This is a genomic window from Pseudomonas sp. D4002 (assembly GCF_013385665.1).
In the GTDB taxonomy this organism is placed as follows: Bacteria; Pseudomonadota; Gammaproteobacteria; order Pseudomonadales; family Pseudomonadaceae; genus Aquipseudomonas.
This window is the reverse complement of the sequence record NZ_JACAPN010000014.1, coordinates 56,761-163,889: the sequence shown is the minus strand read 5'-3', so window position 1 is coordinate 163,889 and position 107,129 is coordinate 56,761. Positions and strand designations below refer to the sequence as shown.

94 protein-coding genes, 1 tRNA gene and 1 pseudogene (1 of these 96 running past the window's edge) are annotated in these 107,129 nt (G+C 61.4%); 45 read left to right on the top strand and 51 right to left on the bottom strand.

Features of this window, described 5'->3' with window-relative positions:
* Positions 1 to 94: 94 nt before the first annotated feature.
* The 5 genes from HX824_RS07890 to betI form a co-directional block, all read right to left on the bottom strand.
* On the bottom strand, positions 95 to 1,411 hold the full coding sequence (locus HX824_RS07890) for a TldD/PmbA family protein (protein ID WP_177020219.1): 1,317 nt from the start codon (positions 1,409 to 1,411) through the stop codon (positions 95 to 97).
* Entirely contained in the window at positions 1,411 to 2,853 is a 1,443-nt protein-coding gene (locus HX824_RS07885) for a TldD/PmbA family protein (protein ID WP_102370072.1), read from the bottom strand. The genes HX824_RS07890 and HX824_RS07885 overlap by 1 nt, the downstream gene beginning before the upstream one ends.
* Before the next feature lie 211 nt (positions 2,854 to 3,064).
* Positions 3,065 to 4,768: a choline dehydrogenase gene (gene betA / locus HX824_RS07880; RefSeq protein ID WP_087693216.1), complete on the bottom strand. Its 1,704-nt coding sequence runs from the start codon at positions 4,766 to 4,768 to the stop codon at positions 3,065 to 3,067.
* 196 nt (positions 4,769 to 4,964) lie between these two features.
* A complete protein-coding gene (gene betB / locus HX824_RS07875; RefSeq protein WP_003216900.1) occupies positions 4,965 to 6,437 on the bottom strand; it encodes a betaine-aldehyde dehydrogenase in 1,473 nt (490 codons plus the stop codon).
* 61 nt (positions 6,438 to 6,498) lie between these two features.
* On the bottom strand, positions 6,499 to 7,092 hold the full coding sequence (betI, locus tag HX824_RS07870; protein WP_003216902.1) for a transcriptional regulator BetI: 594 nt from the start codon (positions 7,090 to 7,092) through the stop codon (positions 6,499 to 6,501).
* Positions 7,093 to 7,468: 376 nt separating this feature from the next.
* Here betI and HX824_RS07865 point away from each other — a divergent pair, with 376 nt between their 5' ends.
* Positions 7,469 to 9,403, top strand: coding sequence for a BCCT family transporter (locus tag HX824_RS07865; RefSeq protein WP_371135988.1), 1,935 nt, complete (start codon positions 7,469 to 7,471; stop codon positions 9,401 to 9,403).
* 154 nt (positions 9,404 to 9,557) lie between these two features.
* On the opposite strand, the gene choV is transcribed toward HX824_RS07865, so the two are convergent.
* The 3 genes from choV to HX824_RS07850 form a co-directional block, all read right to left on the bottom strand.
* Positions 9,558 to 10,736: a choline ABC transporter ATP-binding protein gene (choV, locus tag HX824_RS07860; protein ID WP_003216907.1), complete on the bottom strand. Its 1,179-nt coding sequence runs from the start codon at positions 10,734 to 10,736 to the stop codon at positions 9,558 to 9,560.
* Entirely contained in the window at positions 10,733 to 11,578 is an 846-nt protein-coding gene (choW, locus tag HX824_RS07855; RefSeq protein WP_003216909.1) for a choline ABC transporter permease subunit, read from the bottom strand. The genes choV and choW overlap by 4 nt, the downstream gene beginning before the upstream one ends.
* A gap of 67 nt (positions 11,579 to 11,645) precedes the next feature.
* Positions 11,646 to 12,593, bottom strand: a complete 948-nt coding sequence (locus tag HX824_RS07850; protein WP_003216912.1) for a choline ABC transporter substrate-binding protein — start codon at positions 12,591 to 12,593, stop codon at positions 11,646 to 11,648.
* A 436-nt stretch (positions 12,594 to 13,029) separates the two neighbouring features.
* Between HX824_RS07850 and HX824_RS07845 the strand changes: the two genes are divergently transcribed.
* Together HX824_RS07845 and HX824_RS07840 are read left to right on the top strand one after the other, a co-directional pair.
* A complete protein-coding gene (locus tag HX824_RS07845; protein ID WP_008434038.1) occupies positions 13,030 to 14,406 on the top strand; it encodes an L-serine ammonia-lyase in 1,377 nt (458 codons plus the stop codon).
* A 540-nt stretch (positions 14,407 to 14,946) separates the two neighbouring features.
* Entirely contained in the window at positions 14,947 to 16,050 is a 1,104-nt protein-coding gene (locus HX824_RS07840) for a GlxA family transcriptional regulator (RefSeq protein WP_003216915.1), read from the top strand.
* Between the two features lie 107 nt (positions 16,051 to 16,157).
* Here the strand turns inward: HX824_RS07840 and HX824_RS07835 are convergent, their stop codons facing one another.
* The 6 genes from HX824_RS07835 to HX824_RS07810 form a co-directional block, all read right to left on the bottom strand.
* Positions 16,158 to 16,421: a hypothetical protein gene (locus HX824_RS07835; RefSeq protein ID WP_003216918.1), complete on the bottom strand. Its 264-nt coding sequence runs from the start codon at positions 16,419 to 16,421 to the stop codon at positions 16,158 to 16,160.
* Between the two features lie 379 nt (positions 16,422 to 16,800).
* The gene (locus HX824_RS07830) at positions 16,801 to 17,961 is read right to left on the bottom strand and encodes a gamma-butyrobetaine dioxygenase (protein WP_177054416.1); all 1,161 of its coding nucleotides are present in this window, start codon (positions 17,959 to 17,961) and stop codon (positions 16,801 to 16,803) included.
* Positions 17,962 to 17,970: 9 nt separating this feature from the next.
* The gene (locus HX824_RS07825; RefSeq protein ID WP_008430629.1) at positions 17,971 to 18,447 is read right to left on the bottom strand and encodes a thioesterase family protein; all 477 of its coding nucleotides are present in this window, start codon (positions 18,445 to 18,447) and stop codon (positions 17,971 to 17,973) included.
* A gap of 140 nt (positions 18,448 to 18,587) precedes the next feature.
* Positions 18,588 to 19,553 (bottom strand): L-carnitine dehydrogenase, encoded by a 966-nt coding sequence (locus tag HX824_RS07820; RefSeq protein WP_177050232.1) that lies wholly within the window; start codon positions 19,551 to 19,553, stop codon positions 18,588 to 18,590.
* 177 nt (positions 19,554 to 19,730) lie between these two features.
* Entirely contained in the window at positions 19,731 to 20,618 is an 888-nt protein-coding gene (locus HX824_RS07815) for a 3-keto-5-aminohexanoate cleavage protein (RefSeq protein WP_003216924.1), read from the bottom strand.
* Between the two features lie 87 nt (positions 20,619 to 20,705).
* Complete coding sequence (locus tag HX824_RS07810) at positions 20,706 to 21,650, bottom strand: choline ABC transporter substrate-binding protein (RefSeq protein ID WP_003216926.1); 945 nt, start codon at positions 21,648 to 21,650, stop codon at positions 20,706 to 20,708.
* Between the two features lie 193 nt (positions 21,651 to 21,843).
* On the opposite strand from HX824_RS07810, the gene HX824_RS07805 reads away from it, so the two are divergent.
* On the top strand, positions 21,844 to 22,788 hold the full coding sequence (locus HX824_RS07805) for a GlxA family transcriptional regulator (RefSeq protein WP_003216927.1): 945 nt from the start codon (positions 21,844 to 21,846) through the stop codon (positions 22,786 to 22,788).
* A 138-nt stretch (positions 22,789 to 22,926) separates the two neighbouring features.
* Here HX824_RS07805 and HX824_RS07800 read toward each other — a convergent pair whose 3' ends face one another.
* Together HX824_RS07800 and HX824_RS07795 are read right to left on the bottom strand one after the other, a co-directional pair.
* On the bottom strand, positions 22,927 to 23,343 hold the full coding sequence (locus HX824_RS07800; RefSeq protein WP_177054415.1) for a DUF3010 family protein: 417 nt from the start codon (positions 23,341 to 23,343) through the stop codon (positions 22,927 to 22,929).
* 42 nt (positions 23,344 to 23,385) lie between these two features.
* Entirely contained in the window at positions 23,386 to 23,787 is a 402-nt protein-coding gene (locus HX824_RS07795; RefSeq protein ID WP_177054414.1) for a lysozyme inhibitor LprI family protein, read from the bottom strand.
* A 219-nt stretch (positions 23,788 to 24,006) separates the two neighbouring features.
* Between HX824_RS07795 and HX824_RS07790 the strand changes: the two genes are divergently transcribed.
* The 6 genes from HX824_RS07790 (at position 24,007) to HX824_RS07765 (ending at position 31,767) form a co-directional block, all read left to right on the top strand.
* Entirely contained in the window at positions 24,007 to 24,984 is a 978-nt protein-coding gene (locus HX824_RS07790; RefSeq protein ID WP_003216932.1) for a dipeptidase, read from the top strand.
* A 76-nt stretch (positions 24,985 to 25,060) separates the two neighbouring features.
* The gene (locus HX824_RS07785) at positions 25,061 to 25,591 is read left to right on the top strand and encodes a DUF5943 domain-containing protein (RefSeq protein ID WP_087694765.1); all 531 of its coding nucleotides are present in this window, start codon (positions 25,061 to 25,063) and stop codon (positions 25,589 to 25,591) included.
* A gap of 15 nt (positions 25,592 to 25,606) precedes the next feature.
* The gene (gene dgcA / locus HX824_RS07780; RefSeq protein WP_087694764.1) at positions 25,607 to 27,667 is read left to right on the top strand and encodes a dimethylglycine demethylation protein DgcA; all 2,061 of its coding nucleotides are present in this window, start codon (positions 25,607 to 25,609) and stop codon (positions 27,665 to 27,667) included.
* A gap of 158 nt (positions 27,668 to 27,825) precedes the next feature.
* On the top strand, positions 27,826 to 29,766 hold the full coding sequence (gene dgcB, locus HX824_RS07775) for a dimethylglycine demethylation protein DgcB (protein ID WP_177054413.1): 1,941 nt from the start codon (positions 27,826 to 27,828) through the stop codon (positions 29,764 to 29,766).
* The gene (locus tag HX824_RS07770; RefSeq protein WP_087694762.1) at positions 29,766 to 30,986 is read left to right on the top strand and encodes an electron transfer flavoprotein subunit alpha/FixB family protein; all 1,221 of its coding nucleotides are present in this window, start codon (positions 29,766 to 29,768) and stop codon (positions 30,984 to 30,986) included. Before dgcB ends, HX824_RS07770 begins: the two co-directional genes overlap by 1 nt.
* A 10-nt stretch (positions 30,987 to 30,996) precedes the next feature.
* The gene (locus tag HX824_RS07765; RefSeq protein ID WP_102370063.1) at positions 30,997 to 31,767 is read left to right on the top strand and encodes an electron transfer flavoprotein subunit beta; all 771 of its coding nucleotides are present in this window, start codon (positions 30,997 to 30,999) and stop codon (positions 31,765 to 31,767) included.
* Between the two features lie 759 nt (positions 31,768 to 32,526).
* On the opposite strand, the gene gbcA is transcribed toward HX824_RS07765, so the two are convergent.
* Entirely contained in the window at positions 32,527 to 33,822 is a 1,296-nt protein-coding gene (gbcA, locus tag HX824_RS07760) for a glycine-betaine demethylase subunit GbcA (protein WP_003216945.1), read from the bottom strand.
* A gap of 280 nt (positions 33,823 to 34,102) precedes the next feature.
* Between gbcA and gbcB the strand changes: the two genes are divergently transcribed.
* Positions 34,103 to 35,203, top strand: coding sequence for a glycine-betaine demethylase subunit GbcB (gene gbcB, locus HX824_RS07755; RefSeq protein ID WP_003216947.1), 1,101 nt, complete (start codon positions 34,103 to 34,105; stop codon positions 35,201 to 35,203).
* A 122-nt stretch (positions 35,204 to 35,325) separates the two neighbouring features.
* On the opposite strand, the gene HX824_RS07750 is transcribed toward gbcB, so the two are convergent.
* A complete protein-coding gene (locus tag HX824_RS07750; protein ID WP_003209176.1) occupies positions 35,326 to 35,526 on the bottom strand; it encodes a hypothetical protein in 201 nt (66 codons plus the stop codon).
* 182 nt (positions 35,527 to 35,708) lie between these two features.
* The gene (locus HX824_RS07745; RefSeq protein ID WP_010167499.1) at positions 35,709 to 36,749 is read right to left on the bottom strand and encodes a low specificity L-threonine aldolase; all 1,041 of its coding nucleotides are present in this window, start codon (positions 36,747 to 36,749) and stop codon (positions 35,709 to 35,711) included.
* Positions 36,750 to 36,839: 90 nt separating this feature from the next.
* On the opposite strand from HX824_RS07745, the gene HX824_RS07740 reads away from it, so the two are divergent.
* The 9 genes and pseudogenes from HX824_RS07740 (at position 36,840) to fdhA (ending at position 46,823) form a co-directional block, all read left to right on the top strand.
* Entirely contained in the window at positions 36,840 to 37,568 is a 729-nt protein-coding gene (locus tag HX824_RS07740) for a TraX family protein (protein WP_177054412.1), read from the top strand.
* A gap of 18 nt (positions 37,569 to 37,586) precedes the next feature.
* Positions 37,587 to 37,673: pseudogene (locus HX824_RS32505) on the top strand (outer membrane lipoprotein carrier protein LolA); the annotation flags it as partial.
* A gap of 154 nt (positions 37,674 to 37,827) precedes the next feature.
* Positions 37,828 to 39,081 carry a serine hydroxymethyltransferase gene (glyA, locus tag HX824_RS07735; protein WP_008434333.1) on the top strand — a complete coding sequence of 418 codons (1,254 nt, stop codon included), beginning with the start codon at positions 37,828 to 37,830 and terminating at the stop codon, positions 39,079 to 39,081.
* A 22-nt stretch (positions 39,082 to 39,103) separates the two neighbouring features.
* On the top strand, positions 39,104 to 40,354 hold the full coding sequence (locus HX824_RS07730; protein WP_003209185.1) for a sarcosine oxidase subunit beta: 1,251 nt from the start codon (positions 39,104 to 39,106) through the stop codon (positions 40,352 to 40,354).
* A gap of 15 nt (positions 40,355 to 40,369) precedes the next feature.
* A complete protein-coding gene (locus HX824_RS07725; RefSeq protein WP_003209187.1) occupies positions 40,370 to 40,672 on the top strand; it encodes a sarcosine oxidase subunit delta in 303 nt (100 codons plus the stop codon).
* Complete coding sequence (locus HX824_RS07720) at positions 40,669 to 43,686, top strand: sarcosine oxidase subunit alpha (RefSeq protein ID WP_102604380.1); 3,018 nt, start codon at positions 40,669 to 40,671, stop codon at positions 43,684 to 43,686. The genes HX824_RS07725 and HX824_RS07720 overlap by 4 nt, the downstream gene beginning before the upstream one ends.
* A 132-nt stretch (positions 43,687 to 43,818) precedes the next feature.
* Positions 43,819 to 44,451 (top strand): sarcosine oxidase subunit gamma, encoded by a 633-nt coding sequence (locus HX824_RS07715; protein ID WP_102604381.1) that lies wholly within the window; start codon positions 43,819 to 43,821, stop codon positions 44,449 to 44,451.
* A 120-nt stretch (positions 44,452 to 44,571) separates the two neighbouring features.
* Complete coding sequence (gene purU / locus HX824_RS07710; protein ID WP_003209192.1) at positions 44,572 to 45,429, top strand: formyltetrahydrofolate deformylase; 858 nt, start codon at positions 44,572 to 44,574, stop codon at positions 45,427 to 45,429.
* 194 nt (positions 45,430 to 45,623) lie between these two features.
* On the top strand, positions 45,624 to 46,823 hold the full coding sequence (gene fdhA, locus HX824_RS07705) for a formaldehyde dehydrogenase, glutathione-independent (protein WP_003209194.1): 1,200 nt from the start codon (positions 45,624 to 45,626) through the stop codon (positions 46,821 to 46,823).
* 65 nt (positions 46,824 to 46,888) lie between these two features.
* Here the strand turns inward: fdhA and HX824_RS07700 are convergent, their stop codons facing one another.
* From HX824_RS07700 to HX824_RS07690, 3 genes are all read right to left on the bottom strand, one after another.
* Positions 46,889 to 47,347 carry an anti-sigma factor domain-containing protein gene (locus HX824_RS07700; protein WP_177054411.1) on the bottom strand — a complete coding sequence of 153 codons (459 nt, stop codon included), beginning with the start codon at positions 47,345 to 47,347 and terminating at the stop codon, positions 46,889 to 46,891.
* Between the two features lie 84 nt (positions 47,348 to 47,431).
* A complete protein-coding gene (locus tag HX824_RS07695; protein ID WP_177054410.1) occupies positions 47,432 to 48,109 on the bottom strand; it encodes an anti-sigma factor domain-containing protein in 678 nt (225 codons plus the stop codon).
* Positions 48,106 to 48,741 (bottom strand): sigma-70 family RNA polymerase sigma factor, encoded by a 636-nt coding sequence (locus HX824_RS07690; protein ID WP_032899276.1) that lies wholly within the window; start codon positions 48,739 to 48,741, stop codon positions 48,106 to 48,108. Before HX824_RS07690 ends, HX824_RS07695 begins: the two co-directional genes overlap by 4 nt.
* A gap of 153 nt (positions 48,742 to 48,894) precedes the next feature.
* On the opposite strand from HX824_RS07690, the gene HX824_RS07685 reads away from it, so the two are divergent.
* Positions 48,895 to 49,464 (top strand): DUF2780 domain-containing protein, encoded by a 570-nt coding sequence (locus HX824_RS07685; protein WP_003209203.1) that lies wholly within the window; start codon positions 48,895 to 48,897, stop codon positions 49,462 to 49,464.
* Here the strand turns inward: HX824_RS07685 and HX824_RS07680 are convergent.
* The gene (locus HX824_RS07680; protein WP_003209204.1) at positions 49,461 to 50,348 is read right to left on the bottom strand and encodes an acyltransferase; all 888 of its coding nucleotides are present in this window, start codon (positions 50,346 to 50,348) and stop codon (positions 49,461 to 49,463) included. The two genes, HX824_RS07685 and HX824_RS07680, sit on opposite strands and share 4 nt — an antisense overlap.
* A 173-nt stretch (positions 50,349 to 50,521) precedes the next feature.
* Between HX824_RS07680 and HX824_RS07675 the strand changes: the two genes are divergently transcribed.
* The 4 genes from HX824_RS07675 to creD are packed head-to-tail and all read left to right on the top strand — an operon-like array spanning position 50,522 to position 54,541.
* On the top strand, positions 50,522 to 51,022 hold the full coding sequence (locus HX824_RS07675) for an ATP-dependent zinc protease (protein ID WP_003209205.1): 501 nt from the start codon (positions 50,522 to 50,524) through the stop codon (positions 51,020 to 51,022).
* A 9-nt stretch (positions 51,023 to 51,031) separates the two neighbouring features.
* The gene (creB, locus tag HX824_RS07670) at positions 51,032 to 51,700 is read left to right on the top strand and encodes a two-component system response regulator CreB (RefSeq protein WP_003209207.1); all 669 of its coding nucleotides are present in this window, start codon (positions 51,032 to 51,034) and stop codon (positions 51,698 to 51,700) included.
* Entirely contained in the window at positions 51,700 to 53,139 is a 1,440-nt protein-coding gene (creC, locus tag HX824_RS07665; protein ID WP_177054409.1) for a two-component system sensor histidine kinase CreC, read from the top strand. The genes creB and creC overlap by 1 nt, the downstream gene beginning before the upstream one ends.
* Before the next feature lie 52 nt (positions 53,140 to 53,191).
* Complete coding sequence (gene creD, locus HX824_RS07660) at positions 53,192 to 54,541, top strand: cell envelope integrity protein CreD (RefSeq protein ID WP_177054408.1); 1,350 nt, start codon at positions 53,192 to 53,194, stop codon at positions 54,539 to 54,541.
* Positions 54,542 to 54,742: 201 nt separating this feature from the next.
* Here creD and HX824_RS07655 read toward each other — a convergent pair whose 3' ends face one another.
* The 8 genes from HX824_RS07655 to HX824_RS07620 all read right to left on the bottom strand — a co-directional run bounded on the left by HX824_RS07655 (position 54,743) and on the right by HX824_RS07620 (position 63,757).
* Positions 54,743 to 55,372 carry a glutathione S-transferase gene (locus tag HX824_RS07655; protein WP_003209214.1) on the bottom strand — a complete coding sequence of 210 codons (630 nt, stop codon included), beginning with the start codon at positions 55,370 to 55,372 and terminating at the stop codon, positions 54,743 to 54,745.
* Positions 55,373 to 55,407: 35 nt separating this feature from the next.
* Positions 55,408 to 55,584 (bottom strand): hypothetical protein, encoded by a 177-nt coding sequence (locus HX824_RS07650; RefSeq protein WP_003209216.1) that lies wholly within the window; start codon positions 55,582 to 55,584, stop codon positions 55,408 to 55,410.
* Positions 55,581 to 56,684: a PepSY domain-containing protein gene (locus tag HX824_RS07645; protein ID WP_003209218.1), complete on the bottom strand. Its 1,104-nt coding sequence runs from the start codon at positions 56,682 to 56,684 to the stop codon at positions 55,581 to 55,583. The genes HX824_RS07650 and HX824_RS07645 overlap by 4 nt, the downstream gene beginning before the upstream one ends.
* 62 nt (positions 56,685 to 56,746) lie before the next feature.
* On the bottom strand, positions 56,747 to 59,176 hold the full coding sequence (locus HX824_RS07640; protein ID WP_177008823.1) for a TonB-dependent siderophore receptor: 2,430 nt from the start codon (positions 59,174 to 59,176) through the stop codon (positions 56,747 to 56,749).
* 210 nt (positions 59,177 to 59,386) lie between these two features.
* The gene (locus HX824_RS07635) at positions 59,387 to 60,355 is read right to left on the bottom strand and encodes a FecR family protein (protein ID WP_177054407.1); all 969 of its coding nucleotides are present in this window, start codon (positions 60,353 to 60,355) and stop codon (positions 59,387 to 59,389) included.
* Positions 60,352 to 60,870 (bottom strand): RNA polymerase sigma factor, encoded by a 519-nt coding sequence (locus HX824_RS07630; RefSeq protein ID WP_134327431.1) that lies wholly within the window; start codon positions 60,868 to 60,870, stop codon positions 60,352 to 60,354. The genes HX824_RS07635 and HX824_RS07630 overlap by 4 nt, the downstream gene beginning before the upstream one ends.
* Positions 60,871 to 61,130: 260 nt before the next feature.
* The gene (locus HX824_RS07625) at positions 61,131 to 61,838 is read right to left on the bottom strand and encodes a 3'-5' exonuclease (RefSeq protein ID WP_177054406.1); all 708 of its coding nucleotides are present in this window, start codon (positions 61,836 to 61,838) and stop codon (positions 61,131 to 61,133) included.
* Entirely contained in the window at positions 61,835 to 63,757 is a 1,923-nt protein-coding gene (locus HX824_RS07620; RefSeq protein WP_003211088.1) for a putative nucleotidyltransferase substrate binding domain-containing protein, read from the bottom strand. Before HX824_RS07620 ends, HX824_RS07625 begins: the two co-directional genes overlap by 4 nt.
* A gap of 246 nt (positions 63,758 to 64,003) precedes the next feature.
* Here HX824_RS07620 and HX824_RS07615 point away from each other — a divergent pair, with 246 nt between their 5' ends.
* Positions 64,004 to 64,450 carry a response regulator gene (locus HX824_RS07615; protein WP_003211086.1) on the top strand — a complete coding sequence of 149 codons (447 nt, stop codon included), beginning with the start codon at positions 64,004 to 64,006 and terminating at the stop codon, positions 64,448 to 64,450.
* Between the two features lie 134 nt (positions 64,451 to 64,584).
* Positions 64,585 to 65,013, top strand: a complete 429-nt coding sequence (locus tag HX824_RS07610; RefSeq protein ID WP_102604389.1) for a hypothetical protein — start codon at positions 64,585 to 64,587, stop codon at positions 65,011 to 65,013.
* 44 nt (positions 65,014 to 65,057) lie between these two features.
* Here the strand turns inward: HX824_RS07610 and HX824_RS07605 are convergent, their stop codons facing one another.
* Complete coding sequence (locus HX824_RS07605; RefSeq protein WP_177008820.1) at positions 65,058 to 67,235, bottom strand: malate synthase G; 2,178 nt, start codon at positions 67,233 to 67,235, stop codon at positions 65,058 to 65,060.
* Between the two features lie 420 nt (positions 67,236 to 67,655).
* Here HX824_RS07605 and HX824_RS07600 point away from each other — a divergent pair, with 420 nt between their 5' ends.
* Positions 67,656 to 68,174: a glycine cleavage system protein R gene (locus tag HX824_RS07600; protein WP_003211081.1), complete on the top strand. Its 519-nt coding sequence runs from the start codon at positions 67,656 to 67,658 to the stop codon at positions 68,172 to 68,174.
* Positions 68,175 to 68,396: 222 nt separating this feature from the next.
* Here HX824_RS07600 and rarD read toward each other — a convergent pair whose 3' ends face one another.
* From rarD to HX824_RS07575, 5 genes are all read right to left on the bottom strand, one after another.
* Positions 68,397 to 69,281: an EamA family transporter RarD gene (gene rarD, locus HX824_RS07595; protein ID WP_003211079.1), complete on the bottom strand. Its 885-nt coding sequence runs from the start codon at positions 69,279 to 69,281 to the stop codon at positions 68,397 to 68,399.
* Between the two features lie 107 nt (positions 69,282 to 69,388).
* Positions 69,389 to 70,363: a serine/threonine protein kinase gene (locus HX824_RS07590; protein ID WP_003211077.1), complete on the bottom strand. Its 975-nt coding sequence runs from the start codon at positions 70,361 to 70,363 to the stop codon at positions 69,389 to 69,391.
* A gap of 193 nt (positions 70,364 to 70,556) precedes the next feature.
* Positions 70,557 to 72,455, bottom strand: coding sequence for a PhoX family phosphatase (locus HX824_RS07585; protein WP_102604392.1), 1,899 nt, complete (start codon positions 72,453 to 72,455; stop codon positions 70,557 to 70,559).
* A 71-nt stretch (positions 72,456 to 72,526) separates the two neighbouring features.
* The gene (locus tag HX824_RS07580; RefSeq protein ID WP_008434365.1) at positions 72,527 to 73,291 is read right to left on the bottom strand and encodes a TOBE domain-containing protein; all 765 of its coding nucleotides are present in this window, start codon (positions 73,289 to 73,291) and stop codon (positions 72,527 to 72,529) included.
* A 57-nt stretch (positions 73,292 to 73,348) separates the two neighbouring features.
* Positions 73,349 to 74,086 carry a ComF family protein gene (locus HX824_RS07575; protein ID WP_177054405.1) on the bottom strand — a complete coding sequence of 246 codons (738 nt, stop codon included), beginning with the start codon at positions 74,084 to 74,086 and terminating at the stop codon, positions 73,349 to 73,351.
* A gap of 89 nt (positions 74,087 to 74,175) precedes the next feature.
* Between HX824_RS07575 and bioB the strand changes: the two genes are divergently transcribed.
* From bioB to HX824_RS07525, 10 genes are all read left to right on the top strand, one after another.
* Positions 74,176 to 75,231, top strand: a complete 1,056-nt coding sequence (gene bioB / locus HX824_RS07570) for a biotin synthase BioB (RefSeq protein WP_003211072.1) — start codon at positions 74,176 to 74,178, stop codon at positions 75,229 to 75,231.
* 153 nt (positions 75,232 to 75,384) lie between these two features.
* Positions 75,385 to 76,563: an 8-amino-7-oxononanoate synthase gene (gene bioF / locus HX824_RS07565; RefSeq protein WP_177054404.1), complete on the top strand. Its 1,179-nt coding sequence runs from the start codon at positions 75,385 to 75,387 to the stop codon at positions 76,561 to 76,563.
* Positions 76,556 to 77,287, top strand: coding sequence for an alpha/beta fold hydrolase (locus tag HX824_RS07560; protein ID WP_177054403.1), 732 nt, complete (start codon positions 76,556 to 76,558; stop codon positions 77,285 to 77,287). The genes bioF and HX824_RS07560 overlap by 8 nt, the downstream gene beginning before the upstream one ends.
* Positions 77,280 to 78,089: a malonyl-ACP O-methyltransferase BioC gene (bioC, locus tag HX824_RS07555; RefSeq protein WP_177054402.1), complete on the top strand. Its 810-nt coding sequence runs from the start codon at positions 77,280 to 77,282 to the stop codon at positions 78,087 to 78,089. Before HX824_RS07560 ends, bioC begins: the two co-directional genes overlap by 8 nt.
* Positions 78,086 to 78,766, top strand: a complete 681-nt coding sequence (bioD, locus tag HX824_RS07550) for a dethiobiotin synthase (RefSeq protein WP_008434374.1) — start codon at positions 78,086 to 78,088, stop codon at positions 78,764 to 78,766. The genes bioC and bioD overlap by 4 nt, the downstream gene beginning before the upstream one ends.
* 107 nt (positions 78,767 to 78,873) lie before the next feature.
* Positions 78,874 to 79,155 (top strand): hypothetical protein, encoded by a 282-nt coding sequence (locus HX824_RS07545; RefSeq protein WP_008434375.1) that lies wholly within the window; start codon positions 78,874 to 78,876, stop codon positions 79,153 to 79,155.
* A 338-nt stretch (positions 79,156 to 79,493) separates the two neighbouring features.
* Positions 79,494 to 81,299 (top strand): phenylacyl-CoA dehydrogenase, encoded by a 1,806-nt coding sequence (locus HX824_RS07540; RefSeq protein WP_087694738.1) that lies wholly within the window; start codon positions 79,494 to 79,496, stop codon positions 81,297 to 81,299.
* 205 nt (positions 81,300 to 81,504) lie between these two features.
* Positions 81,505 to 82,794, top strand: a complete 1,290-nt coding sequence (locus HX824_RS07535; protein ID WP_023659318.1) for a diguanylate cyclase — start codon at positions 81,505 to 81,507, stop codon at positions 82,792 to 82,794.
* 90 nt (positions 82,795 to 82,884) lie between these two features.
* Positions 82,885 to 84,669 carry an acyl-CoA dehydrogenase C-terminal domain-containing protein gene (locus HX824_RS07530; RefSeq protein WP_177054401.1) on the top strand — a complete coding sequence of 595 codons (1,785 nt, stop codon included), beginning with the start codon at positions 82,885 to 82,887 and terminating at the stop codon, positions 84,667 to 84,669.
* Positions 84,670 to 84,791: 122 nt separating this feature from the next.
* A complete protein-coding gene (locus HX824_RS07525; RefSeq protein WP_177054400.1) occupies positions 84,792 to 86,570 on the top strand; it encodes an acyl-CoA dehydrogenase C-terminal domain-containing protein in 1,779 nt (592 codons plus the stop codon).
* Positions 86,571 to 86,796: 226 nt separating this feature from the next.
* Here the strand turns inward: HX824_RS07525 and HX824_RS07520 are convergent, their stop codons facing one another.
* Complete coding sequence (locus HX824_RS07520) at positions 86,797 to 87,687, bottom strand: LysR family transcriptional regulator (protein WP_003211052.1); 891 nt, start codon at positions 87,685 to 87,687, stop codon at positions 86,797 to 86,799.
* Positions 87,688 to 87,896: 209 nt separating this feature from the next.
* Here HX824_RS07520 and HX824_RS07515 point away from each other — a divergent pair, with 209 nt between their 5' ends.
* Positions 87,897 to 89,177 (top strand): aspartate aminotransferase family protein, encoded by a 1,281-nt coding sequence (locus HX824_RS07515; RefSeq protein WP_102370042.1) that lies wholly within the window; start codon positions 87,897 to 87,899, stop codon positions 89,175 to 89,177.
* Between the two features lie 186 nt (positions 89,178 to 89,363).
* Positions 89,364 to 89,522, top strand: a complete 159-nt coding sequence (locus tag HX824_RS07510; RefSeq protein ID WP_003211049.1) for a YqaE/Pmp3 family membrane protein — start codon at positions 89,364 to 89,366, stop codon at positions 89,520 to 89,522.
* A gap of 6 nt (positions 89,523 to 89,528) precedes the next feature.
* Here HX824_RS07510 and pqqE read toward each other — a convergent pair whose 3' ends face one another.
* From pqqE to HX824_RS07465, 9 genes are all read right to left on the bottom strand, one after another.
* On the bottom strand, positions 89,529 to 90,668 hold the full coding sequence (gene pqqE / locus HX824_RS07505) for a pyrroloquinoline quinone biosynthesis protein PqqE (RefSeq protein WP_177054399.1): 1,140 nt from the start codon (positions 90,666 to 90,668) through the stop codon (positions 89,529 to 89,531).
* Entirely contained in the window at positions 90,661 to 90,936 is a 276-nt protein-coding gene (gene pqqD, locus HX824_RS07500) for a pyrroloquinoline quinone biosynthesis peptide chaperone PqqD (RefSeq protein ID WP_003211043.1), read from the bottom strand. Before pqqD ends, pqqE begins: the two co-directional genes overlap by 8 nt.
* Positions 90,933 to 91,685: a pyrroloquinoline-quinone synthase PqqC gene (gene pqqC, locus HX824_RS07495; protein WP_003211042.1), complete on the bottom strand. Its 753-nt coding sequence runs from the start codon at positions 91,683 to 91,685 to the stop codon at positions 90,933 to 90,935. Before pqqC ends, pqqD begins: the two co-directional genes overlap by 4 nt.
* An 11-nt stretch (positions 91,686 to 91,696) precedes the next feature.
* Positions 91,697 to 92,608 carry a pyrroloquinoline quinone biosynthesis protein PqqB gene (gene pqqB / locus HX824_RS07490; protein ID WP_003211040.1) on the bottom strand — a complete coding sequence of 304 codons (912 nt, stop codon included), beginning with the start codon at positions 92,606 to 92,608 and terminating at the stop codon, positions 91,697 to 91,699.
* Positions 92,609 to 92,685: 77 nt separating this feature from the next.
* Complete coding sequence (pqqA, locus tag HX824_RS07485) at positions 92,686 to 92,760, bottom strand: pyrroloquinoline quinone precursor peptide PqqA (protein WP_003194766.1); 75 nt, start codon at positions 92,758 to 92,760, stop codon at positions 92,686 to 92,688.
* Between the two features lie 159 nt (positions 92,761 to 92,919).
* A complete protein-coding gene (pqqF, locus tag HX824_RS07480) occupies positions 92,920 to 95,292 on the bottom strand; it encodes a pyrroloquinoline quinone biosynthesis protein PqqF (RefSeq protein WP_177054398.1) in 2,373 nt (790 codons plus the stop codon).
* A gap of 50 nt (positions 95,293 to 95,342) precedes the next feature.
* Entirely contained in the window at positions 95,343 to 96,137 is a 795-nt protein-coding gene (locus HX824_RS07475; protein ID WP_003211036.1) for a carbon-nitrogen hydrolase family protein, read from the bottom strand.
* Between the two features lie 10 nt (positions 96,138 to 96,147).
* Positions 96,148 to 97,830 (bottom strand): NAD(P)/FAD-dependent oxidoreductase, encoded by a 1,683-nt coding sequence (locus tag HX824_RS07470; protein ID WP_087694768.1) that lies wholly within the window; start codon positions 97,828 to 97,830, stop codon positions 96,148 to 96,150.
* Between the two features lie 167 nt (positions 97,831 to 97,997).
* Positions 97,998 to 98,480 (bottom strand): Lrp/AsnC family transcriptional regulator, encoded by a 483-nt coding sequence (locus tag HX824_RS07465; RefSeq protein WP_050543199.1) that lies wholly within the window; start codon positions 98,478 to 98,480, stop codon positions 97,998 to 98,000.
* 161 nt (positions 98,481 to 98,641) lie between these two features.
* Here HX824_RS07465 and HX824_RS07460 point away from each other — a divergent pair, with 161 nt between their 5' ends.
* Positions 98,642 to 101,002, top strand: a complete 2,361-nt coding sequence (locus HX824_RS07460; protein ID WP_177054397.1) for a glucose/quinate/shikimate family membrane-bound PQQ-dependent dehydrogenase — start codon at positions 98,642 to 98,644, stop codon at positions 101,000 to 101,002.
* A gap of 42 nt (positions 101,003 to 101,044) precedes the next feature.
* Here HX824_RS07460 and HX824_RS07455 read toward each other — a convergent pair whose 3' ends face one another.
* The gene (locus tag HX824_RS07455) at positions 101,045 to 101,911 is read right to left on the bottom strand and encodes a LysR family transcriptional regulator (protein ID WP_003211026.1); all 867 of its coding nucleotides are present in this window, start codon (positions 101,909 to 101,911) and stop codon (positions 101,045 to 101,047) included.
* A gap of 113 nt (positions 101,912 to 102,024) precedes the next feature.
* Between HX824_RS07455 and HX824_RS07450 the strand changes: the two genes are divergently transcribed.
* The 4 genes from HX824_RS07450 to HX824_RS07435 all read left to right on the top strand — a co-directional run bounded on the left by HX824_RS07450 (position 102,025) and on the right by HX824_RS07435 (position 104,539).
* Positions 102,025 to 102,450 carry a VOC family protein gene (locus HX824_RS07450; RefSeq protein ID WP_003211024.1) on the top strand — a complete coding sequence of 142 codons (426 nt, stop codon included), beginning with the start codon at positions 102,025 to 102,027 and terminating at the stop codon, positions 102,448 to 102,450.
* A 10-nt stretch (positions 102,451 to 102,460) separates the two neighbouring features.
* Positions 102,461 to 103,714, top strand: coding sequence for an amidase (locus HX824_RS07445; protein WP_177054396.1), 1,254 nt, complete (start codon positions 102,461 to 102,463; stop codon positions 103,712 to 103,714).
* 185 nt (positions 103,715 to 103,899) lie between these two features.
* Entirely contained in the window at positions 103,900 to 104,082 is a 183-nt protein-coding gene (locus HX824_RS07440; RefSeq protein ID WP_003211022.1) for a type II toxin-antitoxin system HicA family toxin, read from the top strand.
* A gap of 55 nt (positions 104,083 to 104,137) precedes the next feature.
* Positions 104,138 to 104,539: a type II toxin-antitoxin system HicB family antitoxin gene (locus HX824_RS07435; RefSeq protein ID WP_003211020.1), complete on the top strand. Its 402-nt coding sequence runs from the start codon at positions 104,138 to 104,140 to the stop codon at positions 104,537 to 104,539.
* Positions 104,540 to 104,631: 92 nt separating this feature from the next.
* On the opposite strand, the gene HX824_RS07430 is transcribed toward HX824_RS07435, so the two are convergent.
* From HX824_RS07430 to HX824_RS07420, 3 genes are all read right to left on the bottom strand, one after another.
* Entirely contained in the window at positions 104,632 to 105,141 is a 510-nt protein-coding gene (locus HX824_RS07430) for a cupin domain-containing protein (protein WP_177054395.1), read from the bottom strand.
* Between the two features lie 147 nt (positions 105,142 to 105,288).
* A tRNA-Ile gene (locus tag HX824_RS07425) sits at positions 105,289 to 105,365 on the bottom strand.
* A 15-nt stretch (positions 105,366 to 105,380) separates the two neighbouring features.
* Positions 105,381 to 107,129, bottom strand: the 3' portion of a protein-coding gene (locus HX824_RS07420; RefSeq protein WP_177054394.1) for a bifunctional diguanylate cyclase/phosphodiesterase. The gene runs 1,995 nt beyond the window's last position; only the last 1,749 of its 3,744 coding nucleotides appear in the window; the start codon falls outside the window, past its right edge; the stop codon is at positions 105,381 to 105,383.

Sequence of the window (107,129 nt, the reverse complement as noted above, 5' to 3'; positions counted from 1 at the left end):
GGCTTGCTCGCGAATGCGGTACCTCAGTCACAGATGTAGTGGCTGACACGCCGCATTCGCGAGCAAGCCCGCTCCCACATGGGTTTTGCGTTGCTTATAAGGTCAGGGTCAGGCGTTTTACCAATGCGCCCGGTAATAGATTCGACGAGGTATTGCGCTGGCTGTACGTACTCGCCGACAGCAGCAATTCCCGATCAGCGGTCAGCGCTTCCAGTTGCGAGCCCAGCAGGCTGTAAACGCTGTCATCAAAACGCATGGTGCTGACCGGCGCCTTGATCTCGCCGTCTTCGACCCAGAACGTGGCGAAGCGGGTCATGCCGGTCAGGCGTGCGGCGGGCTGGTCGGAGTAGTTCAGGTACCACAGGTTGCTGATGTACAAGCCGGTACCCAGTTGCTTGAGGATATCGGCCTGAGCCAGGTCGCCGGCGGCCATCTGCAGGGCGCTTGGAGATTCATCGCCGCTGGCGCCATTGGTGCTCAAGCCGTATTCGGCAGCACTGCGAGAGTTCACCAATTGGCCTTCAGCCTTGCCGGCATTGATCAGCTTCACATCACTGCGCGGATAGCCGTCACGGGAAAACGCCGAACTCAGGGAGCCGCTGACCTGTTCGTCCAGGGTCACCAGCGGGCTCAAGGACTGATCACCGCCATACAACCGTTGCAACGGACTGCCTTTGCTGGCGATGGCCTGGGCGGAAAACCCGCCCCAGGTCAGCATGCTGATGATCTCTTCCATGGCCGCCGGTGCCAGGTAGGCGCGGTATTGCCCCGGTGCCAGCGGGTGCAGCGGGCGACCAAGGTATTCCAGTTGCTCACGGGCCTGCTTGAAACGCTGCGCGAAGGCCACGCTGTCCCAATCGTTGCCGGCGTAGCTGGCTTTCACCGCTTCACCGTTGGCGTGGAACAGGCTGAAGTCGAAGTTGAAACTGTTGGCCTGGTGCCAGCCGAAGGCGCCTGATGAACTGGCGAAACCACGGCTGATAGGGCCGGCGGCGTAGAAGCCGACCATGTCCACACCTTCAGCGGCCAGGCTGACTGCTTCCAGCACCTGGGCCAGGTCCGGCAGTGGTCGGTCCTGCTGGTCCTTGTTTTGCCAGGCGTTGTGGTTGAGCAGCAGGTACGGATCCTGGGGCAACAACGGCAAGGTCTCGCGCAGTTGTTGCAGGCCGTCGGCCAGGCGCTGGCGATCCAGTTCAGGCTCGCCCGCCAGGGTGATACCGAGGTCGGCGTGGCGCCCGTCGTTGATCAGCTTCAGGTTCAGGCTGGCCTGTTGCACCTGGCCGGCCTGGCGCACTTTGCCGTGGTTGAAACGCACAAACTCGGAGGACTCGTCGGCGTAGCCGAGATGGAATTGTTCGTTGTCGGTGATGGCCTGCTTGAGCCAATCCACCAGGGCTTTGAAATTATTCATCAGGCGTCTCCCCCGAACACGTCCACGTTGCTGAACACACAGGCCGGCGACGCATGGCCGACGCGGATCACCTGGTTGGGTTCGCCCTTGCCGCAGTTCGGCGTGCCCAGCACCTTGAAGGTGCTGGCGTCGCCGACGGCGCTGAGGTTGCGCCAGAACTGCGCGGAAATCGCCCGGTAGTTGGGGTTCTTTACCACGCCTTTGAGTTCGCCGTTTTCAATCAACTGGCCCCACTCGCAGCCAAACTGGAATTTGTTGCGTGCATCGTCAATCGACCACGAACGGTTGGTGGACATCAGGATGCCGTTCTCGATGCCGCCAATCAGCTGCGCCATGTTCTGGTCGCCGGCCTCGATATTCAGGTTGGCCATGCGGTCGATCGGCGCGCGGTTCCAGCTGCAGGCGCGGCTGTTGGCCACGCCTTGCATGCCGGAGCGGTATTGCGACAACGCACCGCCCAACGGCTTGAGCAGCAAGCCTTCGCGGATCAGGAATTGTTTGCTGGCCTTCGTGCCGTCGTCGTCATGCCCATAGCTGGCGAGCTGCTCGGGAATGTCCGGATCGAAGGTCACGTTCAGCAGGTTGGAGCCGTATTGCAGGTGACCGAAATCGCTGGCCTTGACGAAGCTGGTGCCGGCGTAATTGCGCTCGTCGCCCAGGATGCGGTCGAGTTCCAGCGGGTGGCCGATGGATTCGTGGATCTGCAGGATCATCTGGTCGGGCATCAGCAGCAGGTCGCGCGGGCCCTGGGGTGTGTTCGGTGCCAGCAGCAGTTGCAGCGCCTGGTCGGCAATCTGCGGCGCGGCGCCCACCAGGCCGAAGCGGCTGATCACGTCAAAGCCGCCTTGCTGGCCGAAGTTGGTGCCGCCCAGGGTGCGGGTCTGGCTGTCATTGCCGTCGTAGGCCGTGACGTTGACACCCGGGAACACAAACCGCTGGGCCTGGCGCAGTTCGGCGCCGGCGCTGTTGAGGTAGATCTGTTCGACGTGGGTGGTGCCCAGGCTGACTTCCCAGTTCACCAGGCGCTCGTCCTTGGGCACGGCGGCCGATTCGGCGCCGAGCAGTTGGTAGCAGTCGCTCAGGGACGGGAAGGGCTGGTCGAGGCTCGGCGACAGGTAGTCGGCAATGTCGCTGGACACTGGCTGGTCGCGCAGGTCGAGCAGGGCGTGGGGCTTGATGAGCCGGGCTTGCTGTTCGGCGCGCTCAAGGGCGGCTTGCAGGCCGGGCAGGGAAATGTCGTGGGTGGCGGCGTAGGCTTCGACGCCATTGAGGCGCACGGTGAGCATCGCGCCTTCGTCCTGGCTGAGGTGTGGCGGCTCGGCGACGTTCTTGCGTACCGACAGGTACTGGCCGGACTCGCGGACGTAGCGCAGGGAAAAGAATTCGGCGGTAGTGCGCAGGGCACTGAACTGCTTTTTGAGTGTGGCGTGGTGTTCGAACATGGGGCCTTCCTTGTGGGCGGCTCGGCGCGGGCAGGCAAACAGAGTAGGCCTGGGCTGGGAGCTGATCAAGGAAAGTGTAGGCGGGCGGGAGGTCTTGCGGTGTCAGATCGGGCCTCTTCGGGAGCAAGCCCCCTCCCACATTTGATCGGGTTCACACGGTCAAAAATGTGGGAGCGGGCTTGCTCGCGAAGGGAGCACCTCGGTCCATCAGTTACTGCGCAGTAGGACCTACTTCACGCATCGGCTTGCCACGCACCGGCGCATCGCCTGCCACGTAGTAATCCGCAGTGCTGCGCGGCAGTGGCTTGCGGCCACGGATCTTGTCGGCGATTTTCTCGGCGATCATGATCGTCGGCGCGTTCAGGTTGCCGGTGGTGATGATCGGCATGATCGACGCGTCAACTACCCGCAGACCCTGCATGCCATGCACACGGCCTTCGGCGTCAACCACGGCCATCTCGTCGGTGCCCATCTTGCACGAGCAGGACGGGTGGAACGCGGTCTCGGCGTGCTCGCGGATAAATTTATCCAGTTGCTCGTCGGTCTGCACGTCGATGCCCGGGCTGATTTCGCGGCCACGGTATTGGTCGAGTGCCGGCTGTTGCATGATTTCACGGGTCAGGCGGATGCCGTCACGGAATTCCTGCCAGTCCTGTTCGGTGGCCATGTAGTTGAAGAGGATGCTCGGGTATTCCCGTGGGTTCTTCGACTTCAGCTGCACGCGGCCACGGCTCGGCGAACGCATGGAACCCATGTGCGCCTGGAAACCGTGCTCTTTCACACCGTTGCTGCCGTTGTAGTTAATCGCTACCGGCAGGAAGTGATACTGGATGTTCGGCCAATCGAATTCTTCACGGGTACGGATGAAACCGCCCGCTTCGAACTGGTTGCTGGCGCCGATGCCGGTGCCGTTGAACAGCCACTCGGCACCAATGGCCGGCTGGTTGTACCAGAGCAGCGACGGGTACAGCGAGACCGGTTGGGTGCAGGCGTATTGCAGGTATAGCTCAAGGTGATCCTGCAGGTTTTCGCCGACGCCTGGCAGGTCGTGGACCACCGGGATGTCGAGGCTTTCCAGCAGCTTCGCCGGGCCGACGCCGGAGCGTTGCAGCAGTTGCGGCGAAGCGATTGCGCCGCTGCACACCAGGACTTCCTTGCGGGCACGGGCTTCAACGCGTTCTTCAGCGGCACCGATCAGGTAACGCACGCCGACGGCGCGCTTGCCTTCGAACAGGACTTTGTCGGTCAGGGCGTGGGTGACGATGGTCAGCGTCGAGCGCTTCTTGGCCGTGTCCAGGTAACCGCGAGCGGTGCTGGCGCGACGACCGTTTGGCGTCACGGTACGGTCCATCGGGCCGAAGCCTTCCTGCTGGTAGCCGTTCAAGTCTTCGGTACGTGGGTAACCGGCCTGTACGCCGGCTTCAACCATCGCGTGGAACAGCGGGTTGTTGCCGGCCTTTGGCGTGGTCACGCTGACCGGGCCGTCTCCACCGTGGTAGTCGTTCGGGCCGATGTCGCGGGTTTCGGCTTTACGGAAATACGGCAGGCAGTCCAGGTAGGTCCAGTCTTCCAGGCCCGGCAGTTTCGACCAGTTGTCGTAGTCCATCGCGTTGCCGCGGATGTAGCACATGCCGTTGATCAGCGAGGAGCCGCCGAGGCCCTTGCCGCGACCGCATTCCATCCGGCGGCCGTCCATGTGTGGCTCTGGATCGGTTTCGTAGGCCCAGTTGTAGCGGCGGCCTTGCAGCGGGAATGCCAGGGCGGCTGGCATCTGGGTACGAAAATCGAAACGGTAGTCCGGGCCGCCGGCTTCCAGCAGCAGGACGGTGACGCCTTCGTCTTCGGTCAGACGGGTCGCCAGGGTGTTACCGGCGGAGCCGGCACCCACAATGATGTAGTCGTATTCTTGGGACATTGAATGCACCCTCGTGAAAGTTGGTTCAGGCTGCTTTTGTGGCGAGGGAGCTTGCTCCCGTTCGACTGCACAGCAGTCGCAAAGTCAGCGCTCGAGTTCTGTCTGAAAGAACTGCGGTACCTGGCATGGGGCTGCTTCGCAGCCCGACGGGAGCAAGCTCCCTCGCCACATGGGCCATGCCAGGCTCAATCAGGTTTTAGAACACCGAGGCGTAGTCGCCCAGCTCAACCTGTACCGATTTGATGCGAGTGAAGTTGTTCAGCGAGCTGATCCCGTTTTCACGGCCCACGCCCGACTGCTTGTAGCCGCCCACCGGCATCTTCGCGTCGGACTCGCCCCAGGCGTTGATCCAGCAGATACCGGCTTCCAGCTGATGAATCACGCGGTGGGCGCGGTTCAGGTCCTTGGTCACCAGGCCAGCGGCCAGGCCGAAGTCGGTGTCGTTGGCGCGGCGGATCACTTCTTCTTCGGTGTCGTAGGTGAGGATGCTCATCACCGGGCCGAAGATTTCTTCACGGACGATGGTCATTTCGTCGGTGCAGTCAGTGAACACGGTCGGGGCCACGTAGGCACCCTTGGCGAATTCACCGTCGGTCAGACGGTCGCCGCCGCACAGCACGCGGGCGCCTTCTTCTTTACCTTTGGCGATGTAGCCGAGCACGCTTTCCATGTGGGCGAAGCTGACCAGCGGGCCGAAGTTGGTGTTTTCATCTTCCGGGTTGCCGATGCGGATGCGGGCAACGCGCTCGGCGATCTTGGCTTCGAACGCGCCTTTGAGGGCGGTCGGAACGAACACGCGGGTGCCGTTGGTGCAGACCTGGCCCGAGCTGTAGAAGTTGGCCATCATCGCGATGTCGGCGGCGCGGTCGAGGTCGGCGTCGTCGAAAATGATCAGCGGGGATTTGCCGCCCAGTTCCATGGTGACTTCCTTGAGCGAAGAGCTCGAAGCGCTGGCCATGACTTTCTTGCCGGTGTCGGTGCCGCCGGTGAAGGAGACTTTCTCGATGCGCGGGTGTTCGGTCAGCCAGGTGCCGACTTCACGGCCGCTGCCGGTCAGGACGTTGAACACGCCATCCGGAACGCCGGCGGCGGTGTAGATTTCAGCCAGTTTCAGGGTGGTCAGCGAGGTGACTTCGCTTGGCTTGAAGATCATCGCGTTACCGGCCGCCAGGGCAGGTGCGGATTTCCACAGGGCGATCTGGATCGGGTAGTTCCATGCGCCGATACCGGCCACGACGCCCAGCGGCTCGCGACGGGTGTAGACGAACGAGGTGTCACGCAGCGGGATCTGCTCGCCTTCGATGGCGGGCACCAGGCCTGCGTAGTATTCCAGCACGTCAGCGCCGGTGACGATGTCGACGTATTGGGTTTCGGAATACGGCTTGCCGGTGTCCAGGGTTTCCAGGGCGGCCAGTTCGTCGTTGCGCTCACGCAGGATGTCGACGGCACGACGCAGGATGCGCGAACGCTCCATGGCAGTCATGGCGGCCCAGATTTTCTGGCCCTTTTCGGCGCTGACCACAGCGCGCTCGACGTCTTCTTTGGTAGCGCGTTGCACGTTGGCGAGAACTTCACCGTTAGCCGGGTTGATGGCTTCGAAAGTGGCATCGCTGCCAGCGTCGGAGTAGCCGCCGTCAATGTAGAGTTTTTGCAGTTCGAAACGGGCCATAAAGTCCTCGCAAGTGCATTAGTGGTTGGCGCGGTTCGGGAGTTGAGCGTTTATGTGTGCTCTAACTCACCTGCTTGGCCAATTGGAAATCCATGTATTCGTAAGCGATCCGTTGCGCCTGCTCCGTGTCGAAAGCGTCTCCCGACAGGGCGCCGCGCAACCACAAACCGTCGATCAGGGCCGCCAGGCCTCGGGCTGCGCTGCGTGCCTCGGGCAACGGCAACGCTCGGCGGAACTGGCAACACAGGTTGGAATACAGACGGTGATCGTTGATCCGCTGCAGCCTGTGCAATGACGGGTGGTGCATGCTGGTGGCCCAGAAGGCCAGCCAGGTTTTCATAGCCGGGCCGTTGACTTGGCTGGCGTCGAAGTTGCCTTCGATGATCACCTGAAGATGGGCCCGCGGGCTGTCATCTTTCAGCGCCAACCGGCGCTCGGTGACGTTCTCGATCAGCACGTTCATCAGGTACCGCATCGTGGCGGCGATCAGGCCATTCTTGTCCTGAAAATAGTGACTGATGATGCCATTCGAGACACCGGCCAGACGGGCGATCAGCGCAATGCTGGCATCCCCCATTCCGACCTGATCGACGGCCGTCAATGTGGCTTCGATCAACTGCTGGCGGCGTATGGGTTGCATACCGACCTTGGGCATCGTGCACCTCTCCTTAGGCCTGCCAACGGGCGATAAACGTCCGTCGGCTTGAGGGCCAGTCTATTTTGTTTTGATTGAACGTTCAATCAACAAAGAATAAGATCTGCGACAAATGGTCGCTGCCTACAGGTATTTCCTACGTGCATGTGGCGCCACCTGACATCGGGAAAACCCATGAAACAGCCCGGCACAGCGGTTCGCCGGGGGTTTATGGTTTTTCGGGGTGTCTTTATACACCCGTCCGTCGACTGCCGAAAAATCGATGGCTCGGGTCAAGCGTTGCCTTGTGTTTCTCTGCACTGCCCGGAGCATCTGTGCCATGAGTTCTGCCTCTCTTATAAAGACCCCGCCAGAAAAGGTGCGGGTCAACGGTTGGGTGTTCTACACCTCCACCGCGCTGATTCTGTTGTTGACCGCGATTCTGATCATCGCCCCGCAGGAAGCCGGCAGGATGCTCGGTGTGGCCCAAGCCTGGTTGTCGAAAAGCTTTGGCTGGTACTACATGGTCGTGATCGCCGCCTACCTGGTGTTTGTGGTGGGCCTGGCGTTTTCGTCCTATGGCAAATTGAAACTGGGCAGCAAGGACGACACCCCGGACTTCAGCTACGGCGCCTGGGCCGGCATGCTCTTCTCGTCGGGCATCGGCATCTCGCTGCTGTACTTCGGCGCCTCCGAGCCGCTGGACCACTACTTCAACCCGCCTGAAGGCGCATCGGCCACCGGCGAAGCTGCACGCCAGGCGTTGCAGTTGACGTTCCTGCACTGGGGCCTGCACGGCTGGGCGATCTACGCACTGGTCGGCTTGGCCGTGGCGTACTTTGCCTACCGTCATAACCAGCCGCTGGCCCTGCGCTCGGCGCTGTACCCGCTGGTGGGCGAGCGTTGGGTCAAAGGTGCGGCCGGTCACGCGGTAGACGGCTTCGGCATGTTCGTAACGCTGCTGGGCCTGGTGACGAACCTGGGGATTGGTTCGATGCAAGTGTCCTCCGGGTTGGAAAACCTGTTCGGCATGGAACACAGCAACACCAACCTGCTGATCGTGATCATCGTGATGAGCACCGTGGCGACCATTGCCGCCGTGTCGGGTGTGGAGAACGGCATTCGCCGCCTGTCCAACCTGAACATCGTGCTGTTCAGCGGCCTGCTGATTTTCGTATTGCTGTTTGGCCCGACTTTGCACTTGCTCAACGGCTTCGTGCAGAACATCGGCGACTACATGAACGGCATCGTGCTGAAGACCTTCGACCTGTACGTGTACGAAGGCGACGCCGACAAGACCGAACGCTGGATGGGCCTGTGGACCCTGTTCTACTGGGCCTGGTGGATTTCCTGGGCGCCATTCGTGGGCATGTTCATCGCGCGTATTTCCCGTGGTCGCACGGTGCGTGAACTGGTGGCCGGCGTGCTGCTGATCCCGCTGGGCTTCACCCTGGCGTGGCTGTCGATCTTCGGCAACTCGGCCCTGGACCTGGTGGTGAACCATGGCGCGGTGGAGTTGGGCAAGACGGCGCTGGAACAGCCGTCCATGGCGATCTACCAACTGCTTGAGCATTACCCGGCGTCGAAAATCGTCATCGGTGTGTCGATCTTCGTGGGCTTCGTACTGTTCCTGACCCCGGCGGATTCCGGCGCGGTGATGATGGCGAACCTGTCCTGCAAGGGCGGCAACGTTGACGAAGATGCGCCGCACTGGCTGCGGATTTTCTGGTCGGCGGTGATCACCCTGGTGACCATCGGCCTGCTGTTCGCCGGTAACTTCGAAGCCATGCAAACCATGGTGGTGCTGGCGGGCTTGCCGTTCTCGGTGGTGCTGGTGTTCTTCATGTTCGGCCTGCACAAGGCGATGCGCCAGGACGTGGCGATCGAGTTGGAGCAGGCGCAGTTGGCCGAGCGTGGTCGGCGTGGTTTCAGCGAGCGTTTGACTGCCCTGGACCTGCAACCGAGCCAGGGTACCGTGCAACGCTTTATGGACAAGCACGTCACGCCGGCGCTGGAAGAAGCGGCGACTGCGTTGCGTGACCAGGGGCTGGAAGTGCAGACCCTGCTGGGCAAATCCAAGCGCTGCATTGGTGTGCGCATCGAGATGCAAGAGGGCAATCCGTTTGTCTACGAGGTCAGCCTGGATGCTTATTCGTCGGCACCGAACGACTTGCCCGAGGAAGAACGCACGCGCTACTACCGCGCCGAGGTTTACCTGCACAACGGGCCTCAGGAATACGACCTGATGGGCTTCACCCAGGAGCAGATCACCCGGGACGTGCTCGATCAGTTTGAAAGCCATCGGCAGCTCCTTGGCCGTGTCTATAGCTGAGTGTTGAAAGGACAGGTGGTGTCGTTACTGACACCACCTGAGCAAAATGTGGGAGCGGGCTTGCTCGCGAATGCGCAGTGTCAGTCAGTACATCTGACACTGATACACCGCATTCGCGAGCAAGCCCGCTCCCACATTTTTTTTGCGGTGTCTGTTAGCCCAGGTTCTTGCCCAAGAGGGCGTGATAGAGCTCGCTGTCACCCAGAATCCCCACCACCTTGTTGTTGTCCTGCAGCACCAGCTTGTTCCCTGTCTGATACCGAATCTGCAACGCCTCACGCATCCCGATATTCGAATCCACCAGCGTCGGCATCCGGCCCAGGCCCTCCACCGATTGCCCCGGTGCCCAGTTCTGCAGGTTCAGCACCGAACCGTTCTGCCGCGCGCCCTTGATGGTGTTGCCTTCGGCCAGGTCCAGCCACGAGTCACCGCCCGGGTCCAGGCTGATGGAGCCGTTGACGTGGGTGCAGTTATCCACCGTGCGCATCAGGCTGCGGCCACACAGCACATTCAGCGGGTTGGTGTGGGCCACGAAGGTCCGCACATAGTCATCCGCCGGGTTCAGCACGATCTCTTCCGGCACGCTGTACTGGATGATCCGGCCGTCTTTCATGATCGCGATGCGGCTGCCGAGTTTCAGCGCCTCATCCAGGTCGTGGCTCACGAATACGATGGTCTTGCTCAGCTTGCGTTGCAGCTCCAGCAACTCATCCTGCAAGCCCTGGCGGATCAGCGGGTCGAGTGCCGAGAAGGGTTCGTCCATCAACAGGATATCGGCGTCCATCGCCAATGCGCGGGCCAGGCCGACACGCTGCTGCATGCCACCGGAAAGCTCGTCGGGCTTCTTGTTGCGCCACTGCGACAGGCCCACCAGTTCCAGCTTGTCGTCCACCAGCTTGCGTCGTTCTTTCTCCGGGCGGCCCTGCATCTCCAGGCCGAAGCTGATGTTCTCGCGCACCGTCAGCCAGGGCATCAGGGCGAACTTCTGGAACACCATGGCGATGCGCTGGGTGCGCATCATTTTCAGCTCGGCGGGGGTGCAGGATGCGATGTCGATCTGGCGACCTTCATGCTCCACAAACAGCTTGCCGCGGCTGACGGTGTTCAAGCCATTGATGCAGCGCAACAAGCTCGACTTGCCCGAGCCGGACAGGCCCATCAGCACGCAGATCTCGCCTTTCTCGACATCCAGGCTGGCGTTTTCAACGCCGACAATCTGCCCGGTCTTTTTCAGGATCTCGTTGCGCGTCATGCCCTGGTCCAGCAGCTTGAGCGCCTCGCGTGGGTCTTTGGAGAAGATCACGTCGACATTTTCGAATCGGATAATGCTCATGCATCACCCCCTACTTTGGCGTCGGGTTGTTTGCAGATGCGGTCGAGCATGATGGCCAGCAGTACGATCGCCAGGCCGGCTTCAAAGCCCAGGGCGATGTCGGCGGTGTTCAGCGCGTTGACCACCGGTTTGCCGAGGCCGTCGGCGCCCACCAGGGCCGCGATCACCACCATCGACAACGACAGCATGATGCATTGGGTAATGCCGGCGGCGATGCTCGGCATGGCGTGGGGCAGTTCGATCCGCGAGAGCAACTGACGGCGCGAGCAGCCAAAGGCCTTGCCGGCGTCCATCAACTCTTGCGGCACATCACGGATACCCAGGTAAGTCAGACGGATAGGCGCGGCAATCGCAAACACCACCGTGGAAATCAGCCCGGGCACCACACCCAGCCCGAAGAGGGTCAGGGTAGGGATGAGGTAGACGAAGGTCGGTACGGTCTGCATCAGATCGAGCACCGGCCGCATCAGGGTGTAGAACATCGGTTTGTGCGCGGCAACAATGCCCAGCGGCACCCCGATCACCACGCAGACCAGGGTGGCGAACAGCACTTGCGCCAGGGTCTCCATGGTTTCCTGCCAGTACCCCAGGTTGAGGATCAGCAGGAAGGAGGCGATGACAAAAACGGTCAGGCCCCATTTGCGTTGAATGAAGTGAGCGAGCAGCGCAATCAGACCGATCAATGCCAGTGGATTGAACCAGGTCAGCGCGAACGTCACGCCGTGGATCATCGTTTCCAGGGTCGATGCGATTGCGTCGAAGTAGGCGGCCCCGTGTTGGGTCAACCACTCAACGAAGGCAGCGATGTACTGGCCTAGCGGGATTTTATGTTCAGTCAGCATGGTAGTGAATGTCCACATGCGAAGAGGAAAAACATCCCGGGCCAGCGTACCGGCCCGGGGTCAGCGGTTACTTGGCGAGGTAAGCTTTGACGGCCTCCAATCCTGGTTTGCCATCGACCGTGGTGACACCGGCGAGCCAGGTGTCGAGCACTTGCGGGTTCTTCTTCAGCCACGCCTTGGCGGCGGCGTCAGGCTTCATTTTGTCGTCCAGGACATTACCCATCAGGGTGCTTTCCATGTTCAGGGTGAACGACAGGTTTTTCAGCAACTGGCCCACGTTGCTGCATTCCTGGGTGTAGCCCTTGCGGACGTTGGTGTAGATGGTGGCCTGGCCGTAGTTGGGGCCGAATGAATCATCACCCCCGGTCAGGTACTTCATCTTGAAGCGGGTGTTCATCGGGTGCGGTTCCCAGCCGAGGAACACGATGGCCTGGTCGCGCTTGGTGGCGCGTTCCACCTGCGAAAGCATCCCGGCTTCGCTGGATTCGACCACTTTGAAACCGGCGGTTTTCAGGCCGAAAGCGTCCTTGTCGATGAGGGTCTGGATGGTCCGGTTGCCGTCGTTGCCCGGCTCGATCCCGTAGATCTTGCCGCCCAGCTCATCCTTGAATTTGACGATGTCGGCGAAGTCTTTCAGGCCCTTGTTGTACAGCGCTTCCGGTACGGCCAGGGTGTACTTGGCGTTTTCCAGGTTGGCGCGCACGGTTTCCACGGTGCCGGCATCACGGTACTGCTTGATGTCGTTTTCCATGGTCGGCATCCAGTTGCCGAGGAAGATGTCCATGTTCTTGCCGTCGGCCAGGGACTTGTAGGTCACTGGTACTGAAATCATCGTGGTGCGGGGTTTGTAGCCGAGGCCCTTGAGGACTTCGCTGGTGGTGGCGGTGGTGACGGTGATGTCGGTCCAGCCGACATCGGAGAAGTTGACGGTCTGGCATTGCGCCGGTTCTGCAGCGTGAGCCACGACTGGCAGACTCAGCATGGCGGCCAACAACAACGACGGGGAACCTTTCATGGGGGTGGACTCCTGGTGTTTTTCTGGCGGCAATAACACCGCGCTTATAAGTGTTGCGGTTGGGCGTGCGGCACAGCTCTGCCACGCAACTGTGCAAACGAGTCGAGACTGATCATGTACCAGTGAAAATCTGACGCCTACAGGGGGCGTCGTATCCAGTACAGGGATGGTCGTATCCAGTGTCGGTGACGTCGCTTACAGATTTTTTCCACGGCAAAACTGCACTTTTTACCGATCTGCACCGCAAAAAACGGCCAAAACGTCGCCTTCCACAACAGCGGCGCTGATGAGCATGGGTACGTCGGTGTGAGACGCCGTGAGCGCCAACAAAAGCTTGATGATGGCCGCATCTGGGCGGATTGCGACATGAGCGTAGCAGCTCCGTCACCAGGCGTTATGTGCGCCTGGCCTGTGCTCATCGAGGAGTTTCACGGCAATGGCTATCAGCGTTTTCGACCTGTTCAAGATCGGCATTGGGCCTTCGAGTTCTCACACCGTCGGCCCCATGCGCGCCGCGGCGTTGTTCGTTCAAGGATTACGTGAACGTGATGTGTTGGAACAAGTCAGGCGCGTCGAAGTTCAGCTGTATGGCTCCTTATCGGCCACGGGCATCGGTCACGGCAGCGACAACGCGGTGATCATGGGCCTGATGGGCGAGTGGCCGGACGCGATCGATCCGTCACAGATCGGCATCCGCATCGAAACCCTGCGCGAGACCAACACCCTGCTGCTGGACGCACGTTTGCCGGTGCCTTTCTTATGGGCGCGGGACATGCGCCTGATCGACGAAAACCTGCCGTTCCACCCCAATGCCATGACCCTGGTGGTGTTTGGTGATAACGGCGAGCTGCACCGCGACACCTACTACTCGGTGGGCGGCGGATTCGTGGTGGATGAAGCCCAGGCCAACAGCGGCGTGGCGGACATGGACCGCACCGAGCTGCCCTATGATTTTTCCAGTGCGGTGGAACTGCTGCAGCTGTGCAAGACCCACAACCTGCGCGTCGCTGAGCTGATGTTGGCGAACGAAAAAACCTGGCGCTCGGAAGAAGAAATCCGCAGCGGCCTGATGAAGCTTTGGCGCGCCATGCAGGATTGCGTGGAGCAAGGCCTAAAGCACGAAGGCATCCTTCCCGGCGGTCTCAATGTTCGGCGGCGTGCAGCCAAGTTGCACCGCAGCTTGCAGGAGCTGGGCAAGCCGAACGTGATCGGCTCGACCTTGAGCGCGATGGAATGGGTCAACCTGTTCGCCCTGGCGGTGAATGAAGAAAACGCCGCCGGCGGGCGCATGGTCACGGCACCGACCAACGGCGCGGCGGGGATCATCCCGGCGGTGCTGCACTACTTCATGAAGTTCAGCGAAGAAGTGACCGAGGCCAACGTGGTCGACTATTTCCTCGGCGCGGCGGCGGTGGGCATCCTGTGTAAGAAGAACGCGTCGATCTCGGGTGCCGAAGTCGGCTGCCAGGGTGAAGTCGGCTCGGCGTGCGCCATGGCGGCGGCGGGGTTGGCGGAGATCCTCGGGGCTACGCCGGAGCAATTGTGCAACGCGGCGGAGATCGGACTGGAGCACAACCTCGGCCTGACCTGCGACCCGGTAGGCGGGCTGGTGCAGGTGCCGTGCATCGAGCGTAATGCGATTGCCGCGGTGAAGGCGATCAACGCGGCGCAGATGGCGCTGCGGGGGGATGGCCAGCACTTCATCTCGCTGGACCGGGTGATCCGCACCATGCGCGATACCGGGGCGGATATGCATGACAAGTACAAGGAAACATCGCGGGGTGGGTTGGCGGTGAGTGCGGTGGAGTGTTGATCCGGAAAGACCGCGTCGCCTGCATTCGCGAGCAAGCCCGCTCCCACATTCGACCGAGTTCCTACTGAAAAAACGCGGTCAAGTGTGGGAGCGGGCTTGCTCGCGAATGCGGTAGACCGGGCAACACTGCTCATAAAGTGAACACCAGAACCAAAAGCGCCACCTTTTAGCGCGTCGCAATTAGATAAGTAGCTCCCGAACGATTTCCCCTCATGACCATCGGTCACCCGTGCTTGTGGTGACAGACTTTTCCCACGTCGTTTCTCTCCCTTCCCACAAGTGCTACCGATCTGCTCACACACCTTGAGCCTGCGTTCTCTCACGTCTTTTCTGGGTCATATCCCCCACTCCATGCGCGGGCTTATATAGACACGTCATGAGGTCGTTTTCAGGAGTTATTGAATACGCATTCAACTTTAGGCATGGCATTTGCTCTATCAATACAAAGCCTCTCGCCATAGGAGTTTCCTTAAGGCGATGAGCGCAATAACAAGAGCCTCGCCTGAGGCCATCACCCGCTTTGTGTGAGGAGATACCGCGATGACGTCGTTCAACTCCGGGGCTCAACCCCAGAACCGTGCGCCTCAATCCATCGGCTTTTTGCTGCTGGACAATTTCACGCTGATTTCCCTGGCCTCCGCAGTCGAACCCCTGCGCATGGCCAACCAACTCTCCGGCCGCGAGCTGTATCGCTGGACGACGTTGAGTGTGGACGGAAACCAGGTGTGGGCCAGCGACGGTCTGCAAATCACCCCCGATGCTTCCATGCACAAAGCTCCGGCCCTGGACACCGTGATCGTCTGTGGCGGCGTGGGTATCCAGCGCACCGTGACCCGTGAACATGTGTCGTGGCTGCAAAGCCAGGCGCGCCAATCCCGTCGCCTTGGCGCGGTGTGCACCGGCAGCTGGGCCCTGGCCTGCGCCGGCCTGCTGGACGGTTTTGATTGCAGCGTGCACTGGGAATGCCTGGCGTCGATGCAGGAAGCCTTTCCCCGCGTGGCCATGAGCACCCGCCTGTTCACCCTCGACCGCAACCGCTTCACCAGCTCCGGCGGCACCGCGCCGCTGGACATGATGCTGCACCTGATCAGCCGTGACCACGGCCGTGAGTTGTCGGCGGCGATCTCCGAGATGTTTGTGTACGAGCGCATCCGCAACGAACAGGATCACCAGCGTGTGCCGCTCAAGCACATGCTTGGCACCAACCAGCCGAAGTTGCAGGAAATCGTCGCGCTGATGGAGGCCAACCTGGAAGAGCCGATCGACCTCGATGAACTGGCGGTGTACGTCGCGGTTTCCCGGCGTCAACTGGAGCGCTTGTTCCAGAAATATCTGCACTGTTCGCCGTCGCGCTACTACCTCAAGTTGCGCCTGATCCGTGCGCGGCAGTTGCTCAAGCAAACGCCGATGTCGATCATCGAAGTGGCGTCGGTGTGCGGGTTTGTCTCCACGCCGCACTTCTCCAAGTGCTACCGCGAATACTTCGGCATTCCGCCGCGGGATGAGCGTGTGGGTTCCAACACCACGCAGCAGGTGGCGATGATGCCGATTCCGCAGGCGCTGGTGTTGTCACCGTTGTCCGGGCCGTTGTCGGCGTTGAGCCAGGCCAGGAATGAGTCGACTTTCGCGAGTGTAAGGCTTTAGACCGAGTCGCCTGCATTCGCGAGCAAGCCCGCTCCCACACTTGACCGCGTTTTTTCAGTAGGAACGCGGTCGAATGTGGGAGCGGGCTTGCTCGCGAATGCGGTATATCAGGCGCCAGAGTTCTGCCGAAATTGCACCAAGGCCGGCAGCAACTGCTTGTCGATCGCCTGCCTCACCGCCGGCAAGATCGTCGCGCTGCCGGTGTACATCTGCTCAACCATACCCTTGAGCGCCTTGGCCCGCGCCGCGCTCAAGCCGCGCACCGCACACTCGCAAGCCTGCTCGGCGGTAGCGCCGCTGGATACCTCGAAACCCAACGACCGCAGCTGGCCCAGCAGGTCATCCTGGTCAATCAAATCCGCGTGCATCATGACGTTAATCCTTGTTAGGGGAGCGGGGGATTGAGGTCGATTCTGGTAGGCCATCACCGAGTCGGCAAGGCCTGAATGCATGAATGTCCGGCACACCTATGAACAGGTCGTTTTCGGCTAACTCGCAAGGCAGGGGAGTGTGCACACTGACACCAAGCAAGCAGCTTGAAGGTTTGGTCACCCTCGGGATGCGCAGCTCACACAAAGCGCTCTGCCCCGATCCTGTCACGGCTGAATCGGGGCTTTTTTTGAGCTGAAATTTGAGGTGAAGCTGCTGGCCTCTTCGCGAGCAAGCCCGCTCCCACAGTTGACCGCGTTTTTTCAGGAGGAACTCGGTCAACTGTGGGAGCGGGCTTGCTCGCGAAGGGCGCGCCTCGGTCTACCGCTGCAACACCAATATCCGCGACAACAACTCATCGCGGTCGATATAGCAGCCCTGGAAATGCCGCGCGCCGGACGCCGGATCAAACGCATTGCGCGCATGCAGGGTCCGGCGATTATCAAAGCACCACAGCTCGCCCGGATTCAGACGTTTGACCAGTCGAAAACGCTCCTCCCGGGTCATCGCAATAAACCGGCGATAGGCGCGATAGAGCAACGGCATCTGCTCTGCAGGCGCCTCAAACGGCCCGCGCAGAAAGTTGGCCATGCGAATCTCGACGACTTCACCCAAGGCATCCAGAGCGATGATCGGCGCCAGCCGGCGATAGTCGCTGTGACGGTCCTTGTTGCGAAACTCCACCGGGATCTCGCACAACGCGCGAAAGGCTTCCGGATCTTCATCGCGCAATGCCCGGGCAATCGCAAAACCGTCGACAAAAATACTCTCGCCCCCGTCGGCGTCGTTCACCAGGCAATGCAAGAACTGCAGCCCGGGTTGCAGCTCCCGCGTCGGCAAATCACTGTGCAGCGGCAGGTTGAATGCCGTGTAGGCGTTGCTGTCGGCATCGGCCTTGGACTGCACGTTGAACAGCACGCCGAAGTTGCTCTCGCGGATGAACGAAATGCGCTTGGCGATCAGCGCCAGCGAGCCAGGTTCGGTGGGCACACCGCGCACTTGGGTGAGGCCGCTGTCACGCAGGGCCAGCAGCCATTGCAGCAGGGCTTTCGGGTCTTCCATCAATGCCGCGTAGTCGAAGACGGGCAGCTCGAACCTGTGGTCCCACAGCAGGGATTTCGGTTTGGCAGCCCGGCGCTCCGCGCGTGATTCATCATCGTAGGCGTGCGCCCGCAACCATCCGGGATCGTATTGGCTGCGATGCCCGCCGCTCCATTCCACTGTCAGCAGACCCTGGTCGATACGCGCACTGAGGGCCGTGAGGTGTTCGTCCACATCGACGATTTCCAGCACCTGTTCACGGGTCACGCTGTAGACGCAAACAGGGCACGGGCAGTTGTCCCGCAGCCACTGGTGATGAAACGGGCTGACCCGCCCATCGGCCCATCGCACACTGAGGTGATCGCCGTGCACCTGCACATCGGCCAGGTCACTGATCAGTGGGTAAGTACGGAAGTCGGCAACAGCGGCGGCGGTTTGCATGGCGATTCCTTATTTTTGGGGTGGCAGTCCAATCACGCGGCCGAGCAGGGCGGGCTTCGGCAGGTCGGTTTGTTCGGCGCTGATGCTGGCGAGCTTGCCCAGCACCGCTTCACTGAATGGCGCCGAGTGCGGCCCGGCGAGGTCGACGTGGAGCAGCATCTGTTCGTTGCCCGCCAGCTCCTTTTCGTCGCCCACCAGGTGCAGGCTGTGATAGAGGTGCAGGCGCTTGCGGTCGTGGGCGATGAGTTGGGTGTGCACCTCGACGGCGGCGCCCAGTTTCACTTCGTGCAGGTAGTTGAGGTGCAACTCCAGGGTGAACAGCGAGTGGCCGCTGGCTTCGCGGTTTTCGCTGTCCAGGCCCAGGGTGTCCATCAGCGCATCGGTGGCGTAGCTGAAAATCAGCAGGTAGAACGCATCGCGCAGGTGGCCGTTGTAGTCGACCCACTCGGGGAGGATTTTGGTGGTGTAGGTGGTGAGTGCGGGCATGGTTCGGTTCCCGGTAGGTACGTGATCGTTCCCACGCTCTGCGTGGGAACGCCTCCTGTGACGCTCTGCGTCACGCGTTGGGACGCAGAGCGTCCTGGGCTGCATTCCCACGCAGAGCGTGGGAACGATCTTTACAGGGCTTATTCGGCGAAGGTCATACCGTGTTTTTCCTTGGTGATCTTCACCGCCTCCAGCACCGCCAGCAGGCAATCATCACGATAGCGCTCCAGCGCCGAAATGCTGTGCTTGCCCAACTGATCGCTGGTGCCGTCCACCACGTCGTCAATCAATTTGTCGGTCAATTCCGGCGCTGGCAGATAGGTCCACGGCAGCTGCAAGGCCGGGCCGAACTGCGCCATGAAGTGCCGCATCCCGGCATCACCGCCCGCCAGCGTATAGGTCAGGAACGTGCCCATGAACGACCAGCGCAAACCGGCGCCAAAGCGAATCGCATCATCGATCTCGCCGGTGGTTGCCACACCATCGTTCACCAGGTGCAACGCCTCACGCCACAGGGCTTCCAGCAGCCGGTCAGCGATAAAACCGGGCACTTCCTTACGCACATGCAAAGGGCGCATGCCGAGGGATTCGTACACTTTGATTGCTGCCTGAATCGCTTCCGGCGCAGTGTTTTTGCCGCCTACCACTTCCACCAGCGGCAACAGGTAAACCGGGTTGAACGGATGCCCCACCACGCAACGTTCCGGGTGCGTGGAGCCTTCATAAAACTCGCTCGGCAACAGCCCCGAAGTACTCGAACCAATCAACGCATTCGGCTTGGCCGCCGCGCTGATTTTGCTGTGTAACTCCAGCTTCAATTCCAGGCGTTCCGGGGCGCTTTCCTGGATGAAGTCAGCGTCTTTCACGCACTCTTCAATGGTGGCCACAAAGCGCAGGCGATCTTGCGAGGCACCCGGTGCAAGGCCTTGTTTTTCCAGGGCGGCCCAAGCATTCGCGACACGTTTGCGCAGGGCCGCTTCGGCGCCAGGCGCCGGGTCCCAGGCCACCACATCCAGGCCGTGAGCCAGGGCGCGGGATACCCAGCCACTGCCGATAACACCGCTGCCCAGCGCGGCGAAGGTTTTGATTTCAGTGATAAAGCTCATGGCAAATTCCTAAAGAGTTCGGTGATTCTGTGTGAGAGCCAAGATCAAAATGTGGGAGCGGGCTTGCTCGCGAAAGCGGTCTGTCAGTTGATGCATTCGGTGGCTGATCCCCCGCATTCGCGAGCAAGCCCGCTCCCACATTTGATTCGGTTCCTGCAGGGCGTCGTGCAGTGTGTTTTAGCCGCGCTTGGTCAGGCCCATCTTCACGCGGCCTTCGGCCGGGGTCATGACCCGCGCACCCAGGCGGCTGAGGATCTCGCTAGCGCGTTCCACCAACTGGCCGTTGGTCGCCAGCACGCCCTTGTCCAGCCACAGGTTGTCTTCCAGGCCGACTCGCACATTGCCGCCCAGCAGCACCGCTTGCGCCGCCATCGGCATCTGCATGCGACCAATGCCGAAGCCGGCCCACACCGCGTCAGCCGGCAGGTTGTCGACCATGGCTTTCATGGTGGTGGTGTCGGCCGGCGCGCCCCACGGGATGCCCAGGCACAGCTGGAACAACGGGTTGTCGAGCAAGCCTTCCTTGATCATCTGCTTGGCGAACCACAGGTGACCGGTGTCGAAAATCTCCAGCTCGGCTTTAACGCCCAGCTCTTGAATACGTTTGGCGCCAGCCCGCAGCTGGGCCGGGGTGGAGACGTAAATGGTGTCGCCGTCGCCAAAGTTCAGGGTGCCGCAGTCCAGGGTGCAGATTTCCGGCAGCAGCTCTTCCACGTGGGCCAGGCGGGTCAGCGGGCCCACCAGGTCGGTGTTGGGCCCGAATTCCATGGGGTTCTCGCCGCCACCGATTTCCAGGTCGCCACCCATGCCGGCGGTGAGGTTGACGATGATGTCGACGTCCGCCTCGCGGATGCGCTCCATCACTTCGCGGTACAGCGCCACGTCGCGGCTGAACTTGCCGGTCTCGGGGTCACGTACGTGGCAATGCACCACGGTGGCACCGGCCTTGGCTGCTTCCACCGCCGCGGCAGCGATTTGTTTCGGAGTGACCGGCACGTGAGGGCTTCTGGCGGTCGTGTCGCCAGCACCGGTGAGTGCGCAGGTGATGATGACGTCGTGGTTCATGAGGCAGGTTCCTTACAGGCGTGATTTTCAGGCGTAGTCATACCGTTCGCAGCCGGGAGCGGCTGCGAAACGGTGATTCAAGACAGGTTATTTGCTGGTCAATTGCAGGTTGGCTGCGGCGGGTTTGCCGTCGAAGGTGGTCACGCCTTCCAGCCAGCGCTGCTGGTCTTGCGGGTGATCCTTGAGCCATTGCCTGGCCGACTCGAAAGCGTCCTTGTGATCCAGCAGCGGCTGCATCATTCGGCTCTCGTCGGCGGCGGTGAAGGTCAGGTTGCTGAGCAACTTGTGCACGTTGGGGCATTGCTCGGCGTAGGTCGGCGAGGTGACGGACCACACGGTGGCCATGCCTTCGTTCGGGCCCAGCGCGTCATCACTGCCGGTGAGGTAAGTCATCGCCACGTTGACGTTCATCGGGTGCGGCGCCCAGCCGAAGAACACCACGGCCTCCTTGCGGCGCACGGCGCGGTCGACGGCGGCGAGCATGCCGGCCTCGCTGGATTCCACCAGTTGGAACTTGCCCAGGCCAAACTGATTCTTGGCGATCATCGCCTTGATCTGGGTGTTGGCGCCCGAGCCCGGTTCAATGCCGTAGATCTTGCCGCCCAGTTCTTTTTCAAACCTGGCGATGTCGGCGAAGGTCTTCAGGCCCTTGTCGGCCAGGTAAGTCGGCACCGCCAGGGTCGCGCGGGCGTCTTCCAGGGACGGCTTGTCGAGCACCTTGACCTGCTTGGCGTCGACAAACGGGGTGATGGTCTGGGTCATCAGCGGGTTCCAGTAGCCCAGGAACATGTCCAGGCGCTGGTCGCGAATACCGGCAAAGATGATTTGCTGGGACGCGCTGGTCTGTTTGGTCTTGTAGCCGAGGCCGTCGAGCAACACTTGAGTCATGGCACTGGTGGCGATTACGTCGGTCCAGTTCACCACGCCCATGCGCACGTTCTGGCAAGAAGCCGCATCGGCTGCCATGACGTTGGTGCTCAAAATGGCGCTGGCGCTGAGTGCGAGCACACAGCGGCTGATCAGTCGGTTCATGGTGGTTCCCTCGGCAGGTTGTTATTGTGGGTTCCGGCGTCTTTGTGCACCGTGCAGCCAAGTTACGCAGCTTGGTCCCCGACAAAACGCACGGCGGCGACCAGCTCTTGCACTGCAGCGACCTGCCCCCTTGAATGACCGATTGAACTGGCGTATCACAGTGACCACGCTGTCCGTCCTACGAGAGCGCTCCATGTCCCAGGATTTCTACTTTCTGCTGATGCCGGGCTTCTCCGCCATCGGCTTTATTTCCGCGATCGAACCTTTACGTGTCGCCAATCGTTTTCGCGGCGAGCTGTACCGCTGGCACGTCTTGAGCGCCGACGGCGGCGCGGTGCTGGCGAGCAATGGCATGTCGGTCAACGCCGACGCCGCGCTGGAGCCGCTGAAAAAAGGCTCGACCTTATTGGTGGTGGCCGGCTTCGAACCGCTGAAGTTCGCCACGCCCGCACTGGAACACTGGCTGCGTCGCCTTGATCACGACGGCGTGACCCTCGGCGCCATCGACACTGGCGCCTGCGTACTCGCCGAAGCCGGCCTGCTCGACGGCCACCGCCTGACCCTGCACTGGGAAGCCATCGACGCCTTCAAGGAATCTTATCCACAGCTGACGGTAACCCAGGAGCTGTTCGAGATCGACCGCCGGCGCATCACCTCGGCGGGCGGCACCGCCTCCATCGACCTGATGCTCGACCTGATCAGCCAGGCTCACGGGCCAGAGTTGGCGATCCAGGTGTCCGAGCAATTCGTGCTCGGCCGCATCCGCCCGCGCAAAGACCACCAACGCATGCAGATCGCCACGCGCTACGGCATCAACAACAAGAAGTTGGTGCAGGTGATTGGGGAGATGGAACAGCACACGGAACCGCCGTTGAGCACACTGGCGCTGGCGGAGGCGATCAAGGTCACGCGGCGGCAGTTGGAGCGCTTGTTTCGGCTGCACCTGAACGACACACCGAGCAACTTCTACCTGGGTTTGCGCCTGGAAAAGGCTCGGCAGTTGTTGCGCCAGAGCGACCTGAGCGTGCTGGAGGTGAGCATCGCCTGCGGGTTTGAGTCGCCGTCGTATTTCACCCGCAGCTACCGGGCAAGGTTTGCCAAGTGCCCAAGGGAAGATCGGCGCCGGGAAGCGGTATGAGCACTGCTCTTGAGAACAATACAGATCAAATGTGGGGGCGGGCTTGCTCGCGAAAGCGGTGGATCAGTCGGTACATGTATTGACTGACACACCGCATTCGCGAGCAAGCCCGCTCCCACGGGGGATGTGCGATGTAGCTTATTTCTTCAGCAGGGCTGAACACGCGGCTTTGAAGGCCTCATGCTGATACTTGTTCAGCGTCGCCGGCAGGGCAAAGTCGTGTTTCTTGTTCTGCGCATTGATGGTCTGCGGCGACAGCAGCGTCACTTCAACGCCCTCCAGCAACTGAAACACACCTTCAATCTTGAACGTAGTCGGGCCACCGGCGAACTCGCCTTTCTTGCTGCGCTTCTTGATGGCGATGCGGCTGATGCCGTTTTCCCGCACAAACGCGCTGACCTGAGCGGCGAAGGCCTTGACGTTGGCCGCCTCATCATCGTCTTCAAGGGCGATTTTCTTGGTGGCCAGAGCGACGTGGCCCAATGCCTGACCGTCGAGCGAGGCGACAGCAATAATGGCTTCGCTGCCTTTGATTTCGATGCCGCAGATTGTCATGAATAGCCTTGGTTCTGAGTAGAGAGTGGAGGGGATTGTCGCTTATTCCTGCCCAATCGACTCCAAAAACTCCGACCGTTCATCACTCATCCGCGCCAGACAATCATTCTGCTGGATCGCATATGCCTTGCTTCCCGCCACTGCCGGGAAGGTATCTACAGCGCAATCCGCATCCCGTAACTTTTCCCACTTCTGCTGGGCATCCTTCAGACGAGCGGTAATGTCCGCCAGCTGCGTCTTATTGCTGCCATAGGTCGAACCCATGCGTTCCAGCAGCCCCTGGTAGTTATCCTTGAGCAGTTGTTCGGCGGTGGTTTTGTTGTAGGTGGCGCATTCCAGGGTTTGCTTGTCGTTCTCGATGCCATCGCAAGGCGTGCTGTCGGTGTCTTCAGCGGCGTGTGCGCCGGTTGCGATGAGTGCCAAAGCCAGGAAAATCGATTTCATTGCGCCGTCTCATATCAGTTGATGAGCAAATTCTGGCTCAAGCGTAAGACAAAGAACAGACACCCGTCAGAGATGTCATGTTGGCCTTTGTCGCGGATTGACGCTTTCGGCAATTCCCTTGTCGTTTTTGCACCCGGCTCCTTCTGCCCCGGGGCATATGCTGGCCCCAAAGCGCCGGCAGACGATTCGGCGCATGAATCGCCAATAAGGGGACGCCTGATGAGCCCAGCCGAATTGCACGCCGACAGCATCGTTATCGACGGGCTGATCATTGCCAAGTGGAACCGCGACCTGTTCGAAGACATGCGCAAGGGTGGCCTCACCGCTGCCAACTGCACCGTGTCGGTATGGGAAGGGTTCCAGGCCACCATTAACAACATCGTGGCCAGCCAGACCCTGATTCGCGAAAACAGCGACCTGGTGATCCCGGTGAAAACCACCGCCGATATCCGTCGCGCCAAGGAACAGGGCAAGACCGGCATCATCTTCGGCTTCCAGAACGCCCACGCGTTTGAAGACCAGCTCGGCTACGTCGAGATCTTCAAGCAGCTCGGGGTTGGCGTGGTGCAGATGTGCTACAACACCCAGAACCTGGTGGGCACCGGCTGCTATGAGCGCGATGGCGGCCTGTCGGGCTTCGGTCGCGAGGTCGTCGCCGAGATGAACCGCGTCGGCATCATGTGCGACTTGTCCCACGTGGGCTCCAAGACCTCCGAAGAAGTCATCCTCGAATCGAAAAAGCCGGTGTGCTACTCCCACTGCCTGCCTTCAGGCCTCAAAGAGCACCCGCGCAACAAGTCCGATGAAGAGCTGAAGTTCATCGCCGACCACGGCGGCTTTGTCGGCGTGACCATGTTCGCGCCGTTCCTGGCCAAGGGCATCGACTCGACCATCGACGACTACGCCGAAGCCATCGAGTACACCATGAACATCGTGGGCGAAGACGCCATCGGCATCGGCACCGACTTCACCCAGGGCCATGGCCAGGATTTCTTCGAAATGCTGACCCACGACAAGGGCTACGCCCGCCGCCTGACCAGCTTCGGCAAGATCATCAACCCGCTGGGCATCCGCACCGTGGGCGAGTTCCCGAACCTCACCGAGACCCTGCTCAAGCGCGGCCATCCCGAGCGCGTGGTGCGCAAGATCATGGGCGAAAACTGGGTCAACGTCCTGAAGGACGTCTGGGGCGAATAAGCCACCACTCACGCCTCTTTTCCCCCAACCTTATGCGTCGGGGGCTTACCAAAGCATTTTCCGGAGTTAAGTTTCCATGGCCAAGATCGCCCCTCAATTGCCTATCGAAGTCGACAGCGAAACCGGTGTCTGGACCTCCGACGCCCTGCCGATGCTGTACGTGCCGCGCCATTTCTTCGTCAACAACCACATGGGGATTGAAGAAGTCCTGGGCAGCGAGGCCTACGCCGAAATCCTCTACAAGGCCGGCTACAAATCCGCCTGGCACTGGTGTGAAAAAGAAGCTGAATGCCACGGCCTGGAAGGCGTCGCAGTGTTCGAGCACTACATGAAACGCCTGTCGCAGCGCGGCTGGGGCCTGTTCAAGATCCAGGACATCGACCTCGATAAAGGCACCGCCAGCGTCAAGCTCGAGCACTCGGCGTTTGTCTACGTGTACGGCAAGGTCGGGCGCAAGGTCGACTACATGTTCACCGGCTGGTTTGCCGGCGCGATGGACCAGATTCTCGAAGCCCGTGGCAGCAAGGTTCGCACCGTTGCGGAACAAGTCTACGGCGGCTCCGAAGAGGGCCACGACGACGGCCTGTTCACCGTCAAGCCGTTGTAAGTCGAGGACCCTGCCATGGCTTTCGAAGCAATGTTTGCGCCGATCCAGATCGGCAAACTGACCATCCGCAACCGCGTGCTCAGTACCGCTCACGCCGAGGTGTATGCCACCGACGGCGGCATGACCACCGACCGCTATGTGAAGTACTACGAAGAGAAAGCCAAGGGCGGGATCGGCCTGGCGATCTGCGGCGGTTCTTCCAGTGTCGCCATCGACAGCCCGCAAGGCTGGTGGAAGTCGGTGAACCTGGCGGATGACCGGATCATCCCGCACTTCCAGAACCTGGCCGACGCCATGCACAAGCATGGCGCCAAGATCATGATCCAGATTACCCACATGGGCCGTCGCTCGCGCTGGGACGGCGAGCATTGGCCCACGCTGCTGTCGCCTTCGGGCATCCGCGAGCCGGTGCACCGCGCCACCTGCAAGACCATCGAGCCTGAAGAAATCTGGCGTGTGATCGGCAACTACGCCACCGCTGCGGCACGGGCCAAGGCCGGTGGCCTGGACGGTGTGGAACTGTCAGCGGTGCACCAGCACATGATCGACCAGTTCTGGAGTCCTCGGGTCAACAAACGTACTGACGAATGGGGCGGCAGCTTCGAAAACCGCATGCGTTTCGGCCTTGAGGTGTTGAAGGCGGTACGCAAGGAAGTCGGCCCGGATTTCTGCGTCGGCATCCGTTTGTGCGGCGACGAATTCCATCCGGACGGCCTGTCCCACGAGGACATGAAACAGATCGCCAAGTACTACGACGACACCGGCATGCTCGACTTCATCGGCGTGGTCGGCTCGGGGTGCGACACCCACAACACCCTGGCCAACGTTATCCCGAACATGAGTTATCCACCGGAGCCGTTCCTGCACCTGGCGGCCGGCATCAAGGAAGTGGTCAAGGCCCCGGTGCTGCACGCGCAGAACATCAAGGACCCGAACCAGGCCACGCGCATCCTGGAAGGCGGCTACGTGGACATGGTCGGCATGACCCGCGCCCACATCGCCGACCCGCACCTGATTGCCAAGATCAAGATGGGCCAGATCGACCAGATCAAACAGTGCGTCGGCGCCAACTACTGCATCGACCGCCAGTACCAGGGCCTGGACGTGCTGTGCATCCAGAATGCCGCGACCTCCCGTGAATACATGGGCGTGCCGCACATCATCGAGAAATCCACCGGGCCAAAACGCAAAGTCGTGGTGGTGGGGGCTGGCCCGGCCGGGATGGAAGCGGCGCGGGTGGCTGCCGAACGTGGCCACGACGTGACGCTGTTCGAGAAGAAAGAATTTATCGGCGGGCAAATCACCACTGCATCGAAAGCCCCGCAGCGTGACCAGATTGCCGGGATCACCCGCTGGTTCCAGCTGGAACTGGCGCGCCTGAACGTCGACCTGCGCCTGGGCGTGGCGGCGGACGCGGCAACCATCCTCGACCTGCGCCCGGACGTGGTGGTGCTGGCGGTGGGCGGTCATCCGTTCCTGGAGCAAAACGAACACTGGGGCGCGGCTGAAGGCCTGGTGGTCAGCAGCTGGGACGTGCTCGACGGCAAGGTTCTACCTGGCAAGAACGTGCTGGTGTACGACACCATCTGCGAGTTCACCGGCATGTCGGTGGCCGACTTCCTCGCGGACAAGGGCAGCCAGGTCGAGATCGTCACCGACGACATCAAGCCGGGCGTGGCCGTGGGCGGTACGTCGTTCCCGACGTACTACCGCAGCATGTACCCCAAGGAAGTGATCATGACCGGCGACATGATGCTGGAAAAGGTCTACCGCGAAGGCGACAAGCTGGTGGCGGTGCTGGAGAACGAATACACCGGGGCCAGGGAAGAGCGGGTGGTGGACCAGGTGGTGGTCGAGAACGGCGTGCGTCCGGACGAAGAGCTCTACTACGGGCTCAAGGCAGGCTCGCGCAACAAGGGCCAGATGGATATAGAGGCCCTGTTCGCGATCAAGCCGCAGCCGTGCCTGAGCGAGCCGGGCGAGGGGTACTTGCTGTTCCGCATTGGTGACTGCGTGGCCCAGCGTAATACCCACGCGGCCATCTATGACGCCCTGCGCCTGTGCAAGGATTTCTGACGAGGTGTACTCGGTCAAATGTGGGAGCGGGCTTGCTCGCGAAAGCGGTGTGTCAGCCACTGGATGCATCGACTGACACGCTGCCTTCGCGAGCAAGCCCGCTCCCACATTTCGGGCCAGTTTCACAGTAGACCTGTGTGGTCTTCGGGAGCTTCACCATGTTGAACACCCTTCTTCCCATCCTGCTCTTCGCCGCCCTGGGCCTTGCCGTCCTCGGCGCGCTGCGCCGGGTGAACATGTGGCGCCGCGGCCGGTCCTCCAAGGTCGACTTGCTCGGCGGCCTGTTGGCCATGCCCAGGCGCTACATGGTCGACCTGCACCATGTGGTCGCCCGCGACAAATACATCGCCAACACCCACGTCGCCACCGCCCTGGGCTTTGTGCTCTCGGCGCTGCTGGCGATCCTGGTGCACGGTTTCGGCCTGCATAACCGCATCCTCGGCTACGCCTTGCTGTTGGCTTCGGTGCTGATGTTTGTCGGCGCCACGTTCGTCTACCTGCGCCGTCGCAACCCGCCTGCACGCCTGTCGAAAGGCCCGTGGATGCGCCTGCCGAAAAGCCTGATGGCGTTCTCGGTGAGCTTCTTCCTGGTGACCTTGCCGGTGGCCGGGATTCTGCCGGCGGACTTCGGCGGCTGGCTGCTCGCCGCGCTGCTGAGCCTGGGCGTGTTGTGGGGCGTGTCGGAAATGTTCTTCGGCATGACCTGGGGCGGCCCGATGAAACACGCCTTCGCCGGTGCCCTGCACCTGGCCTGGCACCGCCGCGCCGAACGCTTCGGCGGCGGCCGTTCCACCGGTTTGAAACCCCTGGACCTCGCGGATAAAAGCGCGCCCCTGGGCGTGGAAAAACCGGTGGATTTCACCTGGAACCAACTGCTCGGCTTCGACGCCTGCGTGCAGTGCGGCAAGTGCGAAGCCGCGTGCCCGGCGTTCGCCGCCGGCCAGCCACTGAACCCGAAAAAACTTATCCAGGACATGGTCGTCGGCCTGGCCGGTGGCACCGACGCCAAGTTCGCCGGCAGCCCGTATCCTGGCAAAGCCATCGGCGAACACAGCGGCAACCCGCACCAGCCAATCGTCAATGGCCTGGTGGACGCCGAGACCCTGTGGTCGTGCACCACTTGCCGCGCCTGCGTGGAAGAGTGCCCGATGATGATCGAGCACGTGGACGCCATCGTCGACATGCGCCGCCACCTCACCCTGGAAAAAGGCGCGACCCCGAACAAGGGCGCCGAAGTCCTGGAAAACCTGATCGCCACCGACAACCCGGGCGGTTTCGCACCGGGCGGGCGGATGAACTGGGCGGCGGATTTGAACCTGCCCTTGCTCAGCGACAGGAAAACCGTCGACGTGCTGTTCTGGGTCGGCGACGGTGCCTTCGACATGCGCAACCAGCGCACCCTGCGCTCGTTCGTCAAAGTGCTGAAAGCCGCCAAGGTCGACTTCGCCGTACTGGGCCTTGAGGAGCGCGACAGCGGCGACGTGGCCCGGCGCCTGGGCGATGAAGCGACTTTCCAGCTGCTGGCCGCACGCAATATCCAGACCCTGGCCAAGTACAGCTTCAAGCGCATCGTCACCTGCGACCCCCACAGTTTCCACGTGCTGAAAAACGAATACGGCGCCTTCGATGGCAACTACCTGGTGCAGCACCACAGCACCTACATGGCCGAACTGATCGACGCCGGCGCCCTGAACCTGGGCCAGCACAAAGGCAACAGCGTGACCTATCACGACCCGTGCTACCTGGGCCGCTACAACGGTGAGTACGAGGCACCGCGCCAAGTGCTGCGGGCGCTGGGGATCGAGGTCAAGGAAATGCAGCGCTCCGGTTTCCGCTCGCGCTGCTGCGGTGGCGGTGGCGGGGCGCCGATCACCGATATTCCCGGCAAGCAGCGGATTCCCGACATGCGCATGGAAGACATCCGCGAGACCGGCGCCGAACTGGTGGCCGTGGGTTGTCCACAGTGCACGGCGATGCTGGAAGGCGTGGTCGAACCGCGTCCCTTGATCAAGGACATTGCCGAACTGGTAGCTGACGCGTTGCTTGAAGACGCGGCACCGGCCAAGGCGCCGAAACGCGAACCTGCGGAGGTGCATTGATGAGCGACATTATCCGCCGCGACCCACGGGCCGAATGGATCGCCCGTAACCGCCTGCACCCGCTGCACGCGGCGATGCAGCCGGTGCAACACAGCTGGATGGGGCCCAATGGGGTCATCCGCAAGAACGTGCACGGTGTCGGTTTTATCGGCCCCAACGGCATCAAGCGTATTGACCGCAGCGGCGCCCAGCAGGGCGGCGCGGCCAAGCGTACGGCAGCGGTGGAAGTGCAGTTGCCGCTGCATCAGGTACCGGCGCCCGCTTTCTACATCAACGTGGTGCCGGACATGGTCGGCGGCCGCCTGAGCAGCCACGACCGCGACTTGCTGGGCCTGGCCCGGCAGCTGGCCGGCGACGACGGTGCGGTATTGGCCGTAGTGTTCGGCGAACACAAGGAAAACGCCTTCGCCACCGCCGGTGTGGATCGGCTGCTGGTGTTGGACGGGCATGAATTCGACGGTTATTCACCGGAGCAACGGGTTCACGGGCTGCGGGCTGTGGATAACCAGTTCAACCCGCGCCACTGGTTGCTGCCGGACAGCCGCAGCGGCGGTGGTGAATTGGGGCGGCGCTTTGCCGCCAGCCTCAAGGAGCGCCCGGCCACGCGGGTCTGGCAGATCAAGGGCCAGGAATGTATTGGCCGTGCGGGTGCCGGCCAGCAAGACCTGGCCCGGCCACTGCCACGCATAATCCTGGCGGCGGCGGAATGCGCCGAGCCTGTCAGCGATACCCGTCACGAAGTGTTGCCGGTGGAGTTATCCACAAGCCTGGCCCGCAGCTTGCCGCGCATTGAGGATTTGGGCGCGGTGGCCGTGGACCCGGGGGCAATTCCCATGGCCGAAGCCGAGTTCATCTTCTCGGGCGGCAACGGGGTCAAGGACTGGGCACTGTTCCACCAGACTGCTGCCGCGTTGGGCGCCACCGAAGGTGCTTCGCGGGTGGCGGTGGACGACGGCTTCATGGCGCGCGATCGCCAGGTCGGCGCCAGCGGTACCTGGGTCACCGCGCGGGTTTACGTGGCGGTGGGGATTTCCGGGGCGATCCAGCACCTGCAAGGCATTGGTGCCTGCGACAAGGTGGTGGCGATCAACCTCGACCCGGGCTGCGACATGATCAAGCGTGCCGACCTGTCGGTGATCGGCGAAAGCGCCGCGATACTGCAAGCCTTGATCGTTGCGGTCGAGGCCTACCGCCACGGCGCCAAGCGCGATGCGGCTTAAGGAAACGGCCATGACGACGAATGTAATCAGCCTGGTGTCCATCGGTGCCCACCCGACTTCCGGCCGTCCACGCCGGGCCGAGCAAGACGCGCGCGCAGTGGAACTGGGCCTGCAACTGGCAGGGGATAACCTGCAAGTGCTGCACGCCGGCGACATCGGCGAACCCACCCTGCGCGCTTACCTGGGCATGGGCTTGCCGCAGTTGCACGTGCTTGAACAACCGGCCGGGGCAGACGCCTTGCCGGTGCTCGGCGACTATCTGCGGGACGCGGGCGCCCAAGTGGTGCTCACCGGCAGCCAGGCGGAAACCGGCGAAGGCTCGGGGATGTTGCCGTTCCTGCTGGCGGAACAACTGGGTTGGCCGCTGATTGTCGGCCTGGCCCAGGTGGAATCCATCGAAGGCGGCGTGGCCCATGTGCTGCAGGCCTTGCCTCGCGGCCAACGGCGGCGGCTGAAGGTGCGCCTGCCGTTTATGGCCACGGTGGATAACGCGGCGCCCAAGCCACGGCAAAGCGCCTACGGCCCGGCGCAACGCGGTGAGCTGACGGCCCATGACGTCGAGGTGTTGGAGGATGAGTTATTCACAGGCGCTGTATTGCAGCCGGCCAAGCCTCGGCCCAAGCGCCTCAAGGTGATCAAGGCCAAAAGCGGTGCCGACCGGATGAAGGCTGCAACGGCCAAGGCCAGCGGCGGCGGTGGGCAGGTGCTCAAAGGCGTGAGCCCGGAAGCGGGCGCTGAAGCCATTCTTAAATTGCTTATAGAAGAAGGTGTAGTGCGCTGATCCACTGTGGGAGCGGGCTTGCTCGCGAAGGCGGTGTGTCAGGTAACTCATGTACCGACTGATCCGCCGCTTTCGCGAGCAAGCCCGCTCCCACACTGTGTTGCGGCGATTGTGGCTTTACCCACAATCCCTGTTAACCCACCTGTGGATAACCTGTTCGCGGCTGTCCACACCCCATGCAAATCAAGCCCTCCAGCTCGTTGTACGAAAAATAACCAACCTAACTGACGGTTTTTCCTTGGGTTTTTCTGTGGATAAGGAAAATACCCGGCGCAGACTTGCCCCCAAAGTCTGTTGGTGCTTCTGTGGATAAGATGTTCGCTATCCGCTGTAGGCCATATAACGCGTGGCTTACAGTGCGTTGATTAAAATGTAACCAATATCGCTATTCCGGCTGGTTTTTGCTTTCAAAGCCGCGATTTTCCTCGGTTTAAGCCGGTTTTCCACAGATGGCCCAAAGTTGCCCCCAAAGTCTGTTGGCGCTTCTGTGGATAAGGTGTTTGCGTTCCTCTGTAGCCCATGCAGGACGTGGCTTTCAGGCTTTAGGTCAAAAAATGATCAATGTGGGATAAAACCGGTACCTTTGAATAAGTCACGGATTTTATTGGTTTTATTTCGACGGGAAAGCGCAGTTGCCCACAATTGCTGTGGGTGGCTTTGTGGATAAGTTGTTGGGCAATGGCTGGAAGGCAGGAAAGCAGGGGTCTGTCAGAGACCTGGCTGTTTTTTGTACAGTTCAGGTCCCTGTCACTGTATGGCTTACTCGTGGACCGCGACGCCTTTCAGATACGGCGCTGGCGCCGCCCCCAGGTTGCTCAGCATCCGCTCGCTGTACCAGTCCACAAAGTTGACCACACCAAACTCATAAGTCTTGGAGTACGGCCCTGGCTGGTACGCGGTGGAGTTGATGCCACGCTGGTTCTCTTCGGCCAGGCGACGGTCCTGGTCATTGGTGGCGTCCCACACTTTGCGCATGCGCTCGACGTCGTAGTCCACACCCTCCACGGCGTCCTTGTGCACGATCCACTTGGTGGTGACCATGGTTTCCTGGGCACTGATCGGCCACACGGTGAACACAATGATGTGGTCGCCCATGCAGTGGTTCCACGAGTGAGGCAGGTGCAGGATGCGCATCGAGCCCAGGTCCGGGTTCTTAATGCGGCCCATCAGCTTGTTGCAGCCTTGCTTGCCGTCGAGGGTCATCGACACGGTGCCCTTGAGCAGCGGCATGCGCACGATGCGGTTACGCAGGCCGAAGCTGGCGTGGGCGTAAGGGATCTTTTCGGCATCCCAGGCGGCGGCGGAGGCGGCCACGTGGTCCTTGAAGGCCTGGTCGGCCCGCGGGTCGGTAACGTCGTCCCATTCCAGCAGGGTTTTCAACAGTTCCGGGTGCGACGCGTTGCAGTGGTAGCACTCGCGGTTGTTTTCCAGCACCAGCTTCCAGTTGGCTTTTTCAAACAAGGTGGTCTGGATCGCCACCTTGGTGTTCTCCATGTCGTAGGGTTCCATGTAGTGGCTCAAGGTCGACAGGAAGTCGTCGATGGCCGGCGGGTTCTCCGACAGGCTGATAAAGATGTAGCCACCGGCGGTCTTCACATTCACCGGCTTGAGGCCGTATTGCTTCATGTCGAAGTCGGCGCCCATTTCGGTACCGGCGAACAGCAGGCGGCCGTCCAGTTCATAGGTCCACTGGTGGTAATGGCACACCAGCTTGGCGACCTTGCCCTTGTCGCTGGTGCACAGGCGCGAACCGCGGTGGCGACACACGTTATGGAACGCGTGCACCACGCCGTCGGCGCCACGGATCACGATGATCGGGTTCTTGCCCACTTGCAGGGTGATGTAGTTGCCCTTGGCGGGGATCTCGCAGGTCATGCCGGCGATCAACCACTCTTTCTGGAAAATTTCCTGCATGTCGATATCGAACAGCCGCTCATCAGAGTAAAACGGCTGCGGCAGCGAAAAGGTCCGCTCGCGTTCTTGCAGCATTTGCGCAGTGGCCTTGCGTGCGGGTTCCAGCGGATCGCCCAAGCTTAAGGTTGCGGTGACGTCCATCGTGTGTGTCCTCATGGCCATTCTGTGTGGCCGGCGAATAGTGGCTAGGTTTTGCAGCAAGGCGTAAAGAAAGCGTCTTTGTTGGGAGCGAGTGTGGGCCCCACAACGGCCAGAACCTTATCCATGAACGACATGGCCCACTCTGTTCCCGACGCGCAACCCCCGTGGTATGGGGGCTGGTCGCGATAAGTATGTGAATGTCGCAGATAGGTAAATGGGTGGTTCTCGCGTTACGCAGAATCGCCACCATAAGGCCGATCACACGGCTATGGAGAACAGCATGTCCAACAGCTTCCTGAACCCGGTAACAACCCAGACCTGGGCCAATGGTCGGCACATCGTCCGTTGCGTCAAAGTCATCCAGGAAACCTGGGACGTGCGCACCTTCTGCTTTATGGCCGACCAGCCGATCCTGTTCTTTTTCAAGCCCGGGCAGTTCGTCACCCTGGAGCTGGAAATCGACGGCCAGCCGATCATGCGTTCGTACACTATTTCCAGTTCGCCGTCGGTGCCTTACAGCTTTTCGGTGACCATCAAGCGCGTGCCGGGCGGCAAGGTGTCCAACTGGTTGCATGACACGCTGCACGAAGGCCAGGAGCTGGCGGTGCACGGGCCGGTGGGGTTGTTCAATGCCATCGACTTCCCGAGCCCGAAAGTGCTGTACCTCAGTGGTGGTGTCGGTATTACCCCGGTGATGTCCATGGCGCGCTGGTTCTACGACACCAACGCCAACGTCGACATGACGTTTATCCACAGCGCCCGCTCGCCAAAGGACATCATTTACCACCGCGAGCTGGAGCATATGGCGTCGCGGATTGATAACTTCAGCCTGCACCTGATTTGCGAAAAACACGGCCTGGGTGAGCCCTGGGCCGGTTATCGCGGTTACCTGAACCACAAGATGCTCGAACTGATGGTGCCGGACTTCCTGGAGCGGGAAGTCTTCTGCTGCGGCCCGACGCCTTACATGAACGCGGTAAAGCGCCTGCTGGAAGCCGCCGGCTTCGACATGGCGCGTTATCACGAAGAATCCTTCGGCGCGACGCCACCGGAAGCCCGGGCCGACGCGGTGGAGCAAGCCGAACAAGCGGCGGATGCGCCGGAAATCGACCTGGCGGACCTGCATCAGGTGGAATTCATTGCCTCTGGCAAGAGCATCCGCGTGGCACCGGGCGAGACCGTTCACGCAGCGGCAGCCAAGCTTGGCCTGCTGATTCCGAAAGCCTGCGGCATGGGGATCTGCGGGACGTGCAAGGTGCTGAAGCTGGGCGGGGAGGTCGAGATGGACCACAACGGCGGGATCACCGAGGAAGACGAAGCCGAGGGTTACATCCTGTCGTGCTGCAGCGTGCCGAAGGGTGATGTGCGCATCGAGTTCTAATGATCGTTCCCACGCTCCGCGTGGGAATGCCTCTTTGGACGCTCCGCGTCCCGTCCCGCTGTGTGACGCGGAGCGTCACGGGCTGCATTCCCACGCAGAGCGTGGGAACGATCAGTTAGAGGTTATTGGGCATAGATATGCACGACGAAGTGCTGGCCGGATGCTGTCAGTTCATAGACCTTGTCAGTGATCCGCAATGTCCTCGTCGGTTCGCTGATGGTGTCACCGATTTTCGCGGATTTTCTGAATTCGTCCCAGTCGATGACGGTGGTGCTGATAGTGCCTTCGCCTAGTAAGTTGTTTCCGTAGCGTTGCGCTTCCATGGTATTGCCCTCTGCTGGATTTCCGTTTCCGGCCGATTATTCGGCTGGCGGTTAGTCCCGAAAGGCGGCCTTTTCCTTTCGGGTTCCAAGAGGCTAGTCAATGAAAGCTGAGTTGGTTGCTGTCAGAAATATCAAAAAACAGTCTCGGCCTTTCGCCATTATCTGAGGGGCTGATGCCTACTTCAGGCGCTCATTACTTCCCGAATATCTGCGGCTAATTCTCTTACACGCTCTTCCTCGGTATCCCACGCGCACATGAACCGCGCGCCGCCTTTACCGATGAAGGTGTAGAAGCGCCAGCCCTTGGCCGTCAGCGCGGCAATTGCCGGTTCCGACAGTTGCAGGAACACGCCGTTGGCCTGCACCGGGAACATCAACTCCACACCCGGGATATCCGCCACCAGGCTGCTGAGCAATTGTGCACAGTGGTTGGCGTGGCGGGCGTGTTTGAGCCAGGCGTCGTTTTCCAGCAGGCCCACCCACGGGGCGGAGAGGAAGCGCATCTTTGAGGCAAGCTGCCCGGCTTGTTTGCAGCGGTAGTCGAAGTCTTCGGCCAGCTTGTGGTTGAAGAACAGGATCGCTTCACCCACGGCCATGCCGTTCTTGGTGCCACCAAAGCACAGCACGTCGACGCCGGCTTTCCAGGTCAGGTCGGCCGGCGAGCAGCCGAGGAATGCGCAGGCGTTGGAGAAGCGTGCGCCGTCCATGTGCAGGTTCAGCCCCAGTTCCTTGCAGGTGACGCTGATGGCGCGGATTTCTTCCGGGGTGTAGACGCTGCCGACTTCGGTGGCCTGGGTCAGGGTCACGACGCGGGGTTTCGGGTAGTGAATGTCCTGGCGCTTGAGGGCGATCTCGCGGATCGACTCCGGGGTCAGCTTGCCGTTTTCGGTGCGGGCGGTGAGCAGCTTGGAACCGTTGGAGAAAAACTCCGGCGCGCCGCATTCGTCGGTTTCGACGTGGGCGGTTTCCGAGCAAATCACGCTATGGTAGCTCTGGCACAAGGAGGACAGCGCCAGGGAGTTGGCTGCGGTGCCATTGAAGGCGAAGAACACTTCGCAGTCGGTTTCGAACAGTTTGCGGAAACCGTCGGCGGCGCGGTGGGTCCATTCATCATCGCCATAGGCGCGTTGATGGCCCTGGTTGGCGAGTTCCATGGCGGCCCAGGCTTCCGGGCAGATGCCGGAATAGTTGTCGCTGGCGAATTGTTGGCTCTTGTCGGTCATGGCCCAGTCCTGTGGTCGATGTTGGTGCGCACTTTACCCAAGATTGTCGGGCGGGCGCACGCACTGTTAATGCAAAGTCATTGGGGAATTATGCACGGTTCTGAAAGCGTTCCTGTAAGCCGCGTTCGCGATGGCGCCCTGGACCTGCTCAAGTGGCTGGCGCTGCTGAGTATGGTGCTGGACCACCTGCGGTATGTCGGTTTGAGCCTGGACGGGCTGTATGTGCCGGGGCGCCTGGCGTTCCCGTGGTTTTGCCTGGCGATCGCGGCGAATCTGCATCGGGTCAAGGGCGCGCCGGTGACGGGGCAGTGGCGCTATCTGGGCTGGTTGCTGCTGTTCAGTGTGATCAGTGAGGTGCCGTACCGGATGTTCATCGACGACGCCGACACGCTGAACGTACTGCCGACCCTGGCGCTGGGTTTGCTGGTTGCCCGGGGATGGCAGCAGAAGACGGTTATTGATCGAGGATTGGCGTTGATCGCGCTGGTTTTGGCGGGGTTGTTTTCGGCTCAGTTGATGTTCGGTTTTTTTGGTGTGCTGCTGCCGTTGGCGATGCTGCTGGTGTTTTGCCGGCCGTGGTATTTCAGTGTGCTGCCGGGTGTGGTGTGCCTGGTTGCCAACCAATGGCAGATCCTGCTCGACAGCGGCACGCTGGTGGCGATGCTGGGATTGGCGACATGCCTGATTGCGCCGCTGGCCGGATTGGTCTTGTTGCGACATGCCGGGCAGGTATCGCCACCGGCCATGCGGCGCTGGGCGTATGCGCTTTATCCGGCGCATTTCCTGCTGCTGCTACTCCTTCGAAAGATCATCGCCTAACCCCTTGTAGGAGCGAGCTTGCTCGCGAAAAACGTCAACGATTACGAGGGCTGTCTGGATGCGCGCGGCGCCCTCAGGTTTTTCGCGAGCAAGCTCGCTCCTACAAATGCCGGGGGCCATGTCGTAAACGCACCTTTGCGTGGCGTCCATAGGCATTTGACCTCTCTGCGCCAGCCCTACCATCGCATCAAAGGGCCCCTCCGTCGTGCGGCGGCCCCAACAATACGATTGGCGCACCGCCGCCGCTGGGAGAGACGCGATGTTCAGCAAGCAAGACCAGATCCAGGGTTATGACGATGCACTGCTGGCGGCCATGAATGCCGAGGAGCAGCGCCAGGAAGATCATATCGAGCTGATCGCGTCAGAGAACTACACCAGCAAGCGTGTCATGGAAGCCCAGGGCAGCGGCCTCACCAACAAGTACGCCGAAGGTTACCCGGGCAAGCGTTACTACGGCGGCTGCGAGCACGTGGACAAGGTCGAAGTGCTCGCCATCGAGCGTGCCAAGCAGCTGTTCGGTGCCGATTACGCCAACGTGCAGCCGCACTCCGGTTCGTCCGCCAACAGTGCGGTGTACCTGGCGCTGTTGAACGCCGGCGACACCATCCTCGGCATGAGCCTGGCCCACGGCGGCCACCTGACCCACGGCGCCAAAGTGTCGTCCTCGGGCAAGCTGTACAACGCGGTGCAATACGGCATCGACACCAACACCGGGCTGATCGACTACGACGAGGTCGAGCGCCTGGCCGTGGAGCACAAGCCGAAGATGATCGTGGCGGGTTTTTCCGCCTACTCCAAGACCCTGGATTTCCCGCGCTTTCGCCAGATCGCCGACAAGGTCGGTGCGCTGCTGTTCGTCGACATGGCCCACGTCGCCGGCCTGGTGGCCGCCGGTCTGTACCCGAACCCGCTGCCCTACGCCGATGTGGTCACCACCACCACCCACAAGACCCTGCGCGGTCCACGTGGCGGGTTGATCCTGGCCAAGTCCAACGAAGAAATTGAAAAGAAACTCAACTCTGCGGTATTCCCGGGCGCCCAGGGCGGCCCGCTGATGCACGTGATCGCCGGCAAGGCGGTGTGCTTCAAGGAAGCCCAGGAACCAGGTTTCAAGGCCTATCAACAGCAAGTGATCGACAACGCCCAGGCCATGGCCGGCGTGTTTATCAAACGCGGCTACGATGTAGTGTCCGGCGGCACCGATAACCACCTGTTCCTGGTCAGCCTGATCCGTCAGGGCCTCACCGGCAAAGATGCGGACGCCGCCCTCGGTCGCGCTCACATCACCGTCAACAAGAACGCCGTGCCCAACGACCCGCAGTCGCCCTTCGTGACCTCGGGCCTGCGTATCGGCACGCCGGCGGTGACCACACGCGGCTTCAAAGTGACCCAATGCCTGGAGTTGGCCGGCTGGATCTGCGACATCCTCGACAACCTCGGCGACGCCGATGTGGAGGCCAACGTCGCCAAGCATGTGGCCGCCCTGTGCGCTGATTTCCCGGTTTATCGCTGAGCGCGGTTTTGGAGTAATGACTATGCAACGCTACTCGGGCTTCGGCCTCTTCAAGCACTCACTCAGCCACCACGAAAACTGGCAGAAGATGTGGCGCACGCCCACCCCGAAAAAGGTCTACGACGTGGTCATCGTCGGCGGCGGCGGGCATGGTCTGGCGACGGCTTACTACCTGGCCAAGGAACACGGCATCACTAATGTGGCGGTGGTCGAGAAAGGCTGGCTGGGCGGCGGTAACACCGCGCGCAACACCACCATCGTGCGGTCCAACTACCTGTGGGACGAGTCGGCGCACCTTTACGAACACGCGATGAAACTCTGGGAAGGTTTGTCCCAGGATTTGAACTACAACGTGATGTTCTCCCAGCGTGGCGTCTACAACCTGTGCCACACCCTGCAGGATATCCGTGACTCCGAGCGTCGCGTCAGCGCCAACCGCCTCAACGGTGTGGACGGCGAACTGCTCAACGCCAAGCAGGTGGCCGACGAGATCCCTTACCTCGACTGCTCGAAAAACACCCGCTACCCGGTCATGGGCGCCACCGTGCAACGTCGCGGCGGCGTGGCCCGTCACGATGCCGTGGCCTGGGGCTTTGCCCGCGCCGCTGACGCACTGGGCGTGGACCTGATCCAGCAGACCGAAGTGATCGGTTTCCGCAAGGAAAACGGTGTGTGCATCGGCGTGGAAACCAACAAAGGCTTCATCGGTGCCAAGCGCGTCGGCGTGGTGACGGCGGGTAACTCCGGCCACATGGCTTCGCTCGCGGGCTTCCGCCTGCCGATCGAATCCCACCCGCTGCAAGCACTGGTGTCGGAGCCGATCAAACCGATTATCGACAGCGTGATCATGTCCAACGCCGTGCACGGTTACATCAGCCAGTCCGACAAGGGCGACCTGGTGATCGGCGCCGGTATCGACGGCTACAACGGCTATGGCCAGCGCGGCTCGTACCCGGTGATCGAGCACACCATCCAGGCCATCGTCGAGATGTTCCCGGTGCTGTCCCGCGTGCGCATGAACCGCCAGTGGGGCGGCATCGTCGACACCACGCCGGATGCCTGCCCGATCATCTCCAAGACCCCGGTCCCGAACATGTTCTTCAACTGCGGTTGGGGCACCGGTGGTTTTAAAGCGACTCCAGGCTCAGGCAACGTATTTGCCGCGAGCCTCGCCAAGGGTGAAATGCACCCATTGGCAGCTCCATTCTCCATCGACCGTTTCCACAACGGCGCGCTGATCGACGAACACGGCGCTGCGGCCGTCGCCCACTAACAGGAGAAATTCCCTATGTTGCATATCTTCTGTCCTCACTGTGGCGAACTGCGCTCCGAAGAGGAATTCCACGCCTCCGGCCAAGCGCACATCCCGCGCCCACTGGACCCGAACACCTGCACCGACGAGGAGTGGGGCGACTACATGTTCTTTCGCGACAACCCGCGCGGCCTGCACCACGAACTGTGGATTCACGCTGCCGGTTGCCGCCAGTATTTCAACGCGACCCGCGACACCGTGACCTACGAAATTCTTGAAACCTACAAGATAGGCACCAAGCCGCAATTCACCGCCAAGGCTTCTGGAGAGAAGGTATGAGCCAGATCAATCGCCTGTCCAACGGTGGCCGGATCGACCGCAACAAAGCCCTGAGCTTCACCTTCAACGGCCAGAGCTACAAAGGCTTTGAAGGCGACACATTGGCCGCTGCGCTGCTGGCCAACGGCGTCGACATCATCGGTCGCAGCTTCAAGTATTCCCGCCCGCGCGGCATCTTCGCCGCCGGTGCCGAAGAGCCGAACGCGGTGCTGCAGATCGGCGCCACCGAAGCCACGCAAATCCCCAACGTGCGCGCCACGCAGCAGGCGCTGTACCAGGGTTTGGTCGCCACCAGCACCAACGGCTGGCCGAGCGTGAACAACGACATGATGGGCATTCTCGGCAAGGTCGGCGGCAAGCTGATGCCGCCGGGTTTCTACTACAAAACCTTCATGTACCCGCAATCGTTCTGGATGACTTACGAGAAGTACATCCGTAAGGCTGCAGGTTTAGGCCGCTCGCCGACCGAGAACGATCCGGACACCTACGACTACATGAACCGTCATTGCGACGTGCTGATTGTGGGCGCGGGCCCTGCCGGCCTGGCGGCTGCGTTGGCGGCTGCCCGCAGTGGCGCCCGGGTGATCATCGCGGACGAACAGGAAGAGTTCGGCGGCTCCTTGCTGGATTCCCGCGAAAGCCTCGATGGCAAGCCGGCGGCTGAATGGGTTGCCAGTGTGATTGCTGAACTCAAGGCCCTGCCGGACGTGGTGCTGCTGCCTCGCGCCACCGTCAACGGTTACCACGACCATAACTTCCTGACCATTCACGAACGCCTCACCGACCACCTCGGTGACCGTGCGCCGATCGGCCAGGTGCGTCAGCGTATCCACCGGGTTCGCGCCAAGCGTGTCGTGTTGGCCACCGGTGCTTGCGAGCGTCCGCTGGTGTACGGCAACAACGACGTGCCGGGCAACATGCTGGCCGGTGCGGTCTCGACTTATGTGCGCCGCTACGGCGTGGCGCCGGGCAAAAAACTGGTGCTGTCGACCAACAACGATCACGCCTACCGCGTGGCGCTGGACTGGTTTGACGCCGGTCTTTCCGTAGTTGCAGTGGCCGATGCACGTCATAACCCACGCGGCGCACTGGTTGAAGAAGCTCGCGCCAAAGGCATTCGCATCCTCACCGGCAGCGCCGTGATCGAGGCCCGTGGCAGCAAGCACGTCACTGGCGCCCGTGTTGCGGCCATCGATGTCAAAGCTCATAAAGTCACCAGCCCCGGCGAGTGGCTGGAGTGCGACCTGGTCGCCAGCTCCGGCGGCTACAGCCCGGTGGTCCACCTGGCCTCGCACCTGGGCGGCAAGCCGACCTGGCGTGAAGACATCCTCGGTTTTGTACCGGGCGAAGCACCGCAGAAACGCGTGTGCGTCGGTGGCATCAATGGCGTCTACGGCCTCGGCGATTCCCTGGCCGACGGTTTTGAAGGTGGCGTGCGCGCTGCCAGCGAAGCCGGGTTTGCGCCGGTGGAAGGTACGCTGCCCAAAGCCTTGAGCCGTCTGGAAGAACCGACCCTGGCGCTGTTCCAGGTACCTCACGAGAAAGCTACCGCACGGGCGCCGAAGCAATTTGTCGACCTGCAGAATGACGTCACCGCGGCCGCCATCGAACTCGCCACTCGCGAGGGTTTCGAGTCGGTGGAGCACGTCAAGCGCTACACCGCACTGGGCTTCGGCACTGACCAGGGCAAGCTCGGCAACGTCAACGGCCTGGCCATCGCGGCCCGTTCGCTGAATGTGACCATCCCGCAGATGGGCACTACCATGTTCCGTCCCAACTACACGCCGGTAACCTTCGGCGCGGTAGCAGGCCGGCACTGTGGGCACATCTTCGAGCCGGTGCGCTACACCGCGCTGCAAGCCTGGCACGTGAAAAACGGCGCCGAGTTTGAGGACGTCGGCCAGTGGAAACGCCCATGGTATTTCCCGCGCAACGGTGAAGACCTGCACGCCGCAGTGAAGCGCGAATGCCTGGCCGTGCGTGACAGCGTCGGCCTGCTGGACGCGTCCACCCTCGGCAAGATCGACATCCAGGGCCCGGATGCCCGCGAGTTCCTCAACCGCATCTACAGCAACGCCTGGACCAAGCTCGACGTGGGCAAGGCCCGCTACGGCCTGATGTGCAAGGAAGACGGCATGGTCTTCGACGACGGCGTGACTGCCTGCCTCGCCGACAACCACTTCCTGATGACCACCACCACCGGCGGCGCAGCACGCGTACTCCAGTGGCTGGAAATCTACCAGCAGACCGAATGGCCGGACCTCAAGGTGTACTTCACCTCGGTCACCGACCACTGGGCAACCATGACCTTGTCCGGCCCCAACAGCCGCAAACTGCTGAGCGAAGTCACCGACATCGACCTGGACAAGGACGGCTTCCCGTTCATGACCTGGAAAGAAGGCCTGGTTGGCGGCGTGCCGGCGCGGGTGTTTCGGATTTCGTTTACCGGTGAGCTGTCGTACGAAGTCAACGTGCAGGCCGACTACGCCATGGGCGTGCTCGAGAAAATCGTCGAGGCCGGCAAGCAGTACAACCTGACCCCGTACGGCACCGAAACCATGCACGTGCTGCGGGCCGAGAAGGGTTTCATCATCGTTGGCCAGGATACCGACGGCTCGATGACCCCGGACGACCTGAACATGGGCTGGTGTGTAGGCCGCACCAAACCGTTCTCGTGGCTCGGCTGGCGCGGGATGAATCGCGAGGATTGCGTGCGTGAAGACCGCAAGCAGCTTGTCGGACTCAAGCCGATCGACCCGAACGTGTGGCTGCCGGAAGGCGCGCAGTTGGTGTTCGACGCCAAGCAGACGATCCCGATGAAGATGGTCGGCCACGTCACCTCCAGTTATGCCCATAACTCCCTCGGTTATTCGTTTGCCATGGGCGTGGTGAAGGGCGGCTTGAAGCGCATCGGCGAGCGGGTGTTTGCACCGCTGGCGGATGGCAGCGTGATCGAGGCGGAGATTGTTTCTTCGGTGTTCTTCGACCCTAAAGGCGATCGCCAGAACATCTGACACCTGATCGTTCCCACGCTCCGCGTGGGAATGCATCCCGGGGCGCTCTGCGCCCCAAGAGCGGACGCAGAGCGTCCATGGCGGCATTCCCACGCAGAGCGTGGGAACGATCAAATTCAACACAGGTGCTTTATGACAGCAGCCAATGTTTACCAACAACGCCCCACCTCCGGAGCCAAGGCCGAGTCGTCGCTGCACCATGCCGACCTCGCCAGCCTGGTAGGCAAGGGTCGCAAGAATGCCGGCGTGACCGTGCGTGAAAAGAAACTGCTGGGCCACCTGACCATTCGTGGCGATGGCCATGACGCAGCCTTCGCCGCCGGTGTGCACAAAGCCTTGGGTATCGAATTGCCCGGTGCCCTGCAAGTCATCGTCAAGGGTGAGACCAGCCTGCAATGGCTCGGTCCGGATGAGTGGTTGCTGGTAGTGCCAGGCGGTGAGGAATTCGCCGCCGAGAAAAGCTTGCGTGAGGCGCTGGGTGATTTGCATATCCAGGTCGTCAACGTCAGCGGCGGCCAGCAGATTCTCGAACTCAGCGGCCCCAACGTGCGCGATGTGCTGATGAAATCCACCAGCTACGACGTGCACCCCAACAGCTTCCCGGTGGGCAAGGCGGTGGGCACGGTGTTCGCCAAGTCGCAATTGGTGATTCGCCATACTGCTGAAGACACCTGGGAGCTGGTGATTCGTCGCAGCTTCTCGGATTACTGGTGGCTGTGGTTGCAGGATGCGGCGGCTGAGTATGGTTTAAGCGTCCAGGCCTGATCGTTCCCACGCTCCGCGTGGGAATGCATCCCGGGACGCTCCGCGTCCCAAGAGCGGACGCAGAGCGTCCATTGCGGCGTTCCCACGCAGAGCGTGGGAACGATCAAGGAGTCACGAATAATGAGCCGCGTACCCGATACATGGATTTTGACCGCCGACTGCCCCAGCGTGCTCGGCACGGTGGACGCGGTCACTCGCTACCTGTTCGAGCAGGGCTGCTACGTCACTGAGCACCACTCCTTCGATGACCGGCTCTCGGGCCGGTTCTTCATCCGCGTGGAGTTCCGCCAGCCCGATGGTTTCGACGAACAAGCCTTCCGCGATGGCCTGGCCACCCGTGGCGAAGCCTTCGGCATGATCTTCGAACTGACCGCGCCGAACTACCGGCCGAAAGTGGTGATCATGGTCTCCAAGGCCGATCACTGCCTCAACGATTTGCTCTACCGCCAGCGCATCGGCCAACTGTCCATGGACGTGGTCGCCGTGGTCTCCAACCACCCCGACCTCAAGCCCCTGGCCGACTGGCACCAGATTCCCTATTACCACTTTCCCCTGGACCCCAACGACAAGCCGTCGCAAGAGCGCCAGGTGTGGCAGGTGATCGAGGAATCCGGCGCCGAGTTGGTGATCCTTGCGCGCTACATGCAAGTGCTGTCGCCGGAGCTGTGCCGCAAGCTCGACGGTAAGGCCATCAACATCCACCACTCCCTGCTGCCCGGTTTCAAGGGCGCCAAGCCGTATCACCAGGCTTACAACAAGGGGGTGAAACTGGTGGGCGCTACTGCGCATTACATCAATAACGATTTGGACGAAGGCCCGATCATCGCCCAGGGCGTGGAGGTGGTGGACCACAGTCACTATCCGGAAGATTTGATTGCCAAGGGACGGGATATCGAAGGCCTGACCCTGGCCCGGGCCGTGGGGTATCACATTGAGCGGCGGGTGTTCTTGAACGCCAATCGGACAGTGGTGCTCTGATGGACGCCTTCGCGAGCAAGCCCGCTCCCACATTCGACCGCATTTCAAAGGTAGGACTCGGTCAACTGTGGGAGCGGGCTTGCTCGCGAAGAGGCCCTTACTAACAACGCAAAAACAGCATCTGTACCCGAGCACTTAAACGCGCTGCCTGCCTGGGCAACGCGGTTCCATAAAAACAACAGCGAGGTGAAAGCATGTCTGGTAATCGTGGTGTCGTGTATCTCGGCAACGGCAAGGTCGAAGTACAGAAAATCGACTATCCCAAAATGCAGGACCCCCGTGGCAGGAAGATTGAGCACGGCGTCATCCTGCGCGTGGTCTCCACCAACATCTGCGGCTCCGACCAACACATGGTGCGCGGCCGCACCACTGCCCAGACCGGCCTGGTCCTGGGCCACGAAATCACCGGCGAAGTGATCGAGAAGGGCAGCGACGTCGAGAACCTGAAGATCGGCGACCTGGTGTCGGTGCCGTTCAACGTCGCATGCGGCCGTTGCCGTTCCTGCAAAGAGCAGCACACCGGCGTGTGCCTGACCGTCAACCCGGCCCGTGCCGGTGGCGCCTACGGCTATGTCGACATGGGCGACTGGACTGGCGGCCAGGCCGAATACGTGCTGGTGCCTTACGCCGACTTCAACCTGTTGAAACTGCCGGACCGCGACAAGGCCATGGAGAAAATCCGCGACCTGACCTGCCTCTCCGACATCCTGCCCACCGGCTACCACGGCGCAGTCACTGCGGGCGTTGGCCCGGGCAGCACGGTCTACATCGCCGGTGCCGGGCCTGTGGGCCTGGCAGCTGCCGCCTCCGCTCGCCTGCTGGGCGCTGCGGTGGTGATCATCGGTGACGTCAACCCGATCCGCCTGGCCCACGCCAAGGCCCAGGGTTTTGAAATTGCCGACCTGTCGAAAGACACCCCGCTGCACGAACAAATCGCTGCGTTGCTGGGCGAGCCGGAAGTGGATTGCGCCGTCGATGCCGTGGGTTTCGAAGCGCGTGGCCATGGTCATGAAGGGGCCAAGGCAGAGGCTCCGGCCACCGTGCTCAACTCGTTGATGGGCGTGGTGCGGGTGGCTGGCAAAATCGGTATTCCGGGCCTGTACGTGACAGAAGACCCGGGTGCCGTGGATGCCGCTGCAAAAATGGGCAGCCTGAGCATTCGTTTCGGCCTGGGCTGGGCCAAGTCCCACAGCTTCCACACCGGGCAAACCCCAGTGATGAAGTACAACCGCCAGTTGATGCAGGCGATCATGTGGGACCGTATCAACATTGCCGACATCGTCGGTGTGGAAGTCATCAGCCTGGATGACGCGCCACGCGGGTACGGCGAGTTCGATGCGGGCGTGCCGAAGAAGTTTGTGATTGATCCGCACAAGTTGTTCAGCGCGGCTTAAATCGCGGGCAAATAAAAAGGCGACCTCAGGGTCGCCTTTTTTGCATCTGCGGTTGGGTGGGAGAATCAGCGAATCGCCAAAGCCCCCTGATACACCGTTGGCCCCGTCGGCTGCTTGCTCACCGAGCCACCCTTGGTTTCCGAACTGACCATCAGTGTCACCGGCTTGCTGATCGACTCCTGCTGGCGAGGGTTGATGCCGATAATGCCTTTGCCGTCTTCCGGCAGCAGGCCCAGCGACACTGGCATGCCGTCAGCCGGGACGGCCCACAGTTCCAGGCTTTGATCCGGAGCCGGTGCGGTGGCGGCAATCGGCTGCACTTCGAGGTAATCCTTGTGGGCCACGATTTGCGTGGCCGGTTGCTGGGTGGTGTTCACCAGCAATGCGGCAGCCTTGACGCTGTCCTGGGTGTAGAGGGCGCCGCCGACGCCTGCCACTATCACCAAACAGGCGCCGACGAACAGGCGTGGGCGGTTCCAGAATGAAGGCTTGTGCTCAATCACTTGGGGGTTGATCGCAGTCATTAGGCTCTTCCTGACATGTTTTGTAGTCTTTCATGGACCCAGTTAACGGCGATCGGTTCCTCATCCGTCGTATTGAGCCTCGGATCAGAGTGATGCCAATTGGCCCTGATACAGCACCGGCCCGGTGGGTTGTCCGGTCGGCGAGCCCCCCTGAGGCTCAAGGCTCACTGCCAGGGTCAGCGGCGCCGTCAGCAGCGCCTGGTGTTCTTTGCTCAACTGGATTCGGCCGTTACCCGACACCGGCAACAACCCCAGGGAGATGGGTTTGCCGTCCGCCGGGATTGCCCACAGTTCCAACGCGCGGGCCGGCTCCACAGCCGCCAGGGTCAGCGGTTCCACTTGCAGATGATCCGCATAGGCCTGGATCTTCAGCGCGGGCTGTTGATTGGCCGCCACCAGCGTGGCGTTGTACTCCACCCCAAGGTCGCGCTGGTACAACACACCCACCAATACCGCGATCACCACCCCGCACGCCGCTACCAGCAAGCGCAGGTTCATCCAGAACGGTTTCTTCGCCGGCATATGCAGCACTTGCGGCTCAATGCGCGCCTTGATCCCTTCCCATACGTGGTCCGGCACCGGCCGTTCAGGCAGCGGCCCGGTGAGGCTGGCGAGGGCATCCTGCCAGTGCCCGAGTTCGACGCGCAGCGCCGCGTCATCCCGCAGCAGCGCTTCAAAGCGCCGGCGGGCGGTGGCAGGCATCAGCCCGATGGCGTAGTCAGCCGCCAGGGCGCGGCGCAGGGCGGTGGTCTGGTAGTTCATGATTCAAGGCACCTACGCAAGCGCTCCATGCCGCGGCGAATCCAGGATTTGACCGAGCCCAGGGGCGCGGCCAGATGTTCGGCCAATTCCGAGCACGACAGGCCCTGGAAGTAGGCCACGGTGATCGACTGGCGCTGCATGCCTTCGAGGCTGTCGAGGCAGCGGTTCAGGGCGAGGGCTTCACGCTCGCTGTCGAGCTGTTCATGGGCGCTGGGGCTTTCGTCGGCCGTGGCGTCCTCCTGGCCTTCGTTCAAGGGTTGTTCGCGGTGTTTGCGCAACTGGTCGATCGCCAGGTTGCGGGTGATATTGACCATCCAGGTCATGGGCGCCGACAGATGGGCCTCATAGCGTGAGGCGTTGTACCAGATGCGCACGAAGCTTTCCTGCAACACCTCCTCGGCCAGATCCTTGCGACCCATGAAACGCAAGGCAACACCATGCAAACGCGGGGAAACGCTGCGATAGAGCGTTTCGAACGCCTGGCGATTACCCAGTGAACACTGGGCCAGCAATTGCCGTAGCTGATCTGCATCGTGGGTCGAAATAGGGCTTCTCCAGGCGCTTGCAACAGAGCGATGGGACGGCGCACGGTAAAGAGGGCAGGCTGAGGTTAGTCCAGCTTGGGCATTCATTCCATCTACCTCCGTGCGGCTCGTGGTGGATATACGCAGCGCAAGGCGCATCGGATGCAGTGGTTTTCTGAACTAATCTGCAGGGAGGGAACAATCCTTCGGCGTACCCAGTCAAACTCCTGCTTTTTGCGCTTACTTTCAGAGGTTGTCTTGATGAAGATTTCACGCGGTTTTGCCCTGTCCTGCCTGTTGACCGTGGCGGCCAGCCCGGTATTTGCGGCAGGTTTCAGCCTCGGCGACGTGGCCAATGCCGTGTCCGGTGCACAAGGTGGCGACAAGGCAGCAGCGGCTGCACCCACTTCACAGACCGCTGGTCTGCTGCAGGCACTGACCTCGCAATTGAACGTGACCCCGGAGCAGGCCGTCGGCGGTACCGGCGCAATGCTGGGCCTGGCCAAGAATAAATTGGGCGGCGGTGATTACTCGCAACTGACCAAAAGCGTACCGGGCCTGGACAAGCTCTCCGGCAGCAACTCCCTGGGCAGCCTCGGCGCCCTGAGCGGCATGCTCGGCCAGAGCGGCGGCAGCAAGACCTCGGGCCTGGACGGCGTGTTGGGTAACGTGAAGAACACCAACGACCTGAACACCGCGTTCAGCGCGCTGGGCATGGACAGTGGGATGGTGGGCCAGTTTGCGCCGGTTATCCTGAAATACCTGGGCGGCCAGGGCGCCAGCGAATCGGTGCTGGGCAAACTGGCTTCGGCCTGGGGCACTGGCGGCTAAGGCCGCTCCGCGCGCAGTTGGGCGATGCGCGCATCCTTCTCCATCCAGAGCTGGTTGACCCAGTTCTGGACGGTCTGGCGAAACGCCGGATCGTTCTCGTAATCCCCCTGCCACAACGCCGGATCCAGCTCTCGGGTACGGATATCCACGATCACCTTCGGCACCGCACCACTGATCAAGTCCCAGAAGCCCGGAATGTTTTCCTGTGGATAAACCACGGTGACGTCGAGCACCGCATCCAGCTGTTCACCCAACGCGGCGAGCACGAACGCCACGCCACCCGCCTTGGGTTTGAGCAGACGTTCGAAGGGTGAAGCCTGCTGTTTGCGCTTGGCCGGGGTGAACCGCGTGCCTTCCAGGTAGTTCACCACGGTGACCGGCTGGCGCTTGAACAACTCGCAGGCCTCTTTGGTGATCTTCAGGTCCTGGCCTGCCAGTTCAGGGTGCTTGGCCAGGAACGCCTTGCTGTAGCGCTTCATGAACGGGTAATCCAGCGCCCACCAGGCCAGGCCCAGGAAGGGTACCCAGATCAGTTCCTTTTTCAGGAAGAACTTGAAGAACGGCGTGCGCCGGTTGAGGGCCTGGATCAGTGCGGGGATGTCGACCCAGGATTGATGGTTGCTGATCACCAGGTAAGAAGTGTCACCCCGCAGGTCGCCGCCTCCGCGAATGTCCCATTGGGTAGGAATGCACAGGGCGAAGATCAGCTTGTCGATCTCGGCCCAGGTTTCGGCGATCCACATGACGGCCCAGGAGGCATAGTCACGAAAGCGACCGGGGGCCACCAACTTGAGCAGGGCAAACACCATCAGCGGCCCGAACAGCACCAGGGTGTTGAGCAACAGCAGCAATGTGACGAAACAGCCGGTGAGCAGGCGGCGCATAAGTAACTCTTGGAATCATTTTTGGCCCGCCATGATAAGCAGCTTGGGCCTGGAGACCAAATCGCAAATAAGCTTACGAATGTTTCACAGCGGGCTGGGTATGCTCTGTGATCTAACTAAGCAGCGAATTTGCAGTCTAGAATTGGCCCACTTATTTCAAGGAAACCTCCTACGTGAAATCCATCCTTGCCCTGCTAACGCTGGTGGCCTTGCCTGTCATGGCCGCCGAGCCGACCCTTTATGGTCGCTACGAATACATCCAACTGCCGGAAATCGGTGAGACCTTCAAGGCCAAGATGGACACCGGCGCGCTGACCGCCTCGCTGTCGGCCCGGGACATCGAGACCTTCACCCGTGATGGCGACGACTGGGTACGCTTCCGCCTCGGCGGCAAGGACGCCACCAACAAGGTGTACGAGCACAAGGTTTCGCGCATCAGCAAAATCAAGAGCCGCGCCGACGAAGATGACGACAAGGACGAAGCCACCGTGGCCAAGCGCCCGGTGATCGACCTGGAAATGTGCCTGGGCAACGTCAAGCGCACTGTCGAGGTCAACCTCACCGACCGCAGCAGCTTCAACTACCCGCTGCTGATCGGCGCCAAGGCCCTGCGTGAATTCGGCGCTGCGGTAAACCCGGCCCGCCGTTACACTGCGGACAAACCGGACTGCTGACGGAACACCATGGCGCATATCCTGATTGTCGAAGACGAAGCGGCTATCGCTGACACGCTGATTTTCGCCCTGCAAGGCGAGGGCTTCACCACCACCTGGTTGAGCCTCGGCCAGGCGGCGTTGGCCCATCAGCGGCAAACCCCGGCGGACCTGGTCATCCTCGACATCGGCCTGCCGGATATCACCGGCTTCGAAACCTGCAAGCAACTGCGGCGTTTCAGCGAAGTACCGGTGATGTTCCTCAGCGCCCGGGACGGTGAGATCGACCGCGTGGTGGGTCTTGAGATCGGCGCTGACGACTATGTAGTCAAGCCGTTCAGCCCGCGGGAAGTGGCAGCGCGGGTACGGGCCATTCTCAAGCGCGTGGGCCCCGGTGCTGCTCCGGCGGTGTTCCAGGTGGACCTGGAGCGCATGCAGATCAGTTATCGCGGCCAGCCCCTGAGCCTCACTCGCCATGAATTCCGTCTGCTGCACAGCCTGTTGGAGCAACCCGAGCGCGTGTTCAGCCGCGAGCAACTGCTGGATGCGGTGGGCGTGGCGGCGGACGCAGGCTACGAGCGCAATATCGACAGCCACATCAAAAGCGTGCGCAGCAAATTGCGCGCGGTGGCGCCCGAGGCGGAGCCCATCCAGACCCATCGCGGCCTTGGCTACAGCTACAGCCCGGGCAACAGCTGATGCGCCTGGGGATCCGGTTCTTCCTGGTCTATGCGCTGTTTATCGGCCTGACCGGCTACTTCGTACTCAGCACCGTGATGAAGGAAATCCGCCCCGGTGTGCGCCAGTCCACCGAAGAAACCCTGGTAGACACCGCCAACCTGCTGGCGGAAATCCTGCGCAGCGATGTGAAGAACGGCACCCTCGGCCAGAGCCACTGGCCCGAACTGCTCAAGGCCTACGGTGAGCGTCAGCCCGGCGCGAATATCTGGGGCCTGCCGAAAAACCAGGTCAACCACCGCATCTACGTCACCGACGCCAAGGGCATTGTGCTGCTGGACTCCAGCGGCGAGGCGGTGGGCGAGGACTATTCGAAGTGGAATGACGTGTACCTGACCCTGCGCGGCGAATACGGTGCGCGCTCGACCCGTAGCGAACTGGACGACCCGGCCTCGTCGGTGATGCACGTCGGCGCGCCGATCCGCGATAACGGGCAGATCATCGGCGTAGTCACGGTGGCCAAGCCCAACAGTTCACTGCAACCCTATGTGGACCGCACCGAAGACCGGCTGCTGTGGTACGGCGCCGGGCTGGTCGCCCTGGGCTTGCTGTTTGGTGCGCTGTTGTCGTGGTGGTTGAGTGTCGCACTGCGCCGGCTGACGGCGTATGCCCAGGCGGTGAGTGAAGGCCGGCGTGCCGAGTTGCCGCACTATCGCGGTGGTGAACTGGAGCAGTTGTCCACCGCCGTGGAACACATGCGCACCCAGCTGGAAGGCAAGGCGTACGTCGAGCGTTATGTGCACACCCTGACCCACGAACTGAAAAGCCCATTGGCGGCGATTCGTGGTGCGGCGGAGCTGTTGCAGGGCGACATGTCCCGTGACCAGCAGCAGCGTTTCGTGAGCAATATCGACAGCGAAAGTGCGCGCTTGCAGCAGTTGATCGAACGCCTGCTGAACCTGGCGCAGGTGGAGCAGCGCCAGGGCCTTGAGGACCAGGCCAGCCTGTCGTTGGCGGCGCTGGTGGACGAAGTGCTCAAGGCTCAATGTGCGCGCATTGAAGGCGCCGGGTTGCAGGTCGAGCAGGCGATTGACGCGGATCTGCAGGTGTACGGCGAGCCGTTCCTGCTGCGCCAGGCACTGGGTAACCTGCTGGAAAACGCACTGGATTTCACACCGCCCGGTGGCACATTGCGGTTCAGCGCCAAGGCCTTGGATGACGGGATCGAATTCACCCTGTTCAACCAGGCCGACGCCATTCCCGAGTACGCGTTGCCGCGCCTGAGCGAGCGCTTCTATTCCCTGCCGCGCCCGGCCAGCGGGCGCAAGAGCACCGGCCTTGGGCTGAATTTTGTCGAAGAGGTGATGAAGCTGCACGGCGGCTCATTGCAGATCGGCAACGTGCCCGGCGGCGTGCAGGTAAAACTGCATCTCCACACAGTCTCCACATTCCCTTCATAAATCCCCCTTAAGCGCCCGCCAGACTCTCCCCCATCAAAACAGGGAGAGCTTCATGAACCGCAATCTGCTTTTCAAATTGGGCGCCATCGCGCTGCTGATCGTGCTGTTGTTGATTCCGTTGCTGATGATCCACGGGGTGATTACCGACCGTCAGCAACTGCGCGACGACGTCTTGCAGGATATCGCCCGCAGTTCCAGCTACAGCCAGCGCCTCAATGGCCCGGTGCTGGTGGTGCCTTATCGCAAGACCGTCCGGGAGTGGAAGCTCAATGAAAAGCTCAACGAACGCTACGAAGAAACCCGCGAGGTGCGTGGTCATCTGTATTTCCTGCCGGAGCAATTTGCCCTCGACGGGCAGGTGCAAACCGAAGTGCGGGCCCGGGGCATTTACCAGGCACGGTTGTTCCACGCCGACAGCCGTATCAGTGGGCGGTTTGTGTTGCCGGAGCAGTGGGGCATCACGGAAAACTTTGCCGATTACCGCTTTGAGCCGGCGTATCTGGCAGTGGGTATCAGCGACATTCGCGGCATCGAAAATGCGTTGAAGCTGGAGCTGGGCAGCCAGCAACTGGCGTTTTCCCCGGGCACTCAAGTGGCTTGGCTGGGGGAGGGTGTGCACGTGATGCTGCCCGAGCAGGACAGCCAGAATCCGTCACCTTTTGACTTCGCCTTTGACCTGCGCCTGCAAGGCACCGAGCAGCTGCAAGTGGTGCCGGTGGGCAAGACCAGCCAGGTCAAGCTGGCGTCCAACTGGCCGCACCCGAGCTTTATCGGCAACTTCCTGCCGACACAGCGCGAGGTCACCGCCCAAGGCTTCAGCGCCAATTGGCAGACCACATTCTTCTCCACCAACCTGGAAGAAGCACTGCGCGGCTGCCTGGCCGAGCGCGGCTGTGACGACTTCAACAGCCGCAGCTTCGGCGTGAGCTTTATCGACCCGGTGGACCAGTACCTCAAGAGCGATCGGGCGATCAAATATGCGCTGCTGTTCATTGCCCTGACGTTTGCCGGTTTCTTCCTGTTCGAGGTGCTCAAGAGCCTGGCGGTGCACCCGATCCAGTACGCGTTGGTGGGGGTTGCCCTGGCGTTTTTCTATTTGCTGTTGTTGTCATTGTCCGAGCACATCGGGTTTGGCCCGGCGTACCTGATATCGGCGGCGGCCTGTGTGTTGCTGATCGGGTTTTACGTCTGCCATGTGCTGCGCAGTGTCGCCCATGGCCTGGGGTTTTCAGCAGGGTTGGCGGCGTTGTATGGCTTGCTGTACGGGTTGCTGAGTGCCGAGGATTACGCGTTGTTGATGGGCTCGTTGCTGCTGTTCGGGTTGCTGGGCACGGTGATGGTGCTGACCCGCAAGCTGGATTGGTATGGGGTGGGCAAGCGCAAGGAGATGGGTGATGAGTAGGTCGTTGGGGTTGCGGGAAGATCAGCAGGTAGGAGCAACGTTGATGATGCGGATCAACGCACTGTTTCCCGAAGCCCGGGAGCTTTTTGTGGCGAGGGAGCTTGCTCCCGCTGGGCTGCGCAGCGGCCCCAAAAATCTTGGGAGCGCTTCGCACTCCAGCGGGAGCAAGCTCCCTCACCACAAAAGAACCCTTGCAGCAGGTTAGGCCGGTGGCTGGGTCTGGAGCATCGACGGCCGCTGACTCACCTCGGCATACCACGCCGCCAGCTTCGGATGGCTCGACCGCCACTGCATGTCCGGGTGGCGGAAGTCCAGATAAGCCAGTGCACACGCCACGCTGATCGCGGCCACGTCAAACGGCCCGGCCAGTTCGGCGATGGCGTCCTGTTCGAGCATGTCGAGGGCGCGGCGGATCTTGTCGCGCTGGCCTTCCAGCCACAGGTCCCAATGTTTTTCCTCGGGGCGCATGGCGGTTTCATAACGCACCAGTACGGCGGCATCCATGATGCCGTCGGCGGTCGAGGCCAGGGTCAGGCGCCGCCAGCGGGCCGGGCCGTTACGGGGGATCAGTGGAGTCCCGGTGTGTTGGTAGTCGAGGTAATCGAGGATCACCCGGCTGTCGTGCAGCGCATTGCCGTCGGCCAGGCGCAGGGCGGGGATCTTGCCCAGCGCGTTGTCCAGGATTACATCGGCGTCGGGCTTGACCGGCGTCGGCACGCAGGCGTGCAAGGTCACGCGGTCCAGTTGACCGGTCTCGTGCAACAACACCCGTACTTTGCGCACAAACGGCGAGGCAGGGTTGTGGAACAACGTCATGCTGGGGGTGGACATGGGCATTCCTCGGAAAAGGGCAGCGCTAATCTATCTCAACGCTTGAGCAACGCCCAGCTACCTATGGCGGCCGGAATGCCCAGCCCCACCCAGCTCAGCGAATCCCACAAGCCGTCCCCCAGCAATGCCGCAAACAATCCGGCAGCACTCAACAACCCGATGGCCAGCGGAATGCCGAATACCTTCCAGAAACTCGATTGCCTCGGCTTCATGACTTGGCCGCCTTGCGCCGCACCAGCCACAGGTACACGCCACTGCCCAGGACGATGATGGTCAGCACATCCAGCACCGCCCACAGGATCTTCATCGGCATGCCGCCGTAGTCACCAAAGTGCAGCGGCTGGGACATGCCCATGGCGTCCATGTACCACGGCCGTTCGGCGATGGCGGTGACGTGCAGGTTGCTGGCGTCGATCAATACCGGCGTCAGCAGGTGTGAAGTCAGGTGGGTGCTGCCTTTCATGAACACCGCGTAGTGATGCTCGCTGGAGAAACGCGTGCCGGGGAACGCGATAAAGTCCGGCTCCATCCCGGGCGCGGCCTTGGCGGCAATCGTCAGCAGGTCGGTGGCGGGGGCGCGCAGGGTCAGCGGCGGGGCGTTTTTGTAAGGCTCGATCATTGCGCTGAGGCTGTCGGTGCGCCACGCGGCGATGATCAGGTCGGCGCAGGCGCTGATCACGCCGGTCACGCCCACTACCAGCGCCCAGGTCAGGGTGACCACGCCGATCAGGTTGTGCAGGTCGAGCCAGCGCAGGCGCGTGGATTTGTCCTGGCGCACGGTGGCGAATTTCAGCCGGCGCATGAACGGCAGGTACAACACCGTGCCGGAGATGATCGCCAGCACAAACAGAATGCCCATGAACGCCAGCAGCAACTTGCCCGGCAGCCCGGCGAACATATCGACGTGCAGGCGCAGCAGGAACATCGTCAGCCCGCCGTTGGCCGAAGGCGTTTCCACGGCCTCGCCGGTGCGGGCGTCGAGCATGAAGGTGTGGGAGGAATTGGGTTCGGTGCCGGCGGTGGCGGCCATGATCGCGATCACGCCGTTCTTGTCGTCTTCGTCCCAGGCCAGGTATTGCATGGCTTCGCCGGGGCGATGGGCCTGGGCTTTGGCAACAAGCTGTTCGAGGTTCAGCTGTGGGGTATCGGCGGGCATCTGTGCCAGCTCGGGTTCGTTGCCCAGCAGGTGGTCGATCTCGTGGTGGAAGATCAACGGCAGGCCGGTGAGGGCGAGCAGCAGCAGGAATACGGTGCAGACGAGGCTGGTCCAGGTGTGGATGAAGGACCAGCGGCGGATGGTTTTGCTTTTCATTTTCTAGCCTTCAGACACACCGAAGCCGCCCACGGGGGCGGCCCGGTTGTTAACTCAGCCGATTACCACTGGTAGGTGGCACTGGCGACGACGCTGCGTTGGTCGCCGTAGTAGCAGTAGGAAGCATCGCAGGTGGAAATGTAGTCCTTGTCGAACAGGTTGGTGGCATTCAGTTTCACCGAAGCCCCCTTGAGGCTGTTGTCCAGGCGGCCGAGGTCGTAATGCACGGAGGCATCGAACACGGTGTAGGCATTGGCCTTGCCCAGCCAGGTGTTGCCCTGGTCGCCATAGGTATTGCCGGTGTAGCGGGCACCCGCGCCAATGCCGAAACCGTCGAGCACACCGGCGTGCCAGGTGTAGTCGGTCCACAGTGAGGCTTGCTGGTTTGGCATCAGTTGCAGGCGGTTGCCTTTGTATTGGCCTTTTTGCACTTCGGATTTGGCCAGGGTGTATGCAGCGATGACCTTAAGGTTCTCGGTCACGTCAGAGACGGCTTCCAATTCCAGGCCCTTGACCTTCACTTCGCCGGTCTGGTCGGTGATCGACTGGCCACCGGCGCCGAAGCTGGTAACCAGCACGTTCTTTTGGGTCAGGTCGTACACCGCGGCGCTCAGCAGGGTATTTGAGCCGGGTGGCTGGTACTTGACCCCCAATTCCCATTGCTTGCCTTCGGTGGGTTTGTACGACTCGGTTGGCGAGACGCTGGCGTTACTCGCTGGCTGGAACGATTCGGCGTAGGAGAGGTACGGAACGAAGCCCGAATCGAACACATAGCTCAGCGCGGCGTTGCCACTGAAGTTCTTGCTGCGGTCGGTATTGGTTGCATCGTTTTTGTTGAAGTAGGTGGTGCCTTGGTGCACCCAGTCTTCACGCCCGCCGAGGGTCAGGCGCCACTTGTCCAGGGCCATCTGGTCCTGGGCGTAAAGGCCAGTCTGGATGGTTTTCTGGTTGTAGTCGTAATAAGCGGTGGAGCGCGCCGGACGCACCACCGGCTTGGTGTTGACGGGGTTGTAGAGGTTGACTGTGCCGCCGTCACCGAAGATCGACAGGTACGAGGTGTCGGTGCGCTGGTGATCCAGGCCGAGCAACAGCGTGTGGGTGATATCACCGGTGGCGAAGTCAGCCTGGAAATTGTTGTCGACGGCGAACTGGCCGATGTTTTCGTCCACGTTGGTCGACGAGCGGCTGGTATTGCCCTCGGCATCAATGGTCGAGTAACCGTAGGAACCCACGGTCAGTTGCTGGAAAGCCAGCTCCGACTTGGTGTAACGCAGGTTCTGCTTGAACTGCCAGGTATCGTTGAAGCGATGCTCGAAGGCGTAGCCCAGCGCGTAGTAGGTGCGGTCGTAGTACTCGTAGTCCGGGTCGCCGAGGTTCTTGTGATGAGAGATGTCCCCCAGCGGCGATTTGATCTTGGTGCCGACAATGGGCAGGAACTGACTGGTGGCGCCGGTATCGTCGCGGGTGAACTGCGACAGGAACGTCAGCTTGGTGTCGGTATCAATATTCCAGGTCAGGCTGGGGGCGATGTTGTAGCGCTTGTTGTCGATGTGATCGACCTGGGTGCCGGCGTCGCGCACCACACCGCTGAGGCCGTAGAGAAACTGGCCTTCATCATCGATCTTGCCGGTGCTGGCGAAGTTGATCTGGCGGTAGTTGTCGCTGCCGTACTGCACCTGGATGGCATTGCTCGACTCGGCACTTGGACGTCGGCTGACCATATCCAGCAGGCCACCCGGTGGCGTCTGGCCGTAGACCGACGAGGCCGGCCCACGCAGCAGCGCAAGGCGGTCGAGGTTCCAGGTTTCGGCTTTCGGGTTGGCATACACGCCGCGTGGCAGCGGCAGGCCGTCGAGGAACTGGGTGGGTTCGAAGCCGCGTACACGCATCCAGTCGTAGCGGGTGTCACTGCCGTAGCTTGCGGACACGATACCGGGCATGTATTTGACGGCGTCATCCAGGTTCTGGACGTTGCGGTCCTGCATTTGCTGGCGAGTGGCGACGGAAATCGAACGCGGGGCTTCGACCAGTGCGGTATCGGTCTTGGTGCCGGCAGCGGTGCGGGTCGCCAGGTAACCGTCAACCGGCCCCCATGCGCTTTCCGCGTCGGCCTGGCCGGTAATGCTGGTCTCCGGCAATGCCACGACCCCATCCGGGATCGCTACCAGGCTGAACGTGCCTGCACTGCTTTGCTCCAGTTGCAGCCCGGTCCCGCGCAACGCTTCACGCAATGCGCCTTGTGCATCGAATTGCCCTTTTACCGGCGCGGAAGTCTTGCCCGCTGCCAACCCCGGGTTCAGCGTCAGCGCCAAACCGGCCTGGCTGGCGATCTGGTTCAGGGTGGTGGCCAGCGACGCTGCCGGCAGATTGTAGGCGCGCACACTGGACGCTTGTTCGGCGGCGAGCAACTGGGTGCTGGCCAGCGGAGCGCTGAGGGCAATGGCCACGGCCAACAGGCTGGGGCGCAACAAGGTGTCTAGCGTGCGGGACATAGGGCGGCTCCTGAATGGAAATATTTCTCAATTGCCTATGTGCCGAGCGAGATGCAAAAAGTGATAGGGCTCGATGAAAATAATTTCTATTAGTGGGTGAGTGCTGTTTTTGAGGGCCTCATCGCAGGCAAGCCAGCTCCACAGGGGAACGCATTCCACCTGTGGGAGCTGGCTTGCCTGCGATGACAATGGCCTATGCACCACAGGAGCCTACGGCTTGGGCGCCACCGTCACCCACCACGGCGTGTGTTGTTGAATCTGCACCGGCAAGGTCGGCAGCAGCGCGTTCAGTGCCAGGTTGGTGTCGTGCAACGGAAAGCTGCCGGTGATCCGCAGGTCGGCCACCTGTTTATCCACACCCAGGTAACCGGTGCGGTAGCGGCTCAGTTCGGCAACCACATCGCCGAGCCGCGCGTTGTCCACCACCAGCATGCCGCGCGTCCAGGCGTCGGTGCCGGGGCTGACGGCAAGCATCGGGCCGAGGCTGTCGCGGCGCATCAGCACTTGCTGGCCTTCCTTGAAGATCTGCTCTTGATGCAGCGCTTCAGGCTGTGCGCCGACGGCAGACTGCAACACGCTGAGGCGGGTGCCATCTTCCTCGCGCTTGACGATAAACCGTGTGCCCAGGGCGCGCAGGCTGCCTTCGCGGGTTTCGACAAAAAACGGGCGGGCGTCGCTGTGGCCGGTTTCGACAAGGATCTCGCCTTCCTGCAATACGATCAGCCGACGTTTCTCGTCAAAGCGCACGTCAATGGCGCTGTGGGTGTTGAGGTTGATCACGGTGCCATCCGCCAGCTTCAGGGTGCGCTGTTCACCGGTGGCGGTGCGCTGGTCTGCCAGCCAATAGTTGAGCGGCACGTAGCGCTGGCCGACGAACAATGCCAGGCCGCACACCAGCACCACACTGGCCAGGCCGCTGCCGAGCTTGCGCACGCGGCGGCGAATGCCTTCGCGCGACTGCAGCAATGCCGCACGGGCCGTGCCCGAGGCCACACTGAAACGCTGATCGAGCATGCCCAACTGGCGCCAGGCGCGGGCGTGTTCTTCGTTGCTGGCCAGCCATTTGGCGAATTCCTCCTGCTCCACGGCGCTGCCGTCGCCCGAACCGAGGGACAGTTGCCAGGCAATGGCCGCGTCGAGCACCCGCGCCGACACCGGCTTGGAACTGACCGGGCTCACAGCGGCTCGCCATACAGGGCGATGTAGCACTGGCGGATACCCTGGGCCAGGTATTGCCGCACCCGCGGCACGGAAACCCCCAGGCGCTGGGCGATTTCGGCGTGGCCCATGCCGTCGAGGCGGTTGTAGAGGAAGGCCGCGCGGGCCTTGCTCGAGAGTTTGCCCAGCAGGCGGTCGATGGCCTTGAGGTCTTCGAGGATCAGTTGCTGTTCTTCCGGGGACGGGTGCTCGCTTTCCGGGATCAGCATCAGTTCGGTGAGGTAAGCCTGTTCCAGCGCGGCGCGGCGGAAATAATCGAAAAGCAGGCCCTTGGCGATGGCCACCAGGAACGCCCGCGGCTCGCGGGGTTCACGCAGTTCTTCACGGCCCAGCAGGCGCATGAAAGTGTCCTGGCTGAGGTCTTCGGCGCGGCTGGGGCAGGCCACGTTGCGTCGCAGCCACGCCAACAGCCAGCGGCGATGGTCGCGGTACAACGCGCCAACAAGCTCACTGTGGGGACTTTGGATTGACGACAAGGCGACACCGATCGGAAAGTTTAAACTAACGAGAATTATTCGCGATTGTGGCAGAGGTGTAAGGCGGGTGCAATTGGCGTTGGTCGGGCGGCGGCGTAATGCTATCTATCATGATGATGCCACTTGCTGTGGCGAGGGAGCTTGCTCCCGCTCGGCTGCGCAGCAGTCGTAATCCTGGCAGTGCATTTATTCAGTTGGAAATGGGTTGGCTGATTTGGGGGCGCTTCGCACCCCAGCGGGAGCGAGCTCCCTCGCCACCATTAGAATGAGGGGGCTTGCTTGCGGCGTTTCCATTGGCCCAGGCGCTGTTGTAACGCGTGCGGGCTGTCGATCTGCTGCTGCCGTGCACGGCTGAACAAAATCAGCATCAGTTCCGCCGTTGCCAGCGCATCCGCACTGGCATGGTGACGCTCGCCCACTTGCAGCTTGAAATGCGTGATCCAGTCATCCAGCCCGGCTTCGCGGATGTTGGCGTCGGGGCACAGCAGCGGGGCGATGTCGGCCACGTCCAGGAACGGGTGGTTCAAGCGATAGCCCAGGCTGTCCTTGAGTGCCCGGCACAGCATGTGTTGATCGAAGGGCGCATGAAACGCCAGCAGCGGGCTGTCGCCGACAAACTCCATGAAGTCCATCAGCGCCTCTGCCGGGTCACTGCCCGCCGCAATGGCGCTGGGCCCCAGGCCATGGATCAGCACGCTGGGGTTGAGCTTGGTCTCGGCCCGGTGCAGGGTGCGTTCGAACAATTGCGAGAAGTCCACTGCGCCGTCCTCGATCACCACGGCGCCAATCGAAAGCACCTGGTCACGATTGAGGTTCAGGCCGCTGGTTTCCAGGTCCACCACCACCCAGCGCTGGGCCCGCAGCGATCCGTCCCCCAGCTCCCCAGGTGTGCGCAATTGCTCGACGCGCCGTTGTTGCGCCGCATCCAGGCCAGGTTTGGGTTTGCGCAACCAGCCAAACCAGCTCACAGCTGATACCGCAACGTCAGGCTGCCTTGCAGGCGTTGGGCCTGGCGCAGGGATTCGCGCAGGATGCGCCGGTCGAGGTGGTTGAGGCTGTCGGGATCGACGCGGTTGGAGTAGGGCAGGTTCTCGCGGGTTTGCAGTTGGTGTTGTTGCATGCGAGTTTGCTGGATGAAGTGATAGGCCTCTTCATAGGCGGCGCCATCAAGGCGTTCGATGACTTCCCTGGCCACCAGTTGGCGCAAGCGCTCCAGGGTGTTGATGGCGCTGATGCCGTTGGCCAATGCCAGCAGACGGGCGCCGTCGACAAATGGCGTGAGGCCTTGCACCTTGAGGTCAAGGGTTGCCTTGTCGGCGCCTTTGCGCGTCAACACAAAATCCCGGAAGCGCCCTACCGGCGGGCGCTGGCGCAACGCGTTCTCGGCCAGCATGCGCTGGAACAAACGGTTGTCTGCCACCTGGTCGAGAATGCCCTGGCGCAGTTGCTCGCACCCTTGCTCATCGCCCCACACCACCCGCAAATCAAAATAGATGCTCGAACCCAGCAGATTCTCCGGCGTCGCCTCACGGATAAACCCGGCAAAGCGCCGCGCCCATTCCGCCCGGGACAGGCACAGCTCCGGGTTGCCGGCCATGATATTGCCCTTGCACAGGCTGAAGCCGCACAGCGCCAGGCTCTGGTTGATCTGTTGTGCCAGCGGCAGCAGGCGCCCGCGAATCTCGGCGGCTTCGGCGGCGTCCCGGGCTTCGAACAGGATGCCGTTGTCCTGGTCGGTATACAGCGTCTGCTCGCGGCGGCCCTCGCTGCCGAAACACAGCCAGCTGAATGGCACGCCCGGGTCGCCCTTGTCGGCCAGGGTCAACTCGATGACACGGCACACCGTGTGATCGTTGAGCAAGGTGATGATGTGGGTGATCTGCGTAGACGACGCGCCGTGGGCGAGCATGCGCTCCACCAACTGGCCGATCTCGCCGCGAATCGCCACCAGGTTTTCGACCCTGGGTGCATTGCGGATGGTGCGCGCCAGGTGCACCAGGTCAACCCGCTGCAGGGAAAACAGGTCACGCTCGGACACCACGCCACACAGGCGCTGATCCTTGACCAGGCACACGTGGGCGATATGCCGTTCGGTCATCGCAATCGCCGCGTCGAAGGCGCTGTGGTCCGGCGTGAGGAAAAACGGCGCCTGGGTCATATGGCGCTCGATGCCCTGGTTGAAATCACTGGTGCCGTCGGCCACCACCTGGCGCAGGTCCCGCAGGGTGAAAATCCCCAGGGGCGCCTTGTGTTCATCGACGATCACAATGCTGCCCACTTGCTGCTCGTGCATTTGCGTGACCGCTTCACGCAGCGGCGTCAGCGGGCTGCAGGTGACCGGGTGACGCATGGCCAATTCGCCCAGGCGGGTGTTCAGCGAATATTGGGTGCCGAGGGTTTCCACGGCCTTTTGCTGGACTTGCTGGTTGACCTGGTCCAGCAAGCTGCTCACGCCGCGCAAGGCAAAGTCGCGAAACGCGCTGGAAAGGGCGAACAGCTTGATAAAGGCCGGCTTGTTCAGTTGCAGGCAGAAGGTGTCTTCGGCGGCTTTGTGCTCGGTACGGGTGGCCCGCTCCCCCAGCAGCGCCGCCAGCGGAAAACATTCACCGGTGGTGATTTCAAAGGTGGTTTCTGTCGAGTCCGGCCGCTCGCCGACTACGCGCCCCTGCTTGACGATATAGAAGTGTTCCACCGGCCCGCCCGAGGGCTTGAGGATGCTCTCGCCGGGGCCGTAGAAGCGCAATTGACACTGCTCTACCAGAAATCCCAGGTGGGCGTTTTCCATTTGGTTGAACGGCGGGAAGCGTTGCAGGAATTGCAGGGTGCCGTGGATGTTCTGCAACACAGCGGTTTTCCCCGCTTGTGTGAAAGCATCAGCTTTACTCATACCTATGACCGCAGTTTTTTTGTCGTTATCGTGCCCCATGGTCGACTCCTGCGCTGCGGGTGCCCATTGGACGTAAGTCTAGGTAGCGTTATGCCTTCCACGACTAGGGAAAAACCTTACATGAATATCGTCCAAACCCCGTAGAACGCCCACTAGGCAAACTTTCCGACGAAGTGCACATTGTTCGCCCTTCCGGCGATGTCTGACTTCTGTGCTGGGAGATTGAATAGAACTGCCGAGAAACGTATGTCCGACCACGATATTTTGAGTGATGCCGAGCGCGAGGCCCTGAGTGCTGTTATGCAGGAGCCGGATTTGCCGCCACAACGGGTTTTGATCGTGGATGACGACAAGGACGCGCGCGAACTGTTGGCAGAAATTCTTGGCCTGGACGGCATTCGTTGCATGACCGCCGACAGCGGCGAGGCTGCATGGGACTTGTTGAGTTCCAGTAGCTCCATCGGCTTGCTGATCACCGACCTGCGCATGACGCCGAGCAACGGGCTGCAATTGATTCGCCAGGTGCGCGAATCCACCCGGGCGGCGCTGCCGATCATCATCATGTCGGGTGACGCCGAAGCGCCGGATGTGATTGATGCGATGCATTTGAGCGTGGTGGACTTTTTGCTCAAGCCGATTGATAGCGTGAAGCTGGCGAAAATGGTGAAGCGGGAGTTGGGGATGGCGTCCTAGACAGTGCCATTGGTCTGATATCGCGAAGAACTGTCAATTCTGACAGTAGGAATAGCTTGAGAGCGTCTGTTTACTGGTTTGGGGTGTGCTGATCGTCGATCAGCGCCTCATAAAGCCATGAACAGGAGTTCGCTATGAGCACCAAACTTTTTCGAGTTGAAGATGAGGCCTTGCAGGACGCAAGGGTGAGGGCACAATCCGGGGACGCTTTTGTTCTTGTGCTTGCTCCCGGCAAGTTTCGGTTTTTCAGCACCAAGGAAGTCCTCGGGTTCCTGTCATGGACAGCGGTGCTTGGGGCAGGTCAAGAGCGTATTGACCTGGATTATGGGCACGATGTGCCGAACGGCCTTCATGAATTCGAGGCAAGGGGCAGGCGCGTGACTTACCGGGCGCCGGACGGTAAGGATTATTTCGGACCTACTGAAGGGAAAATCTTTCTTGAAGTTGAACGCCCTCCGACCGGTACCGCTTTCACGCACAAGGGTAACTTTTTGAATGTGCGGTTCGAGTCGGATGGTAATACGGTCGTTCTCAATGGCGGTTATAAACTCAGTTCTTCTTAAACCGCTGCAAAAAAGCCCTGATCTCTCGACCAGGGCTTTTTTATTTACAGGCCGTTTTTAGCCTTGAACTCCCGACGCCGACGGTGCAACACCGGCTCGGTATAGCCGTTCGGCTGCTTGGTCCCTTCAATCACCAACTCCACCGCTGCCTGGAACGCGATGTTGCTGTCGAAATCCGGAGCCAGCGGGCGGTACAGCGCATCCCCGGCGTTCTGACGGTCCACCACCGGCGCCATGCGCTTGAGGCTTTCCATCACCTGGGCTTCATTGACGATGCCGTGGCGCAACCAGTTGGCAATGTGCTGGCTGGAGATACGCAGGGTGGCGCGGTCTTCCATCAGGCCGACGTCGTTGATGTCCGGGACTTTCGAGCAACCCACGCCCTGGTCGATCCAGCGCACCACGTAACCGAGGATGCCCTGGGCGTTGTTGTCCAGCTCGTTGCGGATTTCTTCCTCGGACCAATCGGTATTCTGGGCCAGGGGAATGGTCAGGATATCGTCTACCGAAGCACGTTCGCGCTTGGCCAGTTCGGCCTGGCGGGCGAACACGTCAACCTTGTGGTAGTGCAGCGCATGCAGCGCAGCCGCCGTCGGCGAAGGAACCCACGCCGTGTTGGCGCCGGCCAGCGGGTGAGCAATCTTCTGCTCCAGCATGGCGGCCATCAGATCGGGCATCGCCCACATGCCTTTACCGATTTGTGCGCGGCCTTGCAGGCCGGTGCTCAAGCCGATATCCACGTTCCAGTTTTCGTAGGCGCCGATCCACTTCTCGGCCTTCATGGCGGCCTTGCGCACCATCGCGCCGGCTTCCATGGAGGTGTGGATCTCGTCGCCGGTACGGTCGAGGAAGCCGGTGTTGATAAACACCACGCGCTCGCTGGCGGCCTTGATGCAGGCCTTGAGGTTGACCGTGGTACGGCGCTCCTCGTCCATGATCCCGACTTTGAGGGTGTTGCGCGGCAGCTTCAGCACGTCTTCGATGCGACCGAACAGCTCGTTGGTGAACGCAGCTTCTTCGGGGCCGTGCATTTTCGGTTTAACGATGTAGACCGAACCGGTGCGGCTGTTCTTGCGGCGGGTGTTGCCGTTAAGGCTGTGGATCGCCGACAGGCTGGTGAGCAGGCCGTCGAGAATGCCTTCCGGCACTTCGTTGCCATCCTTGTCGAGGATCGCGTCGATGGTCATCAAGTGGCCAACGTTACGCACGAACAGCAGCGAACGACCGTGCAGGGTCACTTCCTTGCCGTCGGCACCGGTGTAGACGCGGTCGGCGTTCATGGTGCGGGTAAAGGTCTTGCCACCCTTGGCGACTTCTTCCGACAGGTCGCCCTTCATCAGGCCGAGCCAGTTGCGGTAGATCACCACCTTGTCATCGGCATCGACGGCGGCGACGGAGTCTTCGCAGTCCATGATGGTGGTCAGGGCGGCTTCCATCAGCACGTCTTTCACGCCGGCGGCGTCGGTCTGGCCGACCGGGGTGCTGGCGTCGACCTGGATTTCGAAGTGCAGGCCGTTGTGCTTCAGCAGGATGGCAGTCGGCTTGGCTGCGTCGCCCTGGTAGCCGATCAACTGGGCATCGCTGCGCAGGCCGCTGTTGCTGCCGCCCTTGAGGCTGACCACGAGCTTGCCGTCGACGATCTTGTAGCCGGTGGAATCCACATGGCTGCCGGCAGCCAGTGGTGCGGCTTCGTCGAGGAAGGCGCGGGCGAAGGCGATGACCTTGTCGCCACGCACCTTGTTGTAGCCTTTGCCTTTCTCGGCGCCGTCGGCTTCGCTGATGGCATCGGTGCCATAGAGCGCGTCATACAGCGAACCCCAGCGCGCATTCGAGGCGTTGAGGGCGAAACGGGCGTTCATCACCGGCACCACCAGTTGCGGGCCGGCCATGTGGGCAATTTCTTCATCGACGTTTTGGGTCGAGGCCTGGAAATCCGCGGCTTCTGGCAGCAGGTATCCGATATCTTGAAGGAAGGCTTTGTAGGCCACCGCGTCGTGTGCCTGGCCGGCGTGTGCCTGGTGCCAGGTGTCGATCCGCACTTGAAAATCGTCGCGTTTGGCGAGTAGGGCTTTGTTCTTCGGCGCCAGGTCGTGGATGACCTTGTCGGCACCGGCCCAGAACTGGTCGGCGGTGATGCCGGTACCAGGAATGGCTTCGTTGTTCACGAAGTCGAACAGGACTTTGGCGACCTGCAGGCCACCGACTTGAACGTGTTCAGTCATTGCTTGCCTCACTCTGCGGAGCTTATGCGCTTTTCAGCTTTTCAATTTACCAATGAAGCCTCTGGCCATGTAAACCGTGAACACGCTGCACCAGTACATGCCGTAGAAGGCGGCTGGGCGGGCTGCGTCGCGGTGCGTGGTTGCCTTGGCAGACATCGACCTAACGTTATGTAGTGCGCGATTGGGCATACTACATGATGAGTTGCGGTTGTGAAAATTAGACTAAATACGTCGTTTAGCGACCCACTTTGGTCGTACGGTCACAGTGGGGTACGGGATGTTCTCAAAAAACTATTGGATTGTTCCATATAAATATAAAAATGGTACACGATTTGTTTTCGTGGCTACCTGAGTCCACCTTGGTAGGTACGAGGGGAACGCCTGGTTCCTACCTGATTTTCATAAGAAGAGGACGACACCATGGACCATCTCGTACTGACTGTCATCGCCCCGGACAAACCCGGTGTGGTCGAACGCATCGCCCAATGCATCGCCGCCCATGGCGGCAACTGGCTGGAAAGCCGCATGGCGCACATGGCCGGGCAGTTTGCCGGGATTTTGCGGGTGAGCGTGCCGGCGGAAAATCGGCTGGACTTGATTGGCGCGCTGGAAGACTTGTCCACCCACGGCATTCGCGTGCTGCTGGGCGAAAGCAGTTCGCTCGCCCCCAGCGAGTCGCAACCCATCGCGATGGAACTGGTCGGTAACGACCGGCCGGGGATTGTTCGCGACATCACCGCGCTGCTCAGCAAGCAGGGCGTCAACCTGGAGCGCTTGATCACCGACGTGCGCCCGGCGCCCATGAGCAGCGACCTGCTGTTCCACGCCGAAGCCTTGCTGGCGGTGCCGTTGACGCTGCCGCTGGAAACCTTGCAGGCGGCGCTGGAAACCCTGGCCGACGACTTGATGGTGGAACTGGAACTACGCAGTGAGGAATAGTTGCCCACAAGGTTATGCATGGAAATCTTGCATGGGCCTGTGGATAACCTGTAGAGACCCGCGTCCGGCCCAGGCGGGCCGTGGCTCTTCGCCAGCTGGCTAAAAAACGAACAGTTTCAAGGGCTTGTGCACAAACGCCGGGGACCAGGCTGTGGATAACCTTGGGGTGAATGCCTGCAAGCCACACCGGCTGTGGCTTGCAGAGGTTTGTACGTTATTTGATCAGTTTTTCCGCACAGTCATCCAGGCGTCGATGCTGTAAACCACCAGGCCGGCCCAGATAAAGCAGAAGGCGATCAGCGTGGCGGGTGCCAGGTGTTCGTTGAACAACAGCACGGCTTCCAGCAGCACCAGGGTGGGCGCCACGTATTGCAGGAAGCCCAGGGCGGTGTAGGGCAAATGCCGTGCGGCGGCGTTGAAACACACCAGCGGGATCAGCGTCACCGGGCCTGCGGCCACCAGCCACCACGCTTCGGAGGTGCTCCAGAATTCCATCTGTGCGCTGTGGGCCGAGGGGTTGAACAGCAACCATGCGATGGCAATCGGCACCAGCATCCAGGTTTCCACCACCAGCCCGGGCAATGCCTTGACCGGCGCCTGCTTGCGGATCAACCCGTAGAAACCAAAGGTCGCCGCCAGGACCAGGGATACCCACGGCAGGCTGCCGACTTGCCATACCTGTTGCGCCACACCTACCGCTGCCAGGCCCACGGCCACCCATTGCAGGCGGCGCAGGCGCTCGCCGAGGATCACCATGCCCAGCAGCACGTTCACCAGCGGGTTGATGTAGTAACCCAGGCTGGCCTCCAGCATGCGGCCACTGTTCACCGACCACACATAGGTCAGCCAGTTGGCCGCGATCAAGGTGCCGCTCAGGGCCAGGATCGCCAGGCGCCTGGGGTTGTCCCGCAGTTCTCGGAGCCAGCCCGGGTGTTTCCAGACTATCAGCAGCAGACTGCCGAACAGCGCCGACCACAGCACGCGGTTGACGATGATTTCTGCGGCGGGAACGCTGGCGATGGCCTTGAAGTAGATCGGGAACAGGCCCCAGATGACGTAGGCGCTCAGGCCCAATATGTACCCGCGACGGGGGTTGGCGGCTTGCATGCAGAATCCTTGCTTAGGCAGCTAACAAAGCCGCGATTGTAAGGATATTTGTCAGCGGATGTGTGTTGAAAGTGTAGGGCCCAAGGTCAGGGCCCAGACGGCAGGGATCAGAACAGCTTCAATGGTTCTTCGTTGAGCGCCGACAACTGTTCACGCAACGCCAGAACCTGGTCGCCCCAGTAACGTTCGCTGCCAAACCAGGGAAAGCTGTGGGGGAACGCCGGGTCGTCCCAGCGCCGTGCAAGCCAGGCGCTGTAGTGCATCAGGCGCAGGGCACGCAGGGGTTCGATCAGGGCCAGTTCGCGCGGGTCGAAGTCGTGGAATTCCTGGTAGCCGTCCATCAATTCCGACAGTTGCCCCAGGCATTCCTGACGATCACCGGCGAGCATCATCCACAGGTCCTGAACGGCGGGGCCCATGCGGCAGTCGTCGAGGTCGACGATATGGAACATCTCGTCGCGGCACATCATGTTGCCGGGGTGGCAATCGCCGTGCATGCGGATGTTCTTGTGGGGCGTGGCCTTGTAGACCTCCTCCACACGCTTGAGCAGGTCGCGGGCCACGGACTCGTAGGCTGGCAGCAGGCTGCGAGGAATGAAGTTGCCTTCCAGCAGGGTGTTCAGGGAATCGTGACCGAAGTTCTTCACGCCCAGGGCTTCGCGGTGTTCGAAGGGGCGGGTGGAACCGACCGCATGCAGGCGGCCGAGCAATTGGCCGAGGCGATACAGCTGGTCGAGGTTGCCCGGCTCCGGTGCGCGTCCGCCACGGCGCGGGAACAGGGTGAAGCGGAAACCCGCGTGCTCGAACAGGCTTTCACCGTTGTGAATCATCGGCGCCACCACCGGCACTTCGCACTCGGCCAGTTCGAAGGTGAAGCTGTGTTCTTCGAGGATCGCTTCGTTGGTCCAGCGTTGCGGCCGATAGAACTTGGCGATCAAGGGCTCGGAGTCTTCGATGCCGACCTGGTAGACACGGTTTTCGTAGCTGTTGAGCGCGAGGATGCGGGCGTCGCTGAGGAAACCGATGCTTTCGACTGCGTCGAGCACCAGGTCAGGGGTCAGTGTTTCAAACGGGTGTGCCATGCGAACTCCTGCGCGCAGCAGGGCGCCGCGTCCGGCCGGGTATGGTAACGCACCCAGGGTTGGATAGGTGGTGACTGTTCTGACGCCTTCGCGAGCAAGTCGAATCGTCGCACCGCCGCTCCCACATTAAACCGAGTCCTGGCTTTGGAATGCGGTCAAATGTGGGAGCGGGCTTGCTCGCGAAGAGGCCTTATCAGGCGCCGACGATCCCTCCATCATCCCGACGAATCGCCATCACCGAGGACCGTGGCTTGCCATTTGGCAGATGCTCCGGCCAGGTCGACCCACCGGTTTCCCCCGGATGCTGAATCCCCACAAACAGGGTTTTCTGGTCCGGCGAGAAGCTGATCCCGGTCACTTCACAGGCCACCGGCCCCACCATGAACCGCCGAATTTCACCGGTCGACGGGTCGGCACACAGCATCTGGTTATTACCCATCCCGGCAAAGTCGCCGCCGTTGCTGTAGTCGCCATCGGTGAGGATCCACAACCGCCCGGCCTTGTCGAAGCCCAGGCCGTCCGGGCTGTTGAACATGTTCTGCGGGTTGATGTTGGACGAGCCGCCCTTTGGCGTGCCGGCATGCACCGCCGGGTTGCCGGCCACCACGAACAAATCCCAGCTGAAGTCCGGCGCGCCATGGTCGTTGGCATTGGCCTTCCAGCGCAGGATCTGCCCGTAGACGTTTTTCTCCCGCGGGTTCGGGCCGCCCACCGGCTGGCCGTCTTCGCCGCGCTTGGCGTTGTTGGTCAGGGTGCAATACACCTGGCCGTCGGTGGGGCTGACCACGATCCATTCCGGGCGGTCCATGCGGGTGGCTTTCACCACGCTGGCGGCCAGGCGCGCGTGGATCAGCACTTCGGCCTGGCTGGCAAAACCGCTGTTGGCGTCGATGCCGTTCTTGCCGTAGGTCAGCTCGACCCATTGGCCCTGGCCCTTGGGATGGTCGGCATTGCCGTCGCCCGCGTCGAAGATCGCCACGTACAAGGTGCCGTGGTCCAGCAGGTCCTTGTTGGCCTTGGGATTCTTGTGATTGATCTTGTCGCGGCTGATGAACTTGTAGATGAACTCGCCGCGCTCGTCGTCGCCCATGTACACCACGGCGCGGCCGTCGCGGGTTTCCGCCAGCGCAGCATTTTCATGCTTGAAGCGGCCGAGGGCGGTGCGTTTGACCGGTGTGGATTGCGGGTCGAACGGGTCGATTTCCACCACCCAGCCATGGCGGTTGAGTTCGTTGGGATTCTTGGCCATGTCGAAGCGCGGGTCGTGGGGGTGCCAGTTGATGTCTTTGCTCGCGGCGACCACGCCATAGCGTTTCTGCCCGGCGTCGAAGGTCTGTTGCGGGTTGCTGCTGCCGAAGCAGTCGGTGAAGTTCTCTTCGCAGGTGAGATACGTGCCCCATGGGGTCTTGCCGTTGGCGCAGTTCTGGAAGGTGCCGAGGACTTTTTTGCCGGTTTTGTCGGCGCTGGTTTTCAGCCAGGCATGGCCCGCCGCAGGGCCACCGAAGCGGATCGGCGAGTTGCCGTGGATGCGCCGGTTGTAGCGCGAGTCCTGGACGAACTGCCAGGTGTCGCCTTTGCGCCGTACTTCGATCACCGACACGCCTTCGCTGGCCAACGCCTTGCGCACGTCTTCGGCCGATTGCGGCGCGCCGCCGTGGGCGTAGAGGTAGCGGTAGTTGGTGTATTCGTTGTTGATCGCCATCAGCGCGCGGTTGTCGTCACCGGGGAAGGCGAACAGGCTCATGCCGTCGTTGTTGTCGCCGAACTGCTGTTCCTGGGCCTTGGCCGTGCCGTTGCCGCTGGGGTCGAAGGCCGGCGCGTTCTTGTGCAGCGGCTGGCCCCAGCTGATCAGTACCGAAGCGCTGTAGCCGGGCGGCAGGGTGATGGTGTCGCTGGTGGCCGAGGCGATGCTGGTGAAACCCAGCAATGGGCTGTTCGACGCGGCGTTGACCGCCAGGGCGCTGCGAGTCAGCAGGTTGCCGCCGAGGAACATCGCGGCACCGCACAGGGCGCCGGCGCCGATAAAACGCCGGCGGGTGAGGCCGACCATCTGTTCCAGGTCGGTGGCTTGGTTTTCTTCTAATAGGCTCATTTCAGGCTCCCTGCGGGTTTTTGCAGCCACCTTAGGGAGCAGTCGTGACGAAATTGTTGCAGTTTGAAGCGCTACACCGGAGTGCCCAGCAGCACGTTGCTGGGGGAGAACTGCACCTTCACCTGCAGGCCTTCGGCGGCATGGATCTGCGCAAGCGCGTCGGGCCGGGCTAGGGCGCAGAGAACCTGGCCGTTGGGCAAGGTGATCCGCACCTCGCTGGGGCCGTCTTCGGCATCGAGAATGGCCTCGATTTTTCCTTCCAGGCAATTGTGTCCAGGTGTTGCTGCCTGCGTGACGGCCAGTACTTCAAGCCAGCCGGCCTTGATCAGGGCGACGACTTCGGTGCCGATCTCCAGCTCCAGGCGCAACGTGCTGTCGTGGGTGATCTGCGCATCCAGGCGCAGCCCGGCTGCCAGCTCCAGGCGAATCAGGTCATTGCGGCCGTGGCTGTCGATGGCGATCACCCGGCCGTGCAACTGGTTACGTGCGCTGGTGCGCAGCATCAGGCGGCCCAGCAGGTTGAAGTCGCTGGCGTCTTCGGCGCAATCCAGCACCTGGGCTTGCAGCACCTGCAGGCGTTGGTAAAGGCGTAATACCCGCTCACCCTCGGCCGTCAACCTGGCGCCGCCACCGCCCTTGCCGCCGACGCTGCGTTCCACCAGGGGCTTTTGCGCCAGGTTGTTCAGTTCGTCGATGGCGTCCCAGGCCGCCTTGTAGCTCAGCCCCGCACTCTTTGCGGCGCGGGTGATGGAGCCTTGTTCGGCAATATGTTGCAGCAGTGCAATGCGCTGCGGGCGACGGACGATGTGTTGGCTCAAGAGGGTTGGCAGGGACATGGTTACACGCTTCGATGGAATGGGCTGACGTTGCGGGCAGGACGCCCGCGAGTCAAGTCATGTGCCGGGCTTGGGCGTCCGTGCCAGGCAATACACATCCACCTGTCGGGCGCCGGCATCCATCAACAGGCGGGCGAGACTGCTGGCGGTGGCGCCGGTGGTCAGTACGTCGTCGATCAGCGCCAAGTGCCGGCCTTTGACTTGCGCGCCGTCGGCCAGGGCGAAGGCCTGGTGCAGGTTGCGCTTGCGGGTCCTGGCGTCCAGGTCTTGCTGCGCCACGGTTTCACGCGGCCGTGACAGCAGGTGCTCATCCCAGGGGATGTTCAGGTCCTCACTCAGCCAGCGGGCGAGCATCGCCGCCTGGTTGAAGCCCCGTTCCCGCAGGCGTTTGCGGGCCAAGGGCACGGGCAGCAGGCAGTCGGGGCGAGCCAGCGTGGCATCTTCATAGCGGTGTTGCAGGAATTGTCCCAACAGGTGCGCAAGCAGGTGCCCCAGCGGCCAGCGGGCCTGATGCTTGAAACGGCTGATCAGGCTGTCGATGGGGAAGCTGTAGGTCCACGGCGCGACGACCTGCTTGAACGCCTGAGGTTGCTTCAAGCACTGGCCGCACACCAGGCCCGTCGCCGGCAACGGCAGTGCGCACACCTCGCAATGTTCCATCAGCCAGGGCAGCTCGGTTTCGCAGGCGCTGCAGACAGGATCGGCCGTTCCGCTGCTTTCATCGCAGATTAAACAGGTTTGGTTGCTTTTTAACCAGATGTAAACCTCGTGTTTGTTCTCAAGTTGACAGTGCATGAATCTTCCTTAAATATGCCGAGCATCCGTGTCGTACCTGTGGGTATTACTCCCACAGGGCTTGCCAAAGCATAATCAAGGAATCGCCCATGAGCGCCAGCATCACTGCCAACCTGCGTCACGATTGGTCTTTAGCCGAAGTCAAAGCGCTGTTCGTGCAGCCCTTCAACGACCTGTTGTTCCAGGCGCAGACCGTGCACCGCGCGCATTTCGACGCCAACCGCGTCCAGGTTTCCACGCTGCTGTCGATCAAGACCGGCGCCTGCCCGGAAGATTGCAAATATTGTCCGCAGTCGGGCCACTACAACACCGGCCTGGAAAAAGAGAAGCTGATGGAAGTGCAGAAGGTCCTCGAAGAGGCCGCTCGCGCCAAGGCCATCGGTTCGACCCGTTTCTGCATGGGCGCCGCCTGGAAGCATCCGTCAGCCAAAGACATGCCCTACGTGCTGGAGATGGTCAAAGGCGTGAAAGCCATGGGCCTGGAAACCTGCATGACCCTCGGCCGTCTCGACCAGGACCAGACCGAAGCCCTGGCCCAGGCCGGCCTCGATTACTACAACCACAACCTCGACACGTCGCCGGAGTTCTACGGTTCGATCATCACCACCCGCACCTACGGCGAGCGCCTGCAAACCCTGGCGTACGTGCGTGATTCGGGGATGAAGATCTGCTCCGGCGGCATCCTCGGCATGGGCGAGTCCCTGGACGATCGCGCCAACCTGCTGATCCAACTGGCCAACCTGCCGGAGCATCCGGAATCGGTGCCGATCAACATGCTGGTGAAAGTTGCCGGCACGCCGCTGGAAAACGCCGACGACATCGACCCGTTCGACTTCATCCGCATGCTGGCGGTGGCGCGCATCCTGATGCCGCAGTCCCATGTGCGGCTGTCGGCCGGGCGTGAGGCGATGAACGAGCAGATGCAGGCCCTGGCATTCTTTGCTGGCGCCAACTCGATTTTCTACGGCGACAAGCTGCTGACCACTGCCAACCCGCAGGCGGACAAGGACATGCAACTGTTCTCGCGCCTGGGCATCTTGCCGGAAGCTCGTGAAGAGCACGCCGATGAAGTGCACCAGGCGGCGATCGAGCAGGCGCTGGTGGAGCAGAAGAGCAGCGAGCAGTTCTATAACGCGGCTGTTTGATAAGTCCACTTTGGAATGCCACCCAAATGTGGGAGCGGGCTTGCTCGCGAAGGCGGTGTGTCAGCCAATACATAAGCTGACTGATCCACTGCTTTCGCGAGCAAGCCCGCTCCCACATTTTTGACTGCGTTCAACCTGATCTACCGAGGTCTCATGTCTTTCGATCTCGCCGCGCGTCTTGCGGCTCGTCGTGCCGAACACCTGTATCGCCAACGTCCACTGCTGCAGAGCCCGCAAGGCCCTGACGTGGTGGTCGACGGCCAGCCGTTGCTGGCGTTCTGCAACAACGATTACCTGGGCCTGGCCAATCACCCGCAAGTGATTGAAGCCTGGCGCGCGGGCGCGGCTCGCTGGGGCGTGGGTGGCGGCGCTTCGCATCTGGTGATCGGCCACAGCACGCCGCACCATGAACTGGAAGAGGCCCTGGCCGACCTCACTGGTCGCCCGCGGGCGCTGCTGTTCACCACCGGTTACATGGCTAACCTTGGCGCCGTCACCGCGCTGGTGGGGCAGGGCGATACGGTGCTGGAAGACCGCCTTAACCACGCCTCGTTGCTGGATGCCGGTTTGCTCTCGGGTGCGCGCTTCAATCGTTACCTGCACAACGATGCTGAAAGCCTGGCCAAGCGCCTGGAGAAAGCCACCGGCAATACGCTGGTGGTGACCGACGGCGTGTTCAGCATGGACGGTGACCTGGCGGATCTGCCCTCACTGGCCCGTGAAACCCGGGCCAAGGGCGCATGGTTGATGGTGGATGACGCCCATGGCTTCGGGCCTTTGGGCGCCAACGGTGGCGGGATCGTCGAGCATTTTGGCTTGAGCCAGGAAGATGTGCCGGTGCTGGTCGGCACCCTCGGCAAGGCCTTCGGTACCGCTGGCGCCTTTGTGGCGGGCAGCGAAGAGCTGATCGAAAGCCTGATCCAGTTCGCCCGCCCGTATATCTACACCACCAGCCAACCGCCGGCATTGGCGTGCGCCACGCTGAAAAGCCTGGAACTGCTGCGCACCGAGCATTGGCGGCGGGAGCATCTCAATGGGCTGATCCGCCAGTTCCGCCAGGGCGCCGAGCAGATTGGCCTGGAACTGATGGACAGTTTCACGCCGATCCAGCCGATCATGATTGGCGACAGTGCCCGCGCGGTGCGTTTGTCGCAGATGCTGCGCGAGCGCGGGCTGATGGTGAACGCGATCCGGCCACCGACCGTGCCTGCCGGTAGCGCTCGCCTGCGGGTGACCCTGACGGCGGCCCACAGCAACGCCCAGGTGCAGCTATTGTTAAGCGCATTGGAAGAGTGTTTCCGCTTGTTAGGCCAGGAGCCCGACCATGCGTGATCGACTGATATTGCTGCCTGGCTGGGGCCTCGGTGTTTCTCCGCTGGAACCGTTGGCGGCGGCGTTGCAGGGGCTGGATGAACACTTGCAGGTGCAGATCGAACCGTTGCCGGACGTGGAGTCGGACGACCTTCAAGAGTGGCTCGATGAGCTGGATTCGACCGTGCCCCAAGACGTCTGGCTGGGTGGTTGGTCCCTCGGCGGCATGCTTGCTGCCGAGTTGGCCGCCCGGCGCGGTGATCATTGTTGCGGTTTGCTCACCTTTGCCAGCAACGCAAGCTTCGTGGCCTGGTCCCGCTGGGGCCATGGCATGCACGAAGAGGATTTTATGGCGTTTCTTAACGGTTGCCGCCTTGATCCGGTTGCGACGTTAAAACGCTTCAGTCTGCTTTGCGCCCGGGGTTCCAGTGATCCCCGATCACTTGCTCGGCTATTGCTGGCGGGTGCCCCTAAAACCTCCGCGCAGACCTTGCTCAGTGGTCTGGAGCTGTTGGGCCGATTGGACACCCGCCAGGCGTTGGTCGACTTTCAAGGGCCGCAGTTGCATCTGTTTGCCGGGCTGGACGGGCTGGTTCCGGCTGAAGTGGCCAGTGAGTTGTTCGCCTTGTTGCCTGACGTTGAAATCGGCCTGATTGAGCAGGCCGGTCACGCTTTTCTACTGGAGGACCCCCACGGTGTGGCGGGGGCCATCCAGGCTTTTTTGCATGAGTGCGGTGATGACTGATTTGTCCCATGTGTTGCCCGGCGGCTTGCCAGACAAGCGCCAGGTAGCGGCCTCCTTTTCCCGCGCAGCCGCCAGTTACGACAGCGTTGCCGAGTTGCAGCGTGCGGTGGGCAGCGAGCTGTTGCGGCGTTTGCCCGAAGGTCTTTCTCCACAACGCTGGCTGGACCTGGGCAGTGGCACGGGCTATTTCAGTCGTGTGCTGGGCCAGTCATTTGCCGATAGCCAGGGTTTCGCCCTGGATATCGCCGAGGGCATGCTCAAACACGCCCGGCCGCTGGGCGGTGCACAACATTTCATCGCTGGCGATGCCGAGCGCTTGCCCTTGCAGGACGCCAGTTGCGGGCTGATCTACTCCAGTTTGGCGGTGCAGTGGTGCTCGGATTTTGCCGCAGTGCTCAGCGAAGCGCGGCGCGTATTGCAGCCCGGTGGCGTGCTGGCGTTTGCCAGCCTCTGCGTGGGTACGCTGGATGAGTTGCGCGAAAGCTGGCGCGCAGCGGATGGCATGGTTCATGTGAACCGCTTCCGGCCGTTCAGTGCTTATGAGCAACTGTGCGCAGCCAGTGGTTTGCGGGTGCGCAGCCTGGAGCAGTGTCCCCACGTGTTGCATTACCCCGACGTGCGCAGCCTGACCCACGAACTGAAAGCGTTGGGTGCGCACAATCTGAACCCGGGGCGCCCAGGAGGGTTGACGGGCCGGGCGCGGATTGTTGCACTGGTGCAAGCCTACGAGCAGTTCCGCCAGGCCCAGGGCCTGCCGGCAACTTATCAAGTGGTGTACGCCGTCCTGGAGAAACCTCTATGAATGCCGCTTACTTCATCACGGGGACCGACACCGACGTCGGCAAGACCACTGTCGCTGCCGGCCTGCTGCATGCCGCGCGGCAAGCCGGCAAAAGTACGGCGGCGGGCAAGCCGGTAGCCTCTGGGTGCCAGCTGACGCCCAAGGGCCTGCGCAATTCGGACGCCCTGGCGTTGCTGGCCGAGTGTTCGTTGCCGTTGAGTTATGCCGAGGTCAACCCGGTGGCCTTCGAGCCGGCCATCGCGCCGCATCTGGCGGCCCGTGAAGCCGGCGTGGCGCTGACGGTGCAGTCGTTGTTGAAACCCATGCAGCACGTTCTCGCCAAGCAGGCGGACTTCACCTTGATCGAAGGTGCGGGCGGCTGGCGTGTGCCATTGGCGGACCAGGACAATTTGTCGGACCTGGCCCAGGCGCTGAAGCTGCCGGTGATCTTGGTGGTGGGTGTGCGGCTGGGGTGTATCAGCCACGCGTTGCTGACCGCAGAAGCCATCGCCCGGGACGGGTTGCCGCTGGCGGGCTGGGTGGCCAATATCATCGACCCCAAGACCTCTCGTCTGGAAGAAAACCTCGCGACCCTGGCTGAACGACTCCCCGCGCCATGCCTGGGAAGGGTGCCCAAGCTCAAGCATCCCAGCGCCGAAGCGGTCGCCGCGTACTTGCAACTGGACCTGCTTGACTAGTTTTGCCTATCGCGAAGGCATTATGCCATTAGTGTTTTTGACGGGCGTTTTGCCGGTAGGTCTGCTTCAATAACAGTTCACGATTCTCTTATAGGCAGGTTCACGCCATGGAAATCTCTGGTAGCAGTGCGTTTTACTCGGGACTGAGCGCGATTCAGACCGGGCAGAACCGTGTCGACCAGGCCGCCGGCAAGATTGCCAGCGCCGCCACTTCCCAGCCTTCGGACGCGCAAAATGATCGTTTGCGTTCGGTAGACGCCAATCAGGCCAGCAACTCGGCGAGCAACATGGTCGAGATGGCCCAAGGCAAGTTCCAGGTTGAACTGGGCGCCAAAGTCGCCAAGGCTTCCGACGAAATGCTCGGCACCTTGATCGATACTTACGCATAACCCCCCCTCTTATCGTGCGAGCTGGCTTCTCTGTGGGAGCCGGCTTGCCTGCGATAGCGTCACCTCGATCCTCCTGATACACCGCGGCGCCCGCATCGCAGGCAAGCCAGCTCCCACACTGATCTTCACCGCTCAATAATCTTTTTCCCCCTGAATCGTCATGCGGCATTTCGCTGCAGGCCTTGCCGTGCCTGACGTTGACCTGCGTCATGACAAACGGCGTTTGCGCGACGCTTGACAAGGATTGGTCGTAAACGTATGTTTCAAACAACTGTTTGACCGCCATAACACATCCATGCGGTTGTTCATCCCAGATACATCAGCAGAGGTTTATCGCTATGCCTGACTACAAGGCCCCCTTGCGTGATATTCGCTTCGTTCGTGACGAACTGCTTGGCTATGAAGCGCACTATCAGAGCCTGCCGGCTTGCCAGGACGCTACCCCGGACATGGTTGACGCCATTCTCGAAGAAGGCGCCAAGTTCTGTGAGCAGGTACTGGCACCGCTGAACCGCGTGGGTGATATCGAAGGTTGCACCTGGAGCGAGTCAGGCGTTAAGACCCCTACCGGTTTCAAAGAAGCCTACAAACAGTTCGTTGAAGGCGGCTGGCCAAGCCTGGCCCACGACGTGGCGCACGGTGGCCAGGGCCTGCCGGAATCCCTGGGCCTGGCGGTCAGCGAAATGGTCGGCGAAGCCAACTGGTCGTGGGGCATGTACCCGGGCCTGTCCCATGGCGCGATGAACACCATTTCCGAGCACGGCACCCCCGAGCAGCAAGAGGCTTACCTGACCAAACTGGTGTCGGGCGAGTGGACCGGCACCATGTGCCTGACCGAACCGCACTGCGGCACCGACCTGGGCATGCTGCGCACCAAGGCCGAGCCTCAGGCTGATGGTTCCTACAAGGTTTCCGGTACCAAGATCTTCATCTCGGCCGGCGAACACGACATGGCCGACAACATCGTCCACATCGTGCTGGCTCGCCTGCCGGACGCACCGGCTGGCACCAAAGGCATTTCGCTGTTCATCGTTCCCAAGTTCGTACCGAACGCCGACGGTTCGATTGGCGAACGCAACGCGGTGTCCTGTGGTTCCCTGGAACACAAGATGGGTATCCACGGCAACGCCACCTGCGTGATGAACTTCGACGCGGCCACCGGTTTCCTGATCGGCCCGGCGAACAAAGGCCTGAACTGCATGTTCACCTTTATGAACACCGCTCGCCTGGGCACCGCGCTGCAAGGCCTGTCCCACGCTGAAATCGGCTTCCAGGGCGGCCTCAAATACGCTCGCGACCGCCTGCAAATGCGCTCCCTGACTGGCCCGAAAGCGCCAGACAAGGCAGCCGACCCGATCATCGTGCACCCTGACGTGCGCCGCATGCTGCTGACCATGAAAGCCTTCGCCGAAGGCAACCGCGCGATGGTGTACTTCACCGCCAAGCAGGTTGACGTGGTCAAGTACGGCACTGACGACGAAGCCAAGAAACAGGCTGACGCACTGCTGGCCTTCATGACCCCGATCGCCAAGGCGTTCATGACCGAAGTCGGTTTTGAAGCCGCCAACCACGGCGTGCAAATCTACGGCGGCCACGGCTTCATCGCCGAGTGGGGCATGGAGCAGAACGTTCGCGACAGCCGCATTTCGATGCTGTACGAAGGCACCACCGGCATCCAGGCCCTCGACCTGCTGGGCCGTAAAGTGCTGATGACCCAAGGCGAAGCGCTGAAGGGCTTCACCAAGATCGTCCACAAGTTCTGCCAGGCCAACGAAGGCAACGAAGCGGTACAGGAATTCGTTGCACCGCTGGCGGCACTGAACAAAGAGTGGGGCGAGTTGACCATGAAGGTCGGCATGGCGGCCATGAAAGACCGCGAAGAAGTCGGTGCCGCTTCGGTGGATTACCTGATGTACTCCGGTTATGCCTGCCTGGCTTACTTCTGGGCCGACATGGCCCGCCTGGCCGCCGAAAAACTGGCTGCCGGCACCAGCGAAGAAGGCTTCTACACCGCCAAGCTGCAGACTGCGCGCTTCTACTTCCAGCGCATCCTGCCGCGTACCCGCACCCACGTTGCAACCATGCTGTCGGGCGCCAACAACCTGATGGACATGAAAGAAGAGAACTTCGACCTGGGCTACTAAGCCTCGGCCAGTTCGCTTCAAAAGCCGCCGCTCCTTCGGGAACGGCGGTTTTTTTTGCGCGATAAAAAACCACAGTACCGCACTCAGGGATTGCTCCGAGCGGCCGTTACAGTGATGGCAATGTGATACGCATCACATTGAATGTGCTTAACTGTGATCAGTGAAGGCACTGTGCCATCTTTTTTTGTGGGTCGGAGCTTTACCCTTGTCGCGCGCGTCTGCTGTACGTTTCAGTCATTTTTTACCTTCACTGCTTTTACTGCTGGCGGGGCTCTCGGCTGCGTATGTGAAGGATCTCAATGTGTTCTTCACTTCACTGTTCAATGTGCTGCCGACCCTCGTGCTGCTGCTGGGCGGCTCGTACTGCGCGGTCTACCGGCGCCAGCGAGAGCTGTTCCTGATGATCACGGTGTACGTGGTCTATTTCCTGCTGGATACCCAGACCGATTACTACCGCGATAACGGTCGCGTGCGGGACGACGCGGCCGTGGTCTTCCATCTGTGTTGCCTGTTGTTACCGTTGCTGTTCGGCATCTACGCGGTCTGGCAAGAAAAAACCCACCTGTTTCGCGACTTCGTCGCACGCTGCGCGGTGCTGTTTGCGGTAGGCAGCGTGGCGCTTGCCCTTGAACAAAGTTTCCCCCATGCCTTATTAAGCTGGTTGGCCGAAATTCGCTGGCCCGCCTTGCATGGCCGCTGGATGAGCCTGATCCAGCTGTCCTATCCGATGTTCCTGATTGGTTTTGTGACCCTGGCCGCGCAGTACTGGTATCAACCAAGACCGCTGCACGCCGCGCAGCTGGTAGGGTTGCTGGGGTTGTTCTGGATGTTGCCGCAGACGTTCATCCTGCCGTTCACCCTGAACATCATGTGCAGCCAGGTGATGCTGATGATCGCTGCCGGGGTGGCCCACGAGGCTTATCAAATGGCCTTCCGTGACGAGCTGACCGGGTTGCCGGGCCGCCGCGCGCTCAATGAGCGCATGCAGCGCCTGGGGCGCAATTATGTGCTGGCCATGGGCGACGTCGATCACTTCAAGCGTTTCAACGATACCCATGGCCACGACGTGGGCGACCAGGTACTGCGCCTGGTGGCCAGCAAGTTGTCCAAGGTCAACGGCGGCGGCCGGGCCTACCGCTATGGCGGTGAGGAATTTGCCGTGGTATTCGCCGGCAAGACCCTGGATGAATGCCTGCCGCACCTGGAAGAGATCCGCGAAATCATCGCCAACTACGACATTAAACTGCGTAACCCGGACCGTCCCCACGACGACCAGCAGGGGCGCCAGCGTCGTGTGGGCAATGGCGCTTCCAGCGTGTCGGTGACCGTCAGCATCGGTGTGGCCGAACGCCAGGCCGAGCAGCGCAGCCCTGAAGAAGTGCTCAAATCCGCCGACCAGGCGCTGTACAACGCCAAGGGCGCGGGGCGTAACTGCGTGGTCGCTGCGGGGCAGACCCGCCGCGGCGCGGTCCGCATGGACAGCGCTGCCGGTTGAGTGATGGTGGTGTATTCAGCGGCCCTACAGTGATTGTCCGGTGGGCCGTGCGGCAGTAGGTTGAAGGCATCTGCTGCCGGAGACATTGCCATGCCTGACTATAAAGCTCCCCTGCGCGACATGCGCTTTCTGATTGATCACGTCTTTGACTTCCACGGCCACTACGCCGCGCTGGGTGCAAGCGATGCCAGTCCGGACATGGTCGGCGCGATCCTCGAGGAAGGTGCGAAGTTCTGCGAAAACGTCCTGGCGCCGTTGAACCGCTCCGGCGATGAAGAAGGCTGCCATTTCGACAACGGTGTGGTGACCACGCCCAAGGGCTTCAAGGAAGCCTTCGCGCAGTACGTGGAAGGCGGCTGGCACGGTTTGGCGGCTGACCCGGCCTACGGCGGGCAGGGCTTGCCAATGTCCCTGGGCCTGGTGCTCGCGGAGATGATCTCCTCCAGCAATACGTCCTGGGGCATGTACCCTGGCCTGACCCACGGTGCGATGTCGGCGATCCGTGCCCACGGCACTGAAGAGCAGAAAAACACCTACCTGAGCAAACTCACCGCGGGCCAGTGGACCGGCACCATGTGCCTGACTGAAGCCCATTGCGGCACCGACCTGGGCCTGATCAAGACCCGCGCCGTCCCGCAGGCCGACGGCAGTTATGCAGTCACCGGCAGCAAGATTTTCATCTCGGCCGGCGAGCATGACATGAGTGACAACATCATCCACCTGGTGCTGGCCAAGCTGCCGGATGCGCCGGCCGGCACCAAGGGAATCTCGCTGTTTATCGTGCCCAAGTTCCATGCCGACTCGGGCGAGCGCAACACGATGAGTTGCGGCTCCATCGAGCACAAAATGGGCATCAAGGCGTCGGCCACCTGTGTGCTGAACTTCGATGGCGCCCGGGGTTTCCTGATCGGTGAGGCGAACAAGGGCCTCAACTGCATGTTCACCATGATGAACCATGCGCGCCTGGGCACCGGCATGCAGGGCCTTTGCCTGGGGGAAGCGAGCTTCCAGGGTGCGATCAAGTACGCCAACGACCGCTTGCAGATGCGCTCGCTGACCGGCGCCAAGGCACCCGAAAAAGCCGCTGATCCAATCATCGTCCACCCGGATGTGCGGCGCATGTTGCTGACCATGAAAGCCTTCAATGAAGGCAACCGCGCATTGACCTACTTCTCGGCACAGTTGCTCGATACCGCACACCTGAGTGGCGACGAGGGGCAACGCCAGGAAGCCGAAGACCTGTTGGCCTTCCTTACGCCGATCTGCAAGGCGTTCATGACCGAAACCGGGCTGGAGGTGACCAACCACGGCATGCAGGTGTTCGGTGGCCATGGCTTCATTCGTGAATGGGGCATGGAGCAACTGGTTCGCGATTGCCGGATTGCGCCGATCTATGAAGGGACCAACGGCATCCAGGCCCTGGATTTGCTCGGGCGCAAGGTGCTCGGCAGCCAGGGCAAGCTGCTGCGCGGCTTTACCAAAATCGTCCACAAGTTTTGCGCGGCCAGCGCCGAACATCCGCAACTCAAGGTCCATGTGGCTCAGCTCAACCAGTTGAATCAGCAGTGGGGTGAGCTGACGGTCAAGGTAGGCATGGCAGCCATGAAAAACCCGGATGAAGTCGGCGCTGCAGCCCTGGATTACCTGATGTACAGCGGCTACATCATCCTTGCCTACTTGTGGCTGCGCATGGCGCTGGTGGCACAAGAGCAGTTGGACAGCGGTAGCGGTGATGCCGATTACGCCCGAGGCAAGCTGGCGACCTGCGAGTTCTACTTCAAGCGCCTGCTACCGCGCACGGCCGCGCACCGGGCGGCGGTGGAGGCAGGCAGTGAGTGCCTGATGAGTCTGCCGGCGGAGCTGTTTGCGCTTTAGTGACCGTAAAATACTTGTTGGTCACAAGCAGACCCTATGTGTCACAAAAGTTGTTCGGTTACACTCGGGGTCTGTAAAACCGACCCCACCCGAATAACGTTAAAGTTCTCACGAGGTTTGCCATGGCTGACTACAAAGCGCCGCTGCGCGATATGCGCTTCGTCCTCAACGAAGTTTTCGAGGTCGCCAAACTCTGGGCCCAACTGCCCGCGCTGGCGGAGACCGTCGACGCCGAGACCGTTGAGGCAATCCTCGAAGAAGCCGGCAAAGTCACCTCCAAGACCGTCGCCCCGCTCAGCCGCGGCGGCGACGAAGAAGGCTGCCGCTGGGAGAATGGCGCGGTCTTCACCCCGGCTGGCTTCAAGGACGCCTACAAAACCTACGCTGAAGGCGGTTGGGTAGGTGTTGGCGGCGACCCGGCGTACGGCGGCATGGGCATGCCCAAGGCAGTGTCGGCCCAGGTAGAAGAGATGATCAACTCCTCGGGCCTGGCCTTCGGCCTCTACCCGATGCTGACCTCCGGCGCCTGCGTGTCGATCAACACCCACGCCAGTGAAGAGCTCAAGGCCACTTATCTGCCGAATATGTACTCCGGCGTGTGGGCCGGTTCCATGTGCCTGACCGAACCTCATGCCGGCACTGACCTTGGGATAATTCGGACCAAGGCCGAGCCTCAGGCAGACGGTTCCTACAAGGTCAGCGGCACCAAGATCTTCATCACCGGTGGCGAGCACGACCTCACCGAGAACATCATCCACCTGGTGCTGGCCAAGCTCCCGGACGCACCGGCGGGTCCCAAGGGTATTTCGCTGTTCCTGGTGCCCAAGTTCATGGTCAATGCCGACGGCAGCCTGGGGGCGCGCAATCCGGTGACCTGCGGCTCCATCGAACACAAGATGGGCATCCAGGCGTCTGCGACCTGCGTGATGAACTTCGACGAAGCCGTGGGCTACCTCGTGGGCGAGCCTAACCGTGGCCTGGCCGCGATGTTCACCATGATGAACTACGAGCGCCTGGGTGTGGGCATCCAGGGCCTGGCCTCCGGTGAGCGCTCTTATCAGAACGCTATCGAATATGCGCGCGACCGCCTGCAAAGCCGTTCGCCAACCGGTCCGAAAGCCAAGGACAAGGTCGCTGACCCAATCATCGTCCACCCGGACGTGCGGCGCATGCTGCTGACCATGAAAGCCTCGAACGAAGGTGGCCGTGCGTTCTCCACCTATGTGGCGATGCAGCTCGACACCGCCAAGTTCAGCGAAGACGCCACCGTCCGCAAACGCGCGGACGATCTGGTTGCTCTGCTGACCCCGGTTGCCAAGGCGTTCCTGACCGACCTGGGCCTGGAAACCACCGTGCACGGCCAGCAGATTTTCGGCGGCCACGGCTACATTCGCGAATGGGGCCAGGAGCAACTGGTGCGTGATGTGCGCATCACCCAGATCTACGAAGGCACCAACGGCATTCAGGCCCTGGACCTGGTGGGACGCAAGATCGTCGGCAGCGGTGGGGCGTTCTACAAGCTGTTCGCTGATGAGATCCGCCATTTCACCGCCACTGCCGGCGCCGAACTGGCCGAATTCACCAAGCCGCTGGACGCGGCCGTGGATGACCTGGACGAACTGACCGCCTGGCTGCTGGACCGCGCCAAATCCAACCCGAATGAAATCGGCGCGGCATCCGTGGAATACCTGCACGCGTTCGGCTACATGGCTTATGCCTACATGTGGGCCCTGATGGCCAAGGCGGCTCTGGGTAAAGAGGCTCAGGAAGACTTCTACGCGAGCAAGCTGGGCACCGCGCGTTTCTACTTTGCGCGCTTGCTGCCGCGGATCGCGTCCCTCAGCGCCTCGGTAAAAGCCGGTAGCGAATCGCTGTTCTTGCTGGATGAAGCACTGTTCTAAGGACTTGGAGGGCGTGTAAGCATTCTCTTACATGACGTGCTGCTATTCGTCCTCTATCGCCAAATTGGATCCACGGATAATCTACTTCACATGGACGTCGCGCAGGAAGCGCAAAGCAACAACACGGACACGTAGGATTCTGCCAGGAAGGCGGAGTGAAATGGATGTCAGGGAAACAGTCTGCAAAGCCCCGCTTCGGCGGGGTTTTCTTTTGCCTGCGAAAAAGTCAGGCGGGCGCGTTCATCACGTCTTCCAGCAGCGTGCGCAACAATTCCAGCGTCGCCTGCTGGCGCTGCACATCCCGGCACACCAACCCCACTTTCAACGGCACCCGTGGTTCGCTCAAGGGTTTCCACAGCAACGCCTTGCTGTTGTGTTCATCCTGGGAGCGTCCGGGAAGCACCGTCGCCAGCTTGGTGTGGGGCAGGCTGTCGAGAATCCCCGCCATCGTATTCAACTCGGCCTGCACTTGCGGGCGTCGGCCCAGGTTGGCCAATTGACCTTGCCATATCTGGCGCACCTGAAACTCTTCCCCCAGCAGCAACATGGGTAACTCGGCGGCTTGCTTCAGGGAGACTTTCTTGAATTCCCGCAGCGGGTGATCAGCCGGGATGACCACCTTCAGTTCATCTTCATACAGCAGCACGCCGTGCAGCCCCGGCTGGCGTGGCGGCAGGTAGCTGATGCCGATATCCAGCGAGCCGTTGAGCAGCCGGCGTTCGATTTCCATCCCGGTCAGCTCGTAGATCTGTACGACCAGGTGCGGCTGGGCCTTGCGCACCCGTTCGAGCATCTGCGGCACCAGGCTGGTGTGCACGGTTTGCAGCACGCCGATCGCCAAGGTGCGCAGTGCCTGGCCCTTGAAGTTGCGCAGTGCTTCCACCGCGTGCTGCATACCGTCGAGCAAGGGCAGGGCGTGGTTATACAAAGTGTGGGCGGCGAGGGTCGGCAGCAGGCGCTTGCTGCTGCGTTCGAACAGGCTCACATCAAGGTTTTGCTCGAGCTGGCGAATCTGCTGCGACAAAGCTGGCTGGGAGATCGACAGGCGCTCCGCTGCCCGCCCCACATGGCCTTCTTCGTACACCGCGACGAAATAACGCAGTTGCTTGAAATCCATAAGTAATGCTTATCGAAAATGCTGGAAAATCGAAATGGCCGAGTGCCCCCAAGGCGCCTAGTCTAGCGCCTATTCACAGGGCTTACAGGGCCGGAAAGCAAGATGAGTAGTGTTTATGTTGACGGTGTTTGCATAGGCAAGGCAAAAAACCTCCGCCATGGGTTTATCGGTAATACCGACCAAGGTGCGATTGCCAAAGGGGTTCATCCATGAACCTGTTCAACCTGCGTCGCCCCGCCCCCAGCCTGGATGATCTGATCCTCGAGGCGAAGACCCCGGCTCTGCGAGACGATCTTTCCAGCGATTGCCTGATGCCCAGCGTGGCCCGCCCGCCCCAGGTGTTTGTACGCGGCCAGGGCTCCTGGCTGTGGGACAGCGAAGACCGCGCCTATCTCGACTTCAGCCAGGGTGGCGGCGCCAACAGCCTGGGCCATAGCCCACAGGCAGTGACCAAGGCGCTGGCCGATCAGGCCCAATCGCTGATCAATCCCGGTAACAGCCTGCACAACCGCGTTCAACTGAACCTCGCCGACCGCCTGTGCCATCGCACCGGCAGCGACCAGGCCTACCTGCTCAACAGCGGCGCGGAAGCCTGCGAAGCGGCCATCAAGCTGGCGCGCAAATGGGGCCAACTGCACCGTGGTGGCGCCTATCGCATCATCACCGCGAGCAACGGTTGCCATGGCCGCAGCTTTGCCGCGATGTCGGCCTCGGCAGCCGCCAGTGAAAACCGTTTTGAGCCCCAGTTGCCAGGCTTCAGCCACGTGCCGTTCAACGACCTGCCGGCGCTGCACGCGGCGGTGGATGCGCAAACCGTAGCAATCATGCTGGAACCGATCCAGAACGATGCCGGCGTCATTCCCGCGACCGAGCATTACCTCAAGGGTGTCGAACGTCTGTGCCGTGAGCTGGGAATTCTGTTGATCCTCGATGAAGTGCAAACCGGCACCGGCCGTTGTGGCACGTTGCTCGCCGAACAGCACTATGGCGTTCGCGCCGACATCATCACCCTGGGCAAGGGCTTGGGGGGTGGTGTGCCGCTGGCGGCTTTGCTGGCACGAGGCAAAGCGTGTTGTTTTGAGCTGGGTGAGCTGGAAGGCACCCACCACGGCAACGCGCTGATGGCTTCCGCCGGTGTGGCGGTGCTTGATACGGTTCTGAACCACGGATTTCTTGAACACGTCTGCGAGGTCGGCACTTACCTGGGTGAAGGGCTTGCCCGCCTGGCGCATCGCTATGACCAGGGTGAACTGCGCGGCCAGGGCCTGATGTGGGGACTGACTCTGTCGGAGGATTCGGCAGATGCGGTGGTAAACGCCGCGCTCAGTGAAGGCCTGATCCTGAGCGCGCCGCAACCCGATTGCCTGCGCTTCACCCCGGCGCTCACATTGAGCAAAAGCAACGTCGACGAAATGCTCCTGCGTCTGGCCCGTACCTTCTCCCGGGTGCGCACTGCACAGCTGCAATGCCGCAAGGGCATTGCCGTTTAAGCCCCATATTTCCTGAACCGTCTCGCGGTATACGCGGCGCCTCCAGCCTGATTCTTTTGGCTGGGGGCGTTTTTTTGTCCGTGAATTAGACGATGGCTGAGTGCCAGATCCCACTGAACCCTTACCAACGGCCAAGGTCGATTAGCTTGTACGGCTCACACGAGCCGATTTTCTGGAGCTGAACCCATGGATATCATTCGCATCATCATCGCTATTCTGCTGCCGCCACTGGGTGTGTTCCTGCAAGTGGGTTTCGCTGGCGCGTTCTGGCTGAACATCCTGCTGACCTTGTGCGGTTACATTCCCGGCATCGTGCACGCGGTGTACATCATCGCCAAACGCTAAAAGACCTCAGCCTTTCGCGATCAGCCGTGAGTTGCGCTCATTGCGAAAGGCCAGTTGCTCAATGGTCTGGGTGGCGTGCTCCGCTTCTTCGCGGGCCTGGAGGATCATGCCGTGGTGCTCCGATTTGCTGCACACCGGGTCAGCATTGCTGGCATCTCCGGTCAGCATGAACGCCTGGCAGCGGCAGCCGCCGAAGTCCTTTTCCTTCTCATCGCATGAACGGCACGGCTCGGGCATCCAGTCGTAGCCGCGAAAGCGGTTGAAGCCGAACGAGTCGTACCAGATGTGTTGCATGCTGTGGTCGCGCACGTTGGGAAATTGCACCGGCATCTGTCGGGCTCCGTGGCACGGCAGGGCAGTACCGTCCGGCGTTACTGTCAGAAAGATGCTGCCCCAGCCATTCATGCAGGCTTTCGGGCGTTCCTCGTAGTAATCCGGCGTGACGAATATCAGCTTGCACGGGTGGCCTTCGGCTTCGAGCTTGGCGCGGTATTCGTTGGTGATGCGTTCGGCGCGCACCAGCTGTTCCTGGGTCGGCAACAGGCCGACCCGATTGAGCTGGGCCCAGCCGTAGAACTGGCAGGTGGCAAGCTCGACAAAGTCCGCTTCCAGGGCAATGCACAGCTCAATGATGCGGTCGATCTTGTCGATATTGTGCCGATGGGTGACGAAGTTCAGCACCATCGGGTAGCCATGGGCTTTCACTGCCCGGGCCATTTCGAATTTTTGCGCGAAGGCTTTTTTCGAGCCGGCCAGCAAGTTGTTCACTTGCTCGTCACTGGCCTGGAAACTGATCTGGATATGGTCCAGGCCGGCCTTCTTGAAGTCGCTGATCTTCTGCTCGGTGAGGCCGATGCCGGATGTGATCAGGTTGGTATAGAAACCCAGCTTGCGCGCCTCGGCGATCAGTTCGGCGAGGTCCTGGCGCACCAGCGGCTCACCGCCGGAAAACCCCAGTTGCGCAGCGCCCATTTCCCGGGCTTCACGAAATACCTTGATCCACTGTTCCGTGCTCAGTTCCTTGCCCTGCTCGGCGAAATCCAGCGGATTGGAGCAGTACGGGCATTGCAGCGGGCAGCGGTAGGTCAGCTCGGCCAGCAACCAGAGCGGCAGGCCGATTTCCGGCTTGGGTGGCAGGTCAGGCAAGTTCGATCCAGTGCTGAGCACGGGCAACCTCCATGAATTGCTCGATGTCTTCACCGAGCTCGGGCACGCCAGGGAACTGCTTGTCCAACTCGGCGATGATTGCGCTGACATCGCGCTCGCCGTCGATCAAGCCACCGATCAACGCGGCGCTGTCGTTGAGCTTGATCATGCCTTCCGGGTACAGCAGCACATGGCCTTTTTGCGCCGGTTCGTACTGGAAACGATAGCCCTGGCGCCAGGTCGGTTTTTTGCTGCGATCGAAGCTCATAGGGTGATCCCCTTATGCCATACACGCTGGTCGGTCACGCTGTGATACGGCGGGCGTTTCAGTTCATAAGCCATGCTCATTGCATCGAGCATGCTCCAAAGAATGTCCAGTTTGAACTGGAGAATTTCCAGCATGCGCTCCTGGCCTTCGCGGGTGGTGTAGTGCTGCAGGGTGATGGCCAGACCGTGCTCCACATCCCGGCGAGCCTGGCCCAGGCGGGTGCGGAAATACTCGTAGCCGGCCGGGTCGATCCACGGGTAATGCTGGGGCCAGCTGTCGAGGCGCGACTGGTGGATCTGCGGGGCGAACAACTCGGTCAGGGAACTGCTGGCGGCTTCCTGCCAGCTGGCCCGGCGGGCGAAGTTGACGTAGGCGTCTACCGCAAATCGTACGCCCGGCAGTACCAACTCCTGGGAGCGCAGTTGATCCGGGTCGAGGCCGACGGCCTGTCCCAGGCGCAACCAGGCTTCAATGCCGCCGTCTTCGCCGGGAGCGCCGTCGTGATCCAGCAGGCGCTGGATCCACTCACGACGAATCTCCCGGTCCGGGCAGTTGGCCAGGATCGCGGCGTCCTTGAGGGGAATGTTCACCTGGTAATAAAAACGGTTGGCGACCCAGCCCTGGATCTGCTCGCGTGTGGCGCGGCCTTCGTACATCGCCACGTGATACGGGTGATGGATATGGTAGAAGGCGCCCTTGGCGCGCAGGGCCTGTTCGAACTCGGCGGTGGTCAGCGGTGTGTCAGTCATTTGGCTCGCTCCTACAATTCAATGCTCATGCCGTCGTACGCCACTTCCACATTGCGTCGCAGCAGCTCGGCTCGCTCGGGCGAGTCCTCATCCAGGATCGGGTTGGTGTTGTTGATGTGGATAAGCACCTTGCGCTGCTTGGGCAACTGCTCCAGCACTTCCAGCATGCCGCCGGGGCCGTTTTGTGCCAGGTGGCCCATCTCGCGACCGGTGCGGGTGCCGACGCCACGGCGCTGCATTTCGTCGTCGTCCCACATCGTGCCGTCCACCAGCAGGCAATCGCTGCCGGCCATGATTTCCAGCAACGGTGCGTCAACCTTGCCCAGGCCCGGCGCATAGAACAGCTTGCCGCCGGTGCGCAGGTCTTCGACGATCAGGCCGATGTTGTCGCCCGGGTGTGGGTCGAATCGGTGAGGCGAGTAGGGCGGTGCCGCGCTGCGCAGCGGCAATGGTGTGAAGCGCAGGTTGGGGCAGGCGGGGATCGTGAAGCTGGCGTCCAGCTCGATGCGGTTCCAGGCCAGGCCGCCGTTCCAGTGGGTCAGCATGGTGAACAGCGGGAAGCCGGTGCTCAGGTCTTCATGGACCATGTCGGTGCACCACACCTGGTGCGGGCAGCCTTCGCGCAGGCTGAGCAGGCCGGTGGTGTGGTCGATCTGGCTGTCCATCAGGATGATCGCGCTGATGCCGGTATCCCGCAGCGCGCGGCCCGGTTGCATCGGGGCGAAGCCTTGAAGCTGGGCGCGGATATCTGGCGAGGCGTTGCACAGCACCCAGTTCACGCCGTCATCGGAAATCGCGATGGACGACTGGGTACGCGCCTCGGCCCGCAGGCTACCGTCGCGAAAACCTGCACAGTTCACGCAGTTGCAGTTCCATTGCGGGAAACCACCGCCCGCGGCGGAACCTAGAATCTGGACAAACATGGCCGCTCCATTACACACAACTCAAAAATAAAAACGCCCCGGGCGAGCCGAGGCGTTGCATTGCGATACAAAGCCAATCAGCGGCTGGCAAAGTACATGGTGACTTCAAAGCCGATACGCAGATCAGTGTAAGCAGGTTTGGACCAGGTCATGTTCTTACTCCTACGAAGGGAAGGGACGTTTACTACCAAGTAATACATATAGTCCACCTCCAAGCGGAGATGTTCAGATGTGTGCATGTGAATGTTACGTACTTCTTTTGAAGATAGCGCTGTCCTGCGGGAAAAAGCCTTTTACCGAAGCGGCAATGATCAGCCAGATCGTTGCCAGGAGCCGGCGGCACAAGCGCCATTGGCCACACAGCGCCATCCGCCTGCAGCAGCATCGAGTTGCTGTGCAGCTACCATTAAATCCTCGCGGGTGCGGGTCTGGATGAAATCTTGCAGCTGCTGGATGTAATCCGACGGGTGGCCTGCCAAGTGCGCGTGCCAGAGCAGTTCAGCGGCTTGGGAAGTGGGTAGGGCGTCGAGGGAAAATTGCCGGGCCAGATCGTTCGGCAGTTCGCTGGCGTTGATCAGCGCGGGCAGTTGCTTCAGGAACGCCTGCAGGTGATTAAGTATTTGCGCAAGAGACGCGCTTGGGGATTGCACCCCAAACAGCAGGCCGGTTTGCCCGTTGTACTGTCGGATGCCGCTGAACACCGCGTAGCCCAATTGAAGCTCAACACGCAGTTGCTGGTAGAACGGCGCTTGCACCAGATGTGCGAGGAGGCGCCAGCAAGCCTCGTCCGCCAGGGAGCGTGTGGGTGTCGGGCAGAACAGCAGCAACGCGGCGTCGCTGGAATCGGTCCTGACTTCGTGCCAACGATGCTGGCTGCTGATTGACGGCAGTTCGCTGATAGCCGCTTGGGGTTGGCCGGGCAGTTTCCCGGCTGCACTTTTTATCGCCGTCTCGCAGGCGGCGGGCAGTCCCACGGCAAGCCCTTGCCAGCGAGCGGTTGACCATCGGTCTTGCCCAGCAACCTGCTGTGCAGCTGGGATGTCGGCGCAATACTCGGGTAATGCCTTGAGCAACTGTCGGATCGCCATTGCCGGTGCCGGGAACGATGACGCTCCGGCATTTTCGTCGAGGCGGGTCAGCTCACGGGCCACTTCCTCCAATATCGCGGGCATGGGTTCGTGCAGCCCTAGCATCTTCAGCTGGCAGTGACCGCCGATTGTCTCGAAAGACAACTGGACGCCAGCCTGGCTGGCGTTCTCACGCAGCCGTGGGAAAAGCTCTGCATCCAGCGGCGAATCCAGATGCCAGCGCAGGTAGAGCGCACCTTCATCTGTGTCGCCTGGCAAGGCCTGGCTGAAGGTCAGCGCCGAAAGATCCTTCCGTCCACGGGAGCGATCCTGGGCGAACGTACGCAGGCCGCGATGGGCGCTGGTTTGCCCGCGAATCAGCCCCGGGCGCTCTTCCCTGGCTGCCGGCTGCAGGAACGGATTGGTGGGCGGCAGTTGCCAGGCGTGCCGGGACGGCGGCAATTGCAGCGAGTCCAGCAGGGTCTTGAGGGAGCTGGCGCTCTGCTCGGACAGGACCAGTTCCTTGTCCTGCCGGGCCAATGCCAGGGCACCACTGACCTGTTGTTTGCGAGCAAGCAGCAAGGCGTGCTCTTCCCGCAGGGGCGCCCAGTCACTGTGTGCGAAAAAGCTCAGCCAGTCGTGCAGCAGTTCTTCGATCAGTGTCGTCTGCTGCGCACCCTGAGTGTCCAGGGTGAACTTGATATCCAACAACGCCTGTCCGGCAAATTGATACAGCGCCGTTGCGTTAATGGCACTGACTAACTGCCGCGACTGCAACTCGGCGAGCAACCCGCCGGGCGCCGAAGTGTTCAGCCACAGGCAGAGGAAATCCAGCGCCTCAGGGGAAGCCTCGCTTGCCACCACCTGATGCCAGTGGTGTTCATCGGTGTGTTGATAAGTACGTTGATTGCCGGCCAGCAACGCTGGCGCCGGCGTCTGTCGCCGCAGAGGTGCAGTCTTCAGCGCAGCGCCAAACTGATGCGCCAATGCCTCCAGCTCCACCAGCGACTGAGGGCCCGCAAGGCTCAAGGTCATCTGCCCGGAATGATAGAAACCTTCATAAAAATCCCGCAACGCCTGCTGAAAATCCTCACGCTCTACCGCCAAGCTATCCCGGTTGCCCGCATGAAACGCGCGCAACGGATGACCCGCCGCAACACCTCCCAGCAACGCTTGTTGCTGTTGCGCCGTGGCATCTTGCGACCAGGCAATAAACTCCGCCTGCAATACTTCGCGCTCACGCAACTGGTCTTCCAGGGCCAGGCGCGGCTGGGCGAGCATGTCCCCCAGGCGCTCCAGTGCGGCTTCAAATGCCGTAACAGGCACCTCAAAGAAAAAGTCGGTAGTGCGCTCGCGGGTGCTGGCATTCACCTGTCCACCCTGGCGCTGGACGTAGGCCATCAGCCCTTCGCTTGCAGGAAAACGCTCGGTGCCCAGGAACAATAAATGCTCAAGAAAATGCGCCAGTCCCGGCCACGCCAGGGGTACATCGTGGCTGCCCGCTGCAACGCGCAAGGCAGCCGCGGCGCGCTTCAAGCGCGGCGCATGATGCAAGGAAACCCGCAGGCCGCTGGCCAAGGTCAATTGAAGGTGATGAGGGTGGGCCGGCGCAGGCATGAGCACTTCCGAAACGTAGGAAGTGCCTATGCTAGCGCAAACCTGCCGGATCAGTGCTTGTGCAACGCACCATAAAGCTCGGGACGCCGGTCCAGCAGGTAGCGATTGGCCGCGCGTGAGTCGACCATCAACTGCCGATCAAGTGTGCCCACGATCAGCGCTTCATCCAGACCGGCCTGGGCAATCCGCTGGCCATCCGGCGCGGCGATGCTGCTTTGCCCGCAATACTGGATCTCGCCTTCCTGCCCGCAGTAATTGGCGTAAGCCACATAACACTGGTTTTCAAACGCCCGCGCCCGCACGGTCACATCGGCGACGAAATCGAAGGGCACCATATTGGCCGTCGGCACCAGGATCAACTCCGCCCCGGCCAGCGCCAGGCGCCGGGTGTTCTCCGGGAATTCCAGGTCATAGCAAATCAGGAAACCCAGCTTCCAGCCGTTCAATTCCACCAGCGGAAAATCATCGTCCCCGGCGCTGAACATCGAGTTGTCGAGGTCGCCAAACAGGTGGGTCTTGCGGTAGTTGCACAGGCGTTGGCCGTTGGCGTCTATCAACTGCACGGCGTTGTAGATCTGCCCGTCTGCACCGCGCTCCGGATAGCCATACAGAATCGCCACGCCCGAGTTTTTCGCCAGCGCGGCGATGGACTGTGCGGATGGGCCGTCCTGGGTTTCAGCCAGGGCGCCGACCGCTTCCACGCCGATGTTATAGCCGGTGAGAAACATCTCCGGCAGTACCAGCAGGTCGGCGTCGGTGGCCTCTTGCGCCAACTGATGCAGGCGCTTGAGATTACCGGCCACGTCCAGCGGCAAAGGTGGGCATTGATACAGGGCAACACGCATGGGCAACTCCTTACTCGGGCAGTGCGATCGGCCCGATCTCGTCGAACACATCCCCCGGCCCCGGGTTCTGCGGGTGAGTGCTGCCACCGAAGTGAGTCATGATGCCCCACACCGCGTTCAGCGAGGTTTGCACGGCGCCTTCAACCCACGCCGGGGTCCAGGACACGTCGTCACCGGCGATGAAAATACCGCGTTGCTCCGCCGGCATGTCCTTCTGCATGAAGTGCGCGTACATCCGTTGGTTGTAGCGATAGTGACCGGGAAGTGCGCCTTTGAAAGCGCCGAGGAAATGCGGGTCGGCTTCCCATGACACGGTGATCGGGTCGCCGATGATCCGCGCGGCGATGTCGACTTTCGGGTAGATCTTCTTCAGCGCATCCAGAGCCAGTTTCACGCGTTTCTCGATGGGTTGCGGAAGCATTTTCAGCGCATCGCTCATCCAGGAGTAGGACAGGCAGATCACCCCCGGCTTGTCGTCGCCGTTGTCGAACAGATAGGTGCCGCGGGTCAGGCGATCCGTCAGCGTCATGCTCATCAGGTCGCGGCCGGTTTCCGGATCCTTGTCCTTCCAGAATGGCCGGTCGACCATCACGAAGGTCTTCGACGACTGCATGTAGCGGGTGCGGTCCAGGGCCATCCACATCTTTTGCGAGAACAGGGTTTCGTCGCACTCGATCTGGGTGGTCAGCAGCCAGCTCTGGCAGGTGGTCAGCACGGCGGCGTATTCACGGGTGTCACCGTAGTTGTCGGTGACGGCGAAACGGCCGTCCGGCGCGTGGGCAATGCGCTTGACCCCGGCCCGTGGCGCGCCGTTGTGCAGGGAGCTGAGGCTGGTGCCTTCCGGCCAGTGGGCGCAACGCTCCGGCACATGGCGCCAGATGCCCATGGGCACTTGGGCGACGCCGCCGACCACCAGATGCTGGTGATCGTCGCAGTTGGTCATCACCACGCGGAAGATTTCCAGCATCGAGTTGGGGAAGTCCGAGTCCCAGCCGCCGGTGCCAAAGCCGACCTGGCCGAACACTTCGCGGTGATGAAAGGACAACTTGGCGAACGCTTTGGAGGTCGCCACGAAGTCGTAGAAGGTGCGGTCGTCCCACAACGGAACCAGCGTATTCCACAGCTCTTTCAGGCGCGGTACGTCACGGTCGCGGATGGCTTGCTGGATATCGGCGAACTGCGAGCCGGCTTCCAGGGCGTCGGCCCAGGCGTCAGCCACTTCCTGGAACAGTGCAGGAAGGTCAGCGAGTTTCTGTGCGTAGTGCGTCTGGCCTTCGAGGTCGATGACCGTGCTGCCGGAAGCCGGCGTCAGCGGGTTGGGGAAGGGTTTGGTCTCCAGCCCGAGCTTGTCTACATAGTGGTAGAACGCGGTGGAGGACACCGGGAAGCGCATGCCACCCAGTTCCGCGATGATGCCTTCGGCGCCTTCGAACGCCTGGGAGCGCAGGCGGCCACCCATTTTCGAGGCTTCATACACCACGGGTTTCAGGCCGAGCTTCATCAGCTCATAGGCGGCCACCAGCCCGGCAATCCCGGCGCCGACGATCGCCACTTCGGCGCCGTGGTTGGCCGCCGGAATGCTGCCCAGGCCCGCCGGATGCTCGATCCAGTCATCAAAGGCGAACGGGAAGTCCGGGCCAAAGATAGTGATCGGCTTTTTACCGGTGGCGGGGTGGCGGTTGGGCTTGCTGATGGTGCTGGAAGGAATGCTCATGGCTGACCTTGCTGGCGGCTCGGCGGGGCGCGACCCGCTGAGTATAGGAAAAGATGGCAGCCATTCTAGGGAGCGTAGCGTTCGTTAATAAGACGCAATGTGTCGTCGGATTGAATTGTTTTTAGTCAGAGTGACGAGCTTGCTGGTCAGATTGGTTGTCCGCGATCCAGTTTGTTACTGAGGATGATCGAGGTGGTGGTCTTCTCCACGCCGTCGACGCTGCCGATCTGGTCCAGCAGTTGATCCAGCTGTTCCGGCGAATCGGTGCGCAGCCAGGCCACGTAATCGAACTCGCCGCTTACCGCACATAACTGCTGAACCTGCGCCATGGCACTGATCCGGCGCAGCACTTCCTTGCCGGAGCGCGGTTGCACGGTGATCCCCACGTAGGCCTGCAAACCACCGTCCACCACCCGCTGGCTGAGGCGCACGCCATAGCCGGTAATCACCTGGGTTTTTTCCAGGCGCGCCAGGCGTGAGGTGACGGTGGTGCGCGCGATGCCCAGTTGCCGGGCAAGCATGGCCACGCTTTCACGCGCGTTGATCTGCAAGGCGGCGATCAACTGGCGATCGATTTCATCGAGGACGGGAGGGTGAGAGGCGGGCAAGGTGTTCTCCGGCGCGGGCATCAATGGGCGAGCATGTTACAGGCTCGGTCCTGGCGATACTGCCCGCCCGGCCGGGAATTTATTTTCGCCGCTGATCGAACACATTATTTTGTGCCAGATTGTGAAAAGTAACTGTTTGGTACATTATTTTGCGTTAGGTATACAGGAAGGACGTTTGCGCGATGAATAACTTTGGGGCTGCCACCGGCAGCAGATGGTTGCTGGTTGGGCTGGGCCTGCTGATCGCCTTGATCGGCCTGGGTTTGGCAGGTGGCGGCGGTTACCTCGTAGTGCTGGGCGGCAGTTGGTATTTCCTGCTGATGGGCCTGGCGATGCTGGTCTCTGGTGTGCTGATCGCCAAGCGCCGGCCTCAGGGAGCATGGCTGTACGCCGTGGCATTGGTGCTGACTGCGATCTGGGCGGTGTGGGATACCGGTCTGGAATACTGGCCGTTGGTTTCGCGAGTCCTGACCTTCGCCGTCATCGGCCTGGTAGTCGCGCTGATTTATCCCCAGCTCGCCCGCGCTTCCGGATCGACACCCGGGCGCGGCGCCTATGGCGTTGCCGGGCTGCTGGGCCTGGGCGTGGTCGCCACCCTGGCGTACATGTTTGTACCGACCCACGTGGTCAAGGCCAGCAGTGAGCCTGCGGTGACTGCGGTAACGCCGGGCACCGAGCAAAAAGACTGGGCCCACTGGGGCAACACCACCGCCGGCAATCGGTTTGCCGCGCTGGACCAGATCAACAAAGGCAACATCGACAAGTTGCAGGTGGCCTGGACCTTCCACACCGGCGACATCCCCGAGAGCAATGGCGCCGGTGCCGAAGACCAGAACACCCCGCTGCAGATCGGTGACAGCGTTTACGTGTGCACCGCCTACGGCAAAGTGTTTTCCCTGGACGCCGATACCGGTGCCCAACGCTGGAAATTCGACCCCCAGGGCAGCGGCCCCAACTGGCAGCGTTGCCGTGGCCTGGGTTATTTCGATAGCAGTGCCAACGAGCAACCCGCCGGCGCCAAAGCCTGTGTGAAACGTCTGTTTCTGCCGACCGGCGATGCCCGGTTGATTGCGATCAATGCTGAAACCGGCGCGCCTTGCGAAGACTTCGGCGACCACGGCACCGTCGACCTGAAGACCGACATGGGCGAAGTGAAGCCCGGTTATTACCAGCAAACCTCGACGCCACTGGTGGCGGGAAATGTTGTGATCGTGGGTGGACGCGTGGCGGACAACTTCTCCACCGGTGAACCGCCAGGCGTGGTGCGCGCCTTTGACGTGCACAGCGGCGAACTGGTGTGGGCCTGGGACCCGGGCAACCCGAACACCACCAAACGCCCACCTGCAGGAGAGACCTACACCCGTGGCACGCCGAACGTATGGTCGGCCATGTCCTACGACGCCAAGCTCGGCCTAGTCTACCTGCCCACCGGTAACGCCACCCCGGACTTCTTCGCCGGTGAACGTACCGCCTATGACGACAAGTGGAGCTCCTCCATCGTCGCCATCGACGTGAAGACCGGCCAAGTGCGCTGGCACATCCAGACCACTCACCACGACCTGTGGGACTTCGACCTGCCGGCACAGCCGCTGCTCTACGACATTCCGGATGGCAACGGCGGCGTGCAACCGGCACTGGCCCAAGTCACCAAGCAGGGTGAAATCTTCCTGCTCAACCGCGCAACCGGCGTGCCCATCGCCCGGGTCGAAGAGCGTCCGGTGCCCCAGGGCAATGTGCCCGGCGAACGCTATTCGCCGACCCAGCCGTTTTCGGTGGACATGCCTTCGATCGGCAATCAGCAACTGACCGAATCCGACATGTGGGGCGCCACGCCGTTTGACCAGTTGATGTGCCGCATCCAGTTCAAGGGCATGCGCCACCAGGGCGTCTATACGCCGCCAGGCCTGGACCGCGCGCTGCAATTCCCGGGCTCCCTGGGCGGAATGAACTGGGGCAGCGTGTCAGTGGACCCGAATACCCACTATATGTTCGTCAACGACATGCGCCTGGGTTTGGCCAACTACATGATCCCGCGCGACAAGATCGCCGCCGGTGCCAGTGGCATCGAAATGGGCGTGGTGCCGCAAGAAGGTACGCCATTCGGTGCAATGCGCGAGCGCTTCCTCTCGGCGGCGGGCATTCCGTGTCAGAAGCCGCCGTTCGGCACCCTGTCGGCCATCGACCTGAAAACCCACAAGCTGATGTGGCAAGTGCCGGTGGGCACGGTTGAAGACACCGGGCCGCTGGGCATCCGCATGCACATGCCGATTCCAATCGGCATGCCGACCCTCGGCGCGTCCCTGGCCACCCAGTCCGGCTTGCTGTTTTTCGCCGGCACCCAGGACTTCTACCTGCGCGCTTTCGACACCGGCAACGGCAACGAGATCTGGAAATCACGGCTGCCGGTGGGTAGCCAGTCGGGGCCGATGACCTACGTGTCGCCCAAGACCGGCACGCAGTACATCGTGCTCACCGCTGGCGGCGCGCGACAGTCGCCGGACCGTGGGGATTATGTGATTGCCTACGCGTTGCCCAAGAAATAGGGCGTGAAAAAGCCGCACGGATGTGCGGCTTTTTTTTGCGTCTTAGATCGTGTCTGCCAGCAGGCATCGGGCAAAGAGTTGTGGCACCGGAAGGTTGCGCTGGCTGTAGCGGCTCAGCAAGATGATTTCCCGGTTAAAGGTCAGCTCGCCCAGCGGGATGACACGCACCTGCGGGGATCGGTCCAGCCATAGTCCGGCGTGGGGAACCAGTGAAACGCCCAGGCCGCATTCGACCATTTTGACCAGCGCCTCAATCTCGTCCAGTTCCAGCGCCACTTGCACGTCCAGCCGCTGATCCCGCAGGAAGCGACTGACCAGCCGCCCGCCAAACGAAGCCCGGTCGTAGCGCACGTGAGGATGAGCGGCGAGCAGTTGCAGCGGGTCATCCCCCTCGACCGTCAGCGGCGCGATCAACACAAACGGCTCCCTGCGCAGCAGTTGCACGTGCAGTTCCTTGGGCAAGTCAAAGGGTGGGCGAATGATGATCGCCGAGTCGAGTTCGCCTGCATCCACCTGGCTGAGCAGCTCCAGGGAAACTCCCGGCACCAACTTGCACTCCACCGTCGGCGCCGCCTGGCGCAAACGCACCAGGGCCTGGGGCAGCAGGCCGGTCTGGGCGGTGGTGATGGCGCCGACCTTCAACTCGCCCCTGTACTCATTGGCATCCACCGGCACAGCCATGCGGTTGAACGTCTCGAGAATCTCCCTGGCCAGCGGCAGCGCGCGGATCCCCGCCGCGTTCAGCGTGGCCTGGCGTCCGGTTCGGTCGAACAACTGCACGCCGAGCACCTGCTCCAACTGACGGATCTGCGCACTCACCGCCGATTGTGTCAGCCCGATATGCATGCCCGCTGCGGCGAACGTGCCATGGCGGGTAACGGCGATAAAGGTTTTCAGTTCCCGCAGCATGGGCGTCTCGATTGATCGAAATAATTTGAGCTCGATGCGAAAACTATCGTCTTTCCATCGGTTACGGCAAGGCTAGACTCGCAAGGACTTAATACCCATAGAGGTTAAACCTGATGGCACTGGCTCCTTTTCACCTGGCAATTCCGGTATTCGACCTGGCGGCAGCGCGGCAGTTTTATGGCGAGGTGTTTGGGTTGGAGGAGGGACGTGCCAGTGATCACTGGGTCGACTTCGACTTCTTCGGGCATCAATTGGTGATTCATGAGCATCCGAAAACCGCTTCTCAAGAGGCGGCGCACACCAATGCGGTAGACGGTCACGACGTGCCGGTGCCGCATTTTGGCGTGGTGCTGAGCTGGGATGATTGGCATGCGCTGGCGGAGCGTTTGCAGGCGCGCAATACCCAGTTTGTGTTGGAACCGCATATTCGTTTCAAAGGCCAGGTGGGCGAGCAGGCGACGTTGTTTCTGTTTGACCCGTGCGGCAACGCGTTGGAGTTCAAGGCGTTCAAGGACATTGGGCAGTTGTTTGCCAAGTGAGGGCGCTTTGATGAATGGCCTGGATGCAACGGGCATCGCCGAGGCGGTGGGTTCGGGGGCGATTACGCCGGCTTTGGTTGCTGAACACTTTCTTGCGCGCATAGGTGTCGACGAACCAGATATCCAGGCGTTTGTATCCTTCGACGCTGAGGCGGTGCGCGAGCAGGCGTTGCAGCTTGAAGGCTGTTCCGGTCCGCTGGCGGGCTTGCCCGTGGGGGTCAAGGACATCTTTGATACCGCCGACCACCCAACGGAATTCTATTCGCCGATTTACCTGGGTAATCGTCCATCGCGGGATGCCCATGTGGTGACGCTGCTACGACAGGCGGGCGCGATCATCATGGGCAAGACCCACACCACCGAATTTGCCTACATGCACACAGGGCCGACGCGTAATCCGCTCGATCTGTCCCGCACGCCGGGTAGCTCCAGCGCGGGTTCCGCGGCGGGGATGGCGGCCGGGTTTTTCCCGTTGGCGTTGGGTACCCAGACGGCTGGGTCGCTGCTCAAGCCAGCCGCTTATTGCGGGTTGTATGCCTTCAAACCGTCGTTTGGACTGGTCTCGCTAGAAGGCGTGAAACCCCTGGCGCCGAGCTTCGATACCGTGGGTTGGTATGGCCGTTCGGTGCGTGATCTTGAGCGGGTGGCGCGGGTGTTGATCCCTGGGTTTCCGGCTGTTGAGGCGGGGCGTCGGCCCTTGCGGCTTGGTTTCTGCCGTACCTCTCGCTGGTCGGATGTGCAGCCGTTGGTGGCCGAGGCTATTGAACGAGCGGTTGCACGGTTGGGGCCTCTTGTCAGTGAGGTCGTGTTGCCTGAAGCGTTCGACGGAGTATTCGACGATCACCAGTTGATCAACGATTGCGAAGGTGCCCGTTCATTGGCCAAGGAGTTTCAGTCTCATCCCGAACTACTCAGCGACTCGACGTTGGCCATGATCGAGCGCGCCCAGACGACGAGTTGGGAGCAGGAGTCGGCAGCCAAGGCCCGCTTGGTACAACTGGCCCCGCAGCTTGCGCAAATCTGCCAGCCCTTTGATGCGATGTTGAGTGTTTCCTGCGGGATGCTGGCGCCGGTGGGGTTGGCGACCACGGGCCCGTCGGACTTCATCAAGTTCTGGGGCGCGTTTGGCTTGCCGCAGGTGAATGTACCGGTGATGCGTGGGGAAGGGGAGTTGCCGGTGGGGTTGCAGGTAATTGGGGCGTTTAGAGGGGATGCGCCGTTGCTAGGTACGGCGCAAGTCATTGTTAATGCGTTGGTAAGCTGAGAGTCAGTCAAGGCACAAAAACTGACATTAGTTCGCTGGCGAAGCGGCGATAGGCGTCGTCATCATATTCTTCGCATGAGCCCGTTCAGAAATGAGCGGGCTTTTTTCATTGGTGTGTCCTGTGTGTATAAAAGATGCTGCAGGATACCTTCGGTGTGTAAGATACACACTGTGGAGCGGGCGCGATGAGAAGCAGAGAGGTAATTGACTTGCTGATGGCGGATGGATGGTTTGAGGTGGCGGCGAAAGGCAGTCACCATCAATTCAAGCACTCAACCAAGCCCGGCCGGGTGACGGTTCCTCATCCTAAATCAGAGATAGCCAAGGGGACCTTGCACAGCATTTTGAAATCAGCAGGCCTGAAGTGATGACCGTAGGTTATGTGGTGAATGATCCCGCTGCGGCTCATTCAAAGGAGGAAAAATGAAATTTCCAGTGGTGATACACAAAGACGCTGATTCAGATTACAGCGTGACCGTCCCGGACGTGCCAGGTTGCTTTTCTGCGGGCACAACCTTTTCCGAAGCTCTGGATAATGTCCGCGAAGCTTTAGCGCTGCACCTCGAGGGATTGGTTGCTGATGAGGAGCGGCTTCCTCAGGCTAGAGAGGTCGACGTCCATTTGGAGAATCCGGACTTTGCGGGTGGCGTGTGGGCGGTGATCGACTTTGATCTCACTCCTTACCTGGGCAAGTCAGTCAGGTTCAACGCCTCACTGCCTGAGCAACTTTTGAATCGTATCGATGAGCGAGTGCAAAAAGACCATCGCTATGCCTCGCGCTCTGGGTTCCTGGCGACGGCGGCTTTGCGCGAACTTTCCGTTTGATAACGGGCCGGTAGAGCACGCAGTACAAAAAAGGCTTACACCGCAAAGCGTAAGTCTTTCTTTTTTTCGAGGAGGTGTGATCAGCGAGACTACTACCCCTTGCACACCTTCGCAGCCGCAGGATCGTTCGGGATAAATGAATCCGGCGCGCCCGGCTTCAGCACCACGTACCCTCGCCGCCACGGTTGATCGTCCACCAGATTCCAGCGGTGCCCGGTGCCGGTATTGTCTTCGGCGATCAGTACTTCACCCGGATGCAACGTGAACTTCTCACCGCCGCGTGTCACGAACGCCAGGGTGCCGGACAGCGTCATGACGTACTGTGGCTCCGGGTCGTTATGCCAGCCATACGAGGCGTGCGCCGGGGTTTGCTTGAAGTGAATGGCAGTCACGTCGTTGCGCGTGCTCTGGTCGATAGTGCCTTCCAGTACGTGGGAGTTGTTGTCGGCGCCCGTGCACAGCTTGAATGCCTTGATGGAGTCAGTGGCTGCGGGGGCGGCTTGTGCGCCGCTCAAGGTGGCGAGGGTGATTGCGACGGCGGCTGTGGCACGTATGCCCAGGCCGTGGATTGCGTTGCGCGGCGAGCGTTTTTGCTGATGCATGGAACAAGTTTCCCTCGTGCTGAATTGGCGTTGACTGGGAATCATGGTCAGTGCCGTAGCCGTTCGGGACAACTAACTAATGTTTCATTGCTGCACGACTCACGCGCGCCAGAAACGACAAAGCCGCGCAATGCGCGGCTTTCAAGATGGTGGGCCCAGTAGGACTCGAACCTACGACCAAGGGATTATGAGTCCCCTGCTCTAACCAACTGAGCTATAGGCCCTCAGTAGGCCGCGGATTATAGCGATGGTTTCTTCGCTGTGCCATCCGAAAAGTCCGAAACGCTCATATGAAGGAAAGTAGCGGCGAAAAGGTCCGGCGGCAGCGGCAGGCTGACGATATAGCCTTGCATCTGCTCACAACCTTCAGCCGCCAGAAACGCTTGCTGGGCCGGCGTTTCCACACCTTCGGCAATGATGGTGAATTGCATGCTGTGCCCCAGGGCAATAATGGCGCGCACGATCGCCGCATCGTGTGGGTCATCGGGCAGGCCGCGGACGAAGGATTGGTCGATCTTCAGGAAGTCCAGCGGCAGGCGTTTCAGGTAGCTGAGGGACGAATAGCCGGTGCCGAAGTCATCAATGGCCAGTTGCACGCCCAGATGCTTGAGCTGGTGCAGCACCTCCAGCGCTTCTTCGGCCTGGCTCATGATGAAGTTTTCGGTGATCTCCAGTTGCAGGCAGCCAGGCTCCAGGCGGTTGTCCCGCAGCAGTTGCTCGATGCGCGCCAGCAGGTTGGGGTGGCGCAGTTGCGCGCCGGCGAGGTTGACGGACAGCGGGCCGAAGTCATCAAAAATTTCTCGCCAGTCGTGCATCTGTCGGCAGGCCTGCTCCAGTACCCAGTCGCCAATCTGCAGGATCATGCCGTTCTCTTCGGCCAGGGCAATGAAGTGCTCGGGCGGCACTTCGCCGAAGGTGGGGTGGCGCCAGCGAATCAGGGCTTCGGCGCCGATCAGTTGTTGGGTGTCGAGGCTGAGTTTCGGCTGGTAATAGAGAGACAATTCGTCGCGCTCGATCGCTCGGCGCAGTTCGTGTTCCAGGGCCACGCGTTCGTTGGCTTGCGCGGTGAGGTCCTGGGTGTAGCTTTCGACGCGGTTGCGGCCTTTGGCCTTGGAGCGGTACATGGCGGCGTCGGCGTTTTTGACCAGGGTGGCGACGTCGTTGCCGTCCCGTGGGTACAGGCTGGTGCCGATGCTGGCGCTGATGAAGAACTCATGCTCGCCCGCCTGGAACGGTGGGGTGAAGCAGGCCAGCAGCTTATTGGCCAGGTGTTCGGCGTCGCTGGCTTGTTGCAGGCCGGGCAGCAGGATGATGAATTCGTCACCGCCCAGGCGGGCGACGGTGTCGACGTCTCGCAGTTGGTCCTTGAGGCGAACGGCGATGTCCTTGAGCAGCAGGTCGCCAATCGGGTGGCCGAGGCTGTCGTTGATGTGTTTGAAACGGTCGAGGTCGAGGAACAGCACGGCGCCCTGGCTGCCGGTTTCCTGTTGGTTGTTGAGGGCGGCTTGCAGGCGGCTTTCAAACAGGGTGCGGTTGGGCAGGCCGGTCAGCGGGTCGTGGTGGGCCTGGTAATCGAGGCGCGCCTGGGCGTGCTTGAGGCTGGAGATGTCGGCAAACACGGCGACGAAGTGGGTGATCGACTCCTCGCGGTTGCGCACGGCGCTGATGGTCAGCCAGCTGGGGTACAGCTCGCCGCTCTTGCGCCGGTTGGAGATCTCGCCTTGCCAGTGGCCGTTGGCCGTCAGTTGGTGCCACATGGCCGCGTAGAAGGCGCTGTCGTGCAGGCCCGAGGCAAGCAGGCGCGGGGTTTGGCCAAGGGCCTCGGCTTCGCTGTAGCCGGTGATCTCGCTGAAGGCGCGGTTCACGGCGCTGATATTTTGTCGGGTGTCGGTGATCAGTACGCCTTCGGCCGTGCTCTCGAACACGGTGGCGGCCTGTTGCAGTTTTTCCTGCATCAGTTGGCGTTCGGTGATGTCCCGGGCGATGGT

Bases quoted from the DNA above. Each gene is read 5' to 3' on its own strand.
- HX824_RS07890 (WP_177020219.1), bottom strand. From the start codon at position 1,411: ATGAATAATTTCAAAGCCCTGGTGGATTGGCTCAAGCAGGCCATCACC.
- HX824_RS07885 (WP_102370072.1), bottom strand. From the start codon at position 2,853: ATGTTCGAACACCACGCCACACTCAAAAAGCAGTTCAGTGCCCTGCGC.
- betA (WP_087693216.1), bottom strand. From the start codon at position 4,768: ATGTCCCAAGAATACGACTACATCATTGTGGGTGCCGGCTCCGCCGGT.
- betB (WP_003216900.1), bottom strand. From the start codon at position 6,437: ATGGCCCGTTTCGAACTGCAAAAACTCTACATTGACGGCGGCTACTCC.
- betI (WP_003216902.1), bottom strand. From the start codon at position 7,092: ATGCCCAAGGTCGGTATGCAACCCATACGCCGCCAGCAGTTGATCGAA.
- choV (WP_003216907.1), bottom strand. From the start codon at position 10,736: ATGAGCATTATCCGATTCGAAAATGTCGACGTGATCTTCTCCAAAGAC.
- choW (WP_003216909.1), bottom strand. From the start codon at position 11,578: ATGCTGACTGAACATAAAATCCCGCTAGGCCAGTACATCGCTGCCTTC.
- HX824_RS07850 (WP_003216912.1), bottom strand. From the start codon at position 12,593: ATGAAAGGTTCCCCGTCGTTGTTGTTGGCCGCCATGCTGAGTCTGCCA.
- HX824_RS07845 (WP_008434038.1), top strand. From the start codon at position 13,030: ATGGCTATCAGCGTTTTCGACCTGTTCAAGATCGGCATTGGGCCTTCG.
- HX824_RS07840 (WP_003216915.1), top strand. From the start codon at position 14,947: ATGACGTCGTTCAACTCCGGGGCTCAACCCCAGAACCGTGCGCCTCAA.
- HX824_RS07835 (WP_003216918.1), bottom strand. From the start codon at position 16,421: ATGATGCACGCGGATTTGATTGACCAGGATGACCTGCTGGGCCAGCTG.
- HX824_RS07830 (WP_177054416.1), bottom strand. From the start codon at position 17,961: ATGCAAACCGCCGCCGCTGTTGCCGACTTCCGTACTTACCCACTGATC.
- HX824_RS07825 (WP_008430629.1), bottom strand. From the start codon at position 18,447: ATGCCCGCACTCACCACCTACACCACCAAAATCCTCCCCGAGTGGGTC.
- HX824_RS07820 (WP_177050232.1), bottom strand. From the start codon at position 19,553: ATGAGCTTTATCACTGAAATCAAAACCTTCGCCGCGCTGGGCAGCGGT.
- HX824_RS07815 (WP_003216924.1), bottom strand. From the start codon at position 20,618: ATGAACCACGACGTCATCATCACCTGCGCACTCACCGGTGCTGGCGAC.
- HX824_RS07810 (WP_003216926.1), bottom strand. From the start codon at position 21,650: ATGAACCGACTGATCAGCCGCTGTGTGCTCGCACTCAGCGCCAGCGCC.
- HX824_RS07805 (WP_003216927.1), top strand. From the start codon at position 21,844: ATGTCCCAGGATTTCTACTTTCTGCTGATGCCGGGCTTCTCCGCCATC.
- HX824_RS07800 (WP_177054415.1), bottom strand. From the start codon at position 23,343: ATGACAATCTGCGGCATCGAAATCAAAGGCAGCGAAGCCATTATTGCT.
- HX824_RS07795 (WP_177054414.1), bottom strand. From the start codon at position 23,787: ATGAAATCGATTTTCCTGGCTTTGGCACTCATCGCAACCGGCGCACAC.
- HX824_RS07790 (WP_003216932.1), top strand. From the start codon at position 24,007: ATGAGCCCAGCCGAATTGCACGCCGACAGCATCGTTATCGACGGGCTG.
- HX824_RS07785 (WP_087694765.1), top strand. From the start codon at position 25,061: ATGGCCAAGATCGCCCCTCAATTGCCTATCGAAGTCGACAGCGAAACC.
- dgcA (WP_087694764.1), top strand. From the start codon at position 25,607: ATGGCTTTCGAAGCAATGTTTGCGCCGATCCAGATCGGCAAACTGACC.
- dgcB (WP_177054413.1), top strand. From the start codon at position 27,826: ATGTTGAACACCCTTCTTCCCATCCTGCTCTTCGCCGCCCTGGGCCTT.
- HX824_RS07770 (WP_087694762.1), top strand. From the start codon at position 29,766: ATGAGCGACATTATCCGCCGCGACCCACGGGCCGAATGGATCGCCCGT.
- HX824_RS07765 (WP_102370063.1), top strand. From the start codon at position 30,997: ATGACGACGAATGTAATCAGCCTGGTGTCCATCGGTGCCCACCCGACT.
- gbcA (WP_003216945.1), bottom strand. From the start codon at position 33,822: ATGGACGTCACCGCAACCTTAAGCTTGGGCGATCCGCTGGAACCCGCA.
- gbcB (WP_003216947.1), top strand. From the start codon at position 34,103: ATGTCCAACAGCTTCCTGAACCCGGTAACAACCCAGACCTGGGCCAAT.
- HX824_RS07750 (WP_003209176.1), bottom strand. From the start codon at position 35,526: ATGGAAGCGCAACGCTACGGAAACAACTTACTAGGCGAAGGCACTATC.
- HX824_RS07745 (WP_010167499.1), bottom strand. From the start codon at position 36,749: ATGACCGACAAGAGCCAACAATTCGCCAGCGACAACTATTCCGGCATC.
- HX824_RS07740 (WP_177054412.1), top strand. From the start codon at position 36,840: ATGCACGGTTCTGAAAGCGTTCCTGTAAGCCGCGTTCGCGATGGCGCC.
- glyA (WP_008434333.1), top strand. From the start codon at position 37,828: ATGTTCAGCAAGCAAGACCAGATCCAGGGTTATGACGATGCACTGCTG.
- HX824_RS07730 (WP_003209185.1), top strand. From the start codon at position 39,104: ATGCAACGCTACTCGGGCTTCGGCCTCTTCAAGCACTCACTCAGCCAC.
- HX824_RS07725 (WP_003209187.1), top strand. From the start codon at position 40,370: ATGTTGCATATCTTCTGTCCTCACTGTGGCGAACTGCGCTCCGAAGAG.
- HX824_RS07720 (WP_102604380.1), top strand. From the start codon at position 40,669: ATGAGCCAGATCAATCGCCTGTCCAACGGTGGCCGGATCGACCGCAAC.
- HX824_RS07715 (WP_102604381.1), top strand. From the start codon at position 43,819: ATGACAGCAGCCAATGTTTACCAACAACGCCCCACCTCCGGAGCCAAG.
- purU (WP_003209192.1), top strand. From the start codon at position 44,572: ATGAGCCGCGTACCCGATACATGGATTTTGACCGCCGACTGCCCCAGC.
- fdhA (WP_003209194.1), top strand. From the start codon at position 45,624: ATGTCTGGTAATCGTGGTGTCGTGTATCTCGGCAACGGCAAGGTCGAA.
- HX824_RS07700 (WP_177054411.1), bottom strand. From the start codon at position 47,347: ATGACTGCGATCAACCCCCAAGTGATTGAGCACAAGCCTTCATTCTGG.
- HX824_RS07695 (WP_177054410.1), bottom strand. From the start codon at position 48,109: ATGAACTACCAGACCACCGCCCTGCGCCGCGCCCTGGCGGCTGACTAC.
- HX824_RS07690 (WP_032899276.1), bottom strand. From the start codon at position 48,741: ATGAATGCCCAAGCTGGACTAACCTCAGCCTGCCCTCTTTACCGTGCG.
- HX824_RS07685 (WP_003209203.1), top strand. From the start codon at position 48,895: ATGAAGATTTCACGCGGTTTTGCCCTGTCCTGCCTGTTGACCGTGGCG.
- HX824_RS07680 (WP_003209204.1), bottom strand. From the start codon at position 50,348: ATGCGCCGCCTGCTCACCGGCTGTTTCGTCACATTGCTGCTGTTGCTC.
- creB (WP_003209207.1), top strand. From the start codon at position 51,032: ATGGCGCATATCCTGATTGTCGAAGACGAAGCGGCTATCGCTGACACG.
- creC (WP_177054409.1), top strand. From the start codon at position 51,700: ATGCGCCTGGGGATCCGGTTCTTCCTGGTCTATGCGCTGTTTATCGGC.
- creD (WP_177054408.1), top strand. From the start codon at position 53,192: ATGAACCGCAATCTGCTTTTCAAATTGGGCGCCATCGCGCTGCTGATC.
- HX824_RS07655 (WP_003209214.1), bottom strand. From the start codon at position 55,372: ATGTCCACCCCCAGCATGACGTTGTTCCACAACCCTGCCTCGCCGTTT.
- HX824_RS07650 (WP_003209216.1), bottom strand. From the start codon at position 55,584: ATGAAGCCGAGGCAATCGAGTTTCTGGAAGGTATTCGGCATTCCGCTG.
- HX824_RS07645 (WP_003209218.1), bottom strand. From the start codon at position 56,684: ATGAAAAGCAAAACCATCCGCCGCTGGTCCTTCATCCACACCTGGACC.
- HX824_RS07640 (WP_177008823.1), bottom strand. From the start codon at position 59,176: ATGTCCCGCACGCTAGACACCTTGTTGCGCCCCAGCCTGTTGGCCGTG.
- HX824_RS07620 (WP_003211088.1), bottom strand. From the start codon at position 63,757: ATGAGTAAAGCTGATGCTTTCACACAAGCGGGGAAAACCGCTGTGTTG.
- HX824_RS07615 (WP_003211086.1), top strand. From the start codon at position 64,004: ATGTCCGACCACGATATTTTGAGTGATGCCGAGCGCGAGGCCCTGAGT.
- HX824_RS07610 (WP_102604389.1), top strand. From the start codon at position 64,585: ATGAGCACCAAACTTTTTCGAGTTGAAGATGAGGCCTTGCAGGACGCA.
- HX824_RS07605 (WP_177008820.1), bottom strand. From the start codon at position 67,235: ATGACTGAACACGTTCAAGTCGGTGGCCTGCAGGTCGCCAAAGTCCTG.
- HX824_RS07600 (WP_003211081.1), top strand. From the start codon at position 67,656: ATGGACCATCTCGTACTGACTGTCATCGCCCCGGACAAACCCGGTGTG.
- rarD (WP_003211079.1), bottom strand. From the start codon at position 69,281: ATGCAAGCCGCCAACCCCCGTCGCGGGTACATATTGGGCCTGAGCGCC.
- HX824_RS07590 (WP_003211077.1), bottom strand. From the start codon at position 70,363: ATGGCACACCCGTTTGAAACACTGACCCCTGACCTGGTGCTCGACGCA.
- HX824_RS07585 (WP_102604392.1), bottom strand. From the start codon at position 72,455: ATGAGCCTATTAGAAGAAAACCAAGCCACCGACCTGGAACAGATGGTC.
- HX824_RS07580 (WP_008434365.1), bottom strand. From the start codon at position 73,291: ATGTCCCTGCCAACCCTCTTGAGCCAACACATCGTCCGTCGCCCGCAG.
- HX824_RS07575 (WP_177054405.1), bottom strand. From the start codon at position 74,086: ATGCACTGTCAACTTGAGAACAAACACGAGGTTTACATCTGGTTAAAA.
- bioB (WP_003211072.1), top strand. From the start codon at position 74,176: ATGAGCGCCAGCATCACTGCCAACCTGCGTCACGATTGGTCTTTAGCC.
- bioF (WP_177054404.1), top strand. From the start codon at position 75,385: ATGTCTTTCGATCTCGCCGCGCGTCTTGCGGCTCGTCGTGCCGAACAC.
- HX824_RS07560 (WP_177054403.1), top strand. From the start codon at position 76,556: ATGCGTGATCGACTGATATTGCTGCCTGGCTGGGGCCTCGGTGTTTCT.
- bioC (WP_177054402.1), top strand. From the start codon at position 77,280: ATGACTGATTTGTCCCATGTGTTGCCCGGCGGCTTGCCAGACAAGCGC.
- bioD (WP_008434374.1), top strand. From the start codon at position 78,086: ATGAATGCCGCTTACTTCATCACGGGGACCGACACCGACGTCGGCAAG.
- HX824_RS07545 (WP_008434375.1), top strand. From the start codon at position 78,874: ATGGAAATCTCTGGTAGCAGTGCGTTTTACTCGGGACTGAGCGCGATT.
- HX824_RS07540 (WP_087694738.1), top strand. From the start codon at position 79,494: ATGCCTGACTACAAGGCCCCCTTGCGTGATATTCGCTTCGTTCGTGAC.
- HX824_RS07530 (WP_177054401.1), top strand. From the start codon at position 82,885: ATGCCTGACTATAAAGCTCCCCTGCGCGACATGCGCTTTCTGATTGAT.
- HX824_RS07525 (WP_177054400.1), top strand. From the start codon at position 84,792: ATGGCTGACTACAAAGCGCCGCTGCGCGATATGCGCTTCGTCCTCAAC.
- HX824_RS07520 (WP_003211052.1), bottom strand. From the start codon at position 87,687: ATGGATTTCAAGCAACTGCGTTATTTCGTCGCGGTGTACGAAGAAGGC.
- HX824_RS07515 (WP_102370042.1), top strand. From the start codon at position 87,897: ATGAACCTGTTCAACCTGCGTCGCCCCGCCCCCAGCCTGGATGATCTG.
- HX824_RS07510 (WP_003211049.1), top strand. From the start codon at position 89,364: ATGGATATCATTCGCATCATCATCGCTATTCTGCTGCCGCCACTGGGT.
- pqqD (WP_003211043.1), bottom strand. From the start codon at position 90,936: ATGAGCTTCGATCGCAGCAAAAAACCGACCTGGCGCCAGGGCTATCGT.
- pqqC (WP_003211042.1), bottom strand. From the start codon at position 91,685: ATGACTGACACACCGCTGACCACCGCCGAGTTCGAACAGGCCCTGCGC.
- pqqB (WP_003211040.1), bottom strand. From the start codon at position 92,608: ATGTTTGTCCAGATTCTAGGTTCCGCCGCGGGCGGTGGTTTCCCGCAA.
- pqqF (WP_177054398.1), bottom strand. From the start codon at position 95,292: ATGCCTGCGCCGGCCCACCCTCATCACCTTCAATTGACCTTGGCCAGC.
- HX824_RS07475 (WP_003211036.1), bottom strand. From the start codon at position 96,137: ATGCGTGTTGCCCTGTATCAATGCCCACCTTTGCCGCTGGACGTGGCC.
- HX824_RS07465 (WP_050543199.1), bottom strand. From the start codon at position 98,480: ATGCCCGCGCCGGAGAACACCTTGCCCGCCTCTCACCCTCCCGTCCTC.
- HX824_RS07460 (WP_177054397.1), top strand. From the start codon at position 98,642: ATGAATAACTTTGGGGCTGCCACCGGCAGCAGATGGTTGCTGGTTGGG.
- HX824_RS07455 (WP_003211026.1), bottom strand. From the start codon at position 101,911: ATGCTGCGGGAACTGAAAACCTTTATCGCCGTTACCCGCCATGGCACG.
- HX824_RS07450 (WP_003211024.1), top strand. From the start codon at position 102,025: ATGGCACTGGCTCCTTTTCACCTGGCAATTCCGGTATTCGACCTGGCG.
- HX824_RS07445 (WP_177054396.1), top strand. From the start codon at position 102,461: ATGAATGGCCTGGATGCAACGGGCATCGCCGAGGCGGTGGGTTCGGGG.
- HX824_RS07440 (WP_003211022.1), top strand. From the start codon at position 103,900: ATGAGAAGCAGAGAGGTAATTGACTTGCTGATGGCGGATGGATGGTTT.
- HX824_RS07435 (WP_003211020.1), top strand. From the start codon at position 104,138: ATGAAATTTCCAGTGGTGATACACAAAGACGCTGATTCAGATTACAGC.
- HX824_RS07430 (WP_177054395.1), bottom strand. From the start codon at position 105,141: ATGCATCAGCAAAAACGCTCGCCGCGCAACGCAATCCACGGCCTGGGC.